The organism is Paraburkholderia tropica, from assembly GCF_014171495.1.
Classification (GTDB): Bacteria; Pseudomonadota; Gammaproteobacteria; order Burkholderiales; family Burkholderiaceae; genus Paraburkholderia; species Paraburkholderia tropica.
In genome coordinates this window covers 1,253,786-1,366,762 of sequence record NZ_CP049135.1, presented here as the reverse complement: position 1 = coordinate 1,366,762, position 112,977 = coordinate 1,253,786, and the positions used below count along the sequence as shown (strand labels likewise).

Genomic DNA, 112,977 nt, shown 5'->3' with positions numbered 1-112,977 from the left:
TTTCGAGAACGCGAAAGGAAGTTTGTCTTGAGAGCTATAAAAGTAAACACCCTTGATACCCGTTAAAAACGTTAACGCCACGGCAAACCCTTATCAGACAAGGCTTCTAGCCCGATCAGGTGAAACTTTACGGGAAACCTGGTGAGGCTCTACGGGACACGCGGGTGATGGGGTTCGGGGAAGCCGGTGAGGACCTGCGGGAAAGGACGTGAGCGGATTCGGGGAACGGCCGATTCTTGACTCTACGGCAAGGGTGAGCGATTTCGGGAGGCCAGTCGGCCTGAAGTCAGTGCTCGCGGGGCCAGGATGTGCTGTTACGTGAAATGCAACGGTGAGCGGATTCAGGACCGGCGATTGATGCGATTTTTTCGCCCAATTTGGCCGCCCAAAACCTTGTGGTGAGAGAGATCGGGAAAAAACGGCAGGCAAAGGTGAAGCTTTTCGGGAGCTGAACGGGCATTTTGGCCGAATCGGGCTGAATTCGGGTGGGCGATGACCTGAAGGTGAGCCTTTACGGGACGGCAATAATGATTTGGGAGGACGATCCGGACGCAGCCTTTGGCGCTTCAAACGGTAGTCAGCTCGTTAAGGTGAGGTTTTACAGGAGGTGGAGACTGTGCCGCTCAGCCATTTGTATCGGGAGCACCGTTTTACCGCTGCGTGAGGCTTTTCGGGAGGCAATTCAGCGCCTTTTTTCGCCTTCAGGTGAGCTTTTTCGGGAGCAAGTTGGCATTCACTACCGCTAGACGGCTGATAATTCAGGCGATCGAATGCCGCGCGATGGCGTCGCGGGATGCGAAAGGTGAGTTTTTTCAGGAGCATCCGACGCGCACTTTTCTGCGCTGATTCACGCCCTGCTCCCGTAATCAGGTGAGCTTTTTCGGGGGAGTCTGGCGAGGGAGCGTGCGTGCGTTCCTGTGGATAAGCCCCCGAATCCATTGGTTTTTTCCCGAATGCTGTTGATTGGTGAGCTTTTTCAGGAGTGCCGCAGACGGTGAGCCGGCAGTTCGGGATTCTGGAACCCTGCGGGACTGCTGAGCGCCAAGGTGAGATAATTCGGGAGACGTTTTGCGGGCTGGCTGGCTCACTGAAGTGATGAAACGGGTGCCTGGCCTTGCACCGTGTTCATCCAAGGGTGAGTATTTTCGGGAGCTAAAGCAGCGCAGGCGAGGGCTTCGGCGACTGCGTGCGTGCTGATCGTTGGTGAAATCGACCGATAGAGGACGATTCAGGAGGCATCCGCACGGAAAAGACCGCCACAAGCGAGCGATTTACACCGCATTGCGGGATCCTTTATTCAGTCGTTTGCGCTCACCCGAAAAAGCGCGAAATGTTGTGTTTGCGCCAGGAAAATTTGAGGTGAGCTTTTTCGGGAACCGTCCGACACCGCTCTTGCGCGGCTTCTTCGCGCGCTTTCGTGCCAGGCCGCAGCCCTGCGCGCATGCGGCGGATCGGGTTTCGACGTAAAGGTGAGCGTCTTCGGGAGCCTGTCGCGGTGAGCCGTCCCGTGAACGACGTCTTCACCGGCAATGGTGAGAGTCGCCCTATAGACGGGTTTCACCCCAGACGGTATCCTTTCGCGAAATTCTCACCTCGACCCGACGCATGGCCACGAAGCGCGTGAAAAAAACCGATGTGGTGAGCCCGAGCTCGGCCGAATTGCGCAAGGCCGTCGAGGCAATCGCGATTCAGCCGAAGAGCGGCAAGATCACTCTGCTGACCCGCAAACTCTTCAACGTGCTGCTCGCCGTCGCGCAGCAGGCGGATGAAGGGGGCGATACCTATCGCGCGCTGCTTTCCGACATCGTCGCGAACTCGGCGTTCGACTCGAACGATACCGCGCTCGTGAAAGAGCATCTGCGGCGCATGGTGTCGGTGCAGGTCGAATGGAGCCAGGGCACCTCAAGCCAGAAGCCTGGCCGCAAATGGGGTATCTCCACGCTGATCGCCGATGCGGAAATTCTCGAAGATCCGGCCACGCGCCGCGTCTGGGTGGAATTCTCGTTCGCGCCCAAGATCAAGAAGAAGCTGCTGGACCCGGTCCAGTACGCCCGCCTGAGCCTGCAATTCCAGAGCCAGCTGCGCAGCAGCGCCGGCCTCGCGCTCTACGAGATCTGTGTCCGCTATCTCACGAATCCGAGCCATCTCACCATGCGCGAGACGTGGGAATGGTGGCGGCCGATTCTCTCGGGCACGCCCGATACCGAAGCCGGCGACGAAGCGAAACGCGAATACAAGTATTTCAAGCGCGATTACCTGCGCCCGGCGATCGCGGAAGTGAACGCCGTGACCAACATCTTCGTCGAGCTGATTGAGCATCGCGAAGGTCGGCGTGTCGCCGAGATCCAGTTCCGCGTGACCGAGCGCAAGCAGCCGATGCTGGCGCTCGATGAGCACCCGAACGTGTTCGACAGCACGCTGGTCGATCGCATGGTCAAGATCGGCATTCCGCTCAAGGAAGCGCAGTCGCTTTACGCGGACAGTGAGGAAAACCGTATTCGTGCGGCGCTTCAGCTCACCGAGCAGCGCATGCGCAGCACGACGCTGCCGCCGGTGCGCAGTGCCGCCGCGCTGTTCAAGGATGCGCTGAAGAAGGGCTACGCGCCGCCAGTCGAAACCGCAGCGGAAAAGCCCGCAGCCGCGGGCCGCCTGGCAACCGGCGGCGTGACGGCCGACGATCCCAAGGCGCGTCTGATGGACGAGTACGCCGCGTATCGGCGCAAAGAAGCTCGTGCCCTCTACGACGAGCAGGGCGACCTCGAACGCGAACTCGCACGCAACTCGTTCGAGAACGACGAATTGCCGGGTCTGGGCGCTCACCTGCGCGACGATTGGCGTCGGCGTGGCCTCGACTCGAAACTGGCCGACACGGCATTCTTCGATTGGCTCGCCCGCAAGACATGGGGCGAACCGACCGATGGCGATCTGCTCGCGTTCACGCTGAACCAGGCACGCGCGGCCTGAGAAGCGAAGTGACGCTGCGCGCACAATCCGGCACGCAGCGCTTCACGATTCGTTGAGCCATAAAAAACGGTCTTCACGTTCGACACGTGAAGACCGTTTTTCTTTATCGCTGCAATCAGGCTCGATCAGACTTTCAGCATTTCTTCGATCTGGTGAAGGATCGCATCGCGCCGATCTTTCGAGAGCCCCTTGAGGCGCAGTTCGAGTCGATCGTCGCCGTACGACTTCAGATCGCCGACGGCCATGCCATCGAGTTTGATCTCGAGCCGTTGCGCGTAGCGCTGACGGCCGGCCGGCTTTGGACTTTCTTGCGGCGTCGCGCGGCCCTTGACGATATCCGCGACTTGTCGCGTGCTGAGGTCGTCGGCCAGAATCCGGTTGATCAGCCGCAGCGTGGCGTCCGTGCCGCGCGCACCGTGATAGCGGCCCACCTGATACGCCATGTTCGAACCGAAGCGGTCGGGGCGCGCCACCATCTCGTGCATGACCGACTCGGGCAACTTGCCGATGGACAAGGCGACCGCGACCGTCGATTCGTCGAGGCCGAGGTGATCGGCGAGTTCGCGCTGGCTCTGGAAATGCTTGTCGTCGATAAAACGCTTCCAGACGACGGCGTTGTCGAACACCGTCTGCGAGTCGCGCTGGACGTTGAGGTCGTAGCCGAGCTTGTAGCTCTCCAGTCCAATCGGCAGATCGACGACGATCGCCTTGACGACTTCCTTGTTGGCTTCCTTGAGCGCACGCACGCGACGTCCGCCGTCGCTCACGTAATAGCTGCCCGGCGCGGCGTAATCCGGAATCACGTGGATCGCCTGCTGCTGCCCTTGCTTCGCGAGATTGACCGCGAGTTCTGCAATCGACGTCTTCAGATAGAAGTGGCGCGGGTTGAACGGACTCGCCTTGATGGCCTTAAGCGGCAGTTCGATGATCTGGCCGGGGCGATAGCCCTGCTCCAGACGCCACGCGCGGTATTCCGCCGACTCGTTTTCAACCGGTGAGGTCGCGTCGTCGGTAGTGACGGCGATGGGTTCCGGCTGGCTCGAGCGGCCGGCCGTTTCGCGGGCTTTGGGCTTGTCCTGGACGAGGCCGTCGATGGCGTTGAGTCGGTCAAGCGCCGTGCGCTTCTCGCTGCTCGTGGTGTCAGGCCGGGCCTGAAAACCTTTGGCAAATTGTGAGGGCTTCATTCAGGGTCCTTTATGCGCATAAAGTCAGGGGAGCATCTCTGCGATTTCGTCGGCGCAAGCACGCACCTCCGTCGCAGCGAGTCGCGCACCGCGGTCGCTCATTTGCAGCACCGTCTGGCCGAGGGCCATGGCCTGCTTATAGGCTTCGCGGGTCGGGATCTGGGTTTTGAGCAAGGGGAAGCCCAGTTCTTCCAGCGCGCGCTTCAACTCGCGCGTGAGCATGCGCTTCTCTTCTGTTTTGTTCAGCAGGAAAACGGCCTTGAGATCCTCGTTCATCACCTGAGCCTGCTGGATCAGTTTGACGAGGCCGACGCTCGACCAGTAATCCGCGGGGGACGACGAAGTGGGAATAACAGCGACGGTGGCAGCGAGCAGAACGACGCCCGAGACCTTTTCCGTGATCGACGGCGGGCAGTCGACCACGATGATGTCGTAGTCACCGATGAACTTCTTGATCTCACGATGGATCTGTCCACCGGCTTCGGAGAGGTTGACGACCGGGAACGGAATGCCGGCTTCTCCATCGGAAGACGCACTGGCCCAATGGACGAGCGTGTTTTGGCCGTCGGCATCGACCACGAGCACGCGCTTACCTCTTTCGTGGAATGCTGCGCCGAGATGCATCGCGATCGTGCTCTTGCCGACCCCGCCCTTTTGCTGCGTGACTGCGATTATCTCTGCTGCCAATTGGTTTTCTCCTTTTGCTAATTGTTTTGAATTTTACCTGGATTGAGTTGCGATTCAATGATTGAGTTTGTGATTTTCGATTTTTACTGCGAACGTTAGCCGTTTGGCCAAGGTTTATGCGCATAAAGTTCATGCGCACGAGCGTGGCCTCGGAGCCACCGACAGATCTGTGATGTCGGTCCAATGAGCGATGATGACCAGGCCGGGCGATCGAGAAGCGAAACGCGGCGTTCGCAAGGCGAAGCCGGTCTCGTCTGAAGGCTGGCTCACACATGAAGTGAGCAAGCGAGTGCGGGACCAGCTTTGTGAACTCCACGCACCGCAAGGCAATCGTTTAGGTGCAGCCGAAACGTTCATTCAGCCGCGCGTATCAAACAGAGCAAACACGGACGGATTTATGCGCATAAAGGCTCGATCAACTGTAAGACTCTCGCACCTCCCCCTCATCAGAACTCCCCAAGCCGCCCATCTTTATGCGCATAAAACTCCGTCACCTCATGGTCGTCCATGCGGAGCCCTTGCAGCCCCGCCCTGCTCTCTTCGCCATTGCCCGTTAAAATCAGCGCGACCGTACGCCGCAGGCAAAGGCGCAAGAGTGCCGTGATCGAATCAGGCACCGCCGACATCGATCGATGCCGGCCTGACGCACGCGCCGCCACTTGCTCGCGCATCAGCCAGCAGCGCACCGCGCGCGAGCGCAATAGCGACTACGACCGCCACCGATAACCAATCACAACAGCAACCGAACAGATGATCACGATCTACCACAACCCTCGATGCTCGAAGTCACGCGCCACCTGTGAGCTGGTCACCAGTACCTACAACACGGGAAACGAACCCGTCGACGTGATTGAGTATCTGAAGACGCCGCCGACGGTCGAGCAGATCAAGGCCCTGCACGCGATGCTCGGCGGCGCGCTGCGCGACATGATCCGTACCGGCGAGACCGAATACGCGGAACTCGGCCTCGGCGCCGCCACGGTTACGGATGCTCAGCTCTACGAAGCAATCGCGAGCCACCCGATCCTGCTGCAACGCCCGATCGTCGTCCGCGATGGCCGTGCGGTGATCGGTCGACCGCCGGAGAATGTCGCGGCGCTGTTTGCCTGACACGCGGCAGACACCGCATCGGATCAGACTGCGCATCTGATCGACACCGAAGACGTTCGAAAACATCGAGCGCCGACCAGGCCAGATAGCGGCCGCGCCGACGCCCCAAACGATGGTCGTCGCCAGTGCAGGCAAGCCCTCCCCCGCTCGCCTTTCCCCGGCGCCGACGCAGAAAAAAACCATCAGGCTCTCACCCGCCAACCGCCAATAACGAGACTTCAGTGGAATCGCTTGCAACTCTATCCGCGTGGTCGTTCCACGACACGCGCCTCATCCTCTCCTGCCTGCTGGGCCTCGCGCTGATCGTCATCCTGATCAGCGTGCTCAAGCTCGCGCCGTTTCTCTCGATCCTCGTCGGTACTTTCGCGGCGGGCTTCGCCGCCGGCGTGCCGCTTGAAGGCGTCGCCAGCGCGTTCAGCAAAGGCGCGGGCGCCCTGCTCGGCGACGTCGGCATCATCATCGCGCTCGGGGCCATGCTCGGCGCGCTGATGGCCGAGTCCGGCGCGGCCGACCGGCTCGTGACCACCCTGCTCGATCACTCCACGCCGCGCACATTGCCGTGGATGATGGCGCTCGTCGCCGTGATCATCGGCTTGCCGCTGTTCTTCGAGGTGGGGCTGGTGATGATGGTGCCGATCATCTTCGTGATGGCGCGCCGCTCGAAGCAGCCGATCCTGCGCATCGCAATTCCCGCGCTCGCCGGTATGACCACGCTGCACGCGCTGCTGCCGCCGCATCCCGGTCCGCTGATCGCCGTGAGCGCATTGCATGCCGATCTCGGCATCACGCTCGGATTCGGCGTGCTCGTCGCGCTGCCGGCGGTGATCCTCGCGGGGCCGCTTTACGGTTCGTGGCTGTCGCGTCGCATGCACGTGGACGAGCCCGAGGATCTCGGCAAGCTGTTCACGAGTCACGACACGCAACTGGCCGCGCCCGGTTTCGCCGTTTCGCTGCTGACCATTCTGCTGCCCGCCGTGCTGATGCTTTGCCGCACGATCGCGAAACTCGCGCTCACGCCGGACACGCTCGCATTCACGACGCTGAATTTTCTGGGTGAGCCGCTGATCGCGCTGGGACTCACCGTGTTGTTCGCGATCGTCGTGCTCGGCTGGTCGCGCGGCATGGCGCGCGAGCGCGTCGGTAACATCCTGCGCAAAAGCCTGCCGCCGATCGCGGGTCTGCTGCTGACGATCGGCGCAGGCGGCGGTCTCAAGCAGACGCTCGTGCTCGCGGGCATCAGCACGACCATCAGCAAGATCGCCGTCGGCGCGCACCTGCCGCTGCTGCTGCTCGCGTGGCTGATCGCCGTCGCGCTGCGCCAGGCCACGGGTTCGGCCACCGTCGCGACCACCGCGACGGCCGGCATCGTCGCGCCGGTCGTTACCGGACTGAGCGCCACGCACAATTCGTTGATGGCACTCGCCATCGGCGCGGGCTCGGTGTTCTTCTGCCACGTGAACGACGCGGGCTTCTGGATGGTGCGCGAGTACTTCGGCCTGAAACTCAAGCAGACCGTGTTCGTCTGGTCGATCCTGCAAACCATCGTATCGGTCGTCGGCCTCGTGCTCACACTGCTGCTCTGGAGCCTGCTGAACTGAGGCAGGTGAATGGTCGGATAACGTCTTCGGCGCGATTCCGACCGAGGCCCGATGCCACCGGGCCTGGTGCGGAGTTGTCCACAAGGTTATGAACGAAATCTGTGGATAAATCCGCGCCGCCCCTGCTTATCCACAGGCGCGCCGCGCCGGCCCATCTTAGCGACGTGCGAAAGCGCTCGCGCCTATGATGTCGTTTCGTTCCAACGCGCTTCGCGCGCTTTCGAGGAGAAGGAAATGGCTTATCAAGTAGCGGTCGTGGTCGGCAGTCTGCGCAAGGAATCCTTCAATCGGCAACTCGCGCACGCGGTCGCCTCGCTCGCGCCGTCCGACTTCTCGTTCGAGTTTCTCGACATCGGCGGGCTGCCGCTCTACAGCCAGGACTACGACGCCGATTTCCCCGAGGTCGCGCGGCAGTTCAAGCAGAAGATCGAGGCCGCTGACGCGCTGCTGTTCGTCACACCCGAATACAACCGCTCGATTCCCGGCGTGCTGAAGAACGCGATCGACTGGGGTTCGCGGCCGTGGGGCAAGAATTCATGGACGGGCAAGCCGGGCGCGGTGCTCGGCACCTCGCCGGGCGCGATCGGCACGGCGCTGTCGCAGGCGCATCTGCGCAACGTGCTCGCCTATCTCGACGTGGCGACGCTCGGTCAACCCGAGATGTTCATCAAGCACGATGCCAGCAGGATCAACGAAAATGGCGAGATTGTGAACGACGATACGCGAAAGTTCCTGCAGGCGTTCGTCGATCGCTACGCCGACTGGGTCAAGCGTCAGCTCGGTCGCTGAACCCGGTTTCGATCCAGGGATACAAAAAAAGCGCGGCTCGGGCCGCGCTTTTTTTCGTCAACTTTCAGGTCAATGCAGCGTCGGCCGCGATCCGGTCACCGGGCGGTCGGGGGCGTCGGACGCGCGGTGGTCGTGCGAATCCTCTTCGTACTCGATGAATTCATCGGGGATGCGCTGCGCACCGCTGGCCGTTTCCGTCGCTTGGGGCGCGGACGGCACGTCCACGTGCGGAGCGTGCGTGGCAGGTGGCACGCTCGCTTGCGTGCCCATCACAGCCCCGGCGCCGGGCGCGCTTGCCGCCGTGAGCACGGTGGCTTCGGCTTCGCTGGCGGGACGCGCGGGATCGACAGCGCCCGCTTGCGCTTCGGCGGAGACCGGCTGATCCGCCGAGCCTTCCGGCGCGACGCGTCGGCGCATCGCATCGGCGAGCCCGGCGATACCGAGTTCGTCGAGCGCCGAATGCTCGCGCGTGACAGGATCGGTGTCGCTGGCCGCCGCCCACGCCCAGCTGCCGCCGCGAATCGCCACTTCGAGCGCGTGTTCTTCGCGCAGCGTTTCGCGGGCGAGATCGGCGCGCGCTTCGTCGCTCACGCGAACGCCGATCAGCACGTTGCCGGCCGGCGCACTCGCCGCGTCAGCGGCGCCGGGCGCGTGCGGCGCCGGTTCCGGCACGGCGCCCGCGTTCGCGCGCACGTCGCCGGTCGTCGAAAAGAAACTCGACACCAGCCGTTCGATGCCGGCCAGCACGCCGGCTTCGTGCACCGGCAATTCGATGTCGTTCAGCGCGAAGCCGCGCTGCAGCAGCGCTTCCTGCGCGTGTCGCGCTGCATCCAGGGTCTCGAAGAGACCCGTCACGGTCTGTCTCATGGCTCACTCCTCGCCCGTCGGGCAATGGTGGCAAAAGCGGTGGCTAAGTCTGACATGGCGGTGGGCGCGCGTTCCCGAGATCCACGCATCATGGCGACATGAAGTGGTCAATCCGGCTCGCGGCGCGCCCGCCGCCGCCTGGTCGAGCGTCCCGCAATCTTCGTGCCGCGGGCATCTCGCGCCAGGCTTTCCGATCCAGACTTTTCGACCTACAGCGTGGCGTCCCGTTCCCGGCGCGCGCGCGTCTGCAGGTCGCGCTGGATCGCCTCGAGCAATTTCTCCAGCAGGGCAATGTCGAACGGCTTCGAGAGCACGCGCACGTCCACGTGACGCGCGCGCTCCAGTTCCTCCGCGTAACCGGTGACGAGAATCACGGGCAGCGTCGGCTCGCAGTTCTGCAGCGCCTCGGCCAGATCGATGCCGTTCATCTCGCCGGGCATGTGGATGTCCGAGAGCACAAGATCGAAATGCGCGAAGGGCGTCGCGTCGTCGTCGTTCGCCGCTGCAACGTGGCCGGCCTTGACGAGCGCGAGCGCGCTCGCCGCGTCGTTCGCGCAGGTGACGTGATGGCCCATCATCTGCAGCAGCGCTTCGGTGCCCGCCGCGACTTCGTCGTTGTCTTCGACCAGCAGCACGCGCAGGCCGTGCGGCGGCGCGACGCTGTCCTCGCGCGGCGCCGGTTCGTGCGCGACCGCTGGCGCGGCCGCGGCGCGCGGCAGATACAGATGCACCGACGTGCCCGCGCCGATCGCGCTGTCGATCGCGGCCAGTCCGCCCGAGCGCTCGCAGAACGCGAACACCTGCGGCAGCCCGAGCCCCGTGCCCATGCCCTTCGGCTTGGTCGTATAGAGCGGCTCGAACGCGCGCGCGAGCACGTCGGGCGACATGCCGACGCCCGAATCCTCCAGCGAAACGTGCACGAATTCGCCGTCGAGCGGAAAGCCCTCGCCGGGCCGGAACGCGATATTGCGTGCGCGCACCGTGAAGCGGCCGCCGTTAGGCATGGCGTCGCGCGCGTTGACGGCGAGATTGATGAGCGCGAGTTCGAATTCGGCGACGTCGACGTTCACGGGCCACACGCTTTCGTCGACATCGACGACGAGCGAGACCTTCGCGCCCAGCGACGCGCGCAGCAGTTCGCGGCTCGCGGGCAGCCAGCGTCCGGCGTGGATCGTCTCGTTGCGCAGCGGCTGCTTGCGCGCCACGCCGAGCAACTGGCGCGTGAGCGACTGGCCGCTCTTGAGCGCGCGCTCGATCGCCGAGAGTTCGCGTTCGAACGCGGCCGCGCCGCGCCGCCGCGCGATCTGCACGTTGGCGGAGACGATCATCAGCAGATTGTTGAAGTCGTGCGCGACGCTGCCGACGAGATTGCCGAGCGCTTCCATCTTGCGCGACTGCCGGTAGGCCGATTCGATCGAGCGCCGCATCGACGCTTCGGCCTGCCAGCGCTCCCACGCTTCCTCTTCGGCGGCGAGGCGGCGCAGCGACAGCCAGATCACGCACCAGAGCGCGATCGACGGCGTGAACATCGAGATGATCAGCACGCTCAGGTGCCGGTACCACGCGGCCCAGATCGCCGAGCTGCGGTACGCGCAGGTGACATAAACCGGATAGGCGCCGACACGTCGATACGCGAGGATCACCTTGTCGTCGAGCAGTTGCGAGCGCATGTGCACGACGCCCGCGTCCTTGCCGCCGGCGAGTGCCGAGGCGAACGGCGAGCCCGCCGTAATGCCCGGACCGCCGGCGCGCGCCTGAGCCGCGGGCGGCGGCGGCTCGAACGCGAGAATCGCGCCGTCGCTGCGCACGAGGCCGAGCGCCATCGGCGAGTCCGCGCCCAGCAGTTCGCGATAGAAGGTGCCGAAGTAGGCGGGCCGCAGCGCGACCGAAACGAGACCGTCGAACTGGCCTTGCGCGTCGTGGCGCGCCACGCCCGTGTTGAACACGATTTCGCCGCTCACCTGGCCTTGCATCACGCGCGAGACGTGATCGATCATGCGGCCCGCGCGGATGCCCACGAAGTCGTCGCGCGTGAGGATCGAGACGGGCGGCGGCGGCGAGTAGCGGCTGCTCGCGAGCAGGTCGCCGTCGCGGCCGAAGATCGACACGGCCGCCACCTGCGGATAGCCGCCGCCGATCGCGTCGAGCTTCTCGTGAATCTGCGCTTCGTTCAGGCGGATGCCTTCGTCGTCGAGATCCTGCACGCCGTCCACGATGCGCGTGTCGAGCGCGTCGTTCATGTCGAACACCTTGAGCGCGTGCTCCTCGGCCACGCGCACGGTGCGCAGCGTGACGTCGGTGGCGTCGGCTTCGCGCGTGCGCAGGTCGTTCCACGCCATCGTGGCCACGTAGACGCAAGGCAGCACGATGGCCGCCACGAGCAGCGCAATCAGCGTGCGGCGGCGGACCGTGAAGTCGTGGCTGGGCGCGGCCGGAAACGGCGCTTCATCGGTGCGCGGCGAAGCGGGCGAGCGATCGTCTGGCCCGGCGGGCCGGTCGGAAATCATCGTACGGATTAAGGGGATGGAAGCTGCGGCGGAGCTTCTGACATCATAAACGACCGCAGCGTTCCAACCGCCGCGCCGGCGTGCCCGATTGCACGCTCGCGCGGTCCGTTCGCGGCCCTGTGCGCGGCGCGCGCACCGGGAAAAAGTCAATTTCACGCGCCGCCAGACTTAACGTCGCAAAAAAGAACGATTTTTTCGGACAGACGCGCGATTGCGCGAAAATCCGCGTAGCGCAAACGTACACAAAAGGATAATTATCGGCGCTGATTCGTTGGTTTGATTATTTATTTTCCGAAAAACCCGAAAAGAAAGTCAAATTTGATCGCGTAACGATTATCGACGAGTTGCATTTCATTTCATTTGCTTCGAGAATTCGGGGCACGATAAATACGTATGAAAAATGAGCACGGGCAGCGCGCTGTTTTTCTCGTATCCATTCTGTAAGTCGGCCCCCTCAGCTAAAGCAGCGGGGACGAGTAATGCGGCGGAATTCGGGGCGCCGCTCTCACCGGGTCGATCAGATTTGCCGCGCCAGCCACGCTTCCCGTCGCGCTGTCATATGCGGTAATTCACGCATCGCGCATAAAATACGCGTCCGCCCTAAAGATAGTGCGCACGCGGCCGTTAATACGTCTTAACGCATTCCGTCCAACGCACATTCACTCAGCATATCCATGTCCTTGCCCATCGTGATCGCCGATGATTCGCTGTTAGCCCGCAAGGTGCTCACGAAGGCGCTTCCCGAGGACTGGGACGTCGACATCTCGTACGCGTCGAACGGACATGAAGCGCTGGCGCTCTATCGCGCCGGGCGTGCTCCGGTCATGTTTCTCGATCTGACGATGCCCGGCATGACGGGTTTTCAGGTTCTCGAAGCCATGCAGCACGAGGATCTGAATACGTTCGTGATCGTCGTATCCGCCGACGTCCAGCCGCGCGCCCAGGAGCGCGCGCTCGCGCTGGGCGCGATGGCATTCGTGCCGAAGCCGGTCACCCAGGAAGCGCTGCTACCCATCCTGAAGGAGTACGGGTTGTATGCCTGATCGAGTGTTCACGGAACTGCAGCGCGACGCGCTTCAGGAGATCGCCAATCTGGGGATGGGCCAGGCAGCCACGCGTTTGTCGGGGCTCCTGAATGCTTTCATCGAATTGTCGGTGCCGCGCGTGCGCGTGGTGGCGGTCAGCGAGGCCGCGGACGCCTTGCGCGAGATGACCGGCATCGACGGTCCGGTGACGGCCGTGCGCCAGGGTTTTCGCTCCGAGATCAAGGGCGAGGCGCTGGTGATCTGCCGCAGCGGCGAGATTGCGGAACTCGGCGCGCTGATCGGCGGCCCGTTCGCGGAGTCGACCTGGGACGCGCTCACCGAGCAGGAACTGATCTTCGACGTGGCGAACGTGCTGACCGGCGCGTGTGTCTCGTCGATGCTCGACCAGCTCGGGCGTCTGCCGGTGTTTTCGCAGCCGGGCCTGCTCGGCGACGCCGTCACGCTCGACGAAGTGTTCCAGCCCGGCCTGCTCGCGTGGGATCTCGCGCTGCTCGTCGAAGTCAACTTCGCGCTGGAAGACCAGCGTTTTCGCGCGCATCTCGTCATGCTGATGGCCGAAGAGTCGATCCATCACGTAAGCCGGGCCATCGACGCGCTGTTGCACAGCCTATGACTACCCCTGAATTGCCGTTGTCGACGCCCTCGCTGTCCGACCTCGTGGTCGAACGCGTGGGCTTCGGCCTGTTCGTGCTCGACCGCGACATGAACGTGCTGATGTGGAACCGCTTCATGCAGGACCACAGCGGCGTGTCCGCCGAAGACGTGATCGGCCGCCCGATTTTCGAGCGCTTTCCCGACCTGCCGCGCGCGTGGCTCGCGCGCAAGGTCGAAAGCGTGTTCCAGCTCGGCAGCTTCGCCTTCAGCTCGTGGGAGCAGCGGCCCTACCTGTTCCGCTTCGATCACGACCGGCCGATCACGGGCGGCGTGGACTACATGCAGCAGGACTGCACCTTCATGCCGCTGATGCGCGAGCGCGAGGTGATCGCCGTGTGCGTCACGGTGTCCGACGTCACGCACGTGAGCGTGATGCAGCGCGAGCGCGAGGACGCCGTGGCCAAGCTGCGCGAATACGCCGACCGCGACGGCCTCACGGGCATCGCGAACCGGCGCTTCTTCGAGTCGCGCCTGATGGAGGAATTCTCGCGCTGGCAGCGTTATGGCGGCGACCTCTCGGTGCTGCTGTTCGATCTCGACCACTTCAAGAAGATCAACGACGAATTCGGCCACGTCGCCGGCGACACGGTGCTGCGCTCGATGGCGCAGCGCGTGGCCGACGTGGTGCGCAAGCAGGACGTGTTCGGCCGCTTCGGCGGCGAGGAATTCGCGCTGCTGCTGCCGTGCACGCCGCTCGACGACGCGCTGCACGTAGCCGAGAAGATCCGCCACACGATCGGCGACACGCCCGTGGACGTGCAGGGCGTGGTCGTGCCGGTCACGGCGAGCGTGGGCGCCGCCGCGGCGCGGCCCGGCTCGAGCGACTACGAGGTCATGATCAACGAGGCCGACGCCGCGCTCTACAGCGCCAAGCGCCAGGGCCGCAATCGTTCGGTGGTGCTGCTGCACGAGCTGTCTTAGCTCCTCGACCGGGATCGCGCCTTCTGGGGCGCGTTCCTCGAACATGGCGGACGATGGCGGGAATCTGCGCGACGTTGTCCGTCATAGGCCGACGATAGGTCCGCGAAAAACCCGCGCGAGACGCGCGTTGGCGCTTCAGTCCGGCGCCGCGCGCCGCTGCTGACCGATTTGCCCCTGATTGCGGCGAGGTTCCCGACTGCGGCGGCCCGCAAAGGTTGATATACTTTGGCCCGTTTCCGGCCTTGGACCCTGAATGGCGTTCGAGAGAGCCGGTGCCTCGCGCGTGTCCGCGCGCGCGGGCGACCCGCTCCATGCGGGCCCGAATATCTGAAACGCCCCGTCGAGGGCGACCCCAGCGGAGATCGTCTTGGCTGTTTCCAACCTCGTCGTGGACGATACACATCAAACCGACGCCGCCGCCGCATCGTCGGGCAGCTCGTTTTATCTGGCGATGCGCATCCTGCCTGCCGCGCAGCGCGACGCCATGTATCAGGTCTACGCCTTTTGCCGCGCTGTCGACGACATCGCGGACAGCGACCTGCCGCGCGCCGAGCGTGCGGCGGGGCTCGACCAATGGCGCGCCGACATCGATGCGTGCTACGCCGGCACGCCGCGCGCCTCGCTGGCCGCGCTCACGCGCCATATCCACACGTTCGGGCTGCAGCGCGAGGACTTCCACGCGATGATCGACGGCATGGCCATGGACGCCGCCGAGGACATCTGCGCCCCCGACGACGACACGCTCGACCTCTATTGCGACCGCGTCGCGAGCGCGGCGGGCCGCCTGTCGGTGAGAATTTTCGGGATGGAAGAGGAGCCGGGCCGGCTGCTCTCGCATCACCTCGGCCGTGCGCTCCAGTTGACCAACATCCTGCGCGACATCGACGAGGACGCGGACATCAACCGCTGCTATCTGCCGCGCGAACTGCTCGCGCGCGAAGGCATCGCGGCCACGGGTCCGCACCAGATCGCCGCCGATCCCCGCTTGCCGCGCGTCTGCGCGACGCTGGTGGAGCGCGCGTTCGGCCATTTCGCCGCCGCCGACGCGATCATGGACCGCACGCCGCGCGTCCAGGTCAAGGCGCCGCGCATCATGTCGGGCGTCTACCGCGTGCTGCTCGAACGCACCATCGAGCGCGGCTTCGACCTGCCGCGCACCAAGGTGGCCAAACCGCGCGCGCGGCTCATGTGGATCGTGGCGCGCTACGCGCTGTTCTGATGCCGCGGCTCGTCCACGTGATCGGCGCGGGGCTGGCGGGCCTCGCGACGGCCGTGCGGCTGCAGCGCCGGGGCGTGCAGGTCGCCCTGCACGAAGCGGGCGCGCAGGCAGGTGGACGATGCCGTTCGTACTATGACCGCACGCTGGCGGCCACGCTCGACAGCGGCAACCATCTGGTGCTGGCCGCTCACGCGCACACGCTCGACTACGTGCGCGCGATCGGCGCCGCCGACGAACTGACGGGACCGGCCGAACCCGGATTCGCGTTCATGGACCTCGCGGCGCGCTCGCGTTGGAGCGTGCGCTTTTCGCGCTCGCGGGTGCCGTTCTGGATCGGCGACGCCCAGGCGCGCGTGCCGGGCACCCGGGTCTCGGACTATCTCGTGCTGCTGCCGCTGCTGTTCGCGAGACCTGGCCGCACGGTCGAGCAGACCATGCGCTGCGATGGCGTGTTGTGGGACCGCCTGGTGCGCCCGCTGCTGCTCGCGGGGCTCAACGTCGAGCCGCGCGAAGCGAGCGCCGAACTCGCTTCGGCGATGCTGCGCGAGGCGCTGGCGGCGGGCGGCGAATCGCTGCGTCCGCTGGTGGCGCGCCACGGCCTGTCGAGCGCTTTCGTCGATCCGGCGTTGCGCATGCTCCAGCATGGCGGCGCGGCGATCCGGCTCGAATCGCCCTTGAGAGCGATCGCTTACGACGACGCGGCGCGCCGCGTCGTCGCGCTCGATTTCGACAGCGGCCGCGTGCTGCTGGGCACGGACGAAGCCGTGGTGCTGGCGGTGCCGCCCGACGCGGCCGCCGCGCTGGTGCCCGCGTTGCAGACGCCGCAGCGTTTCACGTCGATTATCGACGTGCATTTCGCCGCCGACGCACCGCCCGGCCTCGCCACGCCGATGGCGCTCGTGAACGGCACGGCCGACTGGCTGTTCGCCGGCGCGGGCCGGATTTCGGCGACGATCCACGACGCGGGCTCGCTGGCCCTGCTCGCGCCCGACGTGATCGCGCAGCGCGTCTGGACCGATGTCGCGAACGCGGCGTCGCTGCCCGTGACGCCGCTGCCCGCGTGGCAGATCGCCGGCGACGCGCGCGCGACCTTCGCCGCCGTGCCCGACGAGGAACTGCGCCGCCCGGCGGCGCGCACGCGCTGGACCAATTTGATGCTCGCGGGCGACTGGACGGCTACCGGCCTCCCCGCAACGATCGAAGGAGCGATCCGCTCCGGCCGCAAGGCCGCGGACGGGCTCCTGTCTGAACCTTAGGAAGTGCCGATGAACGACTTATCCCAAGCCATGCCGACCGACGAGACGGCGCGCGTCCTGAGCGCCGCCGCGCTGGCGCCCACGCTCGCGCCCGCGCTCGACGACGGCGCCGCCGCGCTGCCGGCCGGAACCCTCGACGCCGCCGTTGCGCGCGCGACCGATGCGATCCTCGCCGATCAGCGCGCCGACGGCCACTGGGTCTACGAACTCGAAGCCGACGCCACGATTCCCGCCGAATACGTGCTGCTCGTCCACTACCTGGGCGAGGAAGCGAACCTCGAGCTCGAACAGAAGATCGCGCGCTACCTGCGCCGCATCCAGCTGCCGGGCGGCGGCTGGCCGCTGTTCACCGACGGCGACATGGACGTGAGCGCGACCATCAAGGCGTATTTCGCACTCAAGATGATCGGCGACGCCGAAGACGCCGAGCACATGGTGCGCGCGCGCGACGCGATTCTCGCGGCCGGCGGCGCGGAAAAAGCCAACGTGTTCACGCGCATCCTGCTCGCGCTGTTCGGCGTGGTCACGTGGTACGCCGTGCCGATGATGCCGGTGGAAATCACGCTGTTGCCGAAGTGGTTCCCGTTCCATCTCTCGAAGGTCTCGTACTGGGCGCGCACGGTGATCGTGCCGCTGCTCGTGCTCGGCGCGAAGCGTCCGGTCGCGAAGAATCCGCGCGGCGTGCGCATCGACGAACTGTTCCTGAGCGCGCCCGTCACCACCGGTCTGAACGAGCGCGCGCCGCATCAGAGCAAGGGCTGGTTCGGCTTCTTCCGCGCCGTGGACGGCGTGCTGCGCGTGACCGATCCGCTGTTCCCGACGTATCTGCGCCAGCGCGCGATCGACGCGGCGGTGGCCTTCGTCGACGAACGCCTGAACGGCGAAGACGGCCTCGGCGCGATCTTCCCGGCGATGGCCAACGCCGTCATGATGTACGACGTGCTTGGCTATCCGGCCGATCATCCGCATCGCGCGATTGCCCGCCAGTCGGTCGAAAAGCTTGTCACGGTGCATACCGACGAAGCCTACGTGCAGCCGTGTCTGTCGCCCGTGTGGGACACCTCGCTGGCAGCGCACGCGCTGCTCGAAACCGGCGACGCGCGTGCCGAAGAAGGCGCACGGCGCGGCCTTGAATGGCTGCGTCCGCTGCAGATTCTCGACGTGCGCGGCGACTGGATCTCGCGTCGTCCCGACGTGCGTCCGGGCGGCTGGGCGTTCCAGTACGCGAATCCGCACTACCCCGACGTCGACGACACGGCTGTGGTCGTGGCCGCGATGGATCGCGTCGACAAGCTCGACAAGACCCAGTCCTACGCCGAGGTGATGTCGCGCGCGCGCGAGTGGGTGGTCGGCATGCAGAGCAGCAACGGCGGCTGGGGCGCGTTCGAGCCGGAAAACACGCACGAATATCTGAACAACATCCCGTTCTCGGACCACGGCGCGCTGCTCGATCCGCCGACCGCCGACGTCTCGGGCCGCTGTCTGTCGATGCTCGCGCAGATGGGCGAAATGCCGGTGGCGAGCGAGCCGGCGCGCCGCGCGTACAACTACATCCTCGACGAGCAGGAAGCGGATGGCAGCTGGTACGGCCGCTGGGGCATGAACTACATCTACGGCACGTGGACGGCGCTGTGCGCGCTGAACGCGGCCGGTCTCGAACACGCCGATCCGCGCATGAAACGCGCGGCTCAGTGGCTGATCTCGATCCAGAACGAGGACGGCGGCTGGGGCGAGGACGGCACCAGCTACAAGCTCGAATACCGCGGCTACGAGCGCGCGACGAGCACGGCGTCGCAGACGGCCTGGGCGCTGCTCGGCCTGATGGCGGCGGGCGAAGTGAATCATCCGTCGGTCGCGCGCGGCATCGCGTGGCTGCGGCAGACGCAGCAGGACCACGGCCTCTGGGACGAAACGCGCTTCACCGCGACCGGCTTCCCGCGCGTGTTCTATCTGCGCTACCACGGCTATCGCAAGTTCTTCCCGCTGTGGGCGCTCGCGCGCTACCGCAACCTCAAACGCGACGGCGCGACGCGCGTCACGGTCGGTCTGTGACGATGGCGGCGGCATTGAATCCGCGTGCGGGCGGCGCGCTGCCCGTGATCGCCGTGACCGGCATGGCGTTCGAGGCGAGCATCGCCGCGGGCAAGGGCGGCGACGGCATCGAGGCCGTCTACGCGGCGCGCGCCGATCTGCTGCAACGCGCGCTCGACGCCGCGCTGGAACGCGGCGCGGCGGGCGTGATCAGCTTCGGCACGGCGGGCGGTCTCGGCCCGGATCTCGAACCGGGGACGATCGTGATCGCCGAAGCCGTCGACGGTCCGTTTGGCCGCATCGCGTGCGACGCGGCCTGGAGCGCGCGCATGGCGGCGGCGCTGATGGCCTCGCCGCTGGCCGCGCAGACGCGCCGGGGCATTGAAGCCGCGGTGGCCGCGCCGCTCACGGGCGCGGCGGACAAGGCGGCGCTGCATCAGTCGAACGGCGCGCTGGCCGTCGATATGGAATCGCATCTCGCGGCGGCGGCCGCGGCCGCGCGCGGCCTGCCGTTCGCGGTGTGCCGCGCGGTGGTCGATCCGGCATGGCGCAGCTTGCCCAAGGCCGCGATGGCCGGACTGCGCGACGACGGCTCCACGGCCGTTCTGCCGATCCTGCGCGAACTCGCGCGCGATCCGCTACAACTGGGTGGCCTGCTGCGCGTGGCCGCCGACGCCGGTGCGGCGCGCAAGGCGCTCACGGCGGCGCGGCGCGTGCTCACGGCATCGGGCGCTTTTTTTCCGCGCTGATTCCACGCCGACTCCCCACCGATTCCCTTCCGGTCTCCCCCGCTTCCCTTTATTCACGATTTCGCGCCGCACTGTTGCCGGCGCGGAATATTGAAATGCCTAGGGAAAACCCCTATCTCTGATACCATCTGAGCGTTAACCCTAGGTCCGCTGGTTTCGATCTGGGGACGGATCACGCATAGGGAGTTACCAATATGAATTTCCATACTCGCAAGTGGGTCAAGCCGGAAGATCTGAACCCCAACGGCACGCTGTTCGGCGGCAGCCTGCTGCGCTGGATCGACGAAGAAGCCGCGATTTACGCGATTTGCCAGCTCGATAACCAGCGCGTCGTGACGAAGTTCATCTCGGAGGTGAATTTCGTGAGTTCGGCGCGTCAGGGCGACATCATCGAACTGGGCATGACGGCCACCGATTTCGGCCGCACGTCGATCACGCTGCGCTGCGAAGTGCGCAACAAGGTCACGCGCAAGAGCATCCTGACGATCGAGCGGATGGTGTTCGTGAACATGGACGCCGAAGGCAAGCCCGCGCCGCACGGCCGCGACCGGATCCGTTACGCCGAAGAGGCCTATGAGCGCTATCGCCAGACGGTGCACACGGCGGTGGACGCCACGGCGGCCGCGGCGGCGAAGGAAGCCGAGCGCGAAGCGCTGAACGAAGACGAAGCGGTGCACTGAGCGCGTCAGCGCAGTCGCGAGGCAAAGAAAAACCCGGCGGGGCGAAAGCTCCGGCCGGGTTTTTTGCGTCTCGCGCCGCCCGAGTTTCGAGCGGCACGAATCATCGCGAATTGATCGCGGAATCAGCGCATCTTCAAGGCGCCGAAGCCGCTTTCGCGGGCGCCGCCGTGGCCGAAGCCGCAGCCGGTGCCGAAGCCGCCACAGGCGCCGGGGCACCCGAAGCCGCCTGCGCCGCCGCCGCAGCAGCCACCCCCGCCGTCCCGGCTGCCGCAGCCGCACCGGCGCCCGCGCCGGCCGCTGCCGCGCCGTTCGCGCTGCCCTCGCCCGGATCTTCGTAGTTCGGCAAACCGTTGTCCGACGCGCCGCCCTTGGCCGGAGCCGCCGGAGCCGCCGCACCACCCGCACCACCCGCACCACCCGCACCACCCGCACCACCCGACTCGCCCGGATCGTCGTAATTCGGCAGCCCGTTCCCCGACTTGCCCGCGCCGCCGTTGTCATCCGAGGCGCCAGGATCGCCGTAATCCGGCAGCGGCGCATTGTTGCTCTGCGAGCCGCGAATCAGCGACTGACGCTGCTGGCGGTACGCGTCGCGCACGAACGAATACTTGTCGAGCGCCGCCTGTTGTAGCAGGTCGGTGGCGCCCAGCAGATCGGCGCGCGCGCTCACGAATTGCGCGATGTACATCGGATTGCGCACCGCGGGTTCGATGTAGTTGAGGATGTTGAACTTCACATCCACGCCCATGCCGATGCCGTCGCGCACAGAGCTCGGCCCGAACACCGGCAGCACCAGATACGGACCGGCCGGCACGCCGTAATGGCCCATCGTCAGACCAAAGTCCTGATGGTGCTTCGGCAGGCCCGCGGGCGTGGCGAAATCGATCAGGCCGCCCAGACCGAAGGTCGAGTTCATCGCGAGACGCATGAGGTCTTCGGTGGCGTCGGTGATCTTCAGTTGCAGCAGGTCGTTGGCGAAATTGCTGACGTCGCCGAGGTTGGAAAAGAAGTTCGTGATCGCCTGCCGGATCGGCTGCGGCGTGACTTTCTGATACCCCTTCGCAATCGGTTGGGCAATGTGCGTATCGAGCGCGTCGTTGAACGTAAAGATCGCGCGATTGGCCGGTTCGAACGGATCACCCGGCTTGCGGTCGGGACCTGTGGCGCAGCCCGACGTCACGAGGAGCGTCAGGCTCGCCGCCGCCATGGTGAGCGCGGCTTGTTTTTTCTTCATTGATCGATCCCCTGCGTATGCGATCGTGCGCGCTTCGCGCGCGGCTTGCCCATCAGCACCGGCTGGAACACCACGGCGCCGATCAGCGTACAGAACAAGGACAACGCGAGCAGTTTGCCCATGCTCGAGGTGCCCGGATGATGCGAAAGCCACAGGCTGCCGAACGCCGTGGCCGTGGTTGCGGCCGAGAACAGCACCGCGTGCGTGAGGCTCGAATGCAGCAGGCCGGTTTGACCCGCGCGCCAGGCCATCACAAAGTAGATTTTGAACGCGACGCCGACGCCAAGCATCAGGGGAAGCGCGATGATATTGGCGAAATTGAGTTGGATACCGAGCACAACGCACAACTCAAGCGTCACGAGCGCCGATACCAGCAGCGGAATCAGCGTGCGCAGCACGTCGCCGAAGTGGCGCAGCGTGATCCACAGCAGCGCGGTGATGAGCAGCACCGACCACGCCGCCGCCTGCAGGAACGCGAGAATGATCACGTTCGCCGAGTGCAGGATCGAGATCGGGCCGCCGATGGCGTTCGGCTCCGCCGCCTTCACGGCGTGCGAGAAGCGCGCGAGCATGGCGTCGTCGTTCGGATCGACGCCCGCGGGCACGCGCGGCGCGATATCGACGATCGCCTCGCCCGTGACCGGCGACACCCAGTCCTGCACCATCGCCTTCGGCAGATTTTCGCGCGTGATTTCCGACGGCTGCAGCAGGCGTTCGAGCTGCGCGAACGCGAGCTTGAGCGGCTGGCTGAAGGCCTTTTCGGCGCGGTCGCGCGTGGCGGCGTCGGCGTTGGCGAGCTTCGTCAGGCCGTCCGAGAGATGCTTGGCTTCGGCGGCGCCCGGGCCCGGGTGATCGCCCGCCGCGAGCGCGAGCTGGTTGGCGGCGCGCTTGAGCGTGTCGACGCGCACCGCGTCCGTCACCGGCGACGACGGCTGCTGCGTCAGCGCGGGCATGAGCTGTTGCGCGGCGCTCGAAATCAGCATCATCTTCTGTTGCTGGTCGTCGGGGATCAGCGAGCTCAGCGTGGTCGCGCGGCCCACTTCCGGCAGCTTCGAGAGCTTCGCGGCGATGTTGTCCGCGTCGGCGAGCGAGGGCGCGAGCACGCTCACGTCGTTGATCGAAATGACCGGCGAATTCTTCAGCGCAATCAGCGTGGCCATCGACTCCGTGTGCGGATCTTTCAGATGCAGCGGATTGAAGTCGAAACGCAGATGGAACAGCAGCGGCGACGCGCCCAGCACGACGATCAGCGTGCCGATCAGCACGGGCTTGCGATGCTCGGCAAGCCAGGTGTCGACCGGCGCGAGGAACGCGAAGCCCGGCGAGGCGCGCTCGCCCTTGGGCTTGAACACGCTGATGAGCGCGGGCAGCAGCGTCATGTTCGCGAAGTACGCGACGAACATGCCGACGCCCGCGATCTGGCCAAGTTCGGAGAGGCCTTTGTAGGCGGTCGGCAGGAACGAAAAGAAACTTTCGGCGACGGCGATGGCGGCCAGCGTGAGCGGCACGCCGATCAGACGCGCGGTCTTGAGCAGCGCGGCGTCGAGCCGGTCGTCCTGGAAGCGTTCCTCTCGATACTTCACGCCGAACTGCACGCCGAAGTCGACGCCCAGCCCCACGAACAGCACCATGAACGCGACCGACAGCATGTTGAGCGAGCCGATCATCAGGAGTCCGAGCGCCGCCGTGACGACGAGCCCGACCACCAGCGTGACGAGCACCGCGCCGATCAGACGGCCCGAGCGCAGCGCGAGCCACAGGATCACGAGCACGACGATTGCCGTGATCGCGCCGTTGAGCGCGGCGCCGTCCTGCACCGAGGCGAATTCGTCGTCGGCGAGCGGCTGTTCGCCGGTCAGACGCACGCGCGCGCCGTATTCGGTGTCCAGATGCAGCGAGGCGGCCGTGTCGCGGATCGCCTGCGAGGCGCTCGCGCCCGCCTTGAGCGCGGCGAAATTCAGCACCGGCTGCACCGTCACGAACGAAAACGCGGGCTTCGCGGCGGCGTCCTTGTCGACGAGCGCGCGCCACGAGAACGCGGCGGGCTTGCCCGCCAGCACCTGGTCGACGGTGTCGGCGGCGCTGCCGAGCAGGCCCGCCATCTGCGGCAGTTTCACCTGACCGATCGTGAGCGGCAGTTGCAGCGTGGTGATCAGCGTGCCCGCGAGGCCCGCGAGGCTCGGGTCCTTCGCCAGCTGGTTGATCAGCGGACGCGCCTGGACGAGCTGGCCCGTGGTGGACAGCACCGTGGGCGTGGACGGGAACAGCAGCCCGTTGTGCTCGAAGAACGGGCCGCCCGCGGGCTGCGAGACCGCGCTGAATTCGCGCGAGTCCTGCTTGAGCGCGTCGGCGAGCTTGTCGGCGGCGGCGTCGGCGAGTTCGGGCGCGGGCGCTTCCACCACCACGAGCAGCGAGCTGCTGCGTTGCGGGAAGGCCTTGTCCTTGGCGTCGCTGAGCGCGGCCCACTCGGCGGTGTTCTCGACGAGGCCGCTGACGTCCGTGTTGATCTTGAAATGCTTCGCGACGTACGTGCCGCTCAGCACGGCCAGTACGATCGCAAGTGCGATGACCCACGCCGCGCGGCGAACCGACCAGGCGACGAGGTGAATGATGAATGGCTTCAGCATAAAGGCGAGGGGAGCCTCGGCGATTAATATTCTTGAACGAAGCGCTCAAGTATACCGGCCTCGCCCAACTCGGCGCGCCTCGCGCACACGAGCGCGAACGTCAAAGCCGTTATACTGGTCCGGCCGGGGCGGGATCGAGCCCCAGACGTGCCATCGAGCAGGCCGGTGTAGTGGTCCGCTTCGTCGGCGCCTGATATTTACTGTTCCAAAAACGCGTATGAAACGTTATCTGACCGCATTACTCACCGCTGCCTTCCTGTCGGGCGTGTCGGGCGCCGCCTTCGCGCAGTCCTCCCCGGACGCCGTCGTCAAAGCGGCCGTGGAAGGCACCGTGAAGGCCATGCAGGCCGATCCGCAAGCGCGCGGCGGCGACATGAAACAGATCACGCAAGTGGTCGAGACCCATTTCGTGCCGGCCACCGACTTCCAGCGCACCACGCGTATCGCGATCGGCAAGGCCTGGACCACGGCCACGCCCGAACAACAGCAGAAGCTCTATGAGCAATTTCAACTCCTGCTCGTGAAGACCTACGCCTCGTCGCTCGCGCAGCTGCGCGACACCCAGGTGAACTTCAAGTTCGTGCCGTCGAACACGGCCGGGAGCGCGAAAGACACCGTCGTGCAATCGCACGTGCTCAGCAACGGCGGCGACGACGCCATCGACTATCGCCTCGAACGCACGGCCGGCGGCTGGAAGATCTACGACATCAACATGATGGGTGCGTGGCTCATCCAGGTCTATCAGACGCAATTCGCCGACCAGATCGCCAAAGGCGGCATCGACGGGCTCATCAAGTTCTTGATCGATCACAACGCGCGCAGCTAAGTCCGCGCGAGCGAGGCCCACGCTTCGCAGCTTCGCATAAAAGAACGGCGCGTTCTCGCAAGAGGCGCGCCGTTCTGCTTTTGTGCGCCGCGATCCGGTGGCGCCGCGCGTCCCCTACTTCCTGCGATTCTCCACCGCGAACTTGATCAGTTCCGCCTGCCCTTCGATATCGAGCTTGCGTTTCAGATTGAGCCGGTGCGTCTCGACCGTGCGCACCGACAACCCTTCGCGCTGCGCGATCTGCTTGCTGGAGAGGCCTTCGGCGAGCGCGTCGAGGATGTCGCGTTCGCGCGGCGTGAGGCGCTCGATGGGCGTTTCCTTCAGCGACGCCTGGATCATGCGCGCGCCCAGCCCCGCGCTGAAATACGTCTGTCCCGCGAGCACGGCCTCGATCGCGCGCACGATTTCCGTGGCCGGCGAATCCTTGAGCACGTAGCCGCTCGCGCCCGCGCGCACGGCTTCCGTCACATATTCGACGTTGTCGTGCATCGACAGCATCAGCACGCGGATCGCCGGAAAGCGTTCGTGAAAGATGCCCGCGAGCGCGATGCCGTTCATGCCGGCCATGCCCACGTCCATCAGGGCGAGATCGGGTTCGAGCGTGGCGGCGAGGTCGATCGCTTCGTCGGCGTTGCCCGCCTCGCCCGCGACTTCGAGGCCCGGCACGGCTTCGAGACGCGCGCGCAGGCCGTCGCGCACGAGCGGGTGATCGTCGACGAGCACGAGGCGCGCCGGTTTGCTGGGGTCGTTCATGTGTGTCTGACTTCGTTCGTTGTGTCGGCGACGTGGGCCGCGTGGATCGGCACCCACGCGCTGACGACCGTGTGGCCGGGCTTCGAGCTGACCGTGAGGGTGCCGCCCAGCGGCTCCAGACGCTCGCGCATATTGCGCAGACCCATGCCCGCGCGCGGATCGGCCAGCGCGTGCGCGACGTCGAAACCGCGGCCATTGTCGGCGATCGAGAGCGATACCGCTTGCGGCGTGACCGCCAGCGTGAGCGCCGCGCGCCGCGCCTGCGCGTGCTTGACGATGTTGGTGAGCGCTTCCTGGGCGATGCGGAACAGCACGGTGTTGACGGCGTCGGGCAAGGGCGCGGCGCTCGTCGGCGTGCGGGTGCGCGTGCGCGGCGGGCAATCGCCCGAGAGCGTGAAGCCGATCTCGATTTCCGTCTCCTCGGCGAGTTCGCGCGTGAGCTGTTCGAGCGCGGCGGCGAGGCCGAGATCGTCGAGCATCGCCGGACGCAGCGCGTGCGAGATGCGCCGCACTTCGCGCAGCGTGTCCGACAGGCGCGTGAGGCCGGTGGCGAGCGAAGCTTCGGCGGCGGCCACGCGCGTTTCGCCGCGCTCGAAGCGCGCGAGCGCCGATTCGAGCAGCAGTTTCGCCGACACCAGCATCTGGCTGATGCCGTCGTGCAGCTCGCGCGAGAGCCGCGCGCGCTCCTGTTCCTGCGATTCCACCACTTGCTGCGCGAGGCGCTTGAGCTTGGCGTCGGTGCTGCGGTATTCGCTCACGTTGAGCACGAGCGCGCCGAGCGCGATCACGCCCACGCCCGCGAGCGCGATCACGCCGAGCCATTGCAGCGTGCGCTCGATATTCGCGGAGGCGCGTTCGTCGATATGCGCGAGCGTGGAATCGACGTCGTCGAGATAGATGCCGGTGCCGATCATCCAGCCCCAGCGCGGCAGCGGCACGACATAGCCGAGCTTGGGCGCGAGCTTGCCCGTCGACGGTCGATGCCACATGTAGCGCACATAGCCGCCGCCATGCTGCGCGGCGGCCACGAGTTGCTGGATCGTCAGCGAGCCTTGCGGATCGCGCAGATTCCACAGGTCCTGGCCGACGAGACCGGGCTCGCGCGGATGCATGAGCGAGCGCCCGTGCAGGTCGTAGACGAAGAAATAGCCGTCGGGGCCGAAGTCCATTTTTTGCAGTACGGCGAGTGCGGCACGTTGGCGCGCGGCCTCGCTGGCGGGCGTGGCGGTGAAATCCGGGGCTGAATCCGCGGCCGAATCCGAATCCGGCGCATACAGCGGCGCGATCGCACTGGTGGCGAGCTCAACGTAATGGCGCAGTTCGATTTCCTTGCTCGACAGGTACGCGGCCTGCATGGTCGCGTGCTGGGTCTGCGCGAGCGCGGTGGCCTGCTGGCGCACGCCGATCCCGATCCCTGCGATGGCCGCGAGAAACGGCACCACGGCGAGCAGAAAAATTCGGGTCTTGAGAGTCATGGTGAGCGGCTCGATGCGCGGTTCGGCCTACGTAATTTCACGTAGTTCCCTTACGTAGTTGTCCGCTTGTGGCGCACAAGGCGAAAGCGAATACTACACGCCCATAGCGTGGCGCAACTGCGCCACCTGCCGCGCCGCCTTCGACTAGTATGAATCGAAGCCCGGCGCGTCGCGCGTCGCTCCCGATGTCGGGCGCGCGCAAAGACTACCCAACGAATCTATAAATAAGACAGGAGACACCGCATGAGTCGGACATCCAGTTTTGTCGTGTGGACGATCGTCGCGCTACTTGGCGCGTTCGCGTTCGGCACGATCGCGCTCGCGCACGGCGAGCGAATCAGCGCACTGTGGATCGTGATCTGCGCCGTGTGCGTTTATCTGATCGCGTACCGCTTCTACAGCCGCTTCATCGCGACCCAGGTGCTGCAACTCGACGGCCTGCGCATGACGCCGGCCGTGCGCCACAACGACGGGCTCGATTACGTGCCCACCAACAAATACGTGCTGTTCGGCCACCACTTCGCGGCGATCGCGGGCGCGGGTCCGCTGGTCGGCCCGGTGCTGGCCGCGCAGATGGGCTACATGCCCGGCATGCTGTGGATTCTCGCGGGCGTGGTGTTCGCGGGCGCGGTGCAGGATTTCGTGGTGCTGTTCCTCTCCACGCGCCGCGACGGCCGCTCGCTCGGCGACCTCGTGAAGATGGAACTCGGCCCGGTGCCCGGCGTGATCGCGCTGTTCGGCACCTTCCTCATCATGATCATCATTCTCGCGGTGCTCGCGCTGATCGTGGTGAAGGCGCTGACGAACTCGCCGTGGGGCACGTTCACCGTGGCCGCGACGATTCCCATCGCGATCTTCATGGGCCTGTACGTGCGTTACATCCGTCCGGGCAAGATCGGCGAGATCTCGATCATCGGCTTCATTCTGCTGATGGCGTCGATCGCGTTCGGCCAGCACGTGCACGATTCGCCGACGCTCGCCGCGTGGTTCACGTTCACGGGCACGCAGCTCACGTGGATCCTGATCGGTTACGGCTTCGTGGCGTCGGTGCTGCCGGTGTGGCTGCTGCTCGCGCCGCGCGACTATCTCTCGACGTTCCTGAAGATCGGCACGATTCTCGCGCTCGCGATCGGCATTCTGATCGTCGCGCCGGAACTGAAGATGCCCGCGTTCACGAAGTTCATCGACGGCACCGGTCCGGTGTGGTCGGGCAACCTGTTCCCGTTCCTCTTCATCACGATCGCGTGCGGTTCGGTCTCGGGCTTCCACGCGCTGATCTCGTCGGGCACCACGCCCAAGCTGCTCGATAACGAAACCAACGCGCGCTTCATCGGTTACGGCGCGATGCTGATGGAATCGTTCGTGGCGATCATGGCGCTGGTGGCCGCTTCGGTGATCGAGCCGGGCGTGTACTTCGCGATGAACGCGCCGCTCGCCGTGCTCGGCACGACGCCGGACGCGGTGGCGCAGACGGTCGGCCACTGGGGCTTCGTGCTCACGCCGGACATGCTCACGCAAACGGCGCAGGCCGTGGGCGAAACGACCATCGTCGCGCGCGCCGGCGGCGCACCGACGCTGGCGGTCGGCATGGCGCAGATCCTGCACCAGGTCGTGGGCGGCCAGGCGATGATGGCGTTCTGGTATCACTTCGCGATTCTGTTCGAGGCGCTCTTCATACTGACCGCCGTCGACGCGGGCACGCGCGCGGGCCGCTTCATGCTGCAAGACCTGCTGGGCACGTTCCATCCGGCTTTGAAGCGCACGGAATCGTTGCCCGCGAACCTGATCGCCACGGCGCTGTGCGTCGCCGCGTGGGGCTACTTCCTGTATCAAGGCGTGGTCGATCCGCTCGGCGGCATCAACACGCTGTGGCCGCTGTTCGGCATCTCGAACCAGATGCTCGCCGGCATCGCACTGATGCTCGCGACCGTCGTGCTGTTCAAGATGAAGCGCGAGAAGTTCGCATGGGTGACGGCGCTGCCGACGCTGTGGCTGCTCATTTGCACGCTCACGGCGGGTCTGCAGAAGATTTTCGACAGCAACCCGAAGGTCAGCTTCGTCGCGCACGCGCAGAAGCTGTCGGCGGCGCTCGACGCGGGCAAGATCGTCGCGCCCGCGAAGTCGGTCGAGCAGATGCAGCGCATGATCTTCAACGATTACGTCGATGCCGCGCTCTCGGGCCTGTTCATCTTCGTGGTGGTGAGCATCGTGGTGTACGGCCTGATCGCGATCGCGCGCGCGCGCCGCATCGACCGTCCGACCGTGCAGGAAACGCCGTACGAGGCGATGCCGGCGAACGGCGCGGCCGTCGCGGCGCATCGCGTGCATTGATACTGACGCACTGAACGGAGCGCATCATGTTCTCGGAACTTCGCGACAACGTGCAGACCGCGGGCCGCTATCTGGGCCAGGCGATGCGTCTGATGGTCGGTCTGCCGGACTACGACGGTTACGTCGCGCACATGCGCGCGACGCATCCCGATCGTCCGGTGATGACTTACGAGGAGTTTTTCCGCGAGCGCCAGAATGCGCGTTACGGTTCGGGCGCGGGGAAATGCTGCTGAGGCGCGGGCCATAAGCGGGCACAAGCCGCTGAAACAAGCCGCGGCCGCTGTCGATAAAAAAGCGCGAGGGCGAAAGCCTTCGCGCTTTTTTCATGGGCGGCGCAAAGCGGCCTACACTACGCGCATCTCGTCCGTTGGACGTGTCCCGAGGATCGCCGCCGATCATGTCCGCCCGCGAAGAGTTCGATGCCGCGCCATCGGCGACGCCCGCCGACGCGCTTGAAGATCCCGCGCTGTTGCGCCGCCTGTTGCGCGCCAAGGATCGCATGGACGCCGCCTCGCACGAAGCGTGGCCCGTCAGGCGGCTGGCGGCGGTGAGCGGCGTCTCCGAGGCGCATTTCGCGCGCTCGTTCAAGCGCGCGTTCGGCCTGCCGCCGCATCGCTACCTGCTCTCCCGGCGCATCGAGCAGGCCACCACGCTCCTGCGCGACACCGACCTCGCGATCACCGATATCGCCTTCGCCACGGGCTGGGAAAGCCTCGGCACCTTCGGGCGCATCTTTCGCGACATCACCGGGACGAGCCCGAGCGCCATGCGCGTGGCGGCGCGCGCGAGCGTGGCCGAACCGGGCAGCGTGCCCGCCTGCGTGCTGAAGGCCGCGCAGCGCCCCGATCTGACGATGGCAGTTTTGGAGAAGCGCCGCCGCGCGGCGAAGGCTACAGTGCGGCCATCAACCAGCACGCGGCCGAAGGCCAGGGAGACAGGATGAATCAGGGTAACGAACACGGCGCCCAGCAGGGCGTCAATGTGGTGGGCATCTACGTGGACGATCAGGACGCGGCGCTCGCGTTCTACGTCGACAAACTCGGCTTTCGCGTGCACACGGACGTGCGCAACGGCGCGTATCGCTGGCTCACGGTCCAGCATCCGGAACAGCCGTCGTTTCAGCTCGGCCTCTTCACGCCCGGTCCGCCCGTGCACGACGAAGCCACGGCGCAGACGCTGCGCGCGATGGTGGCCAAAGGCGCGATGCCGCCGCTCGTGCTCGCCGTGGCCGACTGCCGGGCGCTTTACACGCAATGGTCGGCGCGCGGCGTCGAGTTCACGCAGGAGCCGACCGAGCGTTACGGCAACATCGATGCGGGATTCCGCGACCCGGCGGGCAACGGCTGGAAGATGATCCAGTCGGCGAAAAACTGAAGGCGCGACGTTCGGCTTCGCCTTCGCCAAAAGAAAAAGGCGCAACGGTCTGCACCGTTGCGCCTTTTTCGATTCAGCCTCGCGCCTCGCGGTGCGATCACGCTGAACGTATCGCGATGGCGATGGCTTAGCCTGCCGCGACCGTCACCGGCTTCTTCGTCTTGGCCGAGTTCTTGATCTCGTCGAGCTTGATCTCGACGTGACGCGAGAACACGTATTCAGCCGGACGTTGCGTGTCCAGCGGGATGTCCTTCACGAACGCGCCTTCGGTCTTCGGGCCGCTCAACGCGACCTTCAGCGCCTTCAGCGGATGCGCGACCGTGTCCATCACCGCGGTCGCTTCGAAGCCGCAGTGGACCATGCAGTCCGCGCACTTCTCGTACTTGCCCGTACCGTACTTGTCCCACTCGGTCGTTTCCATCAGTTCCTTGAAGGTCTTCACATAACCTTCGCCGACCAGATAGCACGGCTTTTGCCAGCCGAACACCGTGCGCGCCGGGTTGCCCCACGGCGTGCATTCGTAGGTCTGGTTGCCGGCCAGGAAGTCGAGGAACAGGCTCGACTGGCTGAACGACCACTTCTTGCCGTTGTTGCCGCGCTTGAAAATTTCGCGGAACAGGTTCTTGGTCTTGTCGCGGTTCAGGAAGTGCTGCTGGTCCGGCGCGCGCTCATACGCGTAGCCCGGCGACACCGTGATGCCGTCGACGCCGATGGCGTGAGCCGTGTCGAAGAACTTCGCCACGCGGTCCGGCTGCGCGTCGTTGAACAGCGTGCAGTTGATGTTCACGCGGAAGCCGCGGCGCTTGGCTTCCTTGATGGCCGCGACGGCCTTGTCGTAGACGCCTTCCTGCGAGACCGAATGGTCGTGCGCTTCACGGTCGCCGTCGAGGTGAACCGACCAGACGAAGTACGGGCTCGGCTCGTAGTCGTCCATCTTCTTTTCCATGAGCAGCGCGTTCGTGCACAGGTACACGAACTTCTTGCGCGCCATGATGCCCTTGACGATCTGGGGCATTTCCTTGTGCAGCAGCGGCTCGCCGCCTGCGATCGACACGACCGGCGCACCGCATTCGTCCACGGCGCCGAGGCACTCTTCCAGCGACAGACGCTGGTTCAGGATGGGATCCGGATAGTCGATCTTGCCGCAGCCGTTACAGGCCAGGTTGCAGCGGAACAGCGGCTCGAGCATCAGCGCGAGCGGATAGCGTTTGTTGCCGCCGAAATGTTGGCGGAAAATGTAGGCGCCAACGCGGACTTTTTGTAGCAGCGGAATAGACAAGACGTCCTCCTTAAACTTCGCGCGCGACGAGCGGTTGCAGCAGCTTCGACGGCAGCTTGAATTCGACTTTTTCCTCACGGCCCGCCATCGTCGACACCTCGACAGGCCCCAACGCGCGCAGCGCGTCGATCACGTTTTCCACCATTTCTTCGGGCGCCGACGCACCGGCCGTGATACCGACCGTATGTGCGCCTTCGAACCACTCGGCTTTCACTTCCGAGCCGTCCGCGACGAGGTAGCTCGGCAGACCCGACTCGCTGCCGATTTCGCGCAGACGATTCGAGTTCGAGCTGTTGGTCGCGCCCACGACGAGCAGCACATCGACCTGCGAAGACAGATCGCGCACGGCGGCCTGACGGTTCTGCGTGGCGTAGCAGATGTCACGCGTGTCCGGACCGACGATGTCGGAGAACCGCTTGAGCAGCGCGTCGATGATGCCGCGCGTGTCGTCCACCGACAGCGTGGTTTGCGTCACGTACGCGAGCGGCGCGTCGAGCGGCAGTTCGAGCTTCGCGACATCGGCTTCGCTTTGCACCAGCAGCACGGTGCCGGGAATCTGGCCGATCGTGCCTTCCACTTCCGGGTGACCGGCGTGGCCGATCAGGATCAGCGTGCGGCCGGCGGCCACGTACTGACGGCCTTGCACGTGGACCTTGGTGACGAGCGGACAGGTTGCGTCCAGCACGTCGAGGTCACGTTCTTCGGCGGCGCGTTCGACCGTCTTGGCAACGCCGTGGGCGCTGAAAATGGCGACTGCGCCCTCGGGCACTTCGTCGAGCTCTTCCACGAAACGCGCGCCCTTGTTGCGCAGGTTCTCGACCACGTGCCGGTTGTGGACGATTTCATGGCGCACGTAGACGGGCGCGCCGTGCTTCTGCAGTGCGCGATCGACAATTTCGATCGCACGGACAACCCCCGCACAAAAGCCGCGGGGTTGGGCAAGGATCACTCGCATAAGGTGGCGAACTCCGACTGCCGCGGTTACCGAAAGGGACGTGTCAGCCCCGCTCGCCGCGACCATCATTATTAATAAGAAGCTAGTAAATGCTTGATCCGCCAGGGGATGGCGGAAAAACCAGACGCGCATTTTAACCCCATCGCCTTGTGTTTGCTGGTTGGCGAACGAGAAGGTGCTGCGCGCACGCGACGATAATCGATTAGGGCCCCATTTTGGCCTCTTTTCTCGCGGCTGTTTTGGCCCGTGACGATGCGATGTCAGCGAAGTGTCAGGTGCGTGGCGGCACCGTGACAAGGCCCGGCTGGCGGGCTTCAGCGGCTTTTAGTAAGGAAAATGAAGGGCTTGGAGGCGGCTGGCCGGCCGCTGCGCCGACGCGCGGCCGGTTTGTCCGACGGCCGACCGTGGCGCGGTGCAACATGACGCCGGAACCCTTAAACTATCGCTCCCCGCCGTCCGCGCGTAATCGCGATGCCGGGCGGGACCGACCCCAATGGACGCCATGGAACCCGACCACTACGACGAATTTCCGGTAGCGAAGCTGTTGCTGCCGAAGGCGCTGCGCGCGCCTGTCGGCGTGATCTACCATGTCGCGCGCGCGCTCGACGACATCGCCGACGAAGGCGACTGGCTTCCGGAGGAGCGCCATTCGCGGCTCGCCGACTTCCGCGACGGGCTCGACGCCGTCGCCGAAGGCCGCCCGGCGCCCGTGCATCCGATGCTGTTCGCGCGGCTTGCCGACGTGGTGCGCCGCTGCCGTCTGCCGCTGCAGCCGTTCTACGATCTCGTGTCGGCGTTCGATCAGGACATCGACACCACGCGTTACGCCGACCGCCTCACGCTGCTCGACTTCTGCCACCGCTCGGCGAATCCGGTCGGGCACCTGATGCTGCAACTGATCGACGAGGCCTCGCCCGCGAATCTCGCCGACTCCGATTCGATTTGCACGGCGTTGCAACTCATCACGTTCTTGCAGGACGTGCCCGCCGACTGGCAGCGCGGCCGCGTGTACCTGCCGCAAGCCGAGCGCGAGCGTTTCAACGTCACCGAGGCGCAGATCGCCGCGGGCGTCGTGGACGACGCGTGGCGCGCGCTGATGCGCCATGAGGTGAACGAAGCGCGCGCGCTGATGCTCAGCGGCGCGCCGCTCGCGCTGCGCGTGCCGGGGCGCTTCGGGCTGGAACTGTGCAGCGTGGTGCACGGCGGCCTGCGCGTGCTCGAACTCATCGAGCGCGCCGATTACGATATTTTCCGCGTGCGGCCCGCGCTGCGCGCATCCGACTGGGCCGTGGTGCTGATGCGCACGGCGGCCATGTGGCTGTCGCGCCGGGTTGGCGTGCGCGCGCCTTCGATCGAGAGTAATAACGCATGATGACAACGATTCTCTTTGCCGTGTCCTGCCTGTCGCTGGTGATCTGGCTCGTGCTGCTGTTCGGGCGCGGCGGCTTCTGGCGCTCGCGTCCGGCCGAGCCGCTGCCGGTCGTCGAGCCCGCGGCGGGCTGGCCGTCGGCGTGCGCCGTGGTGCCCGCGCGCAACGAAGCCGACGCGATCGGCGAAGCCGTCGCCTCGCTGCTCCAGCAAAACTATGGCGGCGACTTCCACGTGATCGTGATCGACGATCACAGCACCGACGGCACCGCCGAAGCCGCGCGCGCCGCCGCGCTCGCGCTGCACTGCCCGGAAAAGCTCACCGTCATCACCGCGAAGCCGCTGCCTGCGGGCTGGTCGGGGAAGGTCTGGGCGCAGTCGCAGGGCATCGAAGCCGTGCGCACGCTCGGTCTGGACGCCGACTACCTGCTGCTCACCGACGCCGACATCGGCCATCCGCCCGACGCGCTCGCGCAACTCGTGGTGCGCGCGCAGGCCGAGAAGCGCGACCTGGTTTCGCTGATGGTGCGTCTGCGCTGCGACTCGTTCTGGGAAAAGGCGCTGATTCCCGCCTTCGTGTTTTTCTTCGCCAAGCTCTATCCGTTCGCGTGGGTCAACAATCCGCGCAACAAGACGGCGGCGGCGGCGGGCGGCTGCATGCTGGTGCGCCGCACGGCGCTGGAGGAAGCGGGCGGCATCGAGTCGATCCGCGCCGAACTCATCGACGATTGCAGCCTCGCGGCGCGCATCAAGCATCGCGGCGAGGGGCATCATCCGATTCGTCTGGACGTGGCGGCGAAGAGCGTGTCGCTGCGCCCGTACGATTCGTGGAAGGACATCTGGAACATGATCGCGCGCACCGCGTTCACGCAGCTGCATTACTCGGCGTGGCAGCTCGCGGGCACGCTGCTGGGCATGGCGGTGATCTATCTCGCGCCGCCGGTGGTCGCGCTCGCGCTGGGCGCGCAGGGCTGGCCCGCGTGGCTCGCCTGGGCGCTGATGTGCTGCGCCTACGCGCCGATGCTTGCCTACTATCGCCGCTCGCCGCTGTGGGCGCCGTTCCTGCCGCTCGTCGCGCTGTTCTACGTGGGCGCGACCTTCGCTTCGGCGTGGCGCTTCTGGCGCGGCAAGGGCGGCCAGTGGAAGGCGCGCGTGCAGGCGCCGGTGCAAGGGCGCTGAGATTCGCCGGCGCGCGTGCCTTGAGCCGCGCGCCAGTAAAAAAGCCGCCGCGTTTTCACGCGGCGGCTTTTTTTATGCCGATGCGGTTCGCGCTTCGGCGATGCGGCGCGGCTTAGCGCTGCGTCAGCATCATGTACATCTGCACGACCATGTCGGGCGAGAACGTGAACGGCACCCAGCCGTGGCCGTTATGGCGCAGCACCAGCAGACGGTCGCCGTTCGACTGCTTCTGCACGGCCATCGTCGGATTCTTCGTCGAGGCGAAGCGCCAGCCGGGCGGAATGCCGGGCGGCGGCTCGGGCTGCATCGAGGCGCGAGCGTTCGCGAGTTCCTCGATCAACTGGCCGACCTGTATCGGATGCAGCGACACGGTCTGACCGCCGATCGTCATCGTGATCTCGTTCTGCGACGGGCGGCCGACTTCGAGCAACGGGGCGGCGGCTGCGGTTTCCGAGGCTTCCGAGGTTTCCACGGCTTCGGCTTGCGCGTTCGCGGAGTCGGCAGCGTCAGCGACCTCAACGGCTGCGGTTTCAGCTTCAGCGGATTCGGCGGCTTGCGGTTCAGCCTGCGGCGCTTCTACCGTCTCCGCGCGCGCGGACGGCTGCTCCGGCGTATCGACGGACGCGACAGACCCGGCGTCTTCGAACGGCGAAGGCGGCACTTCGAGCTTCGGCGGGGCTTCGAACACGGGCGTGTCGGTCGGCGCGAGCGCCGGGCCGGCGGCCGGGGTATCGACGATATGCAGCGCGGGCGCGGTGCGGACGGCCTGGATGAGCTGATCGACGCCCACTTCGAGCGCGCCGATCTGGTCTTGAAGATTCATGCGAGGCTTCTCTGGTAAGACCCGCGATTTTACCCATAGCGCACGCGCATTGCCCGTTCGCCGTTGTAAGCATGACGCAACAAAAGTTGTAACAAAGTGCGCGGATGGCCGCCAGAAGCCCGCAGATCGGGCGTTTGGGTCGAACCGGACGGGGGCCGGGCGTCGCTTATTTCGCGTTCAGATAACCGGCTTCGCGGAACCACGCGAGCGCGTCCTTGAGGCCTTCGCGATACGGCCGCGCCTGATAGCCCAGCTCGCGCTCCGCCTTCGCCGACGTGAAATACATCTTGTTTTTCGACATCTTCAGCGCATCGACGGTCACGAACGGCTCGCGCTTCGTGATGCGCGCCACGGCTTCCGCGCCCATCGCGAGCGGATAGAGCGGCCAGCGCGGCAGCGCGATCGTCGGCGGCTTGCGGCCCACCATGCCGGCGATGTCGGCGAGCATCTGTTGCAGCGGCAGGTTCTCGCCGCCGAGGATGTAGCGCTCGCCGATCCGGCCGCGCTCCAGCGCGAGAAAGTGACCGTTCGCGACGTCGTCGACGTGCACGAGATTCAGGCCCGTGTCGACGAATGCGGGCATCTTGCCCGTCGCCGCCTCGACGATGATGCGGCCCGTGGGCGTCGGCTTCACGTCGCGCGGACCGATCGGCGTCGACGGATTGACGATCACGGCGGGCAGGCCGTCCTGCTCGATCATGCGTTCGACCGCGCGCTCGGCGATCACCTTGCTGCGCTTGTACACGCCGATCGCCTGATCGGCCTTCAGCGGCGAGGTTTCGTCGGCGGAATTGCCGGAACTCGTGACCTTGAGCGTGGCCACGCTGCTCGTGTAGACGATGCGCTCGACGCCCGCCGCGAGCGCGGCGCGCATGGTGGCTTCGGCGCCTTCGAGATTGGCGCGCTCGATTTCGAGCGGATCCGGTGCCCAGAGGCGATAGTCGGCGGCGACGTGGAACAGGTAGCGCACGCCGTCGAGCGCGCGGCGCATCGAGGCTTCGTCGCGCATGTCGCCGGTGACGATCTCGACGTCGAGCGATTCGAGGTTCTTGCGCGGACTCGTCGCGCGCACCAGCAGGCGCACGGCGAAGCCTTTTTCCAGCGCGATGCGGGCGACGGCCGAGCCGACGAAGCCGGACGCGCCGGTGATCAGCACGAGGTCCTTGTTAGCGCGGGAAGTGTCGGTCATTCTGGATTTCGCTTTCGGGTTCGATGAGCGGCGCGCCGTGATGCAGGCCGCCGCAGTGGCACGGATTGTACGTGGCGCGGCGGCGGCGCGTGCGCGCGCAGGTTCAAGGCAATCGCGTCTACAATGCCGACCGTAAGTTGCAAGCACGGCTAGAGGAGATCGAACGATGAGCGAACCGGATCTGGATGCGCGCCTGGAAACGTATTACGTGCGCGTGCGCGGAACGGTGCAGGGCGTGGGTTTTCGTCACGCGACGGTGCGTCAGGCGCACGCGCTGCGTATTCGCGGCTACGTCGCCAATCTTGAGGACGGCTCGGTCGAGGCCGTGATTCAGGGCACGGCGAATCAGGTGGACCGCATGCTGTCGTGGCTGCGTCACGGGCCGCCCGCCGCGCGCGTGAGTGCCGTGGAAAGCGAGGAGCGCCGCACCGAGAAGCGTTACGAGCGCTTCGAACAGCACTGAGATCCGGCGATGAAAAAACGGGGCGCTTGTGAAAGCGCCCCGTTTTTATTCCGGCTCGGGAAAACGACGCGCGGGTCAGCGCACCGCGAGCAGGCTTTCCGCGAAGCCCCACTCCTTCTCGACCCACTGATGCGCGCAGTCGAAGCCCGCATCGGCGGCGATCGCGGGGATTTCGTCGGCGTGATACTTGTGGCTGCTTTCGGTCCAGATGGTCTCGCCCGGCTCCAGTTCGATGCTCAGACGCGCCGCGCCCACGTGCGCCTCGACGTGACGCTTCGCGCGCAGGTGCATTTCCACGCTGCGCACGTCGGGATTGAAGCGCGCGACGTGCTCGAAGTCGTGCAGGTCGAAGTCGCCGTCGAGTTCGCGATTGATGCGCGAGAGCAGGTTCAGGTTGAACGCGGCCGTCGCGCCGATCGAGTCGTCGTAGGCGGCGATCAGCGTATCGACGGGCTTCACGAGGTCGGTGCCGAGCAGCAGCGTATCGCCGGGACGCAGCATCGCGCGGATGTCGCGCAGAAAACGCGTCGCCGCGAGGCGCGCGAAATTGCCGATGGTGCTGCCGAGAAACAGCACGAACAGGCGCTCGCCGTCCTTGCGCTGGCGGCTGACTTCGGCGAGACCGGCCAGATAGTCGCGCTCGTAGCCGACGATCGAAATGCGCTCGATGTCGGCCAGTTCGCGGCGGCACAGTTGCAGCGCGGTGCGCGAAATTTCGATCGGACAATACGCGGTGGGACGCTTGCGGCACAGCGCTTCGAGAATGCGGCGCGTCTTGCGGCCGCTGCCGCTGCCGAGTTCGGCGACCTTGACGTCGGCGGGCAGCGCGTCGACGATCTCGTTGGCGTAGCGCGTGAGCAGGCGCTCCTCGGCGCGCGTGACGCCGTATTCGGGCAAGACCGTGATGACCTCGAACAGCGCCGAACCGACTTCGTCATACAGATACATCGACGGCAATTCCTTCTGCGGCGCGTGCGTGAGACCCGCGCGGACGTCGGCGGCGAAGGTGGAAGGCGGGCCTGGCTGCGGCGTGGGGCGGGACGCAGGAAGTGACATGCGGGCTCCAGTTGCGTTGGACGGCGGGTGGCGGGGGCGCGGCGACGGCGTGGCCTCGATGCGCGGCGGCCGGTGGGCGGTTCCGAAGCGAGACTTACGTTCTAGTCCATCATCGCGTGCAATTCACGGACTAAATTGGCGGTTTCGCTGCCTCGGCAGAGTCAGCATCGGCCGTGCCCGCCGTTACGGCGCGGCTGGCGGGAGACTAGAATGCCGGCTGGCCGACCGGCGCGAGCGCCGCATCCGGCCGCTGCTAAATCAATACAACATTCAAATGACTACGCTTTTTCCGGCGTCCGCCGCGTCGCACCGACGCGCCGCCGCCCTCGCCTCGCCGGCCGCCGTGCTTGCCGATTCCGCTTTTTCGCGCCGCTCGACATGTCGATAAGCTACGAACCCGGGCGCGGCATCACGCTTTCCGTGACCGCTTCGGCGCTGTTCGCGCTGATGTCGGCGTACACCTTGCTGCTCGCGCCGCTCGGCGGCCTCGACATCTTCGCGTGGCGCGTGATCTGGACCGTGCCGGGCGCGCTCGCGCTGGTGGTGCTGCGCAAGCGTCTGCCGCACATGCGCGACCTGCTTGCGCGCGCGATCCGCGATCCGCGCATCGCGCTGATGCTGGTGGCGGGCGCGGCCCTGCTCGGCGTGCAGTTATGGGTGTTTCTGTGGGCGCCGCTGCATGGCCGCATGCTCGAAGTGTCGCTCGGCTATTTCATGCTGCCGCTGGTGATGGTGCTGGTCGGACGCTATTACTATCACGAGCGCCTTGAGCCGCTGCAATGGATCGCGGTGGCCTGCGCAGCCGTGGGCGTGGCGCACGAACTCTGGGCGACGCACGCGTTTTCGTGGCCGACGCTGATCACGGCGCTCGGTTATCCGCCGTATTTCGTGCTGCGCCGCAAGATCCACGCGGATTCGCTGGCGATGTTCGCCATCGAGATGGTGTTGCTGCTGCCCGTGGCCTTCATCGAAGTGCATGCGGGCGGCTCGCTCGCGCTGCTCGGCCAGCATGCGCTGCTCGCGTGGGTGCTGCTGCCGGGGCTGGGCGTGATCAGCACGGTCGCGCTCGCGACCTTTCTGAAGTCGAGCCGGCTGCTGCCGATGGCGCTGTTCGGCATCCTCGGTTATGTGGAGCCGGTGCTGCTCGTGGTGGTGTCGGTGACGCTGCTCGGCGAGCATCTGGGCGCGCGTCAGCTCGCGACTTATGTGCCGATCTGGCTGGCGGTCGCGTTGACGGCGCTGCACGGCGCGCGTCTCGTGCACGTGTCACGCTGATTGGGTGAAGAAGCGGTGAAGAAGCGGTGAAGAAGCGGCGCGCGCTGACCAGGCTCATTGCGGGCGGTCACTGCGCGTGCTGCGCGCGCGGCGGATTGATACGCGTCGGGCCCACTTTCGCTTCGATCGCCTCGCGCAACGCGGGGCGCCAGCCGAGCGCGAACAGCGCCTCCGCGAGCACGAACAGCGGCCCGACGATCAGGCCGATCACATCGTCGACGAAGGCGGGCTTGCGATGCTCCCACGCCACGTGGCCGACGAACTGAAAGATCCAGCCCACCACGAACAGCCCGACGCCTGCCGCGAGCCACACGGCCGTGGATTCGCGCGCGAGCCACGCGCCCACGCCGAGACAGAACGCCGAAAACACGGCCATCATCGCGCCGAGCGGCACGTCGAGCACGAGGTAATAGAGCGTCGCGCCGCCGAACAGCAGCCACGCGGGCGAGAGCGGCACGACGGCGAGCGGCCACGCGGCGACGGCGAACGCCGGGCGCGAGAGCAGCACGGCGAGCGCCAGCACGATCATCGGAATGCCGACGAAATGCGTGGCGATATTGCGGGCGTCGCGATGATAGCCGGCGTATTGGGTGAGCTGCTCAGTCAGGTTTCTCATGGATGCCCCTCTGTCTCCAAAATCATTATGATCGTCGGGCGCGCGGCCCCGAACCTTCGGCTAGCCGACAATTGCCGCGCTTTTTACCGCGCGTGTTACCGCTGCACCGCGCCATGATCCCGTGCGCCGGCACCGACCCGATCCGATGACTTCGACCCGTCCCGCCTCGCCCGCTTCCTCAGCTAACGTCGTTTACGCCGACGATGCCGCCGCCGTGAGCGTCGCGCTCGAACGCAGCGCCTGGTTCGCTGCCGCGCCCGCGCCGCTGCGTTCAGCGTTGCGGGCGGCGGGCCGCGTGCGCGTGCTGCGCGCGGGCGAGCGCCTGTTCCTGCGCGGCGACGCCGCCGACGGCCTCTATTGCGTGCTCGACGGCGCGATGCGCGTCGGCGCGGCCAGCGTGACCGGACGCGAGGCGCTGCTCTCCGTGGTCGGCCCGGCGCACTGGTTCGGCGAGATCGCGCTGTTCGATGCGGGCGTGCGCACGCACGATGCCTACGCCGAACGCGACTCGACGCTCTTTCATGTGCCGAGCGCGCCGCTCGCCGCGCTGCTCGCGGCTACGCCCGCCTACTGGCACGCCTTCGGCTTGCTGCTCGCGCAGAAGCTGCGCTTCGCTTTCGACGCCATCGAGGAAAGCGCGCTGCTGCCCGCCGCCGCGCGCGTCGCGCGCCGCCTGCTGGTGCTGGCGGCCGATGACGGCGGCACGCAGTCGGCGCGGCGCGTGGTGAACGTGCCGCAGGAAGACCTCGCGCTGATGCTCGCGCTCTCGCGCCAGACCGTGAACCAGATCCTGCGCCAGTTCGAACGCGACGGACTCGTGCAACTGCGCTACGGTGAAATTGAGATCGTCGATGCGGTGCGGCTGGAGCAGCAGGCACACTGATCGCCGCGTGCGTCCGTAGAATCAATATTGATCGACAAGATCAACATTGACGAAAGCATGCGGCCAGAACATCCGCGCCATTGCAGCGCCGCGCCGTTTGCATCGACAATGACGCGGCTTTCGTTGCTTTCGACCGGCAAGCCCGGCCTATCGACCTCGCGGATTTCCGCGCTCCCCCTTGAGCTTCATGACCGACCGCGTCGTTGCCGCCTTCGATTTCGACGGCACCATCACCACGTCCGATAGTTTCCGCGCCTTCATGCTCGACGCCGCCGGGCCCGCGCGCTTCGCCCTCGCCGCGCTGCGCTGCCTGCCGTGGCTCGCGGGCATCGCGCCCGGCTGGTCCGACCGTGGCCGCACCAAGGCGCGCTTTCTGCGCGCCGCGCTCGGCAACGTGCGGCGCGAGACGCTCGAAGCCGCCGCGCAACGTTTCGTCGAGACGCGCCTGCCCGATCTGCTGCGCCCCGAGATGCTCGCGCGCATCCGCGAACATCAGGCGCTCGGCCACGAAGTCGTGCTCGTGAGCGCGTCGCCGTCGATCTATCTGCGCAAGTGGGCGCCGGGCGTCGGCATCGACACCGTGCTGGCGAGCGAACTGGCCTGGCGCGAGGGCGTCTACACTGGACAGCTCGCGGGCAAGAACTGCTGGGGCCCGGAGAAAGTCGCGCGGCTGCGCGGCTGGTGGGGCGAGCACGCGCCCGCCACGCTGTATGCCTACGGCGACAGCCGCGGCGACCGCGAAATGGCCGAACTCGCGAACTACGCCTGGATACGCGGCGAGGCGCCGCTGCCCGCGCTCGCGCCGCAAGGCGGCTTCGCGCCGGCCTGAGCGCCGCAGGTCAATTCCCGCGTGACGCGCACGTCGGCACATAAACGAACGCACAATCGAACGCACAAGCGAACCCACAATCGAACGCAAAAACGAACACAAGGAGACGCACCCATGAACGGACAATGGACTCAGGTGACTTCGCGCGACGGCGGCACGTTCCGCGCCTGGACGACGCTGCCGCCCGAAGGCAGCGGGCCGGGCCTCGTGCTGCTGCAGGAGATCTTCGGCGTGAACGCATCGATGCGCGCGCTGGCCGAGCGTTATGCCGAGGAAGGCTACGTGGTGATGGTGCCTGACCTGTTCTGGCGTCTGGAGCCGGACGTCGATCTGGGTTACGAGGGCGCCGACATGGCGAAAGCGCTCGATCTCTACGACCGCTTCGACGTCGATCTCGCCATCGACGACATCGCGCAGACGCTCGCGGCGCTGCGCGCGCATCCCTCGCAGCGCGGCAAGGTGGGCGCGGTCGGCTGGTGTCTGGGCGGGCGGCTCGCGTATCTCGCGGCGGCGCGCACCGACATCGATTGCGCGATCGGCTACTACGCCGTGGGCCTTGAGAACGTGCTGAACGAAGCCGATGCGATCCGCTGTCCGCTGATGCTGCACTTCCCCGCCGAAGATAAATGGTGCGACGCCGCGGCGCGCGAGCGCATCGCGCAGGCGCTGGCGGGCAAGCCGGGCGTCGAGCTGTACACGTATCCGGGTTGCGATCATGCGTTCGCATCGGCGGCGCGTCCGCAATACGACAGGCCCGCCGCGATGATGGCCTACTCGCGCACGCTCGCGATGCTGCGCCGCGTGCTCGGTCCGATCTACGATTTCAATGCGCTCTGGGAAGAGCACTGCTATCACGAGTTCGTCACGCGCAATCCGCACGACGTGATGCCGACGATGGTCGCGCAGCCCTACGTCAACCACATTCCGACGATGACGGGCGGCGTGGGCCACGACGAACTCAAGCGCTTCTACACGCACCATTTCGTGCATTCGAATCCCGCCGACACGCGCCTGATTCCGATCTCGCGCACCATCGGCTCGGACCGCGTGGTGGATGAGTTCATCTTCTGCTGCACGCACGACCGCGAGATCGACTGGCTGCTGCCGGGCCTCGCGCCCACCGGCAAGTATTTCGAAGTGCCGATGCTGGCCGTGATCTGCTTTCGCGGCGCGAAGCTCTATAACGAGCACATCTATTGGGATCAGGCTTCGGTGCTCGCGCAGATCGGCGCCATCGATCCGACCGGGCTGCCGATCGCGGGCATCGCGAGCGCGAAGAAATTGCTCGATGAAACGCTGCCGTCGAACACGCTCATGCCCGCGTGGCAAACGAGCGAAGGCAAGCCGTTCTGACGCGCGCGGCGCGCGCGTTCACGATCCGCGACCGACGTTCAGCGCTCAACGCTCAACGATCAACGCTCAACGCTCAACGCTCAACGAAACGGATTGTCGACGACGCCGGGCTTCGCGTCCGGCTCGTCCTTCACCTGTGCGGGCAGATGCGGGTCGGTCTGCAGTGCGGCGACCACGCTGTCGAGCGCGGCCTTGAGCGCGAGCGCGGCGGCGAGGCCGCGCTTGTCGCGCGTCAGTTCGAGCGTGCCGGCCAGCGTCACGCGCGTGGTGCCGTTCGTGACGGTGAGGGCGTCGCCCTGCACGTTGAGCACGTCGTCGTCGTTTGCGTATGCGTCGAACCCCATCGAAATCTCCTTGAGCGTAAAGCGCGGGCCCGCATTATAAGAAGCCGCCCGCGACGCGATCAAACCGCTGTGCAACGGCATCAATCCATTGCGCGATTTGTGCGCGAAAGCGTTAATTGATTGTCAAATATTGCGTGATGCCCGGTCATGACGTTGATTAACGTCAGAATTCTCGCGCGAATCCGCAGCACTTTCCAGTAAAGCGAAGATCATGACGCACCTGCGCCGCGCGGCGCGGACGAATCGTGCAGCTTGAACAGGGAGAGCGTCATGGGAATTCTAGACAAGGCGAGCGACATCGCCGGTGTGGCGGTGGCCGCCGGCATGGTCTCGCTGCTCGCCGCCTGCACGTTCACGCCGTGGCAGTCGCTCTCGCGCGAAGGCGACGATGACGCCACTGCGGCGGCCGAAAGGCACGAAACCGGCGCCGCCGTAGCGTCGCCGGTCGCCATGCCGCTCGTGACGACCTCCGCGACACCGACGGCCGCCACATCCGCAGCCGCGCCTGCGGGCTTCTATCGCGTCAAGGCGGGCGACACGCTGTATCACATCGCGGCGACCCAGAAGCAGCGCGCCACCGATATCGCCGCGTGGAACAAGCTGCCCGCGTCGGGCCAGGTGCAGACGGGGCAACTGCTGCGGGTGACGCCGCCTGCCGCCGCATCGGCTGTCGCCGAGGCGAAGTCTGCGGCTTCCACGACCACACCGGCTTCCGCTTCCACAGCCGCAGCCGCTTCTTCAGCCTCAAGCAGCGCGACGAAATCCACCTCCGCCGCGACGACCACCGCACGCGCCGGCAGCCGCCTTGTCTGGCCGATGAACGGCACCGTCACTCCGACGACGATCGGCAAGTCGAAGGCCATCGCCATCGCGGGCGAGCCGGGGCAACCGGTCAAGGCTGCCGCCGCCGGGCGCGTGGTCTACGCGGGCAGCGGCATGAAGGCCTACGGCAAGCTCGTGATCGTCAAGCACGACGCGCATCTCATTACCGCTTACGGGCGCAACGGCAAAGTGCTCGTCAAGGAAGGCGACGCCGTGAAGCAGGGCCAGACGCTCGCCACCAGCGCCGCCGATGGCGCGAACAAGGGCGGCGTGCTTTTCGAAGTGCGCGAGGACGGCAAGGCGGTCGATCCGCAAACCCGTTTGCCGCGCGTCACGCCCTGACACACGGCGATCGATTCGCCATCCCGCCGCACAGATTGGACACCTCATGGACAGAAGGCAATTTCTCGCGAGCGGCGCAGCAACCGCCGCCGCGTTGACCACGCTCGCGCTGGGCGCGTGCACGACCCCGTCCGCTTCGCCGGGCGACATCGCTGCGGACAACATCCGCGCGCGCCGCGCAATCGACGCCGATGTCGACGCCGCGCTCGCCAGGCTCTATCGCACCGTGAAAGGCTCGCGCGAATTGATCGACAAGGCGAGCGGCGTGCTCGTGTTCCCCGACGTGGTGGGCGCGAGCTTCGGCGTGGGCGGCCAGTACGGGCGCGGCGCATTGCGCGTGAGCGCACGCACGATCGGCTATTTCAGCACGACCTCGGGCTCGTTCGGCGTGCAGATCGGCGCTCAGTCACGCACGATTGTCTACGCGTTCATGACCCGCGGCGCGCTCGATCGCTTCAAGCGCAGCAGCGGCTGGGCCGCGGGCGCGGACGCGACCGTCGCGCTCGTCAAGATGGGCGCGAACGGCACGCTCGATACCACCACGGCCGTCAATCCCATCGAGGCCTTCGTGCTGACCAATGCGGGATTGATGGCCGGCGTGTCGCTCGAAGGGTCGAAGGTGTCGCGGCTGGATCTGTGATCCGCCCGCGCTTCGTCCCTTCACGTCCTCACCATCCCCACTTCTTCACGGCGAACGCGCGCCCGTTGAACGTCACCTTCGACTGCGCGGCGACGTTCGCCGGAATGCCCGGAAACGCGATGCCGCTTTGCGTTTCCAGATCGCGCACCGAACGCACGTCGTAACGATCGACGGTCGTGTTGTCGGCGACGATCGCGAACGCGAGCTGCTGCGACGGCACGTACACCACCTTGAAGATCTGCGTGGGCACCAGCACGCGCGACGCGCCGATCGTCTGCAACTGCGCGCCCGTGAACAGCGGCCCGGTCACGACGTAGGCGTCGCCATATTTCGATGCGAGCTTGCGCACGGCCGTTTCGATATGCGACCACAGCCGCTGATTGTTCTCGCGGTTCTGCGGCACGATGTTCGCGAGCGAGAACGATTCGGCCATCGCCTGCGGATTCCAGCGATTGCCCGCCGGGCTCATGTGACCGCGGTCGAAGCCGCTGCGCTTGTAGTCGGCGAGTGTCGCGCCTTCGCCGGCCGGCAGGCGGTCGTCTTCGAAGAAGCGATTGGTGCGCGTCATCTCCTTCGCGTCTTCGAGGTGATCGCGCGTGAGGTGTTCCGCCGACCAGAGCGGGCCGTGCGTGACGCCCGAATGCAGCACCACGAAATCGGAATAACAGAGCATGCGCGTCTTCGGCGCCATGCGCGGATTGGTGAGCTTGGGGAACTGGCCGTCGGGGACGAAATCGGTGCAGGCGGGCGCGGCGAACGCATGGCTCGAGAAACTCGACACGGCCATGACGAGACAGGCAAACAGCTTCTTCATCGGCGGGAATACGGGAAGACGGGAGACGATCGGATCACGCGGGGCGACGTGAAACGCGAAGCGCAAATTCAAACGCCAGCGACGCTTCGGGCGTGCCCTGCGCACTATGCATAAAGGGCCCGAAAGTATAGCGGCCGCGTTCGCGAGCGGCCATATGGGCAGACAGCGCGCACAAAGTAAAACGGCGCCGCTGGAAGCGGCGCCGCAAGGCATGTAGCAAAGACGCTAAAGGGAACGACCGCGCCGCGCGGCGCGAAGGGATCAGCCTGCGAACAGCGCGTTTTCGGCGTGGATCGCCTGGCGATCCACCGCTTGCAGGCGCCACTGGCCTTCCATCTGCGCGTGCGAGGTTTCGCAGGCCCAGGTGGCGTCGCCGTGCGCCGAGCTGATTTCCTGGCGGCGGTTCACATGCAGGCCGCGCAGGGTGCAAAGCGGTTCGTTCTCGCGCGGCGCGCAGAGCGCCGTCACGCCGTTCGCATCGCGTATCTCGCCCCAGGCGGGAAGCTCGATGCCGTCGTGCGACTCGCGCGACCAGCGTTGCTGGTCGGTATCGAGCCAGAGCACGGCGTAGTCGTGGTTGACGGTCGGATCGGGACCGTTAATCAGGATCGTCAGTCGCATGTGATCTCCGCAAAGACGCGCCATCGGCGCGGAAACTGTCGTGACACTCGTTGAGACTCGGGGGCAGACATTCAGCATAGGATGTGTACGCGCTTGTGCAAGGCGATTCTTCACATAGTGGGACGTCAAATCGTCGCGCCTGTGCAGTGTCCGGATTGGGCCGGGCGTCGCTGCCGGTGGCGCGCCGTCGCGCGGCGATTTGCGTTCCGGCTATCGGCGAGATTGAAATTCGCAATTGGGACTGCAAAGGGCATTTCCTAGATTGATAGAGCGGCGTCGTCCGCATTCATGTCTGCTGCACCGCACGAAGATGCGCAGCGCCGCGTCCCCATAGTTCCCACAATCAGACGATGGATGGAGGCACAGATGGCACAGCTCAAAGGCTCGAAGACCGAGCAAAATCTCAAGGACGCGTTCGCCGGCGAATCCCAGGCGAACCGGCGTTACCTCTATTTCGCGGCGAAAGCCGACGTGGAAGGCCAGAACGACGTCGCCGCGCTGTTTCGCTCGACGGCCGAAGGCGAAACCGGCCACGCGCACGGCCACCTCGAATATCTGGAAACCGTCGGCGATCCGGCCACGGGCCTGCCGTTCGGCAGTTCGCGGCTGAATCTCCAGGCGGCGATCGCGGGCGAAACGCACGAATACACCGACATGTATCCGGGCATGGCCAAGGCCGCGCGCGACGAGGGCTTCGACGAAATCGCCAACTGGTTCGAGACGCTCGCCAAGGCGGAGCGCAGCCACGCGAATCGTTATACGAAAGCGCTGGAATCGCTGGCCGATTAGGGTTGGCCGATTGGATTTGGCCGTTTAGGTTTGGCCGATTAGCGCCGGCCAGGTAATTCCGGCCGATCCGGTCCCGACGATTCACGGCGCGACCCGCGCGCCCACGCAGGCGCTTTGCCGCCGCCACGCGCACGCGGCCGGCGCCGCGTCGCGTGCGTTCGTGCGCGCGCGCCGTATCGACATAGAAAAACGAAAACAAGGAGACGTCATGCCCCACAAGGAAGGCAGTCTCGAAGCCCCGACGCGGCATCCGCTCGACTGGCGCGCCGACGCGTTCTACGACCGCGCCCAGCTCGACGACGAACTGGCGCGCGTCTTCGACATCTGCGCAGGCTGCCGCCGCTGCGTGTCGTTGTGCGGCGCGTTTCCGGCGCTGTTCGATCTCGTCGACGAAACCGATAGCGGCGAGGCGCACGACGTCGACAAGGCCGCGTTCCCGAAGGTCGTCGACCAGTGCTATCTGTGCGATCTCTGCTACATGACGAAGTGTCCCTATGTGCCGCCGCATCCGTGGAACGTCGATTTTCCGCATCTGATGCTGCGCGCGAAGGCGATCGACTATCGCAACGGCGAGGTGATGCTGCGCGACCGCGTGCTCTCGAACACCGACGCGCTCGGTCATCTCGCGGGCATTCCGGTCGTCACGCAGACCGTGAATGCGGTGAACGGCACGAAGCCGATGCGCGCGGCGCTGGAGGACACGCTCGGCGTGGATCGGCATGCGTGGCTGCCGTCGTTCGCCACGCGCAAGTTTCGCGGTGCGGCGCGCAAGGCGTCGGCGAGCGAGGTGCGCGACGGCGAGCGCACGCCGGGCAAGGTCGCGATCTACGCGACCTGCTACGTGAATTTCAACGAGCCGGGCATCGGCCACGATCTGCTCGCGGTGCTCGATCACAACGCGATTCCCTACGTGCTCGTGAAAAGCGAATCGTGTTGCGGCATGCCGCTGCTCGAACAGGGCAATCTGGCCGGTGTGGCGAAGAAGCACGACGTCAACACGCCGATCCTCGCGCAGTACGCGCGCGACGGTTACGCGTTATTGGGCGCGGTGCCGAGCTGCGTGCTGATGTACAAGCACGAACTGCCGCTCATGTTCCCCGACGACGCCGACACGCGCGCCGTGAGCGACGCGTTCTGGGATCCGTTCGAATACTTCGTGGCGCGCAATCGCGACGGCCTGCTCAGAACCGATTTTCGCGCGCCGCTCGGCACGGTGGCGTATCACGTGCCGTGTCACGCGCGCGTGCAGAACATCGGCCGCAAGACCGCCGATCTGCTGTCGCTTGTGCCGGACACGAAGGTCAACGTGGTCGAGCGCTGTTCGGGCCACGCGGGCACCTTCGGCGTGAAGAAGGAATTCCATGCGATGGCGATGAAGATCGGCACGCCGGTATTCAGGCAGATGGCGCAGGGCGAGCCGGATTTCATTGCCTCCGATTGCGCGCTCGCGGGCCATCACATCGCGCAGGGGATCGAAGAGATGCAGTTGCGCGACGCGCAGGGCGGACCGCCGCTCGCGCATCCGCTGACGCTGCTGCGCCGCGCGTACGGCATTTGATCAGGATAACGATGCAATCAAGCCACGAGAGATTCCGATGACCATCGCCAGAGATTCGCTGCTCACGCTGGAAGCGTATGCGAAACAGCGCATCGAGATGCGCAGCCGCATCATCGAGCACAAGAAGCGCCGCGCCGTGGCGCTCGGCAATCACCTCACGTTTCTGTTCGAGGACGACGCGACGATCCGCTATCAGATTCAGGAAATGCTGCATATCGAGCGTATTTTCGACGAGGCGGGCATTCAGGGCGAACTCGACGCCTACGCGCCGCTCGTGCCGGACGGCAGCAACTTCAAGGCCACGCTGCAAATCGAATACGAGAACGAAACCGAGCGCCGCGCGGCGCTGGCGCGGTTGATCGGCATCGAGGACCGCGTGTTCGTGCAGGTAGCGGGCGAAGCGCCCGTGTTCGCCATCGCCGATGAAGACCTCGAACGCGACAACGAAGAGAAAACCTCGGCCGTGCATTTCGTGCGCTTCGAACTGACGCCGGCGATGAAAACGCGCCTGCGAGAAGGCGCGGCGCTCACAATCGGCTGCGATCATCCGAACTATCGCGTGCCGGTGCAGACCATCGAAGGCGCGGTGCGCGAGTCGCTGCTCGGCGATCTCGACTGAGCGCGGCGCATGATGCTTCGCGCCGCGCCGCGCGTCAAACGTCTTTGCGATACATGACGAAGCCGGGCTTCACCGCGACGTCGTCGTAAAGGCGCATGGCGGTGTGATTCGTCTCGTGCGTATGCCAGTAGACGCGCGACGAGTTCGCGGCCTTCGCATGCGCGTACACCGCTTCGATCAGCGCGCGTCCTACGCCCTGGCCGCGCACGTCCGCCGCCGTGAACAGATCCTGCAAATAGCAGATCGGACCGTCGAGCGTGGTGCTGCGGTGATAGATGAAATGCACGAGACCGACCACGCGCTCGCCCTTGAGCGCGATGAACGCGTGCATGGGTTCGTAGCCGTCGAAGAAGCGCGTCCACGTGGTACGCGTGATCGACTCGGGCAGCGCCGTCGGGCCCGAACGCTCGTAGAAGTGGTTATAGCCGTCCCACAGCGGACGCCATGCCGCGTAGTCGTCGGGCGTCACGGGGCGCACATGAATCGCTTCGCTCAATCTCGTTCTCCTGGTGGTGTCGTGTGCGAGGGGAAGTGTCAGCGTAAGCGATCTGTGGCACCATTGTTAGTCCCACGAAACTGACAAATGATGGAGCCACGCAATTGGACTACGCGCTGATGATGGCGGCCTACGAGCGCAAGGCGCGCACCAGCGTGCAGCGCCGGCTCACACAGCAGGATCTGCTGTACGAGAGCCTGCGCCGCGCGATTCTCGACGGCGATATCGTGCGCGGCACGCGTCTCGCGTCGAGCCGCGCGCTGGCCGAGGAGATGAGCATCGCGCGCAATTCGGTGCTCTACGCGTACGAGCGTTTGCTGGAGGAGGGTTTCATCACGGCGACGCGGCACGGCTCCGTGGTGAACGACGTGAAGTCGGTGGCCGCGCACACATCGGGGCGCGCGGCAGTCGCGGCGGAATCGGCGGAGAATGCGCCTCGCACGCTGTCGCGCCGCGTGCGGCAATTGCCGCCGCGCCACGCGTATCGCGCGGGCGTGACGGCGCTGCGTCCGGGCGTGCCCGCGCTCGACGCGTTTCCGCTCGCGCAATGGCGCAGCACGCTCGAACGCGCGCAGCGCGAGTTGAGCCCGGAAGATCTCAGCTATGGCGCGAGCGCGGGCATTCCGGCGCTGCGCCAGGCCATCGCGCAATACGTGCGCGTGTCGCGCGGCGTGCGTTGTCAGCCCGATCAGGTATTCATCACCGAAGGCACGCAGGAAAGCCTCGATCTCTGCGCGCGTTTTTTCGCGGATGCGGGCGAGCGCGTGTGGATCGAGAATCCCGGTTATCTGGGCGCGCGCGTCGCGATGCAGGCGGCCAGTCTCGAACTCGTGCCGATTCCCGTGGACGCGGCGGGCATGGCCGCGCGCGAGGAGCACTGGCGCGAGGCGCCGCCGCGCCTGATCTATCTGACGCCGTCGCATCAATATCCGCTCGGCTGCGTGCTGAGCCTCGAGCGGCGGCTCGCGCTGATCGAGCGCGCGCGGGCGTGCGGCGCGTGGATCATCGAAGACGACTACGACAGCGAGCTGCGCCACGACGGCCCGCCGCTGCCCTCGATCCAGGGCCTCGCCGACGACACGCCCGTGATCTATCTCGGCACCTTCAGCAAGACGCTGTTTCCGGCGCTGCGCATGGGCTTCATGATCGTGCCGCGCCAGGTGGTGGAGCAGGTGGACATGGCGCATCGCACGCTGGTGCGCCAGGGCCGCGTGGCCGACCAGCGCGCGCTCGCCGATTTCATCGAGAGCGGCCGTTACGCGCGCCATCTGCGGCGCATGCGCAAGCTGTATCTCGCGCGCCGCGACGGCCTCGTCGCCGCCATCGACAAGCATCTCGGCGGACTCATGACGGTCTCGGCGGACGCGGGCGGCATGCATCTGAGCGTGCGTCTCGATGCGCCGCTCGACGATGTGGCCGTGAGCGAAGCCGCGCGCGAGCATGGACTCGCGCTGTCGCCGCTGAGCGCGTATCGGCTCGAAGCGCCCGATACCGTGCCCTATAACGGCTTTTTGCTCGGTTACGCGGAAGCCACGCCGGAGGATTCGGATGCGCTGATGGCCACGCTCGCGCGCGTGGTGCGCGCAATGCTGTGAGCCGCGAGGCGGGACACGCTCAAAACATCTCCATGATGCGGTGATAGAACATGCCGATTTCGAGCGCGGGACGACGCCACGCGGGGCCAAGCGGAAAACGCGCGTGGCGCAGCTGCGCGAACAGATCGAACGCGGCGCGCTCGCCCGCGATGGCCTGCGAAACCACGCGTCCGGCGATGCCCGTGAGCGCCACGCCGTGCCCCGAAAAGCCCTGCACGTAGAACCAGTTCGGATCGACAGCGCCGAAGTCGGGCGCGCGGTTGCGCGTGACGTCGACGAAACCGCCCCACGCATACTCCACCTGCACGCCTTCGAGCTGCGGGAACACGCCGGTCATGCGCGCCTTCATCGCTTCGGTGAGCTGCGCGGGCGCGGCGCCGGTCGAATCCGCGCGGCCGCCGAACAGCAGGCGGTCGTCGGCGGAGAGACGGAAGTAGTCGAGGAAGAAGTTGTTGTCGCAAATGGCGGCGCGGCCCGGAATCAGCGCGTCGGCGCGCGCGCGCCCAAGCGGCGCGGTCGCGATGATGTACGAGGCGATCGGCGCGATGCGCGCTTCCACGGGCGCGGGCAGCACGCCGCCCGGTGCGGCGTTGCAGCACGACACCACGAAGCGGCAGCGCACTTCGCCGCGCGCGGTCTTCACCACGGGCCGCGCACCGCGCACGACCGAGGTGACGCGCGAATGCGCGTACAGTTGCGCGCCTTCCTTGCGCGCGGCATCGGCGAGACCGAGGCAGTATTTGAGCGGATGCAGATGCCCTGAAAGCGGATCGTAGACGCCCGCGAGATAGCGCTGCGAATTCACGCGCGCGCGCGTGGCGTCGGTGTCGAGCCATTCGAGCTTGTCGTAGCCCCAGCGCGCACGCGCCGCGTCCATCCACGAACGCAGGCTCGGCACGCGCTTCGGTTTGGTCGCGACCGTCACGTAGCCCGAGGTGAAATCGCAGTCGATGCCGTAGCGCGCGATGCGCTCCTTCACGAGTTCCACGCCCTGGATCGAGAGCGCCCACGCGGCGCGCATGCCTTGCGGACCGAGTTGCTGTTCGAGCACTTCGTCCTTCGCGAAGCCGACGAGCGTCTGCCCGCCGTTGCGGCCCGATGCGCCCCAGCCGGGACGATGCGCGTCGAGCACCACGACGGAGAGGCCGCGCGTGCGGCATTCGAGCGCGACCGAGAGGCCCGCGAAGCCCGCGCCGATCACGCAGACGTCGGCGTCGAGCGCGCCTTCGAGCACCGGGTCGTCGGCGGCGGGGCGCGTGACGGAGGCTTCGTAGTACGAGTGGCGGGCGAGCACGTCCGCCTGGGCGTCGAGGTCGAGTTTCATCGGTTCAGATCCATCAAAGCAGGTCCTTCATTCGATACCAGGCCATCGCGAGCACGAGGGCCGGGGTCCGCAGGGCGGCGCCGCCAGGAAAGTCGCGGTGACGGATCTTGCCGAACAGATCGAAGCGCGCGGCCTGGCCGTGAATCGCCTCGGCGATCAGCTGACCCGCGAGACCCGTGGTGTTCACGCCGTGCCCGGAAAACCCCTGCGCGAAATATACCGTGGGCGAGACGCGGCCAAAATGCGGCGCGCGATTCATGGTGATGTCGACGTAGCCGCCCCACGCGTAATCGACCTTCACATCGGCGAGTTGCGGGAAGGTCTTGAGCATGTCGCGGCGCATCGCTTCGCCGAGATTCGGCGGCGCGAAGGTCGAATAGCTCACCTTGCCGCCCCACAGCAGCCGCGTGTCGGGCGCGGGGCGGAAGTAGTCGAGCACGAAGCGGCTGTCGCACACGGCGGCCTGCGCGGGCATCAGCGATCGCATGCGCGCCTCGCCGAGCGGTTCCGTGGCGATCACGTAGGTGCCGACCGGCATGATCTTGCGCGCGAGCGCCGGCGCCAGCGCGCCCAGATACGTATTGCAGGCGAGCACGACGAACTTCGCGCGCACCTGGCCTTGTGCGGTCTCGATCACGTGCGCGCCCGCTTCGTCGCGAATGCGCATGACGGCGCTGTCTTCGAAGATCTGCACGCCCGCTTCGCGAGCCGCGCGCGCGAGGCCGAGCGTGTAGTTGAGCGGATGCAGATGGCCGCTGTCCGGATCGTAAAGGCCGCCCGGATAGCGGCCCGATTGCACGAAACGGCCCACGCCGTCGGCCTCCACGTAACGGAAGCGGTCGTAGCCGAAGCGTCGCGCGGCGTCGTCGCGCCAGCGCTTGAGTTCGTCGACGTCGCGCGCCTTGTTCGCGGCGGTGAAATACCCTTCCGTAAGCGCGCAGTCGATGTTGTGCTTCGCCACGCGCGACTTCACGATGTCGAGCGTTTCGAGGCCCATGTCCCACATCTGTTTGACTTCGCCTTCGTTCATGAACTGCGCGAACGTGTCGATGCCGCAGGCGAAGCCGCCGATCAACTGGCCGCCGTTGCGCCCGCTCGCGGCCCATCCGACTTTCGAGGCTTCGAGCAGCGCGACGCGATAGCCGCGTTCCGCGAGATTGAGCGCCGTGGAGACGCCCGTGAGGCCCGCGCCGATCACGCAGACATCGGCGTCGAGCGTGCCTTGCAAGGACGGATGGCCGGTGGCGTCGTTGGCGGTGGCCGCATACCACGACGGCGCATGAGACTGATTGGCGAATTTGAGCATAGGAAATGCGTGCGAAAAAAACGGCGGGCGCAGGCGCGAGGCCCGCTGCCCGCCGCATACGCGTCAGAACGCGTAGATGAACTGCGCGCCCAGCAAGTCGTTGCTCTTGCTGTACGAGCCGTCGTTGCGCAGGAACACCTTCTGCGAGGCCCAGTCGTGGCGATATTCGACCTTCACGGTGATCTGCTGCGTCGGGTAGAACAGCAGGTCGAGCGCGACGTCCTGGCGTACCGCGCCCTTGCACTCGAAGCCGTAACCGCCGCCCGCCTGCGAGTTCGCGAGGCAGTCCGCGCCGATGCCGAAGCCGTTGTACGGGTCCATGCCATTGCCGTTGAGCGCCACGCCGCCGCCGCCGCCGCCGTTCTTGCTGTCGACGAGCAGGTCGTAACGCGCGGTCACGCCCATGCGGCCCACGACCGGCGCGTTGAACTTGCGGTGCGCGAGCAGCGAGAGGCCGTACCACTGCGCGTTGCCGCCGTTGAACGCGGCGCGCTGCTGCTGGCCGTAATCGACTTCGGCGTTGTACTGGATGTCCGCGAGCGAGTAGGTCGCGTCGACTTCGCCGAAGAAGAAGTAGCCGCCCGAGCTCGACGCCTGGCCGCCCGGACCGTAGACCACCTGACCGTCCGCATTGGTCGCGCTCGACAGCGTCTGGCGGCCAATGTTGAACGAACCGCCGATATCGAGCGCGCTCGACATCGTGTAGTCCGCGCGCGCCGTGAAGGTCGGGATCTTGTTGCTCGTCGTGATCGGGTCGCCCAGCGCGTTCGTGCCCGTCTGCGTGACCGCGCCGTAGGTGCGGTACTGCTCGTTGCCGAGGATGAACTTGAAGGCCCACTGGCTGCCGTCCGGCGTGTAGTTCCAGCCCACGCCCACGTAGCTGCCCGGATCCGAGAAGTCGTACAGCAGGTTGTGCGTGAGGGTCAGCATCTGGTTCGACTGCTGCACCTCGTAGCCGCCGAAGCTCGGCATCAGACCGGCGACGAAGGTCTGCGTGGCCGTGATCGGCACCGTCACCACGGCCGTGTTCAGGATGTTGTTGCCGATGTCGCCGTGTTCGTTCGCGAGCAGCGTGATGCCGTTGCCGCGGTTCGGCATGAGCGTGATTTCGGCGGACGGCGCCATCGGGCCGACACCGAAGGTCTTCTTGATGTCGAGGTAGAGATCGCCGAACGTACTGTTGAAGTAGTTGTACGAGCTTTCGTGATTCGCGAACAGGAACGACGAAGTGCCCGGCGCGCGGTTGTAGATGTACGACGGGTCGATATAGCCGGTGATCGAGAGGCCCGCGATCGGTCCGGTGCTGGCCGCGTCGCTGAGCGAATCGACCTTCAACTGCTGGCTCGCGATCTGCTGCTTCATCGAGTCGACGTCGTCGTTGGTCAGGTGAGCGGGCGCCTTGCCGTAGTCGGGCGAGCTGATGTCGACCGGCGCGGCTTCCGCCGTGCTGGCCGTGGCGCCTGCCGTGCCCGCTGCCGCGCCGCCCGCGGAAGCCGTGGCCGTCTTCGACGACGCCTTCGCCGTGCTCTTCGAACTGGCGATTTCGCTCTTGAGCGATTTCACCTCTTTTTGCAGGGCATTCAACTGTGCCTGGAGGGCCTTGATCTGATCGCTGGTCGAGTCCGCGAAAGCGAGCCCCGGCAGTGCCCCGGCCACCAGCAGACAGATTAACTTCTTCTTCATCGACAATTCTCCTTATTGGGTCGTTATTGCAAACACTTCGAGGCGTTCTTGCTTTTTTTGCGGCGGGCCGTTGCACGCGGCGCGCGCGAGGCGCGCCGTCTTGTTGTCGAACTCTCAGGTTCCGCGCGAGGTTCTCTACGGGCGGCTTTTACGACTTGCTTCAAAAAACGGTTCAGGCCGCGCGCCGTCCGATCGGTGCGCCGACCGCGCCGGCCGGTGAAGCGGCGCTGGCGGTTTCGGCGGGATCGGGCTGCGTGAAGGCCATCTGCAGATCGCGCAGACGCTTCTTCTCGCGTGCGCTCATCAACTGATTCACCGCGATCACGCCGATCGTCACGGCCGTGATGAAGAGCGTGGCGAGCGCGTTCATTTCCGGATTCAGGCCGAGACGCACGCGCGAGAACACGACGAGCGGCAGCGTGGTCGAGCCGGGACCGGAGAGGAACGCGGAGAGCACGAGGTCGTCGATCGAGAGCGTGAACGAGAGCAGCCAGCCGGAGAGCAGCGCCTGCGAGATCAGCGGCAGCGTGACGACGAAGAACACCTTCAGCGGCGTGGCGCCGAGATCGAGCGCGGCCTCTTCGAGCGACTTGTTCATCTCCTTCACGCGCGACTGCACGATGATCGCGACGTACGACACGCAGAGCATCACGTGGCCGATCCAGATCGTGAGGATGCCGCGCCCGGCGGGCCAGCCGATCATCTGCTGGAGCGCCACGAACAGCAGCAGCAGCGAGATGCCCTGGATCACTTCGGGAATCACGAGCGGCGCGTTGATCATGCCGGTGTAGAGCGTGAAGCCGCGGAAGCGGCCCATGCGCGCGAGCACGAAGCCTGCCCACGTGCCGATCACCACCGAGGCGAACGCCGTCATCAGGCCGATCTTCAGCGAAAGCCAGGCGGCGCTCAGCAACTCGTCGTCCTGCAGCAGCGCCGCGTACCACTTGAGCGAGAAGCCGGACCACACCGTCACGAGCTTCGACTCGTTGAACGAGTACACGACGAGGCTGATGATCGGGATATAGAGGAACAGAAAGCCGACAGTGAGAACGCTGGTCGAGAGCGTGCGATTGGGCTTGATCATTTGCCTTCCTCCAGTTCCTTGACCTGGTAGTACTGGAACACGGCCATCGGCACGAGCAGCAGCAGCACCATCGCGACCGTGACGGCGGATGCCATCGGCCAGTCCATGTTGTTGAAGAACTCGTCCCACATGACGCGGCCGATCATCAGCGTGTCGGCGCCGCCGAGCAGTTCGGGAATCACGTATTCGCCGACCGCCGGAATGAACACGAGCAGGCTGCCCGCGATGATCCCGTTCTTCGAGAGCGGCAACGTGATCCGCGTGAACGCGACCCACGGCTTCGCGCCGAGGTCGTACGCAGCTTCGAGCAGCGTGAGGTCCATCTTCACGAGGTGCGCGTAGAGCGGCATCACCATGAACGGCAGATACGAATAGACCATGCCGATATAGACGCCCGCGTCGCTGTGATAGAGCCGCAGCGGCGAGTGAATCAGGCCGATGGCGATCAGCGCGTGATTGAGCAGGCCGTCGTCCTTGAGAATGCCGATCCACGCGTAGACGCGAATCAGGAACGAGGTCCAGAACGGCAGCATCACGGCCATCATCAGCACGTTGCGCGTGGCCGGATTCGAGCGGGCGATGTAGTAGGCGATCGGATAGCCGATCAACAGGCAGAAGATCGTCGAGACCGCCGCCATCTTCAGCGAACTGATGTAGGTGGCGATATACAGGCTGTCCTGCAGCAGGAACGCATAGTGCGAAAGCTGCAAGGCCAGATGCACCATGCCGTCTTTCATCTCGACGAGGTTCGAGTAGGGCGGAATGCCCATGACCTGGTCGGCGAAGCTGATCTTGAGCACCAGCACGAAGGGCAGCGCGAAGAACAGCGCGAGCCACAGGAACGGCACGCCGATCACCGTGGTGCGGCCCGAGGGCACGACGCGCGAGAACACGCGCGCGAGCATGCCGCGCGGCGCGTTGCTGCGCGACGGCACGGAGGGCGTGGAGGGCAGGGACGTACTCATGTCGGCATCTCCGTTATTGCGTGAGCACGACGCCGCTGGCGGGCGACCACGACACATACACGTCGTCGTTCCAGGCCGGCGCGCCTTCGTTCATCAGATGCGAGCTGGACAGGTTCGACACCACCACCTTGCCGCCGGGCAGGCGCACGTGATAGAGCGAATAGCTGCCCATGTAGGCCACGTCCGTCACGACGCCGCGCGCCCAGTTCGTCTGCGTGCCCGGCTTCTCGCGCGTTACGCGCACGCGCTCGGGGCGCACCGAAATGCCGACCGGCATGCCGAGCGGGCCGGTCACGCCGTGGCTCACGTACATGCGCGTTTCGAGGTCTTCGCTTTCGACGTAGATGTGATCGGGCTCGTCTTCGACCACCTTGCCTTCGAACAGATTGGTCGAGCCGATGAACTCGGCCGAGAAGCGGCTGTTGGGGAATTCGTAGACTTCGTTGGGCGAGCCGATCTGCACGATGCGGCCTTCGCTCATGACCGCGAGACGATTGGCCATCGTCATCGCTTCTTCCTGATCGTGCGTGACCATCACGCAGGTGACGTCGACCTTCTCGATGATGTTCACGAGTTCGAGCTGGGTCTTCTGGCGGATCTTTTTATCGAGCGCCGACATCGGTTCGTCGAGCAGCAGCAGCTTGGGGCGCTTGACGAGCGAACGCGCGAGCGCGACGCGCTGCTGCTGGCCGCCCGAGAGCTGATGCGGCTTGCGCTTCGCGTAGCGGCTCATCTGCACGAGATTGAGCGCGTCGGCCACGCGTTCCCGGATTTCGTTCTTCGGCACCCCTTCCTGCTTGAGGCCGAACGCAACATTCGATTCCACGCTCATATGCGGAAAGAGCGCATACGACTGGAACATCATGTTGACCGGACGGCGATAGGGCGGCAGCGCCGCGAGGTCCTCGCCATCGACGAAGATCTTGCCCGAGGTGGCCGTTTCCAGCCCGGCGAGCATGCGCAGCAGCGTGGACTTGCCGCAGCCCGAACTGCCGAGCAGCGCGAACAGTTCATTCTTCGCGATGTTCAGGCTGACGTTGTTCACGGCGACGCTGTCGCCGAACTTCTTGACGACGTTTTCGATACGCACGAAAGCGTCGCGGGAGGTGGCCTGCGCGCCCGGTTGCGCGGCTTCGGAGGCGTGGACTTTGGACGTCGAATTCATGATGTAACGGTTTCCTTTCTGATCGCGGCACTGCGCGTCGTCGCGCGGTTTGCCTGTTTGCCTGCTGCCTCGCGGCGGTTCTGCAAATCGCGGGCGCGAGTCGCCCCGCACGGGGCGCACAAGGCGACTCGCGGACGTCAGTACTGCGAACGGAGCTCGGTGGAGGCTGGCGCGTTGCCGGGGAAAGGGGGCGACGCGCACAGCCGGACTTCGAACAGCGGACTTGCCTGGTGGCGGCGAGGGGTCGAGCGATCCCTCTACCGCGCGGTGTCTCCTTCCTTCTCCTGTTATGCGCTTAGTGGCCCGTCTTCAACTGCGACCACAGGCGGTTTTCGAGGCGCAGGATTTCGGCCGGCATCGGCTTCATCAGCGTCATCTTCTTGAGGACTTCGTCGCCCGGATACACGGTCGGGTCCTGCGCCACCGAAGGCGTCACGAACTGGCGCGCGGCCTTGTTGGCGGTCGGATAGAACACTTCGTTGGTGATCGCCGCGTTGACCTTCGGATCCTGGATGTAGTTGATCCACTTGAGCGCGGCTTCGGGGTGCGGTGCATCCTTCGGGATCACCATCACGTCGAACCACAGCAGGCCGCCTTCCTTCGGGTTGCCGAACTTGATGTGATACGAACGCTTGGCTTCCTCGGCGCGGCGATGCGCGATGCCCACGTCGCCCGACCAGGCGAAGGCCACGCAGATGTCGTTGTTCACGAGGTCGTTGATGTAGCCCGACGAATTGAACTGCGTGATGTACGGGCGGACTTTCTTCAGCGTTTCGAAAGCGGCCTGATAGTCGGCCGGATTCGTGCTGTTCGGATTCTTGCCCATGTATTGCAGCGTGGCGGCGAACACGTCGGCGGCCTGGTCGAGGAACGACACGCCGCAGCCCTTGAGCTTCGACAGATTGGCCGGATCGAAAATCAGCGACCAGCTGTCGACGGGCGCGCTCGTGCCGAGCGCCTTCTCGACGGCTTCCTGGTTGTAGCCGATGCCGTCGGTGCCGTAGGCCCAGGGCACGCCGTACTGATTGCCCGGATCGGCGTCCGCGATCATGTGCATGAGCACCGGATCGAGGTTCGAGAGATTGGGGAGCTTCGACTTGTCGAGCTTCTGGTACACGCCGGCCTGAATCTGCTTGGCCATGTAGTTCGACGTGGGCACGACGATGTCGTAACCCGAGCTGCCCGCGAGCAGCTTGGCCTGCAAGGTGTCGTCGCTATCGTAGTTGTCGTACTTGACGTGAATGCCCGTCTGCTTTTCGAAGTTCGGGATCGTGTCTTTCGCGATGTAGTCGGACCAGTTGTAGACGTTCAGTGTGTCGTCCGCGGCGCGAGCCGGCTGGCTCGAAGTTGCCGTGAGACCCGCGCAGACGGCGAGCGCGGCCAGTGCGACGGCATGACGAAGATGTCTGACACTCATGTTGATTTCCCCAGGTGATGAAGGTTGGCGGGCGGCGCCCGCACCCCGTTGTGCGCCGCCGGCCCGGTGGTGACTGCGTTACGAAAATCCCAGTTGCTGCGCGGTGGCGTCGACGGCCTTCTTCGCCTTCGACACGATTTCGTCGATCTCGCCGCGCGTGATGACGAGCGGCGGCGAGAGCAGCATGCGGTCGCCGGTGGCGCGCATGATGAGGTTGCCGTTGAAGCAGAAGTCGCGGCAGATCGTGCCCACGTCGCCGCCGTTCGCGAAGCGCTTGCGCGTCTTCGGGTCTTCGGCGAGTTGCAGACCGGCCACCAGACCCGCGCCCGAAATGTCGCCGACGATCGGATGATTCGCGAAGGTCTCGCGCAACTGCTGCTGGAAGTACGGACCCGTATCGGTCTTCACGCGCTCGACGATCTTCTCGTCGCGCAGCAGCTTCAGGTTCGCGACGGCCACGGCGGCGGCCACCGGATGACCCGAGTACGTGAGGCCGTGATTGAAGTCGCCGTTCTCGATCAGCGCCTTGGCCACGCGGTCGTGAAGGCCCACCGCGCCCATCGGCACATAACCGCTCGTGAGGCCCTTGGCCATCGTGATGAGGTCCGGCTCGAAACCGAAGTGCTGATGCGCGAACCATTCGCCCGTGCGGCCGAAACCGCCGATCACTTCGTCGGCGCACAGCAGAATGTCGTACTTGCGGCAGATGCGCTGGATTTCCGGCCAGTAGGTCGACGCCGGGAAGATCACGCCGCCCGCGCCCTGGAACGGCTCGCCGATGAAGGCGGCCACGTTCTCCGCGCCTACTTCGAGAATCTTCGCTTCGAGCTGCTGGGCGCGCGCGAGGCCGAATTCCTCGGGCGTCATGTTGCCCTCGGCTTCGCCGTAGAAATACGGTTGATCGATATGGACGATGTTTTCGACCTTCGAAGGCATCTGCTCGTGCATATAGCCCATGCCGCCGAGCGTGCCGCCCGCGATGGTCGAACCGTGATACGCGTTGCGGCGCGAGATCACGACCTTCTTCGACGGCTTGCCCTGCGTGAGCCAGTACTGATGCACGATGCGCAGCACGGTGTCGTTGCCTTCCGAGCCGCTGTTGCAATAGAAGAAGTGGTTGAACGGTTCCGGCGAGACCTCGGCGAGCAGCGCCGAGAGTTCGATCACCGGCGGATGCGTGGTCTTGAAGAACGTGTTGTAGAACGGCAGTTGCAGCATCTGCTCGTAGGCGGCGTCCGCGAGTTCCTTGCGGCCATAGCCTACGTTCACGCACCACAGACCGGCCATGCCGTCGATGATCTGGTTGCCGTCCGAGTCCCACAGATACACGCCCTTGGCCTTCACGATCACGCGGCTGCCGGCCTTGTTCAGCGAGCCCATGTCCGAAAACGGATGGATGTGATGCGCGGCGTCCAGCGCGCGATATTCAGCGGTCGTGCGTGCGCCTTGCGCGGCTTGTGCGCGCAGCGTCGTCGGCGCTTCCTGGAGCGCGCTGGCGGGGGCGTCGATTCGATAGCTCATTGCAATGTCTCCTTTCTCGTTACACGTGCAGCAGCAGGTGCTTGCGTTCCCACGAACTGATCACGCGGAAATACGCTTCGTATTCGGTTTCCTTGAGCGCGAGATACGCGCGCACGAACTTCTCGCCGAGGATGCCCATCAGCGGCTCGCTCGCGCCCATCAGCGTGAGGCCTTCTTCCAGATTGCGCGGCAACTGGTAGGGCAGCGAGTAGCCGTCGCTCACGAGCGGCTCGGTGGGCTTGAGGTGCTGCGTCATGCCCAGATAACCGGCCGCGAGCGTCGCGGCGATGGCGAGGTACGGATTCGTATCGACGCCCGGAATGCGATTCTCCACGCGGCGCGCGGCCGGCGACGAATACGGCACGCGGAAGCCCACGGTGCGGTTGTCGTAGCCCCATGCCACGTTGATCGGCGCGGCCATGAAGCGCGACAGCCGGCGATACGAATTGATGTACGGCGCGAAGATCGGCATCAGCGCCGGCGTGTACTTCTGCAGGCCCGCGATGTACGCATGGAACATGTCGGTGGGCTTGCCGTCCGCGCCCGTGAACAGGTTCTGGCCGCTTTCCGCCGACACGAGGCTCTGATGGATGTGCATGGCCGAACCCGGCTCGTTCTCCATCGGCTTCGCCATGAAGGTGGCGTACATATGGTGACGCAGCGCGGCTTCGCGCACGGTGCGCTTGAAGAGGAACACGCGGTCCGCGAGACCGAGCGGCTCGCCGTGCATGAAGTTGATTTCCATCTGCGCCGCGCCGACTTCGTGAATCAGCGTATCGACTTCGAGATCCTGCACGTCGCAGTACTCGTAGATGTCTTCGAACAGCGGATCGAATTCGTTCACGGCTTCGATCGAATACGCCTGGCGGCCCGTTTCCGGACGGCCCGTGCGGCCGATCGGCGGCGTGAGCGGCATGTCCGGGTCCTTGTTCATGTCGACGAGATAGAACTCCAGTTCCGGCGCGATGATGGGCTTCCAGCCCTTCGCGTCATAGAGTTCGAGCACGCGGCGCAGCACGCGGCGCGGCGAGATTTCGACGGGCGAGCCGTCGAAATGCACGCAATCGTGAATGACCTGCGCGGTGGGATCGACGGCCCACGGAATGATGCGGATGGTCGAGGCGTCGGGCACGCAGACCATGTCGGGGTCGGTGACGCCGGTGAGCGTGCCGTCTTCCGGATAGTCGCCGGTCACGGTCTGGATCATCACGGCTTGCGGCAGGCGCATGGATTCGCCGGATTCGAACTTGCTGCGCGGAATGATCTTGCCGCGCGCGATACCCGCCATGTCGGGGATGATCGCTTCGATTTCGGTGATGTGATGTTTCTTCAGGAATTCGTCGATGTCGTGCATGTTCGTTCTCTCTGTTCTGTTCAGGGCCGGGCTCAGACGTGCGCGGCGTGGGCGCGTGCGGGCTGATGCGCGGCGCCGCCCGGTATTCGGGCCAGCATGCGTGCGCGGCAAGCCTCGCCGAAGGCGCGGAAGATGGCGCTGGACAAGGCGTTCTGCGCGTGCTGCCACTCGGGGTGCCACTGCACGCCGAGCGCGAAGGCGCGCGCGTTCGCCACACTGATCGCTTCGATGAGACCGTCGGGGGCCGTTGCGTTAGCAACGAGTCCGTGGCCGAGCGTGTCGATACCTTGCCCGTGCAGCGAATTCACGCTGGCCTCGTGCGCGCCGCCTGCGATCTCGCGCAGCAGCCCGCCTTCGACGAGCGCGATCGTGTGCGCCGGACCATATTGCGTATCGAGCGGATCGGCCTTGTTCTCGCGATGGTCGTGCAGTCCGTCGACGGCATGCACTTCCTGATGCAGCGTGCCGCCGAACACCACGTTCATCTCCTGGAAGCCGCGGCAGATCGCCAGCACCGGCACGCCCGCCTCGATGGCGGCGCGCAGCAGCGGCAAGGTGGTAGCGTCGCGCGCCGGATCGTGCAGCGTGCCCGCGGCGCTCGCCGGGCCGCCGTAGCGATGCGGCTCGACGTTCGAGTAACTGCCCGTGAAGAGCAGTCCGTCCACGGCATCCAGAATGTCCGCCGCCGCCTGACGCTCGCCGAGCGCGGGCAGCACGAACGCGAGCGCCCCGGCGCCATCCACGGCAGCGGCGATGTACTTCTCGCCGGCCACGTGCGACGCGTGCGGTCCCATCATCGTGCGATCGGCGGTAACGCCAATCAAAGGTTTGGTTCGCATGACTAATGGTTCACTTCTTCTTCCTGATGCGCGTTTGCAAACGTAATGCACAGGCGCAACAGGCGTAACATGACCTTGCAACCGCACGGCATGCACGGCTGCAAACGGGTTCGCGCAGAATTGAGCGACGCTAACGCATCGCGCTGCGCGTGGAGATCATGTAGGCGGTTCGTTTTCTGCCGTTATGCGGCGCGACGGTATTCAGACGTGCGCAGGCACACCGCGCATGCACGACAGACGTCCTCGCATGCACAACACGGCGATGAAAACGAACGGCGCAGGAAGGAGAGGCGCTAGGGCAGCAGCGACGCGACCTCGTCCGTGTGGACGGCGATAAAGGCGCGTGCGGAAACGGCGTTATGGCGCCGGACGGACCGGCGGGAAAGGATTGTGAAGACGGAGAGAAGCAGGCGAGAGGCAAGCCTGCCGCTACAGCCGTCGGCGATGGCGGCGCAGTCACTGCGAAGACACCTCGCATGACTTCGATCCCATCTCACCAGAGGGCCACGGACTCTCACAATTACACTCGACTGGGGTTTGTTGGTCAGTTGTCTGGTTCGCACCGCGCGGTATGCAAAATGCGCTTCGTGAACCGGAACATAGGTGCCGTTCGATGTAATGCGCATTGTTCGCGTGTTGCGGTGCGATGTGATGCGTGAATCATCGTTCGATCGACCTGTGTTTCAGCATATACGAGCCAAAAAGGCCGTCAATTATTTTTTTACGTTTTTTATGTCAGCACTTTCCCCAAGACGCCCGTAAACACAGCGGAGTGCGAAATATGCCGCACTGTCGTTATATTTCGAATTACTTACAGGGGTTTGTACTGACGCAAAAAAAAGCAAACTGATTAGAATATTCAACACGTTTATCGCGCCGCGCTGCCGTGTCTCATGCGCGTTCTCTGACCCAAACCGGTTTTCGACGTGACCGAGTCCGCATCCGTTTCCACCGAAGTCGCCACGCGCCTGCGTTATGTGCGCAAGCGCTATGGGTTGTCGCAGCGCGAACTCGCCAAACGCGCGGGTGTGACGAACGGCGCGATTTCGCTGATCGAGCAAAGTCGTGTCAGTCCCTCAGTCGGATCGCTCAAGAAGCTGCTCGAATGCATTCCGATGAGCCTCGCGGAGTTCTTCACCTTCGATCTGAACGAGGGCGCGAGCGTGGTGTCGCGGCGCGACGAGATGCCCAATCTCGGCAACGCGTCCATCGAGTTCTATCTGGCGGGCGCGAACGTGAAGGACCGCAACATGGGCATTCTGCGCGAGGTGTATCAACCGCTCGCGGATACCGGACCTGAAATGCTGGTTCACGCCGGGCACGAGGGCGGCGTCGTGGTCAACGGCCAGATCGAACTGACCGTCGACGGCACGACGTGGCTGCTCGACCCCGGCGACAGTTATTACTTCGAAAGCCGCCTTCCGCACCGATTTCGCAATCCCAGCGCGACCGACGTCTGCGAAGTGGTGTCGGCGAATTCGCCGCCCACGTTCTGATCGCGCGAAACCGATGCGCCCGCTGCCGCACGCGTCACACGATGCGTGGCATGCCGGGCGAATCGTCATTTATTGAGGCATCCTGATGGAAAAGAAAACTCTCGCTTACTGGCAGGACAAGGCCGCGACGCTGTCGATCGAAGGCCGGGCATTTATCGACGGCGCGTATCGCGACGCGTACTCGGGACGCAGCTTCGACTGCGTGAGCCCGATCGACGGCCGCGTGCTCGCGAGCGTGGCCGACTGCGGCGCCGCCGATGTCGACGCGGCGGTGGCGGCCGCGCGCCGCGCTTTCGACGAAGGCGTGTGGGCCGGGCTCAATCCGCGCGCGCGCAAGGCCGTGCTGCAGCGCTGGGCGGCGCTGATGCGCGAGCACCAGGACGAACTCGCGCTGCTCGAAACGCTCGACGCGGGCAAGCCGATCGGCGACACCACCACGGTGGACGTGCCGGGCGCCGCCTATTGCGTGGAGTGGTTCGCCGAAGCCATCGACAAGGTGGGCGGCGAAGTCGTGCCCGCCGATCATCATCTCGTCGGCCTCGTCACGCGCGAGCCGATCGGCGTGGTGGCGGCCGTGGTGCCGTGGAATTTCCCGATCCTGATGGCGTCGTGGAAATTCGGCCCGGCGCTCGCGGCGGGCAACAGCGTGGTGCTCAAGCCTTCGGAAAAATCGCCGCTCACGGCCATTCGCGTGGCGCAACTCGCGCACGAAGCGGGCATCCCGGCGGGCGTGTTCAACGTGCTGCCGGGCGGCGGCGAACCGGGCAAGCTGCTCGGCCTGCATCGCGACGTGGACTGCATTGCGTTCACCGGTTCCACCAACGTCGGCAAGCAGATCATGCAGTACGCGGGCCAGTCGAATCTCAAGCGCGTGTGGCTCGAACTGGGCGGCAAGTCGCCGAACATCGTGCTGCCCGATTGCCCCGATCTCGACCGCGCGGCCAACGCGGCGGCGGGCGCGATCTTCTACAACATGGGCGAGATGTGTACGGCGGGTTCGCGTCTGCTCGTGCATCGCGATATCAAGGACGTGTTCCTCGCGAAGCTCGTGGAAGCGGCGAAGTCGTACAAGCCTGGCAATCCTCTCGACCCGGACGTGTCGATGGGCGCGATCGTCGACAAGATTCAGCTCGATCGCGTGCTGAGCTATATCGAAGCGGGCCGCAAGGACTCGAAGCTGCTCTACGGCGGCGAGCGCGTGAACGAGTCGAGCGGCGGCTTCTATGTGGAGCCGACCGTGTTCGACACGCATCACGACGCGCGTATCGCGCGTGAGGAAATCTTCGGGCCGGTGTTGTCGGTGATTACGTTCAGTACGATCGACGAAGCCGTGCGTATCGCCAACGACAGCGACTACGGCCTCGCGGCCGCCGTGTGGACTGCGAATCTCACGAACGCGCACGAGATCGCACGACGCCTGCGCGCGGGTACGGTGTGGGTGAACTGCTATGACGAAGGCGGCGACATGAACTTCCCGTTCGGCGGCTTCAAGGAGTCGGGCAACGGACGCGACAAGTCGCTGCATGCGCTGGAGAAGTACACCGAGCTGAAGTCCACGCTCGTGCGACTGCGTTAAGCGTCTGCGTCAAGCGTGAGCGCGGCGGCGCGCGCCGCCGCGTTCTTCATTCTCGGCTCCACGACAAGGGCATTGCATGACGGCCACGCTCCACGGTGACGGCGCCATTCGCCGCGACTCGCTGCACGGTTCTTCGATCGAAAACACCTATGCGGGCGTGCTGTCGTTCATGCGCCGCAAGTACACGCGCGATCTCGACGGCGTGGACGTGGCGATCAGCGGCGTGCCGCTCGATCTGGCCACGACGTTCCGCTCGGGCGCGCGGCTCGGTCCGGCGGCGGTGCGCGCGGCGAGCGTGCAACTGGCGGAACTGCATCCGTATCCGTGGGGTTTCGATCCGTTCGAGACGCTGGCCGTGACCGATTACGGCGACTGCTGGTTCGACGCGCACAATCCGCTGACCATCAAACCCGCCATCGTCGAGCATGCGCGCGCGATCCTGCGCTCGGGCGCGAAGATGCTCACGTTCGGCGGCGATCACTTCATCACGTATCCGCTGCTGATCGCGCATGCGGAAAAGTACGGCAAGCCGCTGTCGCTGATTCACTTCGACGCGCATTGCGACACCTGGCCCGACGACGCGCCCGACAGCCTCAATCACGGCACGATGTTCTACAAGGCCGTGAAAGAAGGGCTGATCGATCCGCAGACTTCGGTGCAAGTGGGCATTCGCACGTGGAACGACGACTTTCTCGGCATCAACGTGCTCGACGCCGCGTGGGTGCACGAGCACGGTCCGCGCGCGGCGCGCGAACGCATTCTGGAGATCGTGGGCGAGCGGCCCGCGTATCTGACCTTCGATATCGATTGTCTCGATCCGGCGTTCGCGCCGGGCACGGGCACGCCGGTGGCGGGCGGGCTGTCGTCGGCGCAGGCGCTGGCGATCGTGCGCGGCCTGGAGGCGCTGAATCTCGTGGGCGCGGATGTAGTGGAGGTCGCGCCCGCCTACGATCAGAGCGAGATCACGGCGCTCGCCGCCGCGCATCTCGCGTGCGATCTGCTGTGCCTGTGGCGGCAGCGCAAAATCGCGGGGCGCTGAGGGTTGTGAGACCTGTCGGGAGCGTCTAGCGCTCGACCAATGCGCTCAGATTGCCCCGCACGCGCTGGAGCATGTTGCTGAACTGCTCCGCTTCTTCGGGTGTGAAGCCCGCCAGGGCTTCGTCCTGCACTTCGTCGCCCACGCGGCGCGCGGCGGACAGCACGCCTTCCGCTTTGGGCGTGAGGCTCGCGAGCAATTCGCGGCGATCGTCGGGATTGGGCGTGCGCACGACCCAGCCCGCTTCTTCCATGCGTTCCAGCAATCGGCCCGCCGAAATGGGCGCCACTTCCAGCTGCTCCGCCAGACTCGCCTGATTCATCGCGCCATAGTGCGCGAGGTACGCGATCATGCGGCACTGCGCGCGCGTGAGATCGAGCGACGACTTCGCCAGCTCGTCGTAACGTTTGCCGTACAGCCGGCCCACATCGACGATCAAGAAGCCAAAGCGTTTTTCGAGGTCGGTAGTGTCGGTAGTCATGGCGCGATTATACGGGCGCGCCGTGGGCAGCCCCGCGCGCGGCGGCCGGCGCGGGCGAGGCGCACCCACGCCGCCCACGACGTGCATCGACCCTCTTTATCCGCGCCCGTCACTATTGTTCCCGATTGCGCCGGCGTTTCGGATTCGTATAATAAGCAGGCTTATTATTTCTGTTCGACCTGACCCGACCGCTTACGTACCCGCTCACCCACGCACCCGAACGGCTCACGATGACCGCTGTTACGCAGGACGGCGCCGCCGCGTCGCGTCCGGCGCCGCCGCACGACGACGCGCCGCGCAAGGACGCGCCCCATACGGAAGCGCCATTGAATCGCGGCATGATCACGCTCTCGATCATGCTGGCGACGCTGATGCAGACGCTCGACAGCACGATCGCCAACGTCGCGCTGCCACATATGCAGGGCACGCTCTCGGCCTCGCAGGACGAGATCACGTGGGTGCTCACGTCGTACATCGTGGCGGCGGCCATCGCCACGCCGCTCACGGGCTGGCTCGCCGACCGGTACGGCGTGAAGAAGCTGCTGGGCGTGGCGATCGCGGGCTTCACGCTGGCGTCGGCGCTGTGCGGGTTCTCGGAAACGCTCGGCGAAATCGTGCTTTCGCGCCTGTTGCAGGGCATTTTCGGCGCGTCGCTCGTGCCGCTTTCGCAGTCGATTCTTCTCGACATCAATCCGCGCGAGCGCCAGGGCCAGGCCATGGCCGTGTGGGGCATGGGCGTGATGGTCGGGCCGGTGCTCGGGCCCACGCTCGGCGGCTGGCTCACGGACAGCTACAACTGGCGCTGGGTGTTCTTCATCAACGTGCCGATCGGCGCGTTCGCGCTGTTCGGCGTCTCGACCTTCCTGCCCGCGCGCGAGCCGCTGCGCGAATCGCGCTTCGATCTGTTCGGCTTCGCCACGCTCGCGCTCGCCATCGGCGCATTGCAGGCGATGCTCGACCGCGGCGAGCAACTCGACTGGTTCGGCTCGCTGGAGATCCGCATCGAGGCGCTGCTCGCGGTGCTGGCGTTCGCGTTCTTCATCGTGCATACGGCGTCGTCCGGGCCGACGACGTTCTTCCGCTACCAGTTGCTCAAGGACCGCAATTTCGCCACCGGCACGTTCTTCATTTTCGTGATCGGCGCGGTGCTCTACGCCACGCGCGCGCTGCTGCCGCCGATGCTGCAGAACCTGATGGGCTATCCGGTCGCCACCACCGGCCTCGTCACCGCACCGAGCGGCGCGGGCACGATGATCGCCATGCTGATCGCGGGGCGCATGCTCAAGCACGTCGACGCGCGCGCGATGCTGCTGTTCGGCTTCGTGGTGTCGGCGTATGCGCTCTGGCAGATGATGCAGTACACCATCGTGCTGTCCGCGTCCGATATCGTCTGGCCCGGCGTGGTGCAGGGCTTCGGTCTCGGCTTCGTGTTCGTGCCGCTGTCGGCGCTCACGTTCTCCACGCTCACGCCGCAACTGCGCGCCGACGGCACGGCCACGTACAGCCTGATGCGCAACATCGGCAGCAGTATCGGCATCTCGATCGTGCAGACTTTCGTCACGCGCGGCACGCAGGTCGCGCATTCGGATCTCGCCGCCAACATCACGCCGTTCAACCCCGCGGTGCAGCCGATGCTCGAAGCCGGATCGCGCTACGATCTCGCGGTGCTGAACCAGTCGATCACGCAGCAGGCGACCATGATTGCGTATCTGAACGACTTCAAGATGATGTTCGTCGCCACGCTGCTGGTGATTCCGCTGCTGGTGTTCATCCGGCCTTCCTCGCACGCCGCGGGCGCCGCCGAGGCGAACCACGCGGCCATGGACTGAGACGGATTTGCCGATGCACTGAACCCGTCTCGCCGCTTCTTTTTCCGTTTCACCCCGTCGTGCGCGCGGCCCGGTCCGCGCGCGATGCTTTTTGCCGCTCCATTTAGCGAACTCCGATGCTCTCCGCTGTTTCCATCCTGCTGCCCGTCTTTGGCCTCATCTTCGCGGGCTTCGCCTGCCGCCGCTTCGGCGTGCTCGGCCCCGCCGCCGCCTCCGAACTGAACCGCTTCGTCGTCTGGCTTGCGCTGCCCGCGCTGCTGTTCGACATCCTCGCGCACGCCACCTGGCATGAACTCTTCCAGCCGGGGTTCGTGGCCGCGTTCGGCATCGCGGGCCTCGCGGTGTTCGCGGGCGTGGTCGCGGTGCGCCTGTTCCTCGGCCGCCCGCTCGCCGACGCGAGTATCGACGGCCTCGCCGCCGCCTATCCGAACACCGGTTACGTGGGCTTTCCGCTCTGCATGATCGCGTTCGGGCCGTCGAGCCTCACGCCCACTACCATCGCGACGATCCTCGTGGTGTGCGTGCTGTTCGCCATCGCCATCGTGCTGATCGAAACGGGGCTGCAAAGCGAGCGCCGTCCGCACCGTCTGCTGATCAAGGTGGTGCGCTCGCTCATGCGCAATCCGCTGCTGGTCGCGCCCGCGCTGGGCGCGCTGATGTCCGGCCTGCACGTGACGATGCCCGCGAGCGCCGAAACCTTCCTCAAGCTGCTCGGCGGCGCGGCGAGCCCGTGCGCGCTGGTGAGCCTCGGCCTGTTCCTTGCCGAGCGCCGCGCGAAAAGCGATGCGCCGAAGGAGTCGTCGTGGTGGCTCACGCTCTCGAAGCTGGTGGCGCAGCCCGCGCTCACGTGGCTGCTCGCCGACCGCGTGTTCGGCCTTTCGCCGCAACTGGTGGAGACGGCCGTGCTGCTCGCCGCGCTGCCGACCGGCACGGGTCCGTTCATGCTCGCGGAGTATTACAAGCGCGAGGCGCACGTGACCGGGCGCACGATCCTGCATTCGACGCTCGGCTCGCTCGTCACGCTCACGCTGATCCTGCTGCATCTGCATCACGGCTGACGGTCGCGCTCCGGGACGATTCAGCCTGCGAATGCGGCACGCGGTTTGCTGACCGATAGCCGTCAGCATCGATCAGGAGATGACGATGAAGCGGCTTTCTCGCAGCGGCGCGGCGCTCGCGCTCCTCGTTCTCATGGCGCTCGGCAGCAGCGCCTGCACGCTCGGCGGCGCGGCCGCGGGCGGCTATGTCGGCAACAAGGCGACGAACGGCAGTGCCGTCGGCACGGTCGGCGGTGCGGTCGCGGGCGGCGTGATCGGGCACGAACTCGGCAAGTAGTCACGCGGCCCCGCGCACCGTGAACGCACGCTAGAACGCGCCGTGCGTTCGCCGTCGCTCGCGGCGTTCCGCGCTACGCCGGACAAAATTGGGATGAATTGATTTAAGGCAGGAAGTCGCGTAATGCACGCGATTCCTGACCTGAATCGCTCTGTTTTCCTTCTTCGTCAGACTATTCTTCCTACCTGTTCGAAGCCGTAATCCGGCGGTTTCGCACAGGCGGCGAGGCGTCGCGCCGACGCGTCTCGCCAGGTTGTCATCGCAGCCCACACGGCTGCATCACACCTGTTCGGGAGAGCGCATGTCTGATGCGACACCTTCCGGCACCGCCCTCACACAGGGCGGCGCCGCGAGCGGCAATGAGCGCGATGCGGAGGGCAAGGGGGCGCCGAAGATCGGCGTCGTGGCCGCCACGCTCATGGTGGCCGGCAACATGATGGGCTCGGGCGTCTTCATGCTGCCCGCCAATCTCGCCGCCACGGGCGGCATTTCCATTTTCGGCTGGCTGATCACGGTGGTGGGCGCGGTGTCGCTCGGGCTCGTGTTCGCCAAACTGGCCGCCATCGAGCCGCTCGCGGGCGGCCCCTATGCCTACGCGCGCAAATCGTTCGGCAACTACGTCGGCTACCAGACCAACCTGATCTACTGGCTCGCCAACGTGCTCGGCAACACCGGGCTCGCGGTCGCGGGCCTCGGCTATCTCACGCACTTTTTTCCTTCGCTGCGCGACCCGCTCACGTTCGCCGCCGCGCAGATCTTCGTGATCTGGCTGCTGACCTACGCGAACATTCTCGGGCCGCAGGTGGTCGCGCGCGTGCAGTCGGTCACGACGATCGTCGCGCTGATTCCGATCGTCGGCATGGCGGTGTTCGGCTGGTTCTGGTTCAGCGGCGCGGTCTACATGTCGGGCTGGAACGTGAGCGGCGGCAACGCGTTCAGCGCGATCGGCTCGACGCTGAACTTCACGCTGTGGGCGTTCATCGGCGTGGAAAGCGCCTCGGTGTCCACGGCCGTGGTGGCCAATCCGCAGCGCAACGTGCCGATCGCGACCGTGGGCGGCGTGGTGATCGCGGCCGTGTGCTACGTGCTCAGCTCGACCGTCATCATGGGGATGATCCCGAACAAGGCGCTGATCGCCTCGAACGCGCCGTTCGCGGACGCCGCACGCGTCGCGCTCGGCAGCACGGCGGCGAACGCGGTCGCGCTGTGCGCGGCGCTCGGCTGCCTCGGCTCGCTCGGCGGCTGGACGCTGCTGGTCGGCCAGACCGCGAAAGCGGCCGCCGACGACGGTCTGTTCGGCAACGTCTTCGCCCGCGTGAATGCGAAGAACGTGCCCTCGGCGGGGCTCGCCATCGTCGCGACGATCATGACCGTGCAGGTGCTCGCGACCATGTCGCCGAACGCGAGCGAGCAGTTCGGCAAGATCGCGTCGATCGCCGTGATCATGACGCTGCTGCCGTACATCTATTCGTGCATCGCGATCAAGGTGCTCGGCTACGGGAAGATGTCGCCGCATCAGTTCTCGTTCTACACGGTCGTCGGGCTGATCGGCGCGGTCTACGCGCTCTGGGCGATGGTCGGCTCGGACGGCCAGCAGACGCGCTGGTCGCTGATCTTCGTGATCGCGACGGTGGTGTTCTACGAGTTGTCGCTGAATCGCCAGCGCGAGATCACTGAAAAGCATCTGCATCCCGGCGGGCGCGTGCCCGGCTGGGTGCGTTACATGTCGTTCGGCGTCGCCGTGGTGGCGCTCGTCGCGACCTTCTGGATGTCGGTGGGCCGCGATCGCGGCCTCACGCTGCGGCCGCGCGTGCCGCTGCCGGGCGTCGCGAGCGCGCCGGTGGCGACGGTTGCGCCAGCCGCGTCGCCGACGCCGTCCGCCACGCCCGCCACGCCTTCCACGAACTCGGAGAATGCTTCATGAGCACTGTGACCCCGCTACACGCGTCGCGCCGCCTCGGCATGCGCGCGCTCTTCGTCCATCCGCAGATCGAGGCCGCCACGGCCAACGGCCGCGCCGCGCGCGCGCTGATCGAGGAACTGCGCGAGCGTCTCGTCGACGTGGTGACGGCCGCGAGCGCCGACGACGCCGTCGCCGTGATCGGCGCCGATCCGGGCGTGCAGTGTCTGCTGCTCGACTGGGAACTCGGCACGGCCGCCGGCGACGCCGACGCCGGTTCGCACGCCAGCGCGCACGCCGCCGCGCGCACGGTGCTCGACGCGCTGCGCGCGCGCAACGCGACGCTGCCCGTGTTCCTGCTCGCGGATCGCACGAGCGCGGCCGGCGTGCCCGTCGAAGCGATGCGCCAGGCCGACGACTTCATCTGGATGCTCGAGGACACCACGTCGTTCATCGGCGGGCGCGTCGTCGCGGCCATCGAGCGTTACCGCGAAACCGTGCTGCCGCCGATGTTCGGCGCGCTCGCGCGCTTCTCGCGCGTCTATGAATATTCGTGGCACACGCCCGGCCACACGGGCGGCACGGCCTTCCTCAAGTCGACGGTCGGGCGCGCGTTCTTCGAGTTCTTCGGCGAGCAGTTGTTTCGCTCCGACCTGTCGATCTCGGTGGGCGAACTGGGTTCGCTGCTCGATCACAGCGGGCCGATCGGCGCGAGCGAGAAGTACGCCGCGCGCGTGTTCGGCGCGCATCGCAGCTATCACGTGACCAACGGCTCGTCGACCTCGAACCGCGTGATCGTGATGGCGAGCGTGACGCGCAACGAAGTCGCGCTGTGCGACCGCAACTGCCACAAGTCCGTCGAGCACGCGATGACGCTCGCGGGCGCGATTCCCACGTATCTCGTGCCGTCGCGCAACCGTTACGGCATCATCGGGCCGATCATGCCCGAGCGGCTCACGAAAGCGGCGATACGGCTCGCCATCGAGCAGAATCCGCTGGTGAAGGGGCGCCCCGAGGTGAAGCCGAAGCCGGTGCACGCGCTCATCACCAACTCGACTTACGACGGCCTCTGCTACAACGTCGCGCGCGTGGAAGCGCTGCTCGGCGAGAGCGTGGACCGCCTGCATTTCGACGAAGCGTGGTACGGCTACGCGCGTTTCAATCCGCTTTATCGCGAGCGCTACGCGATGCACGGCGACCCCGCCGAGCACGACGCGAGCCGCCCGACCGTGTTCGCCACGCAATCGACGCACAAGCTGCTCGCCGCGCTCTCGCAGGCCTCGTTCATTCACGTGCGCAACGGGCGCAGCGCGATTGGCCACGCGCGCTTCAACGAATCGTTCATGATGCACGCGTCGACCTCGCCGCAATACGCGATCATCGCGTCGAACGACGTGAGCGCCGCGATGATGGACGGCCCCGGCGGCATCGCGCTGACGACCGACGCGATGCGCGAGGCGATCGGCTTTCGTCAGATGCTCGCGCGTCTCGCCGCCGGTTTCGACGATCGCGACGACTGGTTCTTCCACGTCTGGCAGCCCGGCTCCGTGGTGGACCGGCAGAGCGCGCGCCGCTACGCCTTTCACGACGCGCCCGAAGCGCTGCTGTTGCAGGACCCGTCGTGCTGGGTGCTGCATCCGGAGGACGACTGGCACGGTTTCGGCCGCATCGAGGACGGCTACTGCATGCTCGATCCGATCAAGGTGTCGATCGTGACGCCGGGCGTGGCGCCGCACGGCGGGCTGTTGCCGGTGGGCATTCCGGCCAGCGTGGTGACGGCGTATCTGGATCGCCAGGGCGTGGTGGTCGAAAAGACCGCGGACTTCACGATCCTGTTCCTGTTTTCGATCGGCGTGACCAAAGGCAAGTGGGGCACGCTTGTGAACACGCTGCTCGACTTCAAGCGCGACTACGACGCGAACGCGCCGCTCGAACACGTGCTGCCCGAACTCGTCGAACAGCATCCGCAGCGCTATGCGGGCATCGGGCTGCGCGAACTGTGCGACCGCATGTTCGCGGCGATGCGCGATCTGCGCACGACCGAGCTGCTCGCGCAGGCGTTTTCCACGCTGCCGCATCCCGATTGCAGTCCCGCCGAAGCGTACGAGCGGCTCGTCCACAACGACATCGAAACGCTCGAACTCGCGCGCATGGAAGGACGCACGGTGGCGACCGGCGTGGTGCCGTATCCGCCCGGCATTCCGCTGCTGATGCCCGGCGAAAATGCCGGCGACGCCGATGGGCCGTTCCTCGGCTATCTGAAGGCGCTCGAAGCGTTCGACCGGCGGTTTCCGGGCTTCGCGCACGATACGCACGGCGTGGAAGCCGAAGACGGCGTGTACCGTATCGCGTGTCTGAAGAAGGGCGCGCCGGACGCTTGAGGGCGCTTGCGTTGCACCTTCGTCGCGCAAAAAAAAACGGGCCGATCGCGAGATCGGCCCATGGTGTTTTGTTGAGCGAGCGCGGCGAACGACGCCCTGCCAGCCTATTTGACCGCGCCGAGCGCGAGCCCCTTCACCATATAACGCTGAAGCCACGCGAACACCACCGACACCGGTAGCGTCGCCGCGAGCGTGGCGGCCATCACCAGTTCCCATTCGACCGTGTACTTGCCCGCGACCATGTCGGTGACCTGCACGGTCAGCGTCTTGTTCTCGGGCGAGCGGATCAGCGTGTAGACCACGGCGAACTCGTTCCACGCGCTGATGAACGTGAAGATCGCCGTGACCACCACCGCCGGAATCGCGAGCGGCAGGAACACGCGGAACACCGCGCCCGTGCGGCTCGATCCTTCGAGCCACGCCGATTCTTCGAGATCGCGCGGCACGGTCTGGAAATACGACGACAGCATCCACACCGCGAAGGCGATATTGAACGCCGCATACGAGACGATCACGCCGAGCTTCGAATCGACGAGATTGCCGTCGCCGTACGGAATCATTGCGGCGAGGCGGAACAGGCCCACCACCAGCAGGATCGGCGAGAGCATCTGCGTGACCAGCAGGAACTGGCGATACGCGCCGCGTCCGCGAAACGGAAAGCGCGCGAGCGCGTAGGCGGCGGGCAGGCTCACCGCGAGCGCGAGCGCCGTGGAGAGGAACGAGATCACGATGCTGTTGCGCAGCGCGACGCCGAAGTTCGCGGCCTGCCACATATCGACGTAATTTTCCCAGCGCCAATGCTGCGGCAGCCAGCGCGCCGGGTAGACGAACACTTCGTTGGCGGGCTTGAACGACGTAAAGAACATCACCGCGAACGGGAACAGCACGGCGACCACCAGCGGCGAAAGCGCGAGCCAGCACCAGAGCGAGCGTTTGAGCTTGCGGTTCATGCGAGGTCTCCTTGCGCGCCGCCGCGTTTGGCCTGCACGCGCAGATACGCCACCGAAAACGCGAACAGGATCACGAGCATGATGAGCGACACCGCCGCCGCTTCGCCCGGACGCCCGAGCCGGAAGCCGAGTTCGTAGAGATAGGTGACGAGGATGTGCGTGCTGTCGTCGGGACCGCCTTGCGTCATCACCCAGATGATCGGAAACGAATTGAACACGTAGATCACGTTGAGCAGGATCGCCATGTTGATGAAGGGCTTGAGCAGCGGCAGCGTGAGCAGGCGGAACTGCTGCCAGGCGCTCGCGCCGTCGATGCGCGCGGCTTCGTAGATGTCGCCCGGCACCGAGGACAAGCCGCCGAGAAAGATCGTGGTGGTGAACGGAATCGACACCAGAATGCCGACGGCGATTTCCACCGGAAACGCGTACTCGGGCGTGGCGAGCCAGTGAATCGGCCCGGCGATCAGGCCGAGCTTTTGCAGCGTGACGTTGACCATGCCGTAGTCGTCGTTGAAGGCCCAGCGCCACACCACGGCGGTCATGGTGAGCGACACCGACCACGGCAGCATGACGATCGTGCGCGCGATGCCGCGCCCGTAGAAGTCCTGATTCAGCACGAGCGCGACCGGCACGGAGATCGCCACCGTGCCCACCACGACGCAGAAGGTCCAGATGATGGTGTTTTTCAGCGCGGTCAGGAACACGGGGTCGCCGAACACGTTGAGGAAGTTCTGCAAGCCGCTGAAGTCGCGGATCTGGCCGAAGCGCGACACGTCGTGCAGCGACTGCCAGACGATATTGAAGATCGGATAGCTGATGATGAACAGCGCGAGCGCGAGGCTCGGCACGATCAGCAGCCAGGGCGCGCGGGGCGCGGAAACGTTGCGGGCGGCGCGGTTCATGCTGGGGCTTTGGCGTGCGCGTGTGGGGTCGGGGGCAGCGCCGTCCGCCGGAGCGGCTGGCGGTGTCGGCTTCAGGGGACCCGTGGTCATGTCGTGAGGCGTCCGGTCGGTCGATGAAACAGCGTGAAGCAGGATGACGCAAGCGGCGCGACGCGTAGCGGTGCTGCGGGCTACGCGTCGCGCCGGTTCGGGCCGGTTCGTGCCGGTTCGGGCCGGTTCGTGCCGCAAGCGCACGCCGCGGCGTGCCGCCTGCTGACGTAACGCCCGCTTACTTGCCGAGCGACTTGTTCGCTTCGGTCGCGGCCTGGTTCAGCGCGTCGGCGGGCTTGGCCTTGCCGAGATAGATCGACTGCATCGCGTTGGTCACGGCCTTGGCGGTGTCTTCCCAGCCCGTCACGGTGGGCGCGAACTTCGCGTGCGGCAGCAACGCGACGAAGGCCTTCGTGTCCGGATCCTGGAACGCCGGGTCGCTTGCTTCGGCCTTGGTCGTCGGCAGGAAGCCTTCGGTGCTCGTGAACTCCACGCGCGGCTGCTTCGTGAACAGGAAGTCGAGGAACTTCCAGGCGCTCTTCTTCACCTTCGAGTTCTTGAACATCATGATCGAGTCGGTGACCGCGTAGGTGGCCGGCGCGGTCGCGACCGGAATCGGGTCGATGCCGTACTTGATGTTCGGCGCTTCCTTCTTCAGCTGCTTGGCGAGGAACGGCGCGGAGATCATCATCGCCACGCGGCCCTGCTTGAAGAGGTTCTGCACGTCTTCGCGGCTGTATCCCGTAACGCCCGGCTCGGTCAGACCTTCGTCGATCATGGTCTTGTAGAGCGTGGCGGCCTTCACGCCGGCGGCCGAATTGAACGCGGCCTTGTTGTCCTTGCCCACCACGTCGCCGCCGTGCGTCCACAGCGCGTAGTAGAAGTACACGTCGGTTTCGATTTCCTTGCCTTGCAGACCGAAGCCCGCGATGCCCTTCGCCTTGAGCTTCTTCGAGGCGTCGATTACGTCGTTCCAGGTCTTCGGGCCGTTCGGATAGCCGACCGACGCGAGCATGTCCTTGTTGTAGTAGAGCGCGCGCGCCGAGGCCGCGATCGGCAGGCCGTAGATCTTGCCGTTGATCTCGCCCGGCGCGAGGAACGGACCGATGAAGCGGCCCTTGAAGTTCGCGTCCATGTACGGATCGAGCGGCTCGGCGATGTCGTCCTTCACGAAGTCGAGTAGCCAGCGCGTGCCGATGATCGCGAGGTCGGCGTTGGCGCCGCCGGAAATGTCGGTCTGAAGTTTCTGTTGCAGCGAGTCCCAGTTCACGTCTTCGATCTTGATGGTCGTGCCGGGATTGGCGGCCTCGAACTGCTTGGCCATTTTCTCGAAGTACGGCGCGGTGGCGTCGCTGTAGTGCGCGACGGTCACGCGCACCGTGTCGGCGTGCGCCGCGACGGCGATGCCGGCGAACGCGAGCGCGGCGGCCAGCTTGCCGAGCGTGAGGGTTGCACGTTGCTGAAACGACATTCTGACTCTCCTATGTGGTCTTCCTGTTTTATTGCACCGACTGCCGCCGCCTGGATGGGCGCGTTTTTTTGCTGCCTGTTTTTTGTGCCAGTTGCCTTGTTTGAAAAAATCCTACAGGATGAAAAAAACGTTGTCACCTGGGAAACGCGATATTGTTTTCTGCTCCTGAATTTGCCTAACATGCCGTAAAACATGGGGGAAATCATGCAGTGCACTATGTGGGACGCCTGCGTGTAAACCCGCAACGGATCGCATGCCAAACGATATTTAACGTGCGTCTGTTGGAAATTTACAGGCCCGCTGGCGCGCACGCCGGCGGGCTTTTTCAGTCGATACGCGGAGAGTTCGAACATGAGCCGGGTAGTGCTGGTGACGGGCGCGAGCGGCGGCATCGGCCGTGCGCTGTGCAAGCGATTTCTCGACGACGGCGACACCGTGCTCGCGCTCGACCGCGACGCGGCGGGCGTGCAGCAACTCGCCGACGAATTCGGCGCGCAACGGCTGGAGGCGCTGGCCGCCGACGTGAGCGATCCGCTCGCGATGGCCGACGCCGTGGCGCGCGGCGTGGCGGCGCGCGGTCCGGTCGACGTGGCGGTCGCCAATGCGGGCGGCGCGCTCGGCACGACGCTCGCGCATACCGATGCGGCGAGCTGGCGGCGCGACGTCGACCTCAATCTCAACGGCACCTACAACACGATCGAAACCGTGCGCACCGCGATGATCGAACGCAAGCGCGGCGTGCTGGTGCTGATCGGCTCCGTGAACGGACTGAGCGCGCTCGGGCATCCCGCGTACAGCGCCGCGAAGGCGGGCCTCGTGAGCTACACGAAGGCGCTCGCGATGGAGTTGGGGCCGCACGGCATCCGCGCCAACATCGTGTGTCCGGGCACCGTGAAGACGCCCGCGTGGCGCGCGCGCGTGGAGCAGCATCCGGCCATCTTCGAACAACTGAGCAAGTGGTATCCGCTCGGCGATGTGGCCGAACCCGCCGATATCGCCGACGCCGTGCATTTTCTGGCGTCGCCGCAAGCGCGCGTGATTACCGGCGTGGCCTTGCCGGTGGATGCGGGCCTCATGGCGGGCAACCGGCTGATGGCGAACGAGCTGACGCTCGATCCGTTCTGAGCCGCAGAAAAGCCGCTAAAACAAGCAGGAAAACACACGCAAGCAGCGATAACAGCACACGACAGCACACGAGGACAGCATGGCAGCGGTACAACTGAACGGCATCTACAAGCGCTACGGCGACACGCAGGTCGTGCACGGCGTCGACCTCGACATCGAGGACGGCGAGTTCGTCGTGCTGGTCGGACCGTCGGGCTGCGGCAAGACCACCTTGATGCGCATGATCGCGGGTCTCGAAGATATTTCGGGCGGCGACCTCACGATCGGCGGCACGCGCGCGAACGCGCTGCCGCCGCAGCAGCGCAACATCTCGATGGTGTTCCAGAGCTACGCGCTCTATCCGCATCTTTCGGTGTACGACAACATCGCGTTCGGCCCGCGCATCCGCAAGGAACGCGAGGACGGCTTCAAGCCGCGCATCGAAGCCGCCGCGAAGATGCTCAATCTCTCGAACTATCTCGACCGCCTGCCGCGCGCGTTGTCGGGCGGTCAGCGCCAGCGCGTGGCGATGGGCCGCGCCGTGGTGCGCGAGCCGTCGCTGTTCCTGTTCGACGAACCGCTCTCGAATCTCGACGCCAAGCTGCGCGTGCAGATGCGCACCGAAATCAAGGCGCTGCATCAGCGGCTGCGCAACACGGTCGTCTACGTCACGCACGACCAGATCGAAGCGATGACGATGGCCGACCGCATCGTCGTGATGAACTCGGGGCGTATCGAGCAGATCGGCCGCCCGCTCGATCTTTACGACAAGCCCGGCAATCTGTTCGTGGCGAGCTTTCTCGGTTCGCCGTCGATGAACTTCGTGGCGGGCAGCGTGATGAACGACGCGCGCGGCACGGCGCTCGTGCTCGACGACGGCGTGCGCATCGCGCTGCCCGAAGGCCGCGCGCAGGCGGGCGCGCGCGTGACGCTGGGGATTCGCCCCGAGCATGTGGAGGCCAACGCGGGCGAGGTGCCGTTCAGCGTCGAGGTGATCGAGCCGACTGGCGCGGAAACGCACTTGTACGGGAAAATAGGCGGCCAGTCATGGTGCGTCACGACCCGCGCGCGTCCCGGCATCGAACCGGGCCAGCGCATGACGCTCGGTCTGCCTCTCGCGCATCTGCATCTGTTCGACACCGAAAGCGGCAAGCGTCTCGATTGAAGCATTGAACCCGGGCGTCGGGCGTCTCGCATCTTCCACGGTTCAACCCACGGAACATAGCTTGCCGGTCTCCAACCTGATCCATCACATCCGCAACGTGGCGGAGTCGCTGCGGCCCGCCGAACGCAAGGTCGCGGAGATGGTGCTCGCCGACATCGACTTCGCGATGCGCGCGAGCATCACCGAACTCGCGTTGCGCGCGGACGTCTCCGAGCCTTCGGTCACGCGTTTTTGCCGCGCGGTGGGCGCGCACGGGCTGCGCGACTTCAAGATGCGGCTCGCGCAGAGCGCGGCGGGCGGCGTGCCGTTTTCCGCCGCCGACGACGCGGCGAACGGCGAGCCCGCGCCAATCGGCTCGTTGCTCGACAAGGTCGCCGACGCCGTGGTGCAGGGCGTGATGCACGCGCGCGCCTCGCTCGATCCGGCCGTGTTCGAGGCGGCGGTGGCGGCGCTCGGCAGCGCGCGGCGGGTGTATTTCTTCGGCGTGGGCGCGGGTTCGGGGCTGGTCGCGAACGACGCGGCGCTGCGTTTCCTGCGTCTGGACGTGGCCGCGAGCGCGTTCACCGACGCGCATTTGCAGCGCCTTTATGCCGGTTTGCTCGAACCCGGCGACGTCGCTTTCGCGATCTCGCAGTCGGGCCGCAGCGTGGAAGTGAACGAGAGCATTCAGATCGCCAAGGAGCGCGGCGCGACCACCATCGCGCTGACGAACGCGGGTTCGCGGCTCGCGTGGGTGGTCGACATTCCGCTGCTGCTGCGCGTGCCGGCCGCCGACGAGCCGCACGCGCCGGGCGTGCCGCGCATCGCGCATCTCACGGTGATCGACGCGCTCGCGCTGGGCGTCTCGCTCGGGCTCGGACCGACGACGCTCGCCAAGATGCGCGACGCGCAGGCGCGCAGCGACTCGGACAGCGCGGGCGAAGTGAAGGCGTAACGCGCGCTGAAGTGCTAGCGCACGCGCTTGCGCAGCTTCACCGGCATCGTGTCCGGCACCATCGTGAACGCCGACACCTCTTTGATCTGCTCTGGATCGATGGCCAGCTCGATTTCGAATTCGTTCATCAGCATCGAGAGCGCGAGGCGCATTTCCACCGTCGCGAGATGGCGTCCGGGGCACACGCGCGGACCCGCGCCGAATTGCAGATACGCACGCACGTCATGTGCGCCATGCGCGCCTTCGCGCGGCGCGTCGTGCTCGCCCTTGCGCATCCAGCGCCACGGATCGTAGCGCTGCGGATCGACGAAATTTTTCTCGTCGATCATCGCGGGCCGCGCGACGAAGAACATGCGCGTGCCTTTGGGCAGCGCGACGTTGTCGACCACCACGTCTTCGAGCGGTTCGAACGAATGCACGGCGGCGACCGGCCGCAGACGCGTCGCTTCGATGGCGATCGCTTCGAAGATGTCGAGGTCCTTGAGCGTGGCGTAGTCGGGGCACACGGGCGCGTCGCCGAGTACGCGATGCGCTTCCTCGCCCAGATGCGTCTGCAACGCGGCGTCGGCGGCCAGATAGGGCAGCGTCCACGCGATCGAATCGGCGGTCGTGTCCTCGCCCGCGAGCAGCAGCGTGAGCACGTTGGCGCGAATCTGCGCATCGGAAATCGGCTCGCCGTCGTGTTGTTGCTGCACGAGCATCGCTTCGAGCAGGTTGCGCGGCAGTTCGGACGGCTCGTCGCGCATGCGCGTGCGAGCGCGCGCCATCATCGAGTCGATGTAGCGGTGTACTTCCGCGAGCGAGTGATCGAGCTTGCGGTCGGCGGGCAGCTTGAACACGCGCCAGTATGGAAACAGCGCGTTGATGCGGCCCATCACGGCGGGCAGGATGCGTTCGAGATGCTCCTGAATCACGCCGTGATCCTGATCGAGCGTGCGCGGGTCTTCGCCGAACGCGAGCGCGCTCGTCACGTCCACCGTGTAGCGCTTGAGGTCGTCGGTCATCTCGACGGTCTCGCCGCGCTCGGCCGCGCGCAGCCAGCGCGTGCGCAGACGCTGCGTGATCTCCGCGAGCGTCGGATAGAACGCCTTGATGTTGGGGATCGAAAGCGCCTGCATCACGAGCCGCCGATGCGATTCCCACTGCACGCCTTCGGAGGAAAAGAGCCCGTTCGCGCCCATTTCGTCGAACACGCTTTCGATCGGCGAATAGCGGCGATAGCGGTGCGGGCGCTCGCGCATGATCGACTGGATCAGTTCGGTGTCGGTCCAGATCGTGATGGGGATGCTGCTGACCTGAAAGCGATACGGCGTGCCGAGTTCTTCGGCCCAGCGTTCGAGGATCTGGTGCAGCCGCGTGGGTTCGAGTTGCAGCAGGTTGCCGATCAGCGGCAGGCCGCGCGGGCAGGGCAGGTCGGCGACCTGGCGCAGCGCGGTGGCGGAACCGGTGGAGGCGGTGCTCATGGGGCTGTCCTTGTGATGGGGCCGCCGTGCCTGCCGATATCTGTCGACGCGTATCGGCACGGATTTGCGCGGATTGGCGCGTCGACACACCGGATCGGGGCGCGTGGCGGCGCCAGGCGTTGCGCGTGAATCGTCTGATGGAAGCCGATTATAGCGGCGCGGCCGCCGCGCCCGCCACGTAGCCGAAGCGCCGCGAGAGGCGCTCGGCAGCCGCCATCAGCAGGGACGCGCAGGCGCCGTCGCGGCCGGTATCGAGGTGGCCCGACGGCCCCATCAGCGCGAGTACGAGGCAGACGCTGCCGGTGTGATCGAAGACCGGCGCGGCCACGGTGCTGATGCCGGGAATCGGCTTGTCGAGCGCGGTGTCGAGCCCTTGCGCGCGGATCGCGGCGAGGCGTTCGACGTAGGCGGCGTTCGCGTTCGCCGCATTGGCCGTGTTCGCGGACGGCGTCGCGCCCGCGAGGCGCAGGCCGTCCTGCGCGAGCAGCGCGGCGCGCACGTCGTCGTCGAACCAGGCGGCGAACACGCGGCCGATCGCCGTGTTGACGATCGACATGACGGTGCCGGGCCGCAGGCTCACGTGCAACGGCCGCGTGGATTCTTCGAGCCGCACGACGGTCGGGCCGAGCGGGCCTTGCACCGCGAGCGCGACGCTCATGCCGGTCGCGGCGGCGAGGCCGACGAGTTCGGCGTCGGCTTCGCGCACCGGCGAAAGGCGCGCGAGACCCAGCAGGCCCAGTTCGAGGCTCAGCGGCCCCGCGCCGTAGCGGCCCGCTTCGTCGCGTTCGAGCAGACCGGTTTTCAGCAGGCTCACGAGGTGCGGAAAGGCCTTCGCGCTCGGCATGCCCGCCGCCGCCGCGAGGTCGCGCAGCGCGAGCGGTTCGCCCGCCGCGACGAGCGCGGCCAGCAGCTCGCCGGTGGCGTCGAGCGCCTGGATGCCGCGTTGCGGTTTGTCGGCGGTGTCGGTCTGGACGGGCGGCGTAGGGTCGGACTTCGGCATGGTCAATTCGATGTCGATGAAAACGCGGCGCGCGCAATGGCGCCGCCGGCCTCGCGCAGCGCGCGCACGAGTGCGCCGTCGGGCCGCACGTCGAGCGCGCCGCTCGCGCCGATCGCCGTGAGCGTGAGACGCAGCGTGCCCGCGGCGTCGAGCACCGGCACGCAGACGCTGCTCACGCCGGGGCTCGGGGCGTCGATGCCCAGTTCGAAGCCGCGCGCGCGGATCGTGTCGAGCGCGGCGGCGAAGGCCGCGTCCTCGCGCGGCGCGGCGTCGGGCGCATTCGAGGTGCCGCGCCAGACCGGCTGCGACGTCTGGTTGGCCCACATCGCGTGCAATGCGGCGTCGTCGAGATACGCGCAGAACACGCGGCCCGTGGACGTGGCCGGCAGCGACATCACCGTGCCCACGTGCAGATTCACGTGCAGCGGCAGGCTCGCATGCTCGTAGCGCACGATGGTCGGTCCCTGAGGTCCGGCGATGCAGATCGCCACGCTGCAGTTGTGCGCCTGCGCGAGCGCCGCCGCGTGCCGCACGGCTTCACGCAGCGCGGGCTGCTGCGCGAGATGCAGCAGGCCGAGGCGCAGCGCGAGCGGACCGGCTTCGTAGCGGCCCGAGAGCGCGTCGCGCTTGATCAGGCCGAGGCGCGTGAGGCTCACCAGATAGGCGTGCGCCTGGCTCGACGGAATGTCCGCGCCGGCCGCGAGATCGCTGGGCGCGAGCGGCACGCGCGCGTCGGCGAGCATGCGCAGCAGGCGCGCGCCCACTTCCACGCTCTGAATGCCGCGCTGCGTTTTCGCGCCTTCCGTGTCGGCGTTGCGAGGGGTCTTCACGCGTTGTCCCGGGCTGAAAAAGGGTCCATGTTAACCGAAGCGCGCGCGATTTCCCGCCGATCGCCTGCGCGGGCGAAGCGGCGCAAAGCGCGACTGTCGGCGCGATCCAGAAATTAGCAAATAGCGATAGTATTCGCTATTGACAAATAAAAATCGCTGGACGATCATGGCCTCACCCCGGCAGAACAGCGGATCAATCAAACGAGACAGGGCGACACCCCCCGCCCCTACAAACGGAGACTCACGATGGCAAAGGCGTTCGCATCCCAGGCCGACCTCGAAGAGAAGCAGGTCACGTTCACGCAGCTCTCTGAAAACGCATACGCCTACACCACCGAAGGCGACCCGAATTCGGGCGTGATCATCGGCGACGACGGCGTGCTGATCGTCGATACCACGGCCACGCCCGCCATGGCGCAGGACCTCATCGCGAAGATCCGCAGCGTCACCGACAAGCCCATCAAATATGTCGTGCTCTCGCACTATCACGCGGTGCGCGTGCTGGGCGCGTCGGCGTATTTCAAGGAAGGCGCGCAGCAGATCATCGCGAGCCGCGGCACGTACGAGATGATCGTCGAGCGCGGCGAACAGGACATGAAGTCGGAGATCGAGCGCTTTCCGCGTCTGTTCGCGGGCGTCGAAACCGTGCCGGGCCTCACGTGGCCCACGCTCGTGTTCGAGAAGGAAATCACGCTGTTCCTCGGCAAGCTCGAAGTGAAGATCGCGCATCTGGGTTCGGGCCACACGAAGGGCGACACCGTGGTCTGGCTGCCGCAGCAAAAGGTGCTGTTCTCCGGCGATCTCGTGGAATACGACGCGGCCTGTTATTGCGGCGATGCGCAACTCGCCGACTGGCCCGCCACGCTCGAAGCGCTGCGCGCGCTGGGCGCGCAAAAGCTCGTGCCGGGCCGCGGCCCCGCGCTGCTCAATCCCGCCGACGTGAACAAGGGCCTCGATTACACGAAGGATTTCGTTTCCACGCTGCTCGCGCAGGGCCGCAAGGCGGTCGAACGCCAGCTCGATCTCAAGCAGTCGATGGCGCTCACGCGCGAGGCGATGGACCCGAAGTTCGGCCACGTCTTCATCTACGAACACTGCCTGCCGTTCGACGTCTCGCGCGCGTACGACGAAGCGAGCGGCATCACGCATCCGCGCATCTGGACCGCGCAGCGCGACAAGGAAATGTGGGACGCGTTGCAGGATTGAGCGGGCGATGAGCAGGGCGCGCGCGTCGCCGGGTGCATGCATGCAGGCACGCGCGCGCTGAATGCCGCTAAAGGCATGGTGGAGACAAAACAATGATCGATTATCAGACGCTGACTTTCGACTACACGCGTTGTCGCGAGCAGAACGAGCAGGGCGAGCATGCGGATGCATGCGTGCATCCGGTCGTCGTGGTGGGCGCGGGTCCGGTCGGACTCGCGACGGCCATCGACCTCGCGCAGCAGAACCTGCCCGTGGTGCTCGTCGACGACGACTGCACGCTGTCCACGGGTTCGCGCGCGATCTGCTTTTCGAAGCGCTCGCTCGATATCTTCGACCGGCTCGGCTGCGGCGAGCGCATGGTCGAGAAGGGCGTGGGCTGGAACGTGGGCAAGGTGTTCCGCAAGGACGAACTCGTTTATACGTTCAACCTGCTGCCGGAGAGCGGCCATCATCGTCCGGCTTTCGTGAATCTGCAGCAGTATTACGTGGAAGGCTTTTTGCTCGAACGCGCGCAGGCGTTGCCGAATCTGGAGATTCGCTGGAAGAGCAAGGTCACGGGCATCGCCCAGCGTAACGATGACAATGCAGCCGAGCCGCACGTCACGCTGGAGATCGAGACGCCCGACGGCCCGTATGCACTGCGCGCGCGCTACGTGGTGGCCGCCGACGGCTCGCGCAGTCCCGTGCGCAAGCTCATGGGCCTCGACAGCCACGGCCGCACCTTCAAGGATCGCTTCCTGATCGCCGACGTGAAGATGGAAGCCGACTTCCCCACCGAGCGCTGGTTCTGGTTCGATCCGCCGTTCCATCCGAACCAGTCGGTGCTGCTGCATCGCCAGCCCGACAACGTCTGGCGCATCGACTTTCAACTGGGCTGGGACGCCGATCCGGTGCTCGAAAAAACGCCCGAACGCGTGATTCCGCGCGTGCGCGCGCTGCTCGGCCCGGACGTGAAATTCGAACTGGAGTGGGTCAGCATCTACACGTTTTCGTGTCTGCGCATGGACAGTTTCCGGCACGGCAACGTGCTGTTCGCGGGCGACTCGGCGCACCTCGTTTCGCCGTTCGGCGCGCGCGGCGCGAACAGCGGCTTCCAGGACGGCGAGAACCTCGCCTGGAAACTGGCGATGGTGCTGGAAGGGCGCGCGCCCGACGCGCTGCTCGACACCTACGCGAGCGAGCGCGAATTCGCCGCCGACGAAAACCTGCGCAATTCCACGCGTTCGACCGATTTCATCACGCCAAAGAGCGCGGTGAGCCGCGTGTTCCGCGACGCCGTGCTCACCCTGGCGCGCGAGCATGCGTTCGCGCGCCAACTGGTGAACAGCGGACGGCTTTCGGTGCCCGCGGTGCTGCACGAATCCGCGCTCAATACCGCCGACGAAGACGTATTCGCGGGGCAGATGGTGCCGGGCGCTTCGTGCGCCGACGCGCCGCTCGCCGACGCGCAAGGCCGCGAGCAATGGCTGCTCGCGCAACTCGGCAACCGCTTCACGGCGCTTGTGTTCTGCCGCGCGGGCGCCGCGCTCGCGAGCGGCACGCGCGCGGCGCTGGACGCGCTCGCGGGCGGCCCGGTGCCGATACATTTCGTGGCGGTGCTCGAAGGCGAAGGCGCGGCGCCCGCCGGACTGCCTTCGGGCACCGCGGTGCTGCGCGATACGAACGGCCACGCGGCGCAGCGTTACGACGCGCGCGACGGCGCGTGCTATCTGATCCGCCCGGACCAGCACGTGTGCGCACGCTGGCGTCAGGCCGACGCGCCGCGCGTCGAGCGCGCGCTCAAGCGGGCGTTGTGCGTGGCGGGCACGGCATGACCTGATCCGACCGCGCGCCTCACACTATCAAAGATGGAGACAACGATGCTGAACACGCAACCCAATCTCGCGCGTCCCGACGACTTCTACGAAGCGCTGATCGACATGCATCGCGATCTGGACGAAGCGCAGAGCCAGTCGGTCAATGCGCAACTGATTCTGCTGCTCGCGAACCACGTGGGCGAGCACGAAGCGCTGATGGACGCGATCCGCTACGCGCGCGCGGGCGTGGCTTTGCCGCCCGCGAATGGATCGGTCGGCAAGCTGGCGGCTTGAATCTGAATTTGAGTTCGATTTCTTCGATGAAGATGGCGAAGCACACGCGCTTCGCCATCTTCATCGACACGGTACGCTCACTTCACCTTGTCGCCTTCGCGATGCACGGGCTCGGTTTCCTTCAACTGCTTCGCGAGCCGCGACGCCTGTAAATAGCCCGGATTCGCCGGCCGCTTCAGATAACGCCCCGCGCCGCGCTTCGCGCGCAAATCGCCGTTCGCCCACACCAGTTCGCCTTGCGACAGCGTGTGCGTGGGCACGCCGCGCACCGTCATGCCTTCGAACACGTTGAAATCGACGTTCTGATGATGCGTCTTCACCGAGATCGTGCGCGTGGCTTCCGGGTCCCAGACCACGAGATCGGCGTCGGCGCCCACGGCCACCGCGCCCTTGCGCGGATAGAGATTGAAGATCTGCGCGGCGTTCGTCGACGTGACGCGCACGAATTCGTTTGGCGTGAGGCGGCCCGTGTTCACGCCCTGATCCCAGAGTATCGCCATGCGGTCTTCCACGCCGCCGCAACCGTTGGGAATGCGGGTGAAATCGTCGCGGCCCATCGCTTTCTGCGAGGCGCAGAAGACGCAGTGGTCGGTGGCCGTGGTCTGCAGCACGCCGCCTTGCAGACCGCGCCAGAGCGCGTCGCGATGCTCCTTGCTGCGAAACGGCGGGCTCATCACGTGCGCGGCGGCGCGGGTCCAGTCGGGATCGCGATACACGGCCTCGTCGATCACCAGATGGCCCGCGAGCACTTCGCCGAACACGCGCTGACCTTCGGCGCGCGCACGCGTGATGGCGTCGAGCGCCTCTTTCGCCGAGACGTGCACGATGTACACCGGCACGCCGAGCACCTGCGCGATGCGGATCGCGCGGTTCGCGGCTTCGCCTTCGACCTCGGGCGGACGCGAGAGCGGATGCGCCTCCGGTCCTGTGAAGCCGCGCGCGAGCAACTGGCGCTGAAGCTGGAACACCAGCTCGCCGTTTTCCGCGTGCACGGTCGGCAGGGCGCCCAGTTCGAGCGAGCGCGCGAAGCTGTTCACGAGGATCTCGTCGTCGGCCATGATGGCGTTCTTGTACGCCATGAAGTGCTTGAAACTCGACACGCCGTGATCGTTGACGAGCAGGCCCATGTCGCGGTGCACGCTCTCGTCCCACCACGTCACGGCCACGTGAAAGCCGTAGTCGGCGGCGGCCTTTTCGGCCCAGCCGCGCCACTCGCGGAACGCTTCCATGAGCGGCTGCTTCGGGTTCGGAATCACGAAGTCGATGATCGACGTGGTGCCGCCCGCGAGTCCTGCCGCCGTGCCGGTGTAGAAGTCGTCGTGCGCCTTGGTGCCCATGAACGGCAGCTCCATGTGCGTGTGCGGATCGATGCCGCCGGGCATCACGTACTGGCCGCCCGCATCCACGACGGTGGCGCCCGCGGGCGCGTCGAGGTTTTCGCCGATCGCCTGGATCGTGCCGTTTTCGCAGAGCACGTCCGCGCGCCAGGTCTTGTCCGCGTCGACGACGGTGCCGCCTCGAATCAGGATCGCCATGATGCTATGTCTCCTTCGGTTTGAGCCTGTAAATACAGGGGTTTTATGCGCTCGCAATACTCGGCCTCCGGCTCTTGCCGAGCTTCATCAGCACGCCGTAGACCAGTGCCGCGATGGCGAGACCCACGAACCACGCATACGTATAGAGCGCCTTGAACGCGTCCGGCACCGAGGGGAACGCGCTCGGGAACGCAATGTTCAGAAAGCCCGGCAGATTCGGCAGCACGCCCGCGAGCAGCGCGATCACGGCGGCGAGATTCCAGCCGTTGGTGTAGGCGTATTCGCCGTTTTCCTCGAAGAGCTGATCGGGGTCGAGACGCGTGCCGCGAATCAGGAAGTAGTCGACCATCAGAATGCCCGCGACGGGCCCAAGCAACGCCGAATAGCCGACGAGCCAGGTGAAGATATAGCCCTGCGTGGTGGCGAGAATCTTCCACGGCATCATCACGATGGCGAGCGTGGCCGTGATCAGGCCGCCCGCCTTGTACGAAATGCCCTTGGGCCAGAGGCTCGAAAAATCGTAGGCGGGACCGACGAGATTCGCGGCGAGATTGCAGCACATGGTGTCGAGCGTGAGGATGACGAGCGCGATGCCCACGCCGATGCCTTCCATGCGGCTCGTGAGGTCGATCGGGTCCCAGATCGCCTTGCCGTAGATGACGACGGTCGCCGACGTCACCACGACCGAGACCACGGAGAGCAGCGCCATCGGAATCGGCAGACCGATCGCCTGGCCGACGAGCTGATCCTTCTGCGTTTTCGCGAAGCGCGTGAAGTCCGGAATGTTCAGCGCGAGCGTGGCCCAGAAGCCCACCATCGCCGTGAGGCTCGGCCAGAACGTGATCCAGAAGAGGCCCGCCTTCTTGCCGCCCGGCGCGAATTGCGAGGGCTGCGAGAGCATCGAGCCCACGCCGCCCGCCTTCGAGCAGGCCCACCAGACGAGCGCCACGCACATCACGACCTTGATGGGCGCGGACCAGCTTTCGAGCCAGCGGATCGATTCAGTGCCGTGCAGGATGAAGTAAAGCTGTAGCGCCCAGAAGATCAGGAAGCACGCACCCTGGCCGATGGAGATGCCGAGAAAGGGCAGCGCGTCGCCGACCAGCGCGTTGTGAAAGAGGATGTTCGCGAGCGTGTAGATGGCGCTGCCGCCGAGCCACGACTGGATGCCGTACCAGCCGCACGCCACGATCGCGCGCAGCATCGCGGGCAGTTTCGCGCCCTGGGTGCCGAACGAGGAGCGCACGAGCACGGCGTAGGGGATGCCGTATTTTGCGCCCGCGTGGCCGATCAGCAGCATCGGCACCAGCACGATCACGTTGCCGAGCAGCACGGTGACGACCGCCTGCCACGGCGACATGCCCTGCTCGGTGAGCCCGGCCGCGAGCATGTACGAGGCGATGTTCATCACCATGCCCACCCACAGCGCCGCGAAGTGATACCAGCGCCAGGTGCGCTGCGCGGCGCCCGTGGGCGCGAGGTCGTCGTTATAGAGCTCGCTGGCGCTGCGCCGCGCGCTTGCGTCGCTGCCGCTGCTGGCTGCTGACTGGCTCATGATGCGGATTCTCCGTGGCTTGTCGTTCGGTTTGTGGTTGGCTTTTTTGTTCAAGTCGACGCGCGCATGTCAGGCCAATGTTTCAGGCGGCTTTCGGATCGGCCACGCGCGCGGGGTTGTTCGGATGCGTCGTCCAGTTCGCATAGCGGCCCGAATCGACACGCTCCATCGTGATGCATGCGTCGACCGGGCAAACATGCATGCATAAATTGCACCCGACGCAATTCGCATCGACCACCTCGAAGTGACGCTCGCCGTTCTTCGTCGCGGTGATGGCCTGATGCGAGGTGTCCTCGCAGGCGATATGGCACAGGCCGCACTGGATGCAGCGGTCCTGATCGATGCGCGCCTTGATGTCGTAGTTCAGGTTCAGGTATTGCCAGTCGGTCACGTTCTGCACGGCGCGGCCGCGGATCGCGTCGAGATTCGCGTAGCCCTTGTCGTCCATCCAGTTCGAGAGGCCGTCGATCATGTCGGAAACGATTCGGAATCCGTAATGCATCGCGGCGGTGCAGACCTGCACGCTGCCCGCGCCGAGCACGATGAATTCGGCGGCGTCGCGCCAGTCGGAAATGCCGCCGATGCCCGAGATCGGCAAGCCTTGGGTTTGCGGATCGCGCGCGATGTCGGCGACCATGTGCAGAGCGATCGGCTTCGCGGCGGGGCCGCAGTAGCCGCCGTGCGTGCCTTTGCCGTCGACGGTCGGCAGCGGCGCCATCGCGTCGAGATCCACGCCCACGATCGAGTTGATTGTGTTGATGAGCGAGACGCCGTCGGCGCCGCCCTTGTGCGCGGCGCGCGCGCCGTGGCGAATGTCCGTGACGTTGGGCGTGAGCTTGACGAGGCAGGGCAGGCGCGTGCCTTCCTTCACCCAGCGCGTGACCATTTCGATGTACTCGGGCACCTGGCCCACGGCCGCGCCCATGCCGCGCTCGCTCATGCCGTGCGGGCAGCCGAAGTTCAGTTCGACCGCGTCCGCGCCGGTGTCCTCGACGAGCGGCAGAATCCATTTCCAGTCCGCCTCCGTGCACGGCACCATCAGCGAAACGATCAGCGCGCGGTCGGGCCAGTCGCGCTTCACCTGGGCGATTTCCTTGAGGTTGACTTCGAGCGGACGGTCGGTGATCAGCTCGATATTGTTCAGGCCCGCGATGCGCTGGCCGCGCCAGGTGGTCGCGCCGTAACGCGAGCTGACGTTGACCACGTGCGGGTCGAGGCCGAGCGTTTTCCAGACCACACCGCCCCAGCCCGCCTCGAAGGCGCGGTTGACGTTATAGGCTTTGTCGGTGGGCGGCGCGGAGGCGAGCCAGAACGGATTCGGCGATTCGATACCGGCAATCGTGCAGCGCAGATCGGCCATGATGAGGCTCCTTGTCGATGGTTTGTCTCGTGTACGTGCGTGGTGCGTCAGCGCTGCGCTCAGGCCGCCTGCTCGCTTTGCGCGGCGAGCCAGCGGTCGATGGCGCGCGCCGCGAGCTTGCCGTCCTGCACGGCCTGCACGGTGAGGTCGGTCGCGCCGTGTCCGGCGCAGTCGCCGCCTGCCCACACGCCCGCGAGCGAGGTCGCGCCATCGGCGTCCACGGCGATGCGCGTGCCGGCGTCGTTCAACGCGAGCGCGTCGAGTCCTTCCGGCAACAGCGTCTGGCCGATCGCCTTGAGCACCGCATCCGCCTCGATGCGTTCGATCTCGCCGGTGCCGTGCAGCGCGCCGTTCGCATCGAGCGCGCTGCGTTCGAACTCGATCGCCTCCACGCGGCCCGCGCCTACGATGCGCAACGGCTTCATCCACTCGACGATGCTCACGCCCTGGGTCCGCGCGAATTCCTGTTCGGCCCATGTCGCGCTCATCTGCGCGGCACCGCGCCGGTACGCGAGCGTGACGTGTTCCGCGCCGAGCTTGCGGCTTTGCACGGCGGCGTCGATGGCCGTGTTGCCGCCGCCGATCACCACGACGCGGCGGCCCACGGGCAGCGCCGCGAGATCGCGCGACTCGCGCAGATCGGCGATGAAATCCACTGCGTCGCGCACGCCGTCGAGCCCTTCGCCTTCGATCTTCAGCGCCTGCGTGCCGCCCAGCCCGATGCCGACGAACACGGCGTCGAAGTCCGCGCGCAGCGTATCGAGCGCGATCTCGCGGCCCAGACGCTGCCCTTGCTTCAACTCGATGCCGCCGATCGAGAGCAGCCACTCGACTTCACGCTGCGCGAAATCGTCGACGGTCTTATAGGCGGCGATGCCGTATTCGTTGAGGCCGCCAGGCTTCTCGCGCGCATCGAACACGCTCACCGTGTGACCCGCGAGCGCGAGCGTATGGGCGCACGCAAGCCCCGCCGGACCCGCGCCGATCACGGCCACCTTGCGGCCCGTTTCGGTCGTGCGCTTGAAGAGCGGCGGTGCGCCTTCGCGTTCGCGCGCCATCTGGAAGTCGGTGGCGTGGCGTTGCAGCGCGCCGATGCTGACGGGTTCGCCGTCCTGATGATTTCGCACGCACGCGCCTTCGCACAGAATCTCGGTCGGGCAGACGCGCGAACACATACCGCCGAGCGGATTGGCGCTCAGGATGTCGCGCGCGGCGCCCTTGAGATTGCCGTTGCCGATCTTGCGGATAAAGCTGGGAATGTCGATGCCGGTGGGGCAGGCCGTGACGCAGGGCGCGTCGTAGCAGTAGTGGCAGCGGTCGGCGGCGACGATGGCCGCATTGGCGGACAGCGGCGGCGCGACATCGGCGAACTGGCAGCCGAGTTCCGCTGCGCTGAGTCGTCCTGCGGCGATGCCGGGCGTGGCACGCACGTTGTTCTTCGTGGAGTGGGACATCCGGATGCTCCTTGCGAGGCAAAACACGGGTCCGCCGGCCGCGTGCGCGAGGCAGCGCGGCCGGTACGTGGGGACAAAGCGGAATCACTGTGCGGCTCTGTGGCCGCTGGCATTCAGTCGACGATCAAGCTATGAACAAGCGACGATCAAGCGATGTTCAAGCGCGAGCCGCTAGCCCGGCTCGTTCGCGCGTTCGAGCATCGCGTGCAGCAACACGTTCGCGCCGGCCTCGATCCACTCGGGCGTCGCGTCCTCGATTTCGTTATGGCTGATGCCGTCGATGCACGGCACGAACACCATCGACGTGGGCGCGACGGTCGCGAGATAGCACGCGTCGTGGCCCGCGCCCGAGACGATGTCGCGATTCGAATAGCCGAAACGCTCGGCCGCCGCGCGCACCGACTTCACGCAGGCCGCGTCGAAGGGCACCGGCGCGTAGTAGAAAATCTGCTCGACCTCGGCTTCGAGCTTGCCTTGTTCCGCGATCTTCGCGATGCCTTCGCGCAGCTCGGCGTCCATCTTCGCGAGCACGGCGTCTTCGGGGTGACGGAAGTCGATCGTGAAGAACACGCGGCCCGGAATCACGTTGCGCGAGTTCGGATGCACCTGCATCATGCCGACCGTCGCGCACGCGAGCGGCGCATGACGCAGGCCAATTTCATTGACGAGCTGCACCACGCGCGACGCGCCGAGCAACGCATCGCGGCGGCGCGGCATCGGCGTGGGGCCGGCGTGCGCTTCCTGGCCCGTGAGCACGACTTCGTACCAGCGCTGACCTTGCGCGTCGGTCACCACGCCGATGGTTTTCTTCTCCGCTTCGAGAATCGGCCCTTGTTCAATGTGCAATTCGAACGCCGCGTGAATCTTGCGTCCGCCCACCGGCAGATCGCCCGCGTAACCGATGCGCGCGAGTTCCTCGCCGATCGTCTTGCCGTCGACATCCTTGCGCGAGAGGCCGTAGTCGAGCGTGAACACGCCCGCGAACACGCCCGAGGCCACCATCGCAGGCGCGAAGCGCGAGCCTTCCTCGTTGGTCCAGATCACCGTTTCGATCGGATGCTCGGTCTCGATGCCGTGGTCGTTGAGCGCGCGAATCACTTCGAGTCCGCCGAGCACGCCGTAGATGCCGTCGAAGCGGCCGCCGGTCGGCTGCGAGTCGGCGTGCGAGCCGGTCATCACGGGCGGCAGATCGTTGTTGCGGCCCGCGCGGCGCATGAAGACGTTGCCCATGCGGTCGACGCTGATCGTGCAGCCCGCTTCCTTCGCCCACTTCACGATCAGATCGCGGCCCTGCTTGTCGAGGTCGGTGAGCGCGAGGCGGCACACCCCGCCCTTCGCGGTCGCGCCGATCTTCGCCATCTCCATCAGGCTGTCCCAGAGGCGCTGGCCGTTCACGTGAATGGCGGTGGTCAGCGCGGCGTCGCTTACGGTGTTCATGCGGGGCTCTCCTTATCGTGGGGCGGTGCGGCGCGCTCGCGTCGTTTGCATCGCTTTCGTCATGCGAATCGCGCGATGCGTGCGCGCCGGTCGTGCATTCGTGCCATCGTCTGGGGCGCGTTGCGCAACGGCGGTGCATGCGCGCGACGTCCATTCGACCCGGCGATTCCTCGCTTGCCGAATCCTGTCCGATTGGACAGGTTGTAGACGATAAACTTTGCGAATTCAATGCGGTGTTGCGAGCGAAAAGCGTGCCATCCATGTTGCAGTGCGCGAAAACGCATGCATTTGCGCAGGCGAAAGCGAGCGGCATGTGAGTGTTTATCCTGGGTGCGCGCGGTGGACGCGATGCAGTGCTACGCGTCGTTCACGCGCGCTGACTACAATGAAGCCGGCATCGTGCAGTATCACGCGGCAGTGGGCCTTTGAGCGCCTGCTGCTGCGAGGCGATGCCTTTCTCACTCGACCGGACCGATCACCATGCGCGACGACGACACGACCACGCCAGCCGCGAATCTCGCGATGCGTCAGGCAGGCGCCGACGCTGATGCAGCGCACAAGCCGCGACGCAAGGCATCGATTCGCGCATCGAACGAAACGCACCTGCTCGCCTGCGCGGAAGCCGTGTTCGCCGAGCGCGGTTTCGAGGGCGCGAGCACGGCGCAGATCGCCGAGCGCGCCGGCCTGCCGAAGGCGAATCTGCATTACTACTTCCCGACCAAGCTCGCGCTCTACTGGCGCGTGCTCGACGACGTGTTCGAGGAATGGAACGCCGCCGCCGACACCTTCGACGCGAGCGACGACCCTGTCGAAGCCATCGGCGGCTACGTGCGCGCGAAGATGGCGCTGTCGCGGCGCAGGCCGCTCGGCTCGAAGGTGTGGGCGAACGAGATCATCAGCGGCGCGACGCATATGCAGGACATTCTGCTCAAGCGCGTGAAGCCGTGGATGGAGTCGCGCGTGACGCTGATCGAGCGCTGGATCGCGGAAGGCGTGCTCGCGCCGGTGGAGCCGCGCACGCTGCTCTACATGATCTGGGCGACCACGCAGCATTACGCGGATTTCGAAGCGCAGATTCGCGCGCTCTCGGGCAAGCGCGCGCTGAGCGCCGCGAGTTTCGACGCGACCACGGATGAAGTCGTGCGGATGATTCTGCGCGCGAGCGGCGCACGTTCGCCGGATTCACGCGATCGGTCCGCGTGAATTTCGCCAATTGATACGGATGCCGAACTAATTGGCGAAGGCGCGGATCACACCTGCATCGACGCCACGTCTTTCATGCAGCGCAGCGCGAACATCGAGCGGCTGTGACGGATGCTCGAAATGCGATAGAGCTTTTCGCGCAGGAAGCGCTCGTAGCCCGCCGTGCCGTCCACGGCCACCTTGATCCAGTAGTCGTATTCGCCCGACACCAGATACGCCTCCAGCACTTCGGGCAGTGCGGCCAGCTCCGCGCCGAAGCGCGCGAGCGCGTCGTCTTCGTGGCGGTCGAGCGTGACTTCGAGAATCACGATATCGGCGAAACCGAGCTTGCGCTGGTTCACGAGCGCCACGTAACCGTCGATATAGCCGTCGGTTTCCAGCTGGCGCGTGCGGTTCCAGCACGCCGTGGTCGACATGCCGACCTGTTCGGCGAGTTCGGCGTTCGAGAGGCGCGCGTTCTGCTGGAGCGCGCGCAGGATCTTCAGATCCTGGTTGTCGAGCGTTTTGGGCGGGCGTTCGCGAGCGATCATGGCGGAAAAGAATCTTGTACAGGGAAATTCGATTTTAGCGGAAGGAGATTCCGGTCGCAGGCGGTATTTGCCGGAAAACAGGAAGCCTATCCTGCGGCTTCGGCGGGATAATTTACCCATGCCTTCTTGACCGGCACGACTCACGCGGCCACCTCCCCGCGTCGAGGCGCGCCGCCGCAGCCACAAGCTACGGTGGACCGTCAGGGCCGATTCTCCGTTGCATCCTGCGGCGGCCAACCGGACGTTACGTGCGTTTATCGCGCAGCAGCGACGTCCGATCGGGCAAGAAGGCTAATAAAAACCGCGCACGATCTGCGCGGTTTTTTGTTGCCCGGGCGTTGCGCTTATCCGCGCGCCGCCCCCGTCGCTCACCCCTTTTCGCCGTCGAATTTCGCAACATGTCGCTTCAGCTGTATCTATCGTTTCTGGCCGCCGCCCTCGTCCTCGTCTACACGCCCGGCCCCGTCAACGTGCTCACGATGAGCCAGGCCATTCACGCGGGATGGCGACGCGCGCTGCCCTGCGTCTGGGGCGGCACGCTCGCCGTGCTGCTGCAACTCGTGCTGACGGCGTTCTGCCTGAATTCGCTGCTGCTCATCAGTGAGCATTCACTTACGGTGCTGCGCTGGGTCGGCGCGGCGTATCTCGTCTGGCTGGGCTGCAAGCAGTGGCGCAGCCGCTCGCTCGGCGGTGCGCAGCCGCAGGCGCTGGATCAAGCGCAGACGGCGGAGCCGGCGCTCGTTTCACATCGCGATCTGTTCTGGCGCGGGTTTGCGACGTCGGGGCTCAATCCGAAGACCTTGCTGTTCTTTCCGTCGTTTTTTCCGCAGTTCATCAGCGCCGATGCGGCGTGGAGCGCCAATCGCCAGTATCTGGTGCTGGCCGCGACATTCGCGCTGCTGTTCGCGGGCGGCGTGGCGTCGATGGCGCTGTTTTCGCACCGTCTGCGAAACGTGCTGCAACGGCCGCGCCGACTCCGCGCGGTGAACCGGCTGATGGGCGGCCTGCTGGTGGGAATGGGGGCGATGATGGCCGGGCTGCGCTAGGCGCGCGGTCGGCCCGATGCGGAAACCGGCGGGCGTTGCGCGCCGCCGGTCTTGTGAACCGCGCTCAGGGCGCGGAGCTGACGGCGACGCCGGATGCGCCCGATGCGCCTTGCGCGCCGTTGCCCGCCGTGGCGAACGCGGCGATGGCGTCGATCGCGCCGTTCTGCGACGCCGTCGTGGCGTCCAGCGACGAATGGTTCGAGCTGCCGTTGTTGTTCGGCGACGATGCCGCCGTGGGCGCAGCCGGCGCGCTCGCGGCGGAAGCGGCCGCTGCCGCAGCCGTTGCAGCCCCGCTGGCCGCCGACGCGCCGCTCGCGACCTTGGCCGTCGATGCCGTCGCGCTTGCAGCCGCTGTTGCCGCCGACGCAGCCGCAGGCGCCACCGGCGCCAGCAGCGTTTGCGCCGCCGCCGTCGTGGCAGCCGTGGCGCCCGGCACAGGCGCGGTATTCGTGACGACACCGGCCGCCGCCGCCGCATTCGCCGCGGCGTTGGCCGTCGCGCCGGCCACTGCGGCCTTCGGGCCCAGCACCGGCGTCGCGGGCAGCGCGGCGCTGTGCAGCGCCGCCGCACCGGTCGCCGCCGCCGCGACGGCTGCCGCGGGCGCGGCGGAACCGGCCGGAGCGGTTTCGCTCGTCGCCGCCGTCGCGGTGGTCGGCAGGATCTCGGGCGGCAGCGGCGTGACCTGGATCGCGCCGCTGGCCGGAATCGGCTCGCTCTTCGCGACCGTGCTCAGGTAATGGCTGACCAGATCGAAGAAGCGCGTGTAGAACGTGCCCGACTGGATGGTTTCGCTCGAAATCTTGACCATCTCGTCGCTGTTCGAGCGGATCGGCAGCGAAACCGACCCCAGAATCGACAGCCCGACGCTCGCCGACGTATCGCTCTTCTTCAGCGCATAGCCGTTCTGCACGGCGTTCACGTAGACCATGCTCGAATTGCTGGCGTCGCCGGAGGTGCAGACCACGTGCACTTCCACGACGATGTGCTGGTCGCTCGTCGGCTGGAAATTCTTGGTCGCGTCGACAGTGTCGCTCTTGGCCATCGTCGTCATGTAGCCCTGGCTCAGCAGGGCGCGGCGCGACGCCTCGCAGGCGTCGGCGCTGCCGTAGGCGAAGTTGCGCGAGAACGGGCTGGGGGCGCTGCTCCACAGCTGGTCGTCCTGGAATTTAGGCTTCGCGGACGAGCACGCGCCCAGCGCGGCGGCTAGCGGAATCAGCAGAAACGGGGCAACTCGGGAAAAACGGGACATATTCGAGGGAAGCGAGACGGCAGACGTCGGACGGCAATTGTAGTTCGGTTCGGGTTTCTACGACCGAACGGTCGTATCGGGGGCGCGATCGGCAAGGCCGAAAACGGGCGAAAACGCGCGCTGGCGCCCGCCTCGACCGAGACAAAATCACGCACAAACCGAAAGTGAGCACCTACTCACTCTGCCATTCTGCGCCATCCGGACGGCAAGCGCGTGGCGAAAAAAATGGCCAAAAAAACGGGCTTCCGCGCGTGGCGAAAGCCCGTGTCAACCCGGCGCGCGTCCCGGCAGACGGAGAAGTGTGATCCGCCGCTGGCGCGCCGCAGCCGGGTACCGCCGGCTGTTCCCCTGGACCGTGCGACGCCGGGCCGCCCCGAGGAGCGGCGCGAGGTCGCGCGGAACGATGCGTTACTTCGTGCCGACCGTGGTGAGCGGTTGCCACTGACCGTTCACGACCTTGTAGACGGTCACGCCGCCGTACTTCAGGTCGCCGTACTGGTCGTAGGCGAGTTCGTTGGTCGTCACGCCCTTCATGCTGGTCGCCTTGAGCGCGGCGAGGAACACGTGCGGATCGGTCGAGTTGGCCTTCTTCATCGCGGCGATCACGGCGCGCGTGCCGTCGTAGGCGTACGGCGAGTACAGCTCGACCGGCTTGTTGAAGCGCTTCGTGTAGCGCTCGACATAGTCCTTGCCGCCCGGCATCTGTTCGAGCGGGCTGCCGCCCGACGAGGCCAGCGCGCCTTCGGCCGCCGGACCGGCGATCTTGATCAGCTCGGCCGAATGGACCATGTCGGGCCCGATCAGCGTGGCCTTCATGGCGAGCGACTTCATCTGCTTGAGCATCGGCGCGGCCTGGGTGTCGGCGCCGCCGTAGAAGATCGCGTCGACGTCGGCCGACTTGATGTGCGTGAGGATCGAGCGGAAGTCGACGGCCTTGTCGTTGGTGAACTCCTGCGCGACCACGGTGCCGCCCGCCGCCTTCACGGCTTTCGCGAATTCCTCGGCCACGCCCTGGCCGTAGGCCGTGCGGTCGTCCACCACGGCGAAGCGCTTGAACTTCAGATCCTTCACGACGTAGGCGCCCAGCACGCTGCCCTGCTGCGCGTCGGACGTCACGAGACGAAAGGTCGTCGGCAGGCCCTGACGCGTGTAGGCGGGCGCCGTCGCCGTGGCGATTTCGGGGATGCCGGCCTTCGCGTAGATCGGCGCGGCCGGGATGCTGGTGCCCGAATTGAAGTGGCCGATGACGGCGGACACGCCGTCGTCGACGAGCTTCTGCGCGACCGTCGTGCCCGTGCGCGGGTCGGCCTGATCGTCGTAGGCGTCGATCACGAAATGCACCGGTTTGCCGCCGATGGTCGGGTTGGTGGCGTTTTCGTCCTCGATCGCCATCTGCACGCCGCTCTTGAAGTCGGCGCCGTAGTGGGCCTGGCCGCCGGTCAGCGGGGCGGCGAAGCCGATCTTGACGTCGGTGGCCTGGGCGAGCGCGCCGGCGCTCCAGAGGCCCGCGAGCGCGGCGATCATGACGGGTGCGCGCAGGCGCAGGCTCGGGGTGGTGTGGCGTGTCATCCTGGTTCTCTCCTCAGCGTTCTACGTTTTCATGGGCGCAGGCGGGCCCGCGCCGCGCACGGGAATGCGCGGCGTGCCGTTCTGCATAGGGGTGAATCGGTCAGCGCCCGAGCCGTCCGCAATCCGTTGCGCTCGCAACGGCTTCGGGGCGGTTCGGCGGATACGCTAAAATTGTTTGTTTTTCAGATGCTTACAACATCCCACAGGGTCTCCGGACAAGGACGCGGCAACGGCAAATCGATGGATTGACGGATACACTTGGCGGATACATTCCGCCTCATCAAGTATCCATATTTGCTTGGATTGTATCCAATTCTGGCAGGCAAAAAAAACGACGACAACTTTTTTTCGTCGGCCTTCGTTCGGCCGGCGCAAACGCACACGAACACATGACGACAGTGCAGGGCAAGGAAGACCAGCGATCGCTGCCTCAAACCATCCGCGACCAGTTGCGCGATGAGATCCTGCGCGGCGTGCTGCCGCCGGGTGCGCAACTGCGCCAGGAAAGCCTCGCGGAGCGCTTCGGCGCGAGCCGCATTCCGGTGCGCGAGGCGCTGCGCCAGCTCGAGGCCGAAGGGCTCGTGAGCTACCAGCTCAACCGCGGCGCGGTGGTGATGGCGATGTCGACGCGCGAGATCTGCGAGCTGCTCGACATTCGCGCCGCGCTGGAGACGTACGCGGCGAAGCTGGCGGTGCCGAACATGGTGGCCGCCGACATCGACGTGATGAAGCGCATCCTCGCCGCCTACGACGCCTCCACCTCGCCCGCCGACTGGGCCGAGTACAACCGCCAGTTCCACCTCGCGTTGTGCGCGCCGGCGAACAACGCGCGGCTGCGCAAGATGATCGAGGAATACTGTTTGTCGACGACGAATCGCTATCCGCATCTGCGTATGTCGCTCGATACGGAAAAGGGCGACGTGCAGCGCGATCACTACGAGATCGTCGATGCCTGCAAACGGCGCGCCGTCGACGACGTGGTCGAGCTGATCGAGCGGCACATTCTCGATACGAAGCGCGAGGTGATGGCCGCCGCGCGGATGGCGGGCTTGACCGATCAGTGAGCTGATCGAGTGTCATTCGTTGCGCATGCAACGAAAAACGGCGAGCGCCCCTGCGGGCGGCTCGCCGTTTTTTACTTCAGCGCGTGGGGAACGCGCTGTATTTCGAGGCTTGTTTCGACGCTTAAACCGCCATTTCCGGCGGCGCGCGGCGGAAGCAGCGCGTGATCCAGCCGAGGTAGGCGAGGCCGAGCACGAACCAGATCACGCCGAGCACGATCGCGGTTTTTTCCAGGCTGCAGAGCAGCCAGAGGTCGGTGACCGCGCCGATCAGCGGGAACACCAGGCCGCCGAGCACGCCGAAGCCGCGCGTGCCGGCCGCGCCGCTGAAGTACTGGCGGATCACGCAGAGGTTCACCGACGTGAACGCGAGGAACGCGCCGAAGTTGATGAACGACGTCGACGTGGCCACGTCCAGCTTCAGCGCGATCAGGCCGACGATGCCGGCGATCGCGATGTTGATGGCGGGCGTGCGGAAACGCGGGTGAATGTAGCCGAAGATCGACTTCGGCAGCACTTCGTCGCGGCCCATCGCATAGAGCAGGCGGCCGACGCTCGCCTGCGCCGAGATGCCCGAGGCGAACTGCGCGAGGATCAGGCCCGCGAGGAAGATCGTCACGAAGATGTCGCCGCCGACCTTGCGCGCGATTTCGAACGCGGCCGAGTCCGGGTCCTTGAACACGGCGCCCGGATGCGCGAGCTGCAGCGTGTACGCGGCGATCACGAAGATCGCGCCGCCCACCAGCGCGATCAGCACGATGGCGCGCGGAATGGTCTTCTCGGGCTCGATGGTTTCTTCGGTGAGCGTCGAGACGGCGTCGAAGCCGAGGTACGAATACGCGGCGATCGCGGCGCCGGCCATCGTCGCCGAAAGCGGCACGTGCGGCTGGAAGAACGGCTGCGCGGTCAGCAGTCCGCCCGGACCCGCGGCGGCGGCTGCGTAGTGGCAGCACAGCACGACGAACACGGCGGCGATGCCGAGCTGCACGACCATCAGCACGATGTTGAAGCGCGCGGCCAGTTCGATGCCGAGCACGTTCAGGCCGCTCGTCAGCACGATGAACGCGACGATCCACACCCACGCCGGAATGCTCGGGAACGCCGCGCCCAGATAGGCCGCGCCGATCAGCCAGATCACCATCGGCAGGAAGAAGTAGTCGAGCAGCGTGGCCCAGCCGATCATGAAGCCCAGATGCGCGTTGAAGCTCTTGCGCGTGTACGTGTAGGCGGAGCCCGCGACCGGGAACAGACGGGCGAGCTTGCCGTAGCTGAGCGCCGTAAACACGATCGCGACGAGCGCGATCAGGTACGCGAGCGCGGCCGTGTCCTGGCTTGCGCCGGCGAGCACGCCGTAGGTGCCGTAGACGATCAGCGGCGCCATGTAGGCGAGGCCGAACAGCAGCACCGACGGCAGGCCGAGCGTGCGCTTGAGGTGCGGCTCTCTTGCGCTGTGTGCGCTTTGGGCGGGTGGCGAGGATGGCTTCATGATGCAGGTGTCTCCGAAATGCTGCGGGTGGGTTGCAAGGATCTGCGAGTGAAGTCCAGCCGATCTCTGCGCATGCGTGAGTGAAGCGTCCGGCTTGACGTCGCACGCATTGATTCGGGGTGCGAATCAGTGCGTGTCGCGCGCCTGACGTTGCGATGGCCGGTGTTCGGGCCACGCGTCGTTGCTTTATTTTTGGTGGTCGGCGCGGCGCGCGTGAGAATTACGCAGCCGTGCCGGAAAACGGTTTTCAGCGGTTTTTTACCGCGTCCGCGCGCGGATATTGAGCGAGCGGCGGCCCTGCGCGTCGTTTTCGTCGACGAGATTGAGCGCGATGCGCGCGTCGTGCAGATAGCTGTAGTGCTCGCGGCTTTGTGCGAGCAGCGCGCGATCGACCGTGACCGGCAGCACGGCGTCTTCGTGCTTGAGTTCGGCCAGCACGTCGCCGAACGGGCTGATGAGCGCCGACTCGCCGGGGAATGTGAGGTTGTCGTCGCCGTCGCCGATACGGTTCACGAGCGCCGCGAACATCTGGTTTTCCATCGCGCGCGCCACGATCGCGCGGCGGTGCACGGGCCCGAACGGATCCATGTTGCCGTTGGTGACGACCAGCATTTCGGCGCCGAGCGTGCCGACCGCGCGCGCGGTCTCGGGAAACTCGATGTCGTAGCAGATCAGCAGGCCGACGGTCATGCCCCTGAATTCGCAGACTTCGTAGCGGTCGCCGGGCGTGAACACGCCCACGTCGGTGGCCCACAGATGCGTCTTGCGGTATTGCAGGGCGATCTCGCCGCGCTCGTCGATCAGGACGGTGGTGTTGTAGAAGCGCTCGCCGTCACGTTCGGCGAGGCCCACGGCGACGGCCACATTGGCGTCGCGCGCGGCGTCGCGCACGCGGGTCAGCGACGGGCCGGACAGCGTCTCGGCGATGTCGCGCACGTTCTCGCGCGTGGGAAAACCGGTGAGCGTGGCTTCGGGGAACACCATGAGGTCGGTACCCGCGCGGCGCTTGCCGATGGCGTCCAGCGTGCGTTCGAGGTTGGGCGCGACGGCGCCGTCCACGAGGGGAATCTGCGCGAGTTCGAGTTGCATGTCTGTCTCCAAATTTGCCTCTGACAACGGGCTCGCGAGGCATTGAGCTTATAAAATGGCCGCGCGAACATCAGGAGCGGCTATTATCACCACGTTATTTTTGTCCAGGAATTACCCAGCAGGGGTACCCTGATCGGAGGACTCATGGAACCCGACTGGCAGGACCGCGCGTTCCATCATCACATCGCGACGCTGATCGACGCCCTCGACGGCCCCGATTTCTGGACCCGCGCGACTCGCGTGATCGAGCGCTTCGTCGCCTTCGACAACTGGGTGGCGCTCGTCTTCGTGCGCGATCGCGCGCCGCTCGTCTGCGCCGAGTCGCCGATGCCCGACGGCACCGTGGATCTCTTGTTCCGCGCGTATCTGGAGGGGATGTACCAGCTCGATCCGTTCTATATCAACGCATGCGAAAGGCCGCGCGCGGGGCTGATCACGCTCGCCGAAGTCGCGCCGGACAATTTCCGCATGACGGATTACTACCAGCGCTATTTCAAGAGCAACATCATCGGCGACGAAGTGCAGTTCAACGTGCCGCTCGATGCGCGGCGCACGCTGATTTTTTCGCTGGGTGCAAAGCACCATTACACGGAACGCGATGTGGCGCAGTTCGCGATGTTCGCGCCGTGGGTGATTGCGTTGATGCGCCAGCGCCTCGCGTACGAGCCGGGCGTGGCCGCCGACGAGGCCGCGGGCGCGCCGCAATCCGACGCCGTGGCGGAGCGCGCGGCGGCGGAGGTGCTCGAACTCGATTACGCCCGCCGCTTCGAAGCGGTCACGCAACAAAGCGGACGCACGCCGCTGACCGCTCGCGAAGTCGAAGTGGTGCGGCAGAGCCTGTCGGGATTTTCGACGCGCGCGATCGCGGAGCGGCTCGAAATCTCCTTCGAAACCGTGCGGGCGCACAAGAAGCATATTTACGCGAAGCTCGGCGTCAGCTCGCAGTCGGAGCTGTTCGCGCTGTTTTACGAGCCGAACGGGCGCGAGGGCGGGTGAGCGCGCGTCGCTGCGCTGCGTGCGTCCACGTGCTTGTTCCGACCCGCGCGCGCCTGAGCGCGTTGCGAAACCCCGCACGCCGATGAGCGCGGGGCGCGTGCGTCAGAACTCGATGAGCGCGAAGTCTTCCTTGCCCACGTCGCAGAGCGGGCAGCGCCAGTCGTCGGGCACGTCGGCCCAGCGCGTGCCGGGCGCGAGGCCGTCGTCGGGCGCGCCGAGCGCTTCGTCGTAGACCCAGCCGCAGATCACGCAGACCCATTGCTTGAAGCCGTCGTCGGCCGCCTGTGCGGCTTTGGGCGCGTTCGTGTCTTGCGCGGCCTCGGCCTGCGCGTCCACACGCGGCGTGTCGAGCGCGACGACGAGCGGCGCCGACGTGCTCTCGCGATTCGCGAGCCGGGTTTGCAGGGTCTCGAGCAATGCGGCGGCTTCTTCAGCCGTGAAGTCGATCCAGTAGGGATCGCCGGCGCCGTCGTTCAGACGGTCGGGGGAGAACTGGATTTCGAGGGCGACGCCTTTCTTGTACATAAGCGAAAACGGATTCCTGGGCGTCCCGTGCGGCGCGCCGCGCTTAGACGAACAGACGGACCAGAAGCGAGCCGGCGATGCCGCCAAAGGCGATCAGCGCGAGCATCTGCAGCAGAGAAATGGTCTTGCGCGGCGAAGCGTTCGGGGCGGGATGACGGGTCGTGGTGTTCATGGATGTGCGATGGTCGTGCGACGCGCGCAGCCGGTTGGCGACGCGGCGCGAAAGGTGACGAAATCAGTGTCGAATCTCATGCGCCCGCATTGGCGCGGCCCGGAGTTTCGCACGATTTCGCGTTTGCGGGGGCAATTGCACAGCGACCGCGCGCAGCGGCCGCACGGGCGTTGACGTCGGCGCAGGCCCATCGGCACGACGCTGCTGATTATCGCCGCTAATCGGCTGAGGATTGAGCAGCGAACGGAGATGGATTATTTCGCGAGGGTTGAGAGCGAGGGGGGATTCTTTCTCCGAGCCCCGCTTTTTCGCCTCGGCTTCGTCTGCCTTGCATGCCTTCAAACATGCAGCCACTTGCGCTCCACGAGCGAAAACACCCAGCAGACCGGCACCGCGCAGGCCATGCCGATGGCCACTTCCGCGACCCGGAACAGCGCCACGTCCCACACGGGGCCGTGCGTGGGGACCAGCAGCACGATGGTGGTGGTGATTGCGCCAAGGCGCGCCGCCGTGCTCACCCGCAGACACCAGCACGCGATGATGACCACGGCCACCGCCACGAGATACGCGGTGAGGTTTTCCGGTCCGAGCGTGGCCGCCGCGAAGCCCACCACGCCGCCCGCGATGGCGCCGATGAACTGGTCGCGCGACTGCGCGAGCGTGTCCGCATAGTCATGCTGGGTGACGGCGATGGCCGTGATCGCGGCCCAAAACGCCTGTTCGGTGTGCAGCGCATGGCCGATGGCGTACGCGAGCCCCGCGCCGCAGACGGCGCGCAATGCCATCAGCGTGCCTTGCGCCGCGCGGCTCTTGAGCGGCAGACGCTTGAGCGCGCCGAGCGCCGATTGCTGGAGCGACGAGAGATAGGCGAACAGATTGTCTTGCGGGTCGAGCATTGCGTGATGAGAAAGTCGGTCTGAAATCGTTGACAACGGTGAGCGTGAAACGGTGCACGTGAAGCGGCGAGCGCGCAAGCCGGAACGCGCCGCCGCGAGCCGGCGAAGCATAGCAACTCACCCATGCGGCCGCCTTACGCCGCGCAGAGTTCCCCAAGGCAGGCGTCGAAGGCCGCGAGCAGACGATCGACGTCGGCTGCCGTCGTCTCCGGACACACCAGCATCATGTTGTGGAACGGCGTAATCAGCACGCCGCGATTGAGCAGATAGAGATGGATCACGTGTTCGAGTTCGTCGTCCATGGCGGCGCGCGCTTCGCTGCCATTGCGCGGCGGCGTCGCGCAGAACTGGAATTCGCTGCGTGCGCCCACGCGCGTCACGCACCACGGCAGCGCGTGTTTGTCGATGAGCGCGGCGAGTCCCGCAGCGAGCCGTTCCGAGAGCGCGAACATCAGCGCATAGGCGGCTTCGGTCATCACTTCGTCGAGCGTTGCGCGCATCGCGCTCATGGAGAGCGCGTTGGCCGTGAGCGTCGTGCCGATGCCCGAGTGGCCCGGCGGCGCGTCGAGTTTGGCTTTTTGCGCGCGGCCTGCGAGATCGGCGCTGAAGCCGTACACCGCGCAGGGCACGCCGCCGCCCACCGGTTTGCCGAGCACGAACAGGTCGGGCTCGATGCCGTGTTCGCGTGCATAACCGCGCGGGCCGCTGCTGATGGTGTGGGTTTCGTCGATCAGCAGCAGCGCGCCGTGACGCCGGATGAGCGCCTGCGCTTCGCGCCAGAAGCCAGGCTCGGGGAGCACCATGCCGACGTTGGTCATCGCCGGTTCGGCGAGCACGCACGCGACGTCGTTGCCCGCGAGCGCCTGTTCGAGCGCCGCGAGGTCGTTGAATTCGACCACGCGCGTATGCGGCAGCAGGTCGTGCACCTGGCCGAGCAGGCTGGCGCGCTGGGTGGGCGCGCCGTCGATCAGGTCGACGAAGACGTCGTCGACGGTGCCGTGATAGCAGCCGTTGAACACCACGATGGCCTGGCGGCCCGTGGCCGCGCGCGCCCAGCGCAGCGCGAAGCGGTTGGCGTCGCTCGCGGTCATGGCGAACTGCCAGTAAGGCAGCCCGAAGCGTTCGGCAAGCGCCGCGCCGACGGCCACCGCGTCGGCGCCCGGCAGCATGGTCGTGAAGCCGCGTTCGGCCTGCTGCGCGAGCGCGCGCGCCACGGCGGGCGGCGCGTGGCCGAACATCGCGCCCGTGTCGCCGAGGCAGAAGTCCACATAGCGATGGCCGTCCACGTCGCTGAAGGCCGCGCCGCGCGCGGCGTCCACGTAGAGCGAGAACGGCGTGGACCAGTCGTTCATCCAGTGCAGCGGCACGCCGAACAGCAGATGCTGCGCCGCTTGCGCCGACAACGCCTGCGATGCCGGACGCGCGGCGACAAACGCGTCGCGCTCGCGTGCCAGCACGCGCCGCGCGCGTTCCCGGTTCACGCCGTGATTCTGCGAGGTTGGCCTGTCCTGCATGGGCGCTCCTGAGTCCTGTTGGGTTCGGAGCCATCCTCGCATGGCCGGCGTACGTTCGACAATTCGGTCAAACAGCCTATGCCGTCCGGCCGATGGGCACGCTCCGCGAAGCGCGCCGCACAATGAAAAACGCGCTGCGTCGCAAGTGTCTTGCGTCGCAGCGCGTTGTTTTCTGCCTTCTTGCCTTAAGCCGCGCGGGGCGGCTCCCCGGCGTCTTACTGGCGATCGATCGAGAACTTGCCCGGACCGGCCACGGCGAGGGCCAGCAGACCGCCCGCGATGCTCACGTTCTTGTAGAAGTTGATCATGTTGGCCATCTGGTCGGCGCCCGTCATGTTCCAGAAGTGATGGCCGATGATCGCGGTCGCCACGGTGTAGAGCGCGAGCAGCACGGCGAGCGGACGCGTATAGAAGCCCACGACGATCAGAATGCCCACCACGAATTCCATGACGACGGCGATCACCGCCGAGAGCATCGGCGCCGGCGCGCCCACGTGCGCCATATAGTCGACCGTGCCGGAGAATCCGGTGATCTTGGACCAGCCGAACAGCACGAACAGGGCGGCCAGCAGGATACGTGAGACCAGCAGGACGGCATCGTTGCCTTGTCCGAACAGGTTATGTCGCATGGTGTTCTCTCCGAAGAACTTGATTGAGGCGTGAATGTTATTGACTTGCTTGTGCGCACTCGCCGGGCGGCGGCCTGTGTTCACAGGCCGCCTGACTCCGGTCCGCGCGCCTTGAGTACGACGATGGCGTGCGGTGCTTACGACCAGAGTTCCGACACTTCGATATTACGCAGATCGAAGACCAGGACTTCGGCATCGTGTCCGTCGGTGAAGGTCAGTTCGCGTTCCGAGCGGATCCGCGCGCCGTCGCCTTCGCCCATTTCCACGCCGTTGAGCTTCACGCTGCCGCGCGCCACGTGGACATAGGCGTGGCGTTCGGCGCCGATCTCGACCTTCGCGCTCTCCGCGCCGTCGAGCCGGCCGGCGTAGACGCGGGCGTCCTGGCGCAGCAGCAGCGAATCGTCGGCGCCGTCCGGCGAGAGGATCAGGCGGAACTTGCCGCGCTTTTCTTCATCGGCGATGTTCTTCTGCTGATAGCGCGGTTGCGGGCCCTTCTCGTTCGGCGCAATCCAGATCTGCAGGAAGTGCACCGGCTGATCGGCCGAATGGTTGAACTCGCTGTGCGCGACGCCCGTGCCGGCGCTCATCAGCTGCACGTCGCCGGGGACGATCACCGAGCCCGTGCCCATCGAATCCTTATGTTCGAGCGCGCCTTCCAGCACGTACGAAAAGATTTCCATGTCGCGGTGCGGGTGCTTGCCGAAGCCGCGCGCCGGAGCGACGCGGTCGTCGTTGATCACCAGCAGGTCCGAGAAACCGGTTTGCTTCGGGTCGTAGTAATTGGCGAACGAAAAGGTGTGACGCGAGCTGAGCCAGCCATGTTCACCGCGGCCACGTTGGTCTGCTTTGCGAAGTTCGATCATGTTCTCTCTCCAGTTCGGTGGGGCCGTTTCGGCCCGGAATGTTGTGCTGCGATGGAAGAGAGTTTAGGTCAATCAAAGCGATGTAAATCGCCGTAAAATAGTACTCACTGTCACATTGAAGTGGACAATCGCAATGCAACTCGACGACATGCGGATCTTCGTGAATACCGTGGATGCGGGC

General features: G+C 65.9%; 103 protein-coding genes (2 of these 103 only partly in view). 49 read left to right on the top strand and 54 right to left on the bottom strand.

Annotated elements, in window-relative coordinates; all coding sequences use genetic code 11:
- Window positions 1–81: the 5' portion of a hypothetical protein gene (locus G5S35_RS20900; RefSeq protein WP_074981152.1), read on the bottom strand. Its footprint begins 165 nt before the window's first position; the window shows 81 of its 246 coding nt (coding positions 1–81); the start codon lies at window positions 79–81; the stop codon falls past the left edge of the window.
- A 1,524-nt stretch (window positions 82–1,605) separates the two neighbouring features.
- On the opposite strand from G5S35_RS20900, the gene G5S35_RS20895 reads away from it, so the two are divergent.
- The gene (locus G5S35_RS20895; RefSeq protein WP_065061661.1) at window positions 1,606–2,964 is read left to right on the top strand and encodes a replication initiation protein; all 1,359 of its coding nucleotides are present in this window, start codon (window positions 1,606–1,608) and stop codon (window positions 2,962–2,964) included.
- 125 nt (window positions 2,965–3,089) lie between these two features.
- Here G5S35_RS20895 and G5S35_RS20890 read toward each other — a convergent pair whose 3' ends face one another.
- The 3 genes from G5S35_RS20890 to G5S35_RS20880 all read right to left on the bottom strand — a co-directional run bounded on the left by G5S35_RS20890 (window position 3,090) and on the right by G5S35_RS20880 (window position 5,452).
- Window positions 3,090–4,148: a ParB/RepB/Spo0J family partition protein gene (locus tag G5S35_RS20890; protein WP_065061660.1), complete on the bottom strand. Its 1,059-nt coding sequence runs from the start codon at window positions 4,146–4,148 to the stop codon at window positions 3,090–3,092.
- Between the two features lie 24 nt (window positions 4,149–4,172).
- Window positions 4,173–4,835, bottom strand: a complete 663-nt coding sequence (parA, locus tag G5S35_RS20885) for a ParA family partition ATPase (protein WP_065061659.1) — start codon at window positions 4,833–4,835, stop codon at window positions 4,173–4,175.
- A 446-nt stretch (window positions 4,836–5,281) separates the two neighbouring features.
- Complete coding sequence (locus tag G5S35_RS20880) at window positions 5,282–5,452, bottom strand: hypothetical protein (RefSeq protein ID WP_183038942.1); 171 nt, start codon at window positions 5,450–5,452, stop codon at window positions 5,282–5,284.
- Window positions 5,453–5,585: 133 nt separating this feature from the next.
- On the opposite strand from G5S35_RS20880, the gene arsC reads away from it, so the two are divergent.
- The 3 genes from arsC (at window position 5,586) to G5S35_RS20865 (ending at window position 8,332) form a co-directional block, all read left to right on the top strand.
- A complete protein-coding gene (gene arsC / locus G5S35_RS20875; RefSeq protein WP_065061657.1) occupies window positions 5,586–5,945 on the top strand; it encodes an arsenate reductase (glutaredoxin) in 360 nt (119 codons plus the stop codon).
- A gap of 221 nt (window positions 5,946–6,166) precedes the next feature.
- On the top strand, window positions 6,167–7,543 hold the full coding sequence (locus G5S35_RS20870) for a GntT/GntP/DsdX family permease (protein ID WP_065061656.1): 1,377 nt from the start codon (window positions 6,167–6,169) through the stop codon (window positions 7,541–7,543).
- Window positions 7,544–7,777: 234 nt separating this feature from the next.
- Window positions 7,778–8,332, top strand: coding sequence for an NADPH-dependent FMN reductase (locus G5S35_RS20865; RefSeq protein ID WP_074981159.1), 555 nt, complete (start codon window positions 7,778–7,780; stop codon window positions 8,330–8,332).
- Window positions 8,333–8,401: 69 nt separating this feature from the next.
- Here G5S35_RS20865 and G5S35_RS20860 read toward each other — a convergent pair whose 3' ends face one another.
- Together G5S35_RS20860 and G5S35_RS20855 are read right to left on the bottom strand one after the other, a co-directional pair.
- Window positions 8,402–9,199: a hypothetical protein gene (locus G5S35_RS20860; RefSeq protein ID WP_074981161.1), complete on the bottom strand. Its 798-nt coding sequence runs from the start codon at window positions 9,197–9,199 to the stop codon at window positions 8,402–8,404.
- Window positions 9,200–9,408: 209 nt separating this feature from the next.
- On the bottom strand, window positions 9,409–11,706 hold the full coding sequence (locus G5S35_RS20855) for a hybrid sensor histidine kinase/response regulator (protein WP_065061653.1): 2,298 nt from the start codon (window positions 11,704–11,706) through the stop codon (window positions 9,409–9,411).
- Between the two features lie 674 nt (window positions 11,707–12,380).
- Here G5S35_RS20855 and G5S35_RS20850 point away from each other — a divergent pair.
- The 8 genes from G5S35_RS20850 (at window position 12,381) to G5S35_RS20815 (ending at window position 20,262) form a co-directional block, all read left to right on the top strand.
- Complete coding sequence (locus G5S35_RS20850) at window positions 12,381–12,749, top strand: response regulator (RefSeq protein WP_065061652.1); 369 nt, start codon at window positions 12,381–12,383, stop codon at window positions 12,747–12,749.
- Window positions 12,742–13,365, top strand: coding sequence for a chemotaxis protein CheC (locus G5S35_RS20845; protein WP_065061651.1), 624 nt, complete (start codon window positions 12,742–12,744; stop codon window positions 13,363–13,365). Before G5S35_RS20850 ends, G5S35_RS20845 begins: the two co-directional genes overlap by 8 nt.
- Window positions 13,362–14,327 carry a sensor domain-containing diguanylate cyclase gene (locus G5S35_RS20840; protein ID WP_065061650.1) on the top strand — a complete coding sequence of 322 codons (966 nt, stop codon included), beginning with the start codon at window positions 13,362–13,364 and terminating at the stop codon, window positions 14,325–14,327. The genes G5S35_RS20845 and G5S35_RS20840 overlap by 4 nt, the downstream gene beginning before the upstream one ends.
- Before the next feature lie 367 nt (window positions 14,328–14,694).
- A complete protein-coding gene (gene hpnD, locus G5S35_RS20835) occupies window positions 14,695–15,546 on the top strand; it encodes a presqualene diphosphate synthase HpnD (RefSeq protein ID WP_074981163.1) in 852 nt (283 codons plus the stop codon).
- Window positions 15,546–16,802 carry a hydroxysqualene dehydroxylase HpnE gene (gene hpnE, locus G5S35_RS20830; RefSeq protein WP_074981165.1) on the top strand — a complete coding sequence of 419 codons (1,257 nt, stop codon included), beginning with the start codon at window positions 15,546–15,548 and terminating at the stop codon, window positions 16,800–16,802. Before hpnD ends, hpnE begins: the two co-directional genes overlap by 1 nt.
- Window positions 16,803–16,811: 9 nt before the next feature.
- A complete protein-coding gene (gene shc, locus G5S35_RS20825) occupies window positions 16,812–18,854 on the top strand; it encodes a squalene--hopene cyclase (RefSeq protein ID WP_183038941.1) in 2,043 nt (680 codons plus the stop codon).
- A 2-nt stretch (window positions 18,855–18,856) separates the two neighbouring features.
- Window positions 18,857–19,582, top strand: a complete 726-nt coding sequence (locus tag G5S35_RS20820) for a phosphorylase (RefSeq protein ID WP_110325856.1) — start codon at window positions 18,857–18,859, stop codon at window positions 19,580–19,582.
- Window positions 19,583–19,776: 194 nt separating this feature from the next.
- Window positions 19,777–20,262, top strand: a complete 486-nt coding sequence (locus G5S35_RS20815; protein WP_065061645.1) for an acyl-CoA thioesterase — start codon at window positions 19,777–19,779, stop codon at window positions 20,260–20,262.
- A gap of 133 nt (window positions 20,263–20,395) precedes the next feature.
- Here G5S35_RS20815 and G5S35_RS20810 read toward each other — a convergent pair whose 3' ends face one another.
- Entirely contained in the window at window positions 20,396–21,496 is a 1,101-nt protein-coding gene (locus tag G5S35_RS20810) for an MlaA family lipoprotein (RefSeq protein ID WP_183038940.1), read from the bottom strand.
- Window positions 21,493–24,123 (bottom strand): hopanoid transporter HpnN, encoded by a 2,631-nt coding sequence (gene hpnN / locus G5S35_RS20805; protein ID WP_183038939.1) that lies wholly within the window; start codon window positions 24,121–24,123, stop codon window positions 21,493–21,495. Before hpnN ends, G5S35_RS20810 begins: the two co-directional genes overlap by 4 nt.
- A 217-nt stretch (window positions 24,124–24,340) precedes the next feature.
- Between hpnN and G5S35_RS20800 the strand changes: the two genes are divergently transcribed.
- Window positions 24,341–24,949, top strand: a complete 609-nt coding sequence (locus G5S35_RS20800) for an MlaC/ttg2D family ABC transporter substrate-binding protein (protein WP_065061642.1) — start codon at window positions 24,341–24,343, stop codon at window positions 24,947–24,949.
- 114 nt (window positions 24,950–25,063) lie between these two features.
- On the opposite strand, the gene G5S35_RS20795 is transcribed toward G5S35_RS20800, so the two are convergent.
- The gene (locus G5S35_RS20795; RefSeq protein ID WP_065061641.1) at window positions 25,064–25,702 is read right to left on the bottom strand and encodes a response regulator; all 639 of its coding nucleotides are present in this window, start codon (window positions 25,700–25,702) and stop codon (window positions 25,064–25,066) included.
- Window positions 25,699–27,177, bottom strand: a complete 1,479-nt coding sequence (locus G5S35_RS20790; protein WP_074981172.1) for a cache domain-containing protein — start codon at window positions 27,175–27,177, stop codon at window positions 25,699–25,701. Before G5S35_RS20790 ends, G5S35_RS20795 begins: the two co-directional genes overlap by 4 nt.
- 243 nt (window positions 27,178–27,420) lie before the next feature.
- Between G5S35_RS20790 and G5S35_RS20785 the strand changes: the two genes are divergently transcribed.
- The 4 genes from G5S35_RS20785 to G5S35_RS20770 all read left to right on the top strand — a co-directional run bounded on the left by G5S35_RS20785 (window position 27,421) and on the right by G5S35_RS20770 (window position 30,882).
- Window positions 27,421–29,508, top strand: coding sequence for a carbon starvation CstA family protein (locus tag G5S35_RS20785; RefSeq protein ID WP_065061639.1), 2,088 nt, complete (start codon window positions 27,421–27,423; stop codon window positions 29,506–29,508).
- 26 nt (window positions 29,509–29,534) lie between these two features.
- On the top strand, window positions 29,535–29,741 hold the full coding sequence (locus G5S35_RS20780; protein ID WP_027820406.1) for a YbdD/YjiX family protein: 207 nt from the start codon (window positions 29,535–29,537) through the stop codon (window positions 29,739–29,741).
- A gap of 164 nt (window positions 29,742–29,905) precedes the next feature.
- On the top strand, window positions 29,906–30,451 hold the full coding sequence (locus G5S35_RS20775; protein ID WP_065061638.1) for a helix-turn-helix domain-containing protein: 546 nt from the start codon (window positions 29,906–29,908) through the stop codon (window positions 30,449–30,451).
- The gene (locus tag G5S35_RS20770) at window positions 30,448–30,882 is read left to right on the top strand and encodes a VOC family protein (RefSeq protein WP_183038938.1); all 435 of its coding nucleotides are present in this window, start codon (window positions 30,448–30,450) and stop codon (window positions 30,880–30,882) included. The genes G5S35_RS20775 and G5S35_RS20770 overlap by 4 nt, the downstream gene beginning before the upstream one ends.
- A gap of 127 nt (window positions 30,883–31,009) precedes the next feature.
- Here the strand turns inward: G5S35_RS20770 and hpnH are convergent, their stop codons facing one another.
- Both hpnH and ispH read right to left on the bottom strand, forming a co-directional pair.
- A complete protein-coding gene (gene hpnH / locus G5S35_RS20765; RefSeq protein ID WP_065061636.1) occupies window positions 31,010–32,161 on the bottom strand; it encodes an adenosyl-hopene transferase HpnH in 1,152 nt (383 codons plus the stop codon).
- 10 nt (window positions 32,162–32,171) lie between these two features.
- Window positions 32,172–33,116 carry a 4-hydroxy-3-methylbut-2-enyl diphosphate reductase gene (gene ispH / locus G5S35_RS20760; protein WP_065061635.1) on the bottom strand — a complete coding sequence of 315 codons (945 nt, stop codon included), beginning with the start codon at window positions 33,114–33,116 and terminating at the stop codon, window positions 32,172–32,174.
- Window positions 33,117–33,618: 502 nt separating this feature from the next.
- Between ispH and hpnC the strand changes: the two genes are divergently transcribed.
- Window positions 33,619–34,488, top strand: a complete 870-nt coding sequence (gene hpnC / locus G5S35_RS20755; RefSeq protein WP_124260701.1) for a squalene synthase HpnC — start codon at window positions 33,619–33,621, stop codon at window positions 34,486–34,488.
- A complete protein-coding gene (locus tag G5S35_RS20750; RefSeq protein WP_065061634.1) occupies window positions 34,485–35,663 on the top strand; it encodes a glycosyltransferase in 1,179 nt (392 codons plus the stop codon). Before hpnC ends, G5S35_RS20750 begins: the two co-directional genes overlap by 4 nt.
- 112 nt (window positions 35,664–35,775) lie before the next feature.
- Here G5S35_RS20750 and G5S35_RS20745 read toward each other — a convergent pair whose 3' ends face one another.
- Both G5S35_RS20745 and hpnA read right to left on the bottom strand, forming a co-directional pair.
- Complete coding sequence (locus G5S35_RS20745; RefSeq protein WP_183038937.1) at window positions 35,776–36,486, bottom strand: hypothetical protein; 711 nt, start codon at window positions 36,484–36,486, stop codon at window positions 35,776–35,778.
- Between the two features lie 166 nt (window positions 36,487–36,652).
- Entirely contained in the window at window positions 36,653–37,675 is a 1,023-nt protein-coding gene (gene hpnA, locus G5S35_RS20740) for a hopanoid-associated sugar epimerase (RefSeq protein ID WP_065061633.1), read from the bottom strand.
- A 166-nt stretch (window positions 37,676–37,841) separates the two neighbouring features.
- On the opposite strand from hpnA, the gene G5S35_RS20735 reads away from it, so the two are divergent.
- Window positions 37,842–38,138 carry an acylphosphatase gene (locus tag G5S35_RS20735; RefSeq protein ID WP_065061632.1) on the top strand — a complete coding sequence of 99 codons (297 nt, stop codon included), beginning with the start codon at window positions 37,842–37,844 and terminating at the stop codon, window positions 38,136–38,138.
- A gap of 75 nt (window positions 38,139–38,213) precedes the next feature.
- On the opposite strand, the gene egtD is transcribed toward G5S35_RS20735, so the two are convergent.
- Complete coding sequence (gene egtD / locus G5S35_RS20730; protein ID WP_065061631.1) at window positions 38,214–39,194, bottom strand: L-histidine N(alpha)-methyltransferase; 981 nt, start codon at window positions 39,192–39,194, stop codon at window positions 38,214–38,216.
- A 378-nt stretch (window positions 39,195–39,572) separates the two neighbouring features.
- On the opposite strand from egtD, the gene rarD reads away from it, so the two are divergent.
- On the top strand, window positions 39,573–40,469 hold the full coding sequence (rarD, locus tag G5S35_RS20725) for an EamA family transporter RarD (protein ID WP_183038936.1): 897 nt from the start codon (window positions 39,573–39,575) through the stop codon (window positions 40,467–40,469).
- A 67-nt stretch (window positions 40,470–40,536) separates the two neighbouring features.
- Here the strand turns inward: rarD and G5S35_RS20720 are convergent, their stop codons facing one another.
- Window positions 40,537–41,085, bottom strand: coding sequence for an Mpo1 family 2-hydroxy fatty acid dioxygenase (locus tag G5S35_RS20720; RefSeq protein ID WP_183038935.1), 549 nt, complete (start codon window positions 41,083–41,085; stop codon window positions 40,537–40,539).
- Between the two features lie 145 nt (window positions 41,086–41,230).
- On the opposite strand from G5S35_RS20720, the gene G5S35_RS20715 reads away from it, so the two are divergent.
- The 3 genes from G5S35_RS20715 (at window position 41,231) to G5S35_RS20705 (ending at window position 44,150) form a co-directional block, all read left to right on the top strand.
- Complete coding sequence (locus G5S35_RS20715; protein WP_183038934.1) at window positions 41,231–41,968, top strand: Crp/Fnr family transcriptional regulator; 738 nt, start codon at window positions 41,231–41,233, stop codon at window positions 41,966–41,968.
- A 187-nt stretch (window positions 41,969–42,155) separates the two neighbouring features.
- A complete protein-coding gene (locus tag G5S35_RS20710; RefSeq protein ID WP_065061628.1) occupies window positions 42,156–42,797 on the top strand; it encodes an HAD family hydrolase in 642 nt (213 codons plus the stop codon).
- 114 nt (window positions 42,798–42,911) lie between these two features.
- On the top strand, window positions 42,912–44,150 hold the full coding sequence (locus G5S35_RS20705; protein WP_183038933.1) for a dienelactone hydrolase family protein: 1,239 nt from the start codon (window positions 42,912–42,914) through the stop codon (window positions 44,148–44,150).
- Window positions 44,151–44,230: 80 nt separating this feature from the next.
- Here G5S35_RS20705 and G5S35_RS20700 read toward each other — a convergent pair whose 3' ends face one another.
- The gene (locus G5S35_RS20700; RefSeq protein ID WP_065061698.1) at window positions 44,231–44,494 is read right to left on the bottom strand and encodes a hypothetical protein; all 264 of its coding nucleotides are present in this window, start codon (window positions 44,492–44,494) and stop codon (window positions 44,231–44,233) included.
- A gap of 270 nt (window positions 44,495–44,764) precedes the next feature.
- Here G5S35_RS20700 and G5S35_RS20695 point away from each other — a divergent pair, with 270 nt between their 5' ends.
- Together G5S35_RS20695 and G5S35_RS20690 are read left to right on the top strand one after the other, a co-directional pair.
- Window positions 44,765–45,658 (top strand): M23 family metallopeptidase, encoded by an 894-nt coding sequence (locus tag G5S35_RS20695; RefSeq protein ID WP_183038932.1) that lies wholly within the window; start codon window positions 44,765–44,767, stop codon window positions 45,656–45,658.
- Between the two features lie 46 nt (window positions 45,659–45,704).
- Window positions 45,705–46,298, top strand: a complete 594-nt coding sequence (locus G5S35_RS20690) for a BPSL1445 family SYLF domain-containing lipoprotein (RefSeq protein WP_065061625.1) — start codon at window positions 45,705–45,707, stop codon at window positions 46,296–46,298.
- Between the two features lie 28 nt (window positions 46,299–46,326).
- Here the strand turns inward: G5S35_RS20690 and G5S35_RS20685 are convergent, their stop codons facing one another.
- Together G5S35_RS20685 and G5S35_RS20680 are read right to left on the bottom strand one after the other, a co-directional pair.
- Window positions 46,327–47,112, bottom strand: a complete 786-nt coding sequence (locus tag G5S35_RS20685; protein ID WP_065061624.1) for a DNA/RNA non-specific endonuclease — start codon at window positions 47,110–47,112, stop codon at window positions 46,327–46,329.
- 261 nt (window positions 47,113–47,373) lie between these two features.
- Window positions 47,374–47,733, bottom strand: coding sequence for a DUF3564 domain-containing protein (locus G5S35_RS20680; protein WP_065061623.1), 360 nt, complete (start codon window positions 47,731–47,733; stop codon window positions 47,374–47,376).
- Between the two features lie 366 nt (window positions 47,734–48,099).
- On the opposite strand from G5S35_RS20680, the gene G5S35_RS20675 reads away from it, so the two are divergent.
- The 3 genes from G5S35_RS20675 (at window position 48,100) to G5S35_RS20665 (ending at window position 50,699) form a co-directional block, all read left to right on the top strand.
- Window positions 48,100–48,522, top strand: a complete 423-nt coding sequence (locus G5S35_RS20675) for a rubrerythrin family protein (protein WP_065061697.1) — start codon at window positions 48,100–48,102, stop codon at window positions 48,520–48,522.
- 208 nt (window positions 48,523–48,730) lie between these two features.
- The gene (locus tag G5S35_RS20670) at window positions 48,731–50,080 is read left to right on the top strand and encodes a heterodisulfide reductase-related iron-sulfur binding cluster (protein ID WP_183038931.1); all 1,350 of its coding nucleotides are present in this window, start codon (window positions 48,731–48,733) and stop codon (window positions 50,078–50,080) included.
- Between the two features lie 37 nt (window positions 50,081–50,117).
- Complete coding sequence (locus G5S35_RS20665; RefSeq protein ID WP_124260625.1) at window positions 50,118–50,699, top strand: DUF3501 family protein; 582 nt, start codon at window positions 50,118–50,120, stop codon at window positions 50,697–50,699.
- Between the two features lie 34 nt (window positions 50,700–50,733).
- On the opposite strand, the gene G5S35_RS20660 is transcribed toward G5S35_RS20665, so the two are convergent.
- Complete coding sequence (locus G5S35_RS20660; RefSeq protein ID WP_065061620.1) at window positions 50,734–51,195, bottom strand: GNAT family N-acetyltransferase; 462 nt, start codon at window positions 51,193–51,195, stop codon at window positions 50,734–50,736.
- Between the two features lie 104 nt (window positions 51,196–51,299).
- Here G5S35_RS20660 and pdxR point away from each other — a divergent pair, with 104 nt between their 5' ends.
- Window positions 51,300–52,790, top strand: coding sequence for a MocR-like pyridoxine biosynthesis transcription factor PdxR (gene pdxR / locus G5S35_RS20655; protein ID WP_183038930.1), 1,491 nt, complete (start codon window positions 51,300–51,302; stop codon window positions 52,788–52,790).
- A 19-nt stretch (window positions 52,791–52,809) separates the two neighbouring features.
- Here the strand turns inward: pdxR and G5S35_RS20650 are convergent, their stop codons facing one another.
- The 11 genes from G5S35_RS20650 to G5S35_RS39520 all read right to left on the bottom strand — a co-directional run bounded on the left by G5S35_RS20650 (window position 52,810) and on the right by G5S35_RS39520 (window position 65,966).
- Window positions 52,810–54,114 carry an NAD(P)/FAD-dependent oxidoreductase gene (locus G5S35_RS20650; protein ID WP_074981188.1) on the bottom strand — a complete coding sequence of 435 codons (1,305 nt, stop codon included), beginning with the start codon at window positions 54,112–54,114 and terminating at the stop codon, window positions 52,810–52,812.
- Between the two features lie 13 nt (window positions 54,115–54,127).
- Window positions 54,128–55,420, bottom strand: coding sequence for an NAD(P)/FAD-dependent oxidoreductase (locus G5S35_RS20645; protein ID WP_183038929.1), 1,293 nt, complete (start codon window positions 55,418–55,420; stop codon window positions 54,128–54,130).
- Window positions 55,421–55,483: 63 nt separating this feature from the next.
- Window positions 55,484–57,103, bottom strand: a complete 1,620-nt coding sequence (locus G5S35_RS20640; protein WP_065061616.1) for a DUF3138 family protein — start codon at window positions 57,101–57,103, stop codon at window positions 55,484–55,486.
- Between the two features lie 172 nt (window positions 57,104–57,275).
- Window positions 57,276–58,187, bottom strand: coding sequence for an ABC transporter permease subunit (locus tag G5S35_RS20635; protein ID WP_183038928.1), 912 nt, complete (start codon window positions 58,185–58,187; stop codon window positions 57,276–57,278).
- Window positions 58,184–59,092, bottom strand: coding sequence for an ABC transporter permease subunit (locus G5S35_RS20630; protein ID WP_408591924.1), 909 nt, complete (start codon window positions 59,090–59,092; stop codon window positions 58,184–58,186). The genes G5S35_RS20635 and G5S35_RS20630 overlap by 4 nt, the downstream gene beginning before the upstream one ends.
- A gap of 73 nt (window positions 59,093–59,165) precedes the next feature.
- Window positions 59,166–60,317 carry an ABC transporter ATP-binding protein gene (locus G5S35_RS20625; protein ID WP_074981192.1) on the bottom strand — a complete coding sequence of 384 codons (1,152 nt, stop codon included), beginning with the start codon at window positions 60,315–60,317 and terminating at the stop codon, window positions 59,166–59,168.
- A 295-nt stretch (window positions 60,318–60,612) separates the two neighbouring features.
- Window positions 60,613–61,734 carry a polyamine ABC transporter substrate-binding protein gene (locus G5S35_RS20620; protein ID WP_074981194.1) on the bottom strand — a complete coding sequence of 374 codons (1,122 nt, stop codon included), beginning with the start codon at window positions 61,732–61,734 and terminating at the stop codon, window positions 60,613–60,615.
- A gap of 78 nt (window positions 61,735–61,812) precedes the next feature.
- Window positions 61,813–63,255: an aspartate aminotransferase family protein gene (locus tag G5S35_RS20615; RefSeq protein ID WP_074981195.1), complete on the bottom strand. Its 1,443-nt coding sequence runs from the start codon at window positions 63,253–63,255 to the stop codon at window positions 61,813–61,815.
- Window positions 63,256–63,274: 19 nt separating this feature from the next.
- Complete coding sequence (locus G5S35_RS20610) at window positions 63,275–64,609, bottom strand: glutamine synthetase family protein (protein ID WP_065066065.1); 1,335 nt, start codon at window positions 64,607–64,609, stop codon at window positions 63,275–63,277.
- Window positions 64,610–64,641: 32 nt separating this feature from the next.
- Window positions 64,642–65,448 carry a gamma-glutamyl-gamma-aminobutyrate hydrolase family protein gene (locus G5S35_RS20605; protein ID WP_183038926.1) on the bottom strand — a complete coding sequence of 269 codons (807 nt, stop codon included), beginning with the start codon at window positions 65,446–65,448 and terminating at the stop codon, window positions 64,642–64,644.
- Window positions 65,449–65,741: 293 nt separating this feature from the next.
- The gene (locus tag G5S35_RS39520) at window positions 65,742–65,966 is read right to left on the bottom strand and encodes a hypothetical protein (protein WP_231957831.1); all 225 of its coding nucleotides are present in this window, start codon (window positions 65,964–65,966) and stop codon (window positions 65,742–65,744) included.
- Window positions 65,967–66,374: 408 nt separating this feature from the next.
- On the opposite strand from G5S35_RS39520, the gene G5S35_RS20600 reads away from it, so the two are divergent.
- The 3 genes from G5S35_RS20600 to speB all read left to right on the top strand — a co-directional run bounded on the left by G5S35_RS20600 (window position 66,375) and on the right by speB (window position 69,559).
- Complete coding sequence (locus tag G5S35_RS20600) at window positions 66,375–66,944, top strand: cupin domain-containing protein (RefSeq protein ID WP_065066067.1); 570 nt, start codon at window positions 66,375–66,377, stop codon at window positions 66,942–66,944.
- An 85-nt stretch (window positions 66,945–67,029) separates the two neighbouring features.
- The gene (locus G5S35_RS20595; RefSeq protein ID WP_065066068.1) at window positions 67,030–68,520 is read left to right on the top strand and encodes an aldehyde dehydrogenase; all 1,491 of its coding nucleotides are present in this window, start codon (window positions 67,030–67,032) and stop codon (window positions 68,518–68,520) included.
- Window positions 68,521–68,596: 76 nt separating this feature from the next.
- On the top strand, window positions 68,597–69,559 hold the full coding sequence (gene speB, locus G5S35_RS20590; protein WP_183038925.1) for an agmatinase: 963 nt from the start codon (window positions 68,597–68,599) through the stop codon (window positions 69,557–69,559).
- A gap of 25 nt (window positions 69,560–69,584) precedes the next feature.
- Here the strand turns inward: speB and G5S35_RS20585 are convergent, their stop codons facing one another.
- Complete coding sequence (locus G5S35_RS20585; RefSeq protein WP_074981386.1) at window positions 69,585–70,037, bottom strand: MarR family winged helix-turn-helix transcriptional regulator; 453 nt, start codon at window positions 70,035–70,037, stop codon at window positions 69,585–69,587.
- Window positions 70,038–70,375: 338 nt separating this feature from the next.
- On the opposite strand from G5S35_RS20585, the gene G5S35_RS20580 reads away from it, so the two are divergent.
- The 5 genes from G5S35_RS20580 (at window position 70,376) to G5S35_RS20560 (ending at window position 77,482) form a co-directional block, all read left to right on the top strand.
- Window positions 70,376–71,866, top strand: a complete 1,491-nt coding sequence (locus tag G5S35_RS20580; protein WP_065057715.1) for a DHA2 family efflux MFS transporter permease subunit — start codon at window positions 70,376–70,378, stop codon at window positions 71,864–71,866.
- A gap of 116 nt (window positions 71,867–71,982) precedes the next feature.
- Window positions 71,983–72,924 carry an AEC family transporter gene (locus G5S35_RS20575; protein WP_110325882.1) on the top strand — a complete coding sequence of 314 codons (942 nt, stop codon included), beginning with the start codon at window positions 71,983–71,985 and terminating at the stop codon, window positions 72,922–72,924.
- A gap of 79 nt (window positions 72,925–73,003) precedes the next feature.
- Window positions 73,004–73,201, top strand: a complete 198-nt coding sequence (locus G5S35_RS20570) for a glycine zipper 2TM domain-containing protein (RefSeq protein ID WP_065057560.1) — start codon at window positions 73,004–73,006, stop codon at window positions 73,199–73,201.
- A gap of 301 nt (window positions 73,202–73,502) precedes the next feature.
- On the top strand, window positions 73,503–75,125 hold the full coding sequence (gene adiC, locus G5S35_RS20565) for an arginine/agmatine antiporter (RefSeq protein ID WP_183038924.1): 1,623 nt from the start codon (window positions 73,503–73,505) through the stop codon (window positions 75,123–75,125).
- On the top strand, window positions 75,122–77,482 hold the full coding sequence (locus G5S35_RS20560; RefSeq protein WP_183038923.1) for an Orn/Lys/Arg family decarboxylase: 2,361 nt from the start codon (window positions 75,122–75,124) through the stop codon (window positions 77,480–77,482). Before adiC ends, G5S35_RS20560 begins: the two co-directional genes overlap by 4 nt.
- A gap of 104 nt (window positions 77,483–77,586) precedes the next feature.
- Here the strand turns inward: G5S35_RS20560 and G5S35_RS20555 are convergent, their stop codons facing one another.
- The 3 genes from G5S35_RS20555 to G5S35_RS20545 all read right to left on the bottom strand — a co-directional run bounded on the left by G5S35_RS20555 (window position 77,587) and on the right by G5S35_RS20545 (window position 80,835).
- Window positions 77,587–78,432, bottom strand: a complete 846-nt coding sequence (locus G5S35_RS20555) for a carbohydrate ABC transporter permease (RefSeq protein ID WP_065057562.1) — start codon at window positions 78,430–78,432, stop codon at window positions 77,587–77,589.
- Window positions 78,429–79,334: a carbohydrate ABC transporter permease gene (locus G5S35_RS20550; RefSeq protein WP_183038922.1), complete on the bottom strand. Its 906-nt coding sequence runs from the start codon at window positions 79,332–79,334 to the stop codon at window positions 78,429–78,431. The genes G5S35_RS20555 and G5S35_RS20550 overlap by 4 nt, the downstream gene beginning before the upstream one ends.
- A 268-nt stretch (window positions 79,335–79,602) precedes the next feature.
- Window positions 79,603–80,835, bottom strand: a complete 1,233-nt coding sequence (locus G5S35_RS20545) for an ABC transporter substrate-binding protein (RefSeq protein WP_065057564.1) — start codon at window positions 80,833–80,835, stop codon at window positions 79,603–79,605.
- A gap of 351 nt (window positions 80,836–81,186) precedes the next feature.
- On the opposite strand from G5S35_RS20545, the gene G5S35_RS20540 reads away from it, so the two are divergent.
- From G5S35_RS20540 to G5S35_RS20530, 3 genes are all read left to right on the top strand, one after another.
- Window positions 81,187–81,960 (top strand): SDR family oxidoreductase, encoded by a 774-nt coding sequence (locus G5S35_RS20540; RefSeq protein WP_065057565.1) that lies wholly within the window; start codon window positions 81,187–81,189, stop codon window positions 81,958–81,960.
- A 79-nt stretch (window positions 81,961–82,039) separates the two neighbouring features.
- Window positions 82,040–83,104, top strand: a complete 1,065-nt coding sequence (locus tag G5S35_RS20535) for an ABC transporter ATP-binding protein (RefSeq protein WP_065057566.1) — start codon at window positions 82,040–82,042, stop codon at window positions 83,102–83,104.
- Between the two features lie 61 nt (window positions 83,105–83,165).
- Window positions 83,166–84,038 (top strand): MurR/RpiR family transcriptional regulator, encoded by an 873-nt coding sequence (locus G5S35_RS20530; protein WP_183038921.1) that lies wholly within the window; start codon window positions 83,166–83,168, stop codon window positions 84,036–84,038.
- A 14-nt stretch (window positions 84,039–84,052) separates the two neighbouring features.
- On the opposite strand, the gene G5S35_RS20525 is transcribed toward G5S35_RS20530, so the two are convergent.
- The 3 genes from G5S35_RS20525 to G5S35_RS20515 all read right to left on the bottom strand — a co-directional run bounded on the left by G5S35_RS20525 (window position 84,053) and on the right by G5S35_RS20515 (window position 87,331).
- Window positions 84,053–85,501 carry a cytochrome P450 gene (locus tag G5S35_RS20525; RefSeq protein ID WP_183038920.1) on the bottom strand — a complete coding sequence of 483 codons (1,449 nt, stop codon included), beginning with the start codon at window positions 85,499–85,501 and terminating at the stop codon, window positions 84,053–84,055.
- A 148-nt stretch (window positions 85,502–85,649) separates the two neighbouring features.
- Window positions 85,650–86,501 carry an IclR family transcriptional regulator gene (locus G5S35_RS20520; RefSeq protein ID WP_176079676.1) on the bottom strand — a complete coding sequence of 284 codons (852 nt, stop codon included), beginning with the start codon at window positions 86,499–86,501 and terminating at the stop codon, window positions 85,650–85,652.
- A 2-nt stretch (window positions 86,502–86,503) separates the two neighbouring features.
- Window positions 86,504–87,331, bottom strand: a complete 828-nt coding sequence (locus G5S35_RS20515) for an IclR family transcriptional regulator (protein ID WP_237181386.1) — start codon at window positions 87,329–87,331, stop codon at window positions 86,504–86,506.
- 246 nt (window positions 87,332–87,577) lie between these two features.
- Between G5S35_RS20515 and G5S35_RS20510 the strand changes: the two genes are divergently transcribed.
- From G5S35_RS20510 to G5S35_RS20500, 3 genes are all read left to right on the top strand, one after another.
- The gene (locus G5S35_RS20510; protein ID WP_065057571.1) at window positions 87,578–88,537 is read left to right on the top strand and encodes an MBL fold metallo-hydrolase; all 960 of its coding nucleotides are present in this window, start codon (window positions 87,578–87,580) and stop codon (window positions 88,535–88,537) included.
- Window positions 88,538–88,629: 92 nt separating this feature from the next.
- Complete coding sequence (locus G5S35_RS20505) at window positions 88,630–90,351, top strand: FAD-dependent oxidoreductase (RefSeq protein WP_183038919.1); 1,722 nt, start codon at window positions 88,630–88,632, stop codon at window positions 90,349–90,351.
- Between the two features lie 45 nt (window positions 90,352–90,396).
- Window positions 90,397–90,627 carry a DUF2783 domain-containing protein gene (locus tag G5S35_RS20500; protein WP_124260616.1) on the top strand — a complete coding sequence of 77 codons (231 nt, stop codon included), beginning with the start codon at window positions 90,397–90,399 and terminating at the stop codon, window positions 90,625–90,627.
- A gap of 77 nt (window positions 90,628–90,704) precedes the next feature.
- Here the strand turns inward: G5S35_RS20500 and hydA are convergent, their stop codons facing one another.
- The 5 genes from hydA to G5S35_RS20475 form a co-directional block, all read right to left on the bottom strand.
- Window positions 90,705–92,162: a dihydropyrimidinase gene (hydA, locus tag G5S35_RS20495; RefSeq protein ID WP_065057574.1), complete on the bottom strand. Its 1,458-nt coding sequence runs from the start codon at window positions 92,160–92,162 to the stop codon at window positions 90,705–90,707.
- A 43-nt stretch (window positions 92,163–92,205) separates the two neighbouring features.
- A complete protein-coding gene (locus G5S35_RS20490; protein WP_183038918.1) occupies window positions 92,206–93,717 on the bottom strand; it encodes an NCS1 family nucleobase:cation symporter-1 in 1,512 nt (503 codons plus the stop codon).
- An 82-nt stretch (window positions 93,718–93,799) separates the two neighbouring features.
- Window positions 93,800–95,077: an NAD-dependent dihydropyrimidine dehydrogenase subunit PreA gene (gene preA / locus G5S35_RS20485; protein WP_074981212.1), complete on the bottom strand. Its 1,278-nt coding sequence runs from the start codon at window positions 95,075–95,077 to the stop codon at window positions 93,800–93,802.
- A gap of 59 nt (window positions 95,078–95,136) precedes the next feature.
- Entirely contained in the window at window positions 95,137–96,531 is a 1,395-nt protein-coding gene (locus tag G5S35_RS20480; protein ID WP_183038917.1) for an NAD(P)-dependent oxidoreductase, read from the bottom strand.
- A gap of 171 nt (window positions 96,532–96,702) precedes the next feature.
- Window positions 96,703–97,968, bottom strand: a complete 1,266-nt coding sequence (locus G5S35_RS20475; RefSeq protein ID WP_065057578.1) for a Zn-dependent hydrolase — start codon at window positions 97,966–97,968, stop codon at window positions 96,703–96,705.
- A gap of 480 nt (window positions 97,969–98,448) precedes the next feature.
- Between G5S35_RS20475 and G5S35_RS20470 the strand changes: the two genes are divergently transcribed.
- On the top strand, window positions 98,449–99,171 hold the full coding sequence (locus tag G5S35_RS20470) for a TetR/AcrR family transcriptional regulator (RefSeq protein ID WP_065057579.1): 723 nt from the start codon (window positions 98,449–98,451) through the stop codon (window positions 99,169–99,171).
- Window positions 99,172–99,218: 47 nt separating this feature from the next.
- On the opposite strand, the gene G5S35_RS20465 is transcribed toward G5S35_RS20470, so the two are convergent.
- Window positions 99,219–99,701 carry an Lrp/AsnC family transcriptional regulator gene (locus tag G5S35_RS20465; RefSeq protein WP_065057580.1) on the bottom strand — a complete coding sequence of 161 codons (483 nt, stop codon included), beginning with the start codon at window positions 99,699–99,701 and terminating at the stop codon, window positions 99,219–99,221.
- A 398-nt stretch (window positions 99,702–100,099) separates the two neighbouring features.
- On the opposite strand from G5S35_RS20465, the gene G5S35_RS20460 reads away from it, so the two are divergent.
- Entirely contained in the window at window positions 100,100–100,747 is a 648-nt protein-coding gene (locus G5S35_RS20460; RefSeq protein ID WP_110325903.1) for a LysE family translocator, read from the top strand.
- A 64-nt stretch (window positions 100,748–100,811) separates the two neighbouring features.
- On the opposite strand, the gene G5S35_RS20455 is transcribed toward G5S35_RS20460, so the two are convergent.
- Together G5S35_RS20455 and G5S35_RS20450 are read right to left on the bottom strand one after the other, a co-directional pair.
- Window positions 100,812–101,996 carry a DUF2242 domain-containing protein gene (locus G5S35_RS20455; RefSeq protein WP_065057582.1) on the bottom strand — a complete coding sequence of 395 codons (1,185 nt, stop codon included), beginning with the start codon at window positions 101,994–101,996 and terminating at the stop codon, window positions 100,812–100,814.
- 408 nt (window positions 101,997–102,404) lie between these two features.
- On the bottom strand, window positions 102,405–103,565 hold the full coding sequence (locus G5S35_RS20450; RefSeq protein WP_080180826.1) for a branched-chain amino acid ABC transporter substrate-binding protein: 1,161 nt from the start codon (window positions 103,563–103,565) through the stop codon (window positions 102,405–102,407).
- Between the two features lie 389 nt (window positions 103,566–103,954).
- Here G5S35_RS20450 and G5S35_RS20445 point away from each other — a divergent pair, with 389 nt between their 5' ends.
- Entirely contained in the window at window positions 103,955–104,629 is a 675-nt protein-coding gene (locus tag G5S35_RS20445) for a GntR family transcriptional regulator (protein ID WP_065057584.1), read from the top strand.
- Window positions 104,630–104,750: 121 nt separating this feature from the next.
- On the opposite strand, the gene G5S35_RS20440 is transcribed toward G5S35_RS20445, so the two are convergent.
- Together G5S35_RS20440 and G5S35_RS20435 are read right to left on the bottom strand one after the other, a co-directional pair.
- The gene (locus tag G5S35_RS20440; protein ID WP_065057585.1) at window positions 104,751–106,112 is read right to left on the bottom strand and encodes an APC family permease; all 1,362 of its coding nucleotides are present in this window, start codon (window positions 106,110–106,112) and stop codon (window positions 104,751–104,753) included.
- Between the two features lie 258 nt (window positions 106,113–106,370).
- A complete protein-coding gene (locus G5S35_RS20435; protein WP_183038916.1) occupies window positions 106,371–107,201 on the bottom strand; it encodes a carbon-nitrogen hydrolase family protein in 831 nt (276 codons plus the stop codon).
- A gap of 144 nt (window positions 107,202–107,345) precedes the next feature.
- Between G5S35_RS20435 and G5S35_RS20430 the strand changes: the two genes are divergently transcribed.
- The gene (locus G5S35_RS20430; protein ID WP_065057587.1) at window positions 107,346–108,197 is read left to right on the top strand and encodes a helix-turn-helix transcriptional regulator; all 852 of its coding nucleotides are present in this window, start codon (window positions 107,346–107,348) and stop codon (window positions 108,195–108,197) included.
- A gap of 102 nt (window positions 108,198–108,299) precedes the next feature.
- On the opposite strand, the gene G5S35_RS20425 is transcribed toward G5S35_RS20430, so the two are convergent.
- From G5S35_RS20425 to G5S35_RS20405, 6 genes are all read right to left on the bottom strand, one after another.
- Entirely contained in the window at window positions 108,300–108,722 is a 423-nt protein-coding gene (locus G5S35_RS20425) for a rubredoxin (protein WP_074981222.1), read from the bottom strand.
- Window positions 108,723–108,765: 43 nt separating this feature from the next.
- A complete protein-coding gene (locus G5S35_RS40035) occupies window positions 108,766–108,894 on the bottom strand; it encodes a hypothetical protein (RefSeq protein WP_258365463.1) in 129 nt (42 codons plus the stop codon).
- Window positions 108,895–109,232: 338 nt separating this feature from the next.
- On the bottom strand, window positions 109,233–109,790 hold the full coding sequence (locus G5S35_RS20420; RefSeq protein WP_065057588.1) for an FUSC family protein: 558 nt from the start codon (window positions 109,788–109,790) through the stop codon (window positions 109,233–109,235).
- 134 nt (window positions 109,791–109,924) lie between these two features.
- On the bottom strand, window positions 109,925–111,304 hold the full coding sequence (locus G5S35_RS20415; protein ID WP_074981225.1) for an aspartate aminotransferase family protein: 1,380 nt from the start codon (window positions 111,302–111,304) through the stop codon (window positions 109,925–109,927).
- 215 nt (window positions 111,305–111,519) lie between these two features.
- Window positions 111,520–111,933, bottom strand: coding sequence for a DoxX family protein (locus tag G5S35_RS20410; protein WP_065057590.1), 414 nt, complete (start codon window positions 111,931–111,933; stop codon window positions 111,520–111,522).
- A gap of 137 nt (window positions 111,934–112,070) precedes the next feature.
- Window positions 112,071–112,796: a pirin family protein gene (locus G5S35_RS20405; RefSeq protein ID WP_183038915.1), complete on the bottom strand. Its 726-nt coding sequence runs from the start codon at window positions 112,794–112,796 to the stop codon at window positions 112,071–112,073.
- A 133-nt stretch (window positions 112,797–112,929) separates the two neighbouring features.
- Here G5S35_RS20405 and G5S35_RS20400 point away from each other — a divergent pair, with 133 nt between their 5' ends.
- Window positions 112,930–112,977, top strand: the beginning of a protein-coding gene (locus G5S35_RS20400; RefSeq protein ID WP_110325907.1) for a LysR family transcriptional regulator. Its footprint extends 861 nt past the window's final position; 48 of the gene's 909 nt are visible here — the first part of the coding sequence; the start codon lies at window positions 112,930–112,932; the stop codon falls past the right edge of the window.

Coding starts and splice junctions, on each gene's coding strand:
- G5S35_RS20460 (WP_110325903.1), top strand. CDS start 100,100: ATGTCGCTTCAGCTGTATCTATCGTTTCTGGCCGCCGCCCTCGTCCTC.
- G5S35_RS20630 (WP_408591924.1), bottom strand. CDS start 59,092: ATGCTCGCGCGCGTGTTCTCGCGCGTCGTGCCCTCGGGCCGCACCACG.
- ispH (WP_065061635.1), bottom strand. CDS start 33,116: ATGCGAGTGATCCTTGCCCAACCCCGCGGCTTTTGTGCGGGGGTTGTC.
- speB (WP_183038925.1), top strand. CDS start 68,597: ATGACGGCCACGCTCCACGGTGACGGCGCCATTCGCCGCGACTCGCTG.
- hydA (WP_065057574.1), bottom strand. CDS start 92,162: ATGGCGATCCTGATTCGAGGCGGCACCGTCGTCGACGCGGACAAGACC.
- preA (WP_074981212.1), bottom strand. CDS start 95,077: ATGGCCGATCTGCGCTGCACGATTGCCGGTATCGAATCGCCGAATCCG.
- G5S35_RS20700 (WP_065061698.1), bottom strand. CDS start 44,494: ATGGGGTTCGACGCATACGCAAACGACGACGACGTGCTCAACGTGCAG.
- G5S35_RS20425 (WP_074981222.1), bottom strand. CDS start 108,722: ATGTACAAGAAAGGCGTCGCCCTCGAAATCCAGTTCTCCCCCGACCGT.
- G5S35_RS20445 (WP_065057584.1), top strand. CDS start 103,955: ATGACGACAGTGCAGGGCAAGGAAGACCAGCGATCGCTGCCTCAAACC.
- G5S35_RS20860 (WP_074981161.1), bottom strand. CDS start 9,199: ATGAGACAGACCGTGACGGGTCTCTTCGAGACCCTGGATGCAGCGCGA.
- G5S35_RS20430 (WP_065057587.1), top strand. CDS start 107,346: ATGGAACCCGACTGGCAGGACCGCGCGTTCCATCATCACATCGCGACG.
- G5S35_RS20550 (WP_183038922.1), bottom strand. CDS start 79,334: ATGAACCGCGCCGCCCGCAACGTTTCCGCGCCCCGCGCGCCCTGGCTG.
- G5S35_RS20575 (WP_110325882.1), top strand. CDS start 71,983: ATGCTCTCCGCTGTTTCCATCCTGCTGCCCGTCTTTGGCCTCATCTTC.
- hpnC (WP_124260701.1), top strand. CDS start 33,619: ATGGAACCCGACCACTACGACGAATTTCCGGTAGCGAAGCTGTTGCTG.
- G5S35_RS20720 (WP_183038935.1), bottom strand. CDS start 41,085: ATGAGAAACCTGACTGAGCAGCTCACCCAATACGCCGGCTATCATCGC.
- G5S35_RS20505 (WP_183038919.1), top strand. CDS start 88,630: ATGATCGATTATCAGACGCTGACTTTCGACTACACGCGTTGTCGCGAG.
- G5S35_RS20865 (WP_074981159.1), top strand. CDS start 7,778: ATGGCTTATCAAGTAGCGGTCGTGGTCGGCAGTCTGCGCAAGGAATCC.
- hpnE (WP_074981165.1), top strand. CDS start 15,546: ATGCCGCGGCTCGTCCACGTGATCGGCGCGGGGCTGGCGGGCCTCGCG.
- G5S35_RS20635 (WP_183038928.1), bottom strand. CDS start 58,187: ATGATCAAGCCCAATCGCACGCTCTCGACCAGCGTTCTCACTGTCGGC.
- G5S35_RS20595 (WP_065066068.1), top strand. CDS start 67,030: ATGGAAAAGAAAACTCTCGCTTACTGGCAGGACAAGGCCGCGACGCTG.
- rarD (WP_183038936.1), top strand. CDS start 39,573: ATGTCGATAAGCTACGAACCCGGGCGCGGCATCACGCTTTCCGTGACC.
- G5S35_RS20555 (WP_065057562.1), bottom strand. CDS start 78,432: ATGAACCGCAAGCTCAAACGCTCGCTCTGGTGCTGGCTCGCGCTTTCG.
- G5S35_RS20420 (WP_065057588.1), bottom strand. CDS start 109,790: ATGCTCGACCCGCAAGACAATCTGTTCGCCTATCTCTCGTCGCTCCAG.
- G5S35_RS20850 (WP_065061652.1), top strand. CDS start 12,381: ATGTCCTTGCCCATCGTGATCGCCGATGATTCGCTGTTAGCCCGCAAG.
- G5S35_RS20435 (WP_183038916.1), bottom strand. CDS start 107,201: ATGCAACTCGAACTCGCGCAGATTCCCCTCGTGGACGGCGCCGTCGCG.
- G5S35_RS20480 (WP_183038917.1), bottom strand. CDS start 96,531: ATGTCCCACTCCACGAAGAACAACGTGCGTGCCACGCCCGGCATCGCC.
- G5S35_RS20625 (WP_074981192.1), bottom strand. CDS start 60,317: ATGAATTCGACGTCCAAAGTCCACGCCTCCGAAGCCGCGCAACCGGGC.
- G5S35_RS20690 (WP_065061625.1), top strand. CDS start 45,705: ATGGACAGAAGGCAATTTCTCGCGAGCGGCGCAGCAACCGCCGCCGCG.
- G5S35_RS20855 (WP_065061653.1), bottom strand. CDS start 11,706: ATGATTTCCGACCGGCCCGCCGGGCCAGACGATCGCTCGCCCGCTTCG.
- G5S35_RS20715 (WP_183038934.1), top strand. CDS start 41,231: ATGACTTCGACCCGTCCCGCCTCGCCCGCTTCCTCAGCTAACGTCGTT.
- G5S35_RS20645 (WP_183038929.1), bottom strand. CDS start 55,420: ATGCTCAAATTCGCCAATCAGTCTCATGCGCCGTCGTGGTATGCGGCC.
- G5S35_RS20840 (WP_065061650.1), top strand. CDS start 13,362: ATGACTACCCCTGAATTGCCGTTGTCGACGCCCTCGCTGTCCGACCTC.
- G5S35_RS20795 (WP_065061641.1), bottom strand. CDS start 25,702: ATGAACGACCCCAGCAAACCGGCGCGCCTCGTGCTCGTCGACGATCAC.
- G5S35_RS20610 (WP_065066065.1), bottom strand. CDS start 64,609: ATGCACGACATCGACGAATTCCTGAAGAAACATCACATCACCGAAATC.
- G5S35_RS40035 (WP_258365463.1), bottom strand. CDS start 108,894: ATGAACACCACGACCCGTCATCCCGCCCCGAACGCTTCGCCGCGCAAG.
- G5S35_RS20440 (WP_065057585.1), bottom strand. CDS start 106,112: ATGAAGCCATCCTCGCCACCCGCCCAAAGCGCACACAGCGCAAGAGAG.
- shc (WP_183038941.1), top strand. CDS start 16,812: ATGAACGACTTATCCCAAGCCATGCCGACCGACGAGACGGCGCGCGTC.
- G5S35_RS20525 (WP_183038920.1), bottom strand. CDS start 85,501: ATGAGCACCGCCTCCACCGGTTCCGCCACCGCGCTGCGCCAGGTCGCC.
- hpnN (WP_183038939.1), bottom strand. CDS start 24,123: ATGCTGAAGCCATTCATCATTCACCTCGTCGCCTGGTCGGTTCGCCGC.
- G5S35_RS20710 (WP_065061628.1), top strand. CDS start 42,156: ATGACCGACCGCGTCGTTGCCGCCTTCGATTTCGACGGCACCATCACC.
- G5S35_RS20520 (WP_176079676.1), bottom strand. CDS start 86,501: ATGCCGAAGTCCGACCCTACGCCGCCCGTCCAGACCGACACCGCCGAC.
- adiC (WP_183038924.1), top strand. CDS start 73,503: ATGTCTGATGCGACACCTTCCGGCACCGCCCTCACACAGGGCGGCGCC.
- G5S35_RS20745 (WP_183038937.1), bottom strand. CDS start 36,486: ATGAATCTTCAAGACCAGATCGGCGCGCTCGAAGTGGGCGTCGATCAG.
- G5S35_RS20580 (WP_065057715.1), top strand. CDS start 70,376: ATGATCACGCTCTCGATCATGCTGGCGACGCTGATGCAGACGCTCGAC.
- egtD (WP_065061631.1), bottom strand. CDS start 39,194: ATGTCACTTCCTGCGTCCCGCCCCACGCCGCAGCCAGGCCCGCCTTCC.
- G5S35_RS20750 (WP_065061634.1), top strand. CDS start 34,485: ATGATGACAACGATTCTCTTTGCCGTGTCCTGCCTGTCGCTGGTGATC.
- G5S35_RS20570 (WP_065057560.1), top strand. CDS start 73,004: ATGACGATGAAGCGGCTTTCTCGCAGCGGCGCGGCGCTCGCGCTCCTC.
- G5S35_RS20770 (WP_183038938.1), top strand. CDS start 30,448: ATGAATCAGGGTAACGAACACGGCGCCCAGCAGGGCGTCAATGTGGTG.
- G5S35_RS20665 (WP_124260625.1), top strand. CDS start 50,118: ATGACCATCGCCAGAGATTCGCTGCTCACGCTGGAAGCGTATGCGAAA.
- G5S35_RS20780 (WP_027820406.1), top strand. CDS start 29,535: ATGTTCTCGGAACTTCGCGACAACGTGCAGACCGCGGGCCGCTATCTG.
- G5S35_RS20800 (WP_065061642.1), top strand. CDS start 24,341: ATGAAACGTTATCTGACCGCATTACTCACCGCTGCCTTCCTGTCGGGC.
- G5S35_RS20735 (WP_065061632.1), top strand. CDS start 37,842: ATGAGCGAACCGGATCTGGATGCGCGCCTGGAAACGTATTACGTGCGC.
- G5S35_RS20680 (WP_065061623.1), bottom strand. CDS start 47,733: ATGCGACTGACGATCCTGATTAACGGTCCCGATCCGACCGTCAACCAC.
- G5S35_RS20775 (WP_065061638.1), top strand. CDS start 29,906: ATGTCCGCCCGCGAAGAGTTCGATGCCGCGCCATCGGCGACGCCCGCC.
- G5S35_RS20585 (WP_074981386.1), bottom strand. CDS start 70,037: ATGACTACCGACACTACCGACCTCGAAAAACGCTTTGGCTTCTTGATC.
- G5S35_RS20605 (WP_183038926.1), bottom strand. CDS start 65,448: ATGCGAACCAAACCTTTGATTGGCGTTACCGCCGATCGCACGATGATG.
- G5S35_RS20415 (WP_074981225.1), bottom strand. CDS start 111,304: ATGCAGGACAGGCCAACCTCGCAGAATCACGGCGTGAACCGGGAACGC.
- G5S35_RS20450 (WP_080180826.1), bottom strand. CDS start 103,565: ATGACACGCCACACCACCCCGAGCCTGCGCCTGCGCGCACCCGTCATG.
- G5S35_RS20785 (WP_065061639.1), top strand. CDS start 27,421: ATGAGTCGGACATCCAGTTTTGTCGTGTGGACGATCGTCGCGCTACTT.
- G5S35_RS20890 (WP_065061660.1), bottom strand. CDS start 4,148: ATGAAGCCCTCACAATTTGCCAAAGGTTTTCAGGCCCGGCCTGACACC.
- G5S35_RS20685 (WP_065061624.1), bottom strand. CDS start 47,112: ATGAAGAAGCTGTTTGCCTGTCTCGTCATGGCCGTGTCGAGTTTCTCG.
- G5S35_RS20545 (WP_065057564.1), bottom strand. CDS start 80,835: ATGTCGTTTCAGCAACGTGCAACCCTCACGCTCGGCAAGCTGGCCGCC.
- G5S35_RS20895 (WP_065061661.1), top strand. CDS start 1,606: ATGGCCACGAAGCGCGTGAAAAAAACCGATGTGGTGAGCCCGAGCTCG.
- G5S35_RS20540 (WP_065057565.1), top strand. CDS start 81,187: ATGAGCCGGGTAGTGCTGGTGACGGGCGCGAGCGGCGGCATCGGCCGT.
- G5S35_RS20410 (WP_065057590.1), bottom strand. CDS start 111,933: ATGCGACATAACCTGTTCGGACAAGGCAACGATGCCGTCCTGCTGGTC.
- G5S35_RS20560 (WP_183038923.1), top strand. CDS start 75,122: ATGAGCACTGTGACCCCGCTACACGCGTCGCGCCGCCTCGGCATGCGC.
- G5S35_RS20670 (WP_183038931.1), top strand. CDS start 48,731: ATGCCCCACAAGGAAGGCAGTCTCGAAGCCCCGACGCGGCATCCGCTC.
- G5S35_RS20790 (WP_074981172.1), bottom strand. CDS start 27,177: ATGACTCTCAAGACCCGAATTTTTCTGCTCGCCGTGGTGCCGTTTCTC.
- G5S35_RS20810 (WP_183038940.1), bottom strand. CDS start 21,496: ATGAAGAAAAAACAAGCCGCGCTCACCATGGCGGCGGCGAGCCTGACG.
- G5S35_RS20465 (WP_065057580.1), bottom strand. CDS start 99,701: ATGATCGCTCGCGAACGCCCGCCCAAAACGCTCGACAACCAGGATCTG.
- G5S35_RS20405 (WP_183038915.1), bottom strand. CDS start 112,796: ATGATCGAACTTCGCAAAGCAGACCAACGTGGCCGCGGTGAACATGGC.
- G5S35_RS20650 (WP_074981188.1), bottom strand. CDS start 54,114: ATGAAACTCGACCTCGACGCCCAGGCGGACGTGCTCGCCCGCCACTCG.
- G5S35_RS20500 (WP_124260616.1), top strand. CDS start 90,397: ATGCTGAACACGCAACCCAATCTCGCGCGTCCCGACGACTTCTACGAA.
- G5S35_RS20510 (WP_065057571.1), top strand. CDS start 87,578: ATGGCAAAGGCGTTCGCATCCCAGGCCGACCTCGAAGAGAAGCAGGTC.
- G5S35_RS20620 (WP_074981194.1), bottom strand. CDS start 61,734: ATGAGTGTCAGACATCTTCGTCATGCCGTCGCACTGGCCGCGCTCGCC.
- G5S35_RS20470 (WP_065057579.1), top strand. CDS start 98,449: ATGCGCGACGACGACACGACCACGCCAGCCGCGAATCTCGCGATGCGT.
- arsC (WP_065061657.1), top strand. CDS start 5,586: ATGATCACGATCTACCACAACCCTCGATGCTCGAAGTCACGCGCCACC.
- G5S35_RS20815 (WP_065061645.1), top strand. CDS start 19,777: ATGAATTTCCATACTCGCAAGTGGGTCAAGCCGGAAGATCTGAACCCC.
- G5S35_RS20475 (WP_065057578.1), bottom strand. CDS start 97,968: ATGAACACCGTAAGCGACGCCGCGCTGACCACCGCCATTCACGTGAAC.
- G5S35_RS20490 (WP_183038918.1), bottom strand. CDS start 93,717: ATGAGCCAGTCAGCAGCCAGCAGCGGCAGCGACGCAAGCGCGCGGCGC.
- G5S35_RS20455 (WP_065057582.1), bottom strand. CDS start 101,996: ATGTCCCGTTTTTCCCGAGTTGCCCCGTTTCTGCTGATTCCGCTAGCC.
- G5S35_RS20705 (WP_183038933.1), top strand. CDS start 42,912: ATGAACGGACAATGGACTCAGGTGACTTCGCGCGACGGCGGCACGTTC.
- hpnA (WP_065061633.1), bottom strand. CDS start 37,675: ATGACCGACACTTCCCGCGCTAACAAGGACCTCGTGCTGATCACCGGC.
- G5S35_RS20845 (WP_065061651.1), top strand. CDS start 12,742: ATGCCTGATCGAGTGTTCACGGAACTGCAGCGCGACGCGCTTCAGGAG.
- G5S35_RS20820 (WP_110325856.1), top strand. CDS start 18,857: ATGGCGGCGGCATTGAATCCGCGTGCGGGCGGCGCGCTGCCCGTGATC.
- G5S35_RS20695 (WP_183038932.1), top strand. CDS start 44,765: ATGGGAATTCTAGACAAGGCGAGCGACATCGCCGGTGTGGCGGTGGCC.
- G5S35_RS20535 (WP_065057566.1), top strand. CDS start 82,040: ATGGCAGCGGTACAACTGAACGGCATCTACAAGCGCTACGGCGACACG.
- G5S35_RS20640 (WP_065061616.1), bottom strand. CDS start 57,103: ATGAAGAAGAAGTTAATCTGTCTGCTGGTGGCCGGGGCACTGCCGGGG.
- G5S35_RS20615 (WP_074981195.1), bottom strand. CDS start 63,255: ATGAGCTATCGAATCGACGCCCCCGCCAGCGCGCTCCAGGAAGCGCCG.
- G5S35_RS20675 (WP_065061697.1), top strand. CDS start 48,100: ATGGCACAGCTCAAAGGCTCGAAGACCGAGCAAAATCTCAAGGACGCG.